The sequence below is a fragment of the Pantanalinema rosaneae CENA516 genome, from assembly GCF_050753385.1.
Taxonomy (GTDB): domain Bacteria; phylum Cyanobacteriota; class Cyanobacteriia; order Leptolyngbyales; family Leptolyngbyaceae; genus Pantanalinema; species Pantanalinema rosaneae.
Genome location: NZ_JBLZFZ010000013.1, coordinates 56,819 through 147,167, shown reverse-complemented (window position 1 = coordinate 147,167; position 90,349 = coordinate 56,819). Strand labels below are relative to the sequence as shown.

The window sequence follows — 90,349 nt, the reverse complement described above, 5'->3', positions numbered from 1 at the left end:
AGATGTGTATAAGAGACAGCCCTACCCCCTTCTCCCCCAACCACCGATTTAAATGCCGCGATCGTCGCTGCCGCTAATCATTTGCGAGGCATGTCTACCGCCGAAGGTCCCGATGGTGGCAACAATGCCTGTGCCTGGACGGTAAACAAGGTATTGCAGCAGGCGGGGATTGCACCTCTGGGGGAAAATCCGAATTATGTGCCGTCCCTGCTCGATGCCCTGAAACAAGGACGGGGGCAGTTGGTTTCTCCCTCAGACGCTCGGGCAGGTGATCTGGTGATTGCCTGCGGAGAAGCTCACATTGGCATTGGTCTAGCCGATGGCTGTAGCCGGGTGTTGTCGAACTCATCCTCGCGGGCCTGCTTCGTTTGGGAATCCGATCGCGATTTTGATGGGTCGTATGGTGGCTCCAGCACAATCTATCGCTTGCTGCGCTAATCCTGCATTAATCGCATTAATCTCTATTCGTTTCCGTCGTCCATTGTTTCAATCGCCTCAGCATTCAATCTTACAGGGTGTCCCATCATGGCAAAGCAAAAGACTTACTACGATTACTTGCGACAGGAACTGGGTGAACTGGTTGAGCAGTTGCAACTCCCAGACTTGTACAAGCAGTCTTTAAAGCAACGTTGGCTCGATCAAACCGTTTGGGCGGACAAAAAATCGGCGGAATGTCGGCAGTGGCATTATCGGTTACGCCTGACTACGATTATTGGTGGGGTAATTCTGCCTGCCCTAGTGGGAATCAACTTTGAGATTGGCAAAAACAATCCAGTGCTGCGGACAGTGTTTCCTTACCTGCCCTTTGCCTTAAGCCAGGTGATTGCCGTCAGTGCCGCGATCGAAGAGTTCTGTCGGTTTGGCGATCGTTGGCGAGATTATCGGCAGATGGCAGAAGATCTGAAAGCGGAGGGCTGGCAATATCTGCAATTAAGCGGCTCCTATGAAAGCAGCAAAACCCATATCACTGGCTATCCCCTGTTTGCTAGCCGTGTGGAGAACATTATTAAACAGGATGTCCAGAACTACATTTCCGACTTAATTAAGCAGCAAGCTCAACAAGAGCAGCAGATCGAGCAATATCTGGAAGCCGCCCAAACGGTGACAAAGGATAAAACGTTGTTTGCTCAACCCGAGCCACCGCGACCTACCGGAGCCATGTATGCCACAGCAGGTGCTTCAGTCAGTGCAGGCAGCTATGTTCCTAATGGGATGGCAATGGGCGCGACCGCACCCGGATATATGCCTACGGCTAACACTGGAACTGCCATGTTAGTTGCCCCAACCCAGCCAGGAATGGGGGGCATGACCGCGCCTGTAGCAATGCCAACGATCGGGGCAGCCGGAATGCTGCGTACACGACAAAATACCGTCTTTAAGCTCAGTCCCCAGCCCTCTGAGGCACTGCCGGAACTACACAAATTTTCGGTGCCTAGCGGCAGTATATTTGGGTTACAGGCGTATCAAGAGGGTGGCAACAATCATCTTTATGTCACCCTGACGCAAGGATTGGGAACCGAACAGCGCCATATTTGGTATGTGTATGTGCCCCATATTGAGATTCTGGGGCAGAATGGACAGCCAATTTCTCTACCAATAACTACTCCAACCGCTACAACACCAGCCGCGACAGCAACGGCAACAGCTTCGCCAAATGCGATCGCCCAAAACGGTACTGTGCAACTACCAGTCCCCTATCTATCTCAGGTAGATAACACCCAAAATCCATTTGGCAGTTGCAATGTCACTAGCATTGCCATGTGTTTGAAGTATTTGGGAGTGCAACAGACTAATGCGAGTAAGCAGTTTGAGGATGAACTCCAGGATTGGCTGGAAGCAAGGGGACTCGATCGCCATGTGCCAGAGGCCCTCGCTCAAGCGGTAGAAGGCTATGGCTGTAAGGATAACTTCACAACTAGTGCCACGGTCGATCAAGTGAAACAATGGTTAGCGCAGGGGAATCCCTGTGTCACCCACGGGTACTTCACCAGTTCCGGTCATATTGTGACGATCGTCGGCTATAACACCCAGGGCTTCATTGTCCACGATCCTTACGGCAAGTGGACAGAGGCAGGCTACGATCGCAACGACGATAGTAATCCCGAAAAAGGTAAAGCTGTAATCTACGATTACGCCATGATGCAGCGTACCTGTATGAGTGATGGGCAATTCTGGGTTCACTTTATTGCCAAACCGGGCCATCAACCGACTGCGGCTACCGGACAGTCCGCTCCCAACCTGATTACCACACCGGGAAATGTACCGAACAAGTTGAAAAACTTGCTGGCAATTACCCAAAATATGGCAAATTTGCTAACAGCAGATCAGTTAATTCAAATTGCTGGAGCCAATGCTCCCCGCGATCGGCTGCGTGAACTTGTTGCTGGGGTCAACCAAACGCTGGAACGGTATCAGATCAACACCCCGCTCCGGATGGCTCATTTCATTGCTCAGGTGGCGCATGAATCCGATTGCTTTAATGCGATGGAAGAATATGCCTCGGGGGAAGACTACGAGTGGCGAGATGATCTGGGCAACACCCAGCCTGGAGATGGAGTGCGCTTCAAAGGAAGAGGACTAATTCAACTCACCGGACGCTCCAACTATGCAGCATTTTCTAAGGCGATGAATGTAGATTTTATCGCTCAACCAACATTGGTCGCTCAGTCTCCCTATGCTGTGCTGGCAGCCGGTTGGTTTTGGGATAAAAACCAGTTAAATCCCCTTGCTGATCAAGATAACTTGAGAGAAATCACCCGCATTATCAACGGGGGATACAACGGGTTAGAAGACCGAGAACATTATCTCCAAGCTGCCAAGCGGGTATTGAATTGTTAACGCGATCGACGATTCCAGATCACTGGTTTCTCCTTATTAATTCACCTACTTAGTCGAATTGTCGTTTCCTTCAGTCAAGTTATTTGCAGTGGCAGATTGGTCATGAATCAATTTCAGGATGCGTTTATCTCGTATGGTCGGGCAGATAGTAAAGCTTTTGCTCAAAAGCTGAACAATTGTTTAATCGAACAGGGATTAGAAGTTTGGTTTGATTTTGATGACATTCCGTTAGGAGTGGATTATCAAAAACAAATTGATGATGGGATTGAAAAAGCGGATAACTTTCTGTTCATCATTGCGCCCCACTCGATCAATTCTCCCTACTGCCGCCTGGAAATCGAACTAGCGCTCAAACGGCATAAGCGAATTATTCCGATTCTGCATGTGGAGCAGATCAGTCGCGACACCTGGCAACAGCGATTTCCCCATGGTACTGATGAGGAATGGCAAACCTATCGAGAAAAGGGGTTACATTCCAGTTTCCCAAATATGCATCCAGAAATCGCCAAGATCAATTGGGTATATTGTCGGGAGGGCATGGATGACTTCCAACAGGCGTTGGCTAGCTTAATGACTTTGATGGAGCGCGATCGTACCTATGTCCGACAACACACCTATTTCCTGGCGAAAGCCCTGGAATGGGATCGGCTGCACCGCGAAACACCGCTCCTGCTAGTGGGTGAAGAACGACATCAGGCGGAAGACTGGCTAAAACTCCGGTTTAAACAGACTCAGCCCCCTTGTCTACCAACGGCTTTGCACTGTGAATACATTACAGAAAGCACTAAAAATGCCAATAACCTGATGACTCAGGTATTTCTATCCTGGTCTACTCAGGATCGAAAGGTAATGGAGCAGGTTCGCCATAGTTTAATGCGTGAGAGTATCACCGTTTGGGTCAGCAAAACGGATATTAAAACTGGGGCTGATTTCCAGCAGGTGATTAATCGCGGCATTGAAGAAGCGGATAATATTGTTTACCTGATTTCTTTAGATTCCTTAGAGTCTAAATATTGCCAGCAGGAAATTGATTATGCTCTGAGTTTGAATAAACGGATTATTCCGTTATTAATGCGACCAACGGATTTAGAGCAAATTCCCGAGCAACTGCGGAGTTTGCAATTTATCAATTTCGCGGATAACACGACTCAGGAACAGTACGATCGCGATATTGCCAAGCTGATCAAAATCCTCAATCACGATGCTGATTACTATGCAGAATACAAAATGCTGCTGTGTAAAGCTCTGAAGTGGGAACGACAACATCAAAATCCCTGTATTTTGCTCCGGGGCTACAATCTGCGTCATGCGGAAGCTTGGTTAAAGGTTGGACGACACCGCGATCAACATCGTCCCCTGTCGTTAATTGAACAGTTTATCGAGGAGAGTCTACGTCAGCCTGTTGGGGTAGCTCTAGATGTGTTTGTTTCCTACTCCCGCAAAGATGCCGATTTTGCCCGTCGGTTAAATGATGCGCTGCAAATTCAGGGCAAAACCACCTGGTTTGATCAGGAAAGTATTGCTGCCGGAAGCACCGATTTTCAGCAGGAAATTTATCGTGGCATTGAGAGTGCCAACCATTTCCTGTTTGTCATCTCTCCTAGCTCGATCGCGTCTCCCTACTGTTCTGGTGAAGTCGAGTATGCGGTTAAACTGAACAAACGGCTCATTACCATACTGGCACACCCCACAGATCCCAGTCATCTGCATCCTGAACTTGCCAGTGTGCAATGGATTGACTTTAGTCAAAGTAATAATAACTTTGATGCCAGCTTTAGTGTTTTACTCAGAACCTTAGACACCGATCCAGATTACTTAAAAACTCATACCTGGTTGCTGATGCGATCGCTGGAGTGGGAACATAAAGGTCGAGATGATGGATTACTATTACGCGGCAATGTGCTGGGTGAAACCTGTGATTGGTTGTTGGAAGGCAGAAATAAGAAACCAGAACCGACTCGATTACAACAGGATTACGTCACTGCTTCCAGTGATTCGGAAAGTAAGCGGCAACGAGCCACCGTAAGATTACAACGAGTCGGATTAGCTCTCGTCAGTGGCATTTCCTGCGTGGCGATCGGCTTAGGATTAACTGCCTTTCAACAATACCAAGAAGCCACCCAACTTCAACGCAAAGCCAACCAGGAGGAGATTCTGGCTCAAACTAAAACCTCCGATTCCATGTTTCAATCCGGGCGATCGTTTGAAGCATTACTCGAAGCGATGCAAACTGGCATTAAGCTGAAGCAATATCAAATGGTCAACACTGACCTGCAACCGGCGGTGTTAACCGCCTTACAACAAGCCGTGTTTTGGGTACAGGAGAACCAGCGTTTAGGCTCCCACGGTGGCATTATCTGGTCAGTTAGTGTCAGTCCAGATGGGCAAACAATTGCCTCTGCCAGTGCCGATGGTAGCGTCAAACTTTGGCAACGCGATGGAACATTAATCCAAAAAATTAGTAGTACCAATCAGGAACCCGTGTTAGCCGTCGCCATTTCACCAGACAATCAATATTTGGTGATGGGGGGTGCGAATACAAAAGGGGCAACCGGACAGGCAACATTAATCCAATTGTCCGGATCCCAACGGATTCCCCTGGGTCAACAGCCTGCCCCGGTCGTCGGAGTCGCGATTTCTCCCGATAGTTCCACGATCGCCACAGCGAGTGAAGATAGTCTAGTGCGGTTATGGAGTCGGGATGGCAAGCTCCTGAAAACCCTGGAAGGACATAATGCCCCGGTGCGGGCAGTCACCTTTAGTCCAGATGGACAAACGATCGCGACAGCCAGTGACGATCGCACCATTCGCCTGTGGAATCGGGATGGGACTCCCTTAAAAACCTTAGTCGGTCATACGGCTCAGGTACGCAGTGTTGATTACAGTCCAGATGGCAAATTATTGGTATCTGCCAGTTGGGATGAAACCGTTCGGCTCTGGCAGAGTGATGGAACCCCACTTCGCACGATCGAAGGACACAATACCCTGGTGCATGATGCCCGTTTCAGTCCGGATGGGAAGCGAATTGCTTCGGCAGGATGGGATAAAACCATTCGCCTGTGGACATTAAACGGTACATTGGTTTCGATCCTGCCGGGACATACCGCTCAAATTCGGACGCTGAACTTTAGTCCCAGTGACGGCATGTTAGTGTCGGCGGGGGGCGATCGGTTGGTACGCCTCTGGACATTAAATCGTCCGTTGTTAGCCACCCTACAGGATCATTGGGCGCGGGTTTACAGTGTCAGTTTTTCACCCACTGGGATGCTTGCCTCTGCCGGGGCGGATAACGCTGTGCGGTTGTGGGATCAGCAGGGTAACCCATTGCGAGTGCTGAAAGGGCATCAATCCGTGGTTTGGGCAACCAGTTTTAGTCCGGATGGAAAAACGTTAGCCTCTGCCAGTTCCGACCACACGATCAAACTCTGGAATGTGGCAACCGGACAGGTGTTGCAAACCCTGGTGGGTCATGCCGGTCCCGTTTACTCAGTGAAATATAGCCCGGATGGGCAACTGCTGGCATCCACTGGAGCCGATCAAACGGTGCGGTTGTGGCGGCGGGATGGTACAGTGATTCGCACACTTCAGGAGTTCAAACGAGGACTGTTGTCGATCGCGATTAGTCCAGACGATCGTCTGCTAGCGGTATCCGGTTGGGATAATACAGTCAAACTGCTGACTCTGAGCGGAAAACCAATCTCGGAACTGAAAGGGCATCAAGGGTGGGTGTATAGTGTCACCTTCAGTCCGGATGGTCAGCGACTATTAACCGCAAGTTACGATGGCACCGCTAAATTATGGACGCAGTCCGGTCAATTAATCACCACCCTGCAAGGTCATGAGGATGGCATTGTGGCGGCAGACTTTAGTGCCGATGGTCGCTGGATCGCCACGGCTAGCCATGACAACACTGTGAAGTTGTGGCACAGTGACGGCAAGCTAATTACAACCTTACGAGGACATCGCGATCGCGTCAGTGATGTTGCCTTCAGCCAGGATGGTAGCTTACTTGCCACGGCCAGCGAAGACAAAACGGTACTACTCTGGGAACTCAAAATTCAAGGGGATCTGGATAAACTACTCGCCCGAGGCTGCCAATGGACAAAAGACTTTCTCCATTCCAATCCCACCAACTTTGTGGACGTGCGGCAATATTGCCAGAATCACTCCGTTCCTACCGAGACGGCTGCGATCGGGCAGAAGTAGAATCGCTGCCTCTAGAGAGCGATCGCCATTTCCAGAGGCTTTAAGCAACGTGATCATCCTTGGGGGAAATCCCTCGGAGTTTGGTCGCCAGCAATGGAGCCAGTATTAGCAATAGCAAGCCAAAGGGCATGAGTCCACCTTGCAGCACATTATAGTCAGCCGCGATTTGTGTCCAGGAATACCCTAAGATCCAGCGTCCCAACCCAATTTCAAACAGGATTGTCAGTAACAGCCATAGTCCGCCAATCTGCATCAGTTGAGCGGTTCGCGTAGGATGGAGCCAACGGATAAATAGGGTAGCAACGGTCACCACTAACATTGCTCCGGTCACAAACGAAATTTGATGTGCCCAACTATTCCCTAGAAGTGGCACAAGCCAAAAGATTCGCAGTGTTCCATTCAAACTTTCAGCCATGATAAACACTAGCCAAACTAAAAAGCTTTTCAGCAATAGCATTTCTAAAGCACCAAATCGTTAATCTTTCTGGGGTATCGGGTCGGATTTGCAGGCAGGCGATAAGATTGGCGGTTGATCCATCTCAGTTCCTAGATTATGGCTAAACTGATTTTGATTCGCCACGGACAAAGCTGTTGGAATGCCGAAAACAAATTTACGGGTTGGGTCGATGTGCCCCTGAGTCATATAGGGTTGAAAGAAGCGGCTCTGGCGGCGGAACGCTTGAAGTCGATCGCGATCGATGTTTGTTTCACCAGCATGTTAATCCGGGCAATCCAAACCGCGATGATTTGTCTAGTCGAGTCGGATGCGGTCCGGCTGCATGGCAAAAGTCCGGTGATCCACCATGCAGCCGATGATCCCGACTGGCATGGGTGGGATGCCCATAGGGGTGATCCCCAGGAAGAGATTCCCGTTTTTCCCTCCGTGGCTCTGGATGAACGGTTTTATGGGGACTTGCAGGGTTTAAATAAAGCTAAAACTGCTGCGAAATATGGGGTAGAACAGGTTACACTCTGGCGACGATCCTATTCCGTTCGTCCACCGGGAGGTGAAAGTCTGGAGGATACTGTTGCCCGCACTGTCCCTTATTTTCAGAGTCGGATTATGACCCATGTGATTGCTGGGGAAAATGTGCTGGTGGCGGCACATGGCAACTCCCTGCGATCGATCCTGATGAATCTAGAACACATGAGTCAGGAGGTAATTCCGCTCCTGGAGTTAGCCACGGGGGTTCCGATCGCCTACGAAATTAATCTAAACGGCAAAATTGTCAGCAAAATGATTTTGAATGATCAAGCGAGCCTGGTTGTGTAACCCCTATGATTTTATTGCAAGGTTGAGCGTGGAAAGTCCAGGCTCAACTTTATGATGGATTACGGCAACCTGTTGAGACGCAATCGGGTTCAAGACGTTTGAGGATAAGCTGATGGATATCGCCGCACTTTGGCAACGCTACCAAGACTGGCTCTATTACCACAATGGCTTAGGGCTATACCTGGATGTCAGTCGCATTCCCTTTGATGATGGGTTCGTCGCGGCTATGCAGCCGAAGTTTGACCAGGCGTTTCAGGCAATGACGGCTTTAGAAAGCGGCGCGATCGCCAACCCGGATGAAGATCGGATGGTGGGTCACTACTGGTTGCGTGATCCCGATCTGGCTCCCAACGACGCTCTCAAGCAGGAGATTCTTGCCTCCCTGGAACACATTGCCACGTTTGTAAAGCAAGTTCATGCGGGAGACATCCATCCTCCCACCGCGCCTAAGTTTACCGATATTCTTTCGGTGGGGATTGGTGGCTCGGCGTTAGGTCCCCAATTTGTGGCGGAAGCCTTAGCCCCGATCGATCCTCCCCTGGCAATTCATTTTATTGATAACAGTGATCCCACCGGGATCGATCGCACCCTCCAGTCCATTGGCGATCGGCTTAATAGCACTCTGGTAATTATTACCAGTAAATCCGGTGGCACGCCTGAAACCCGGAATGGCATGGTCGAGGTGAAACATGCCTATACCCAACGGGGGTTAAACTTTAGCCAACATGCGGTCGCCATTACCATGCCCGATAGCCAAATGGACAAAGTGGCGAAGCAGGAGAACTGGTTGGCTTCCTTTGCCATGCTGGACTGGGTGGGCGGACGGACTTCAGAAATGTCGGCTGTGGGGCTGTTGGCGGCTTCGCTGCAAGGGATTGACATTCAAGCGATGCTGGCGGGTGCCAAGGAAATGGATGCCGCCACCCGAGTCCCTGTCTTGAAACAAAATCCTGCCGCCCTATTAGCCCTTGCCTGGTACTTTGAGGGCGACGGCAAGGGCAAGAAGGATATGGTGATCCTGCCCTATAAAGACAGCTTGTTGCTGTTTAGCCGTTACCTACAACAACTGGTGATGGAATCTCTTGGAAAAGAAAAAGATCTGGATGGGAACGTCGTCCATCAAGGGATCGCGGTATATGGTAACAAAGGCTCAACCGACCAACATGCCTATGTACAACAACTGCGGGAAGGAGTGCTAAACTTTTTTGTCACCTTCATTGAAGTGCTGGAAGATCGGCAGGGAGCCTCGATCGACATCGAACCCGGAGCCACTTCTGGCGATTTTCTGTCTGGCTTTTTGCAAGGCACCCGACAGGCACTCTACGAAAATCAGCGGGGTTCCATCACCATTACCATTCCCCAGGTGAATCCGCGAACCGTGGGTGCATTAATCGCTCTCTATGAACGGGCTGTGGGGCTGTATGCCTCTCTGGTCAACATCAATGCCTATCACCAACCGGGGGTAGAAGCAGGGAAGAAAGCGGCCGCGTCGGTGCTGGAATTGCAGAAGCAAGTGGTCGCAGCGCTCCAGTCCAGTGGGCAACCGCTCGATCTGGCAACGCTAGCCGCCAAAGCGGGAGCCGCAGACCAGATTGAAACGATCTATCGGATTGTCCGCCATCTGGATGCCAACCAACGGGGTGTAATAGTGCAGGGCGATCGCGCTCAGCCTGCCACTCTGAAGGTATCTGCCCGCTAATTCATGATGTTTAGGGATCACCTCTGACTCACAAGTACCGGTTCACTCAATTCATTCAGACCTAGAGGAATATCAGTCTCATGCGGATTCAAGACATTACAGCAGCAGAAGTACTGGACTCGCGGGGGAATCCCACTGTTGAAGCTACGGTGTTATTAGAAGATGAACTGACGATCGGGTCGGCGATCGTGCCCTCCGGTGCGTCTACGGGGGAAAAGGAAGCGGTCGAGCTGCGAGATGGCGATAAAAGTCGCTACGGCGGCAAAGGTGTGCTAAAAGCCGTTGAAAATGTCAATACTGTGATTGCCCCGGAATTGATTGGTATGGAAGTCACCGATCAACGGGCGATCGACCTGACGATGCTGGAACTGGATGGCACAGCCAATAAAGGCAAACTGGGCGCGAATGCCATGTTAGCTGTCTCCCTGGCAGTCGCTCGTACCGCCGCGATTTCCCTCGGACAGCCGCTTTATCGCTACTTAGGCGGCAGCAATGCCTCGATGTTGCCCGTTCCCTGCCTGAACGTAATCAACGGTGGGCAACATGCCGATAACAACGTGGATTTTCAGGAATTCATGATTGCCCCCCATAATGCGCCCAGTTTTGTGGAATCCATCCGCATGGGGGTGGAAACCTTTCATGCCCTGAAATCGATTCTGCATAGCAAGGGCTACAGTACCGCCGTGGGCGATGAAGGGGGCTTTGCGCCCAACCTCAAGTCGAATGAGGAAGCGGTCGAGGTGATTCTGGAGGCGATCAGCAAAGCCGGTTATAAACCGGGAGACGACATTTCGATTTGCCTTGATCCTGCCACCAGCGAAATGTGGAAGGACGGCAAGTATCTATTCTTCAAATCGACTCAGGAAACCAAGACTTCTCAGGAAATGGTGGATCTGTGGGCATCCTGGACGCGGCAATACCCGATCGTCTCGATCGAAGATGGCATGGGCGAAAACGATTGGGAGGGGTGGAAACTGCTAACCGAAACGATCGGCGGCACGACGGAACTGGTAGGAGATGACCTGTTCTGTACCAACTCGAAAATTCTGGCAGAAGGGATCGCCGCCGGAATTGCCAATGCCGTTCTGATCAAAGTCAACCAGATTGGCACATTAACGGAAACCCTCGACACGATCGAACTCGCTAACCGCCATAACTATAAGTGCTTTGTCTCCCACCGTTCGGGAGAATCCGAGGACACGACGATCGCGGATTTAGTGGTAGCCACAGGTTCCGGTCAAATCAAAACCGGATCGGGATGCCGCAGCGAACGGGTAGCAAAGTTTAATCAACTGATGCGGATCGAGCGGCAACTGGGAACATCAGCCCGCTTTATTGGCAGTGCCGCCTTTAAGTAACCTTTGGGATAGATGACCTTGACGAACGACAAATGATCAGTGACAGATTCACGCGTTGACAGGAGATTTCATCATGGCGATTAAAGTCGGTATCAACGGATTTGGTCGAATTGGTCGGTTAGTCTTCCGCGCCGGGATCACCAACCCCCAAATTGAATTTGTGGGCATTAATGATCTGGTTCCCCCCGATAACCTGGCTTACCTGCTGAAATACGATTCGACCCACGGTACCTATCACGGTTCAGTCGTGGCGAAACCGGATGGGATTGAAGTGGATGGTAAGTTTATTCCCTGCTTTGCCATCCGTAACCCAGAGGAACTGCCCTGGAGCAAGTACGGTACTGATTATGTAGTAGAGTCCACCGGACTGTTCACCACCCATGAAGGTGCTTCTAAGCATCTGACGGCAGGGGCTAAGCGGGTGATTCTTTCGGCTCCGACCAAAGATCCCGATCGCGTCCCCACGTTCGTCGTTGGCGTGAATCATCATGACTTTGATCCCGCCAAGGATACGATCGTCTCCAACGCTAGCTGTACCACGAACTGTTTGGCTCCCGTCGCTAAAGTGTTGGATCAATCCTTTGGGTTAGCCGAAGGCTTGATGACGACGGTTCACGCCATGACCGCGACTCAACCAACGGTAGATGGTCCCAGTAAAAAAGACTGGCGGGGTGGTCGGGGAGCGTCCCAAAACATCATCCCATCGTCTACAGGAGCGGCTAAAGCCGTCGCCCTAGTGTTACCGCAGTTAAAGGGCAAACTCACTGGGATGGCTTTCCGGGTCGGCACACCGGATGTTTCAGTCATTGACCTGACTTTTAAGACCGCCAAAGCCACCAGCTACGAGGAAATTTGTCAGGCGATGAAAGCGGCATCTGAGGGGGAACTCAAGGACATTTTGGGTTATACCGATGATGAAGTGGTGTCGATGGATTTCCGGTCTGATCCTCGCTCCAGCATTTTTGATGCCAAAGCGGGGATGCAACTCAACTCGAATTTCTTCAAAGTCGTTTCCTGGTACGACAACGAGTGGGGTTATTCCCAACGGGTGATCGACCTGATGCTGGAAATGGCGAAGAAGGACGGCTTGTTTTAGGGATCAGATCCCCCCACCCCCCCTTAGCAAGCTACCGTGTACACACAAGTTATCTATTTGATGGTTGAGCCTGTCTCGCCCCCTAAATCCCCCAATTCTGGGGGACTTTGAAAGTTCTAATTACCCCCAGAATTGGGGGGCTAGGGGGGCAAAATGCAGAATCTTGAGGTAGTTGAGGAGATGTGTGTACACCGTAGCCTTAGCAAGGGGGATCTAGGGGGATCAAAGCCTGACTTTTCCAGAGATCTCTAGACATGATCATCAGAGACTAACCCACTGCGACTCACCCGTTAACCAACCACAGCATCCAAGGACAGCACTATGGCGACATTACTGGAACAACTCCGCGACATGACCGTGGTCGTTGCCGATACCGGAGACATTCAAGCGATCGAGCAATTCAAACCCCGCGATACCACCACCAATCCCTCCTTGATTACTGCCGCTGCCCAAATGCCGGAATATCAAGAGATTGTGGATGAAACGCTGAAACAAGCCAGAGCCGATGCCGGTTCCGGGGCAACTGACAAGGAAGTGGCAACATTAGCCTTCGATCGCTTAGCCGTTTCCTTCGGCAAGAAAATTCTGGAAATCGTCCCCAAGCGAGTATCTACCGAAGTGGATGCCCGCCTCTCCTACGACACGGAAGCCACGATTAACAAAGCCCGGTATCTAATTAAGGAATACGAGCAAGCGGGGATTGCGCGGGAACGGATTCTGATCAAGATTGCGGCAACCTGGGAAGGGATCAAAGCCGCTGAAGTTTTAGAAAAAGAAGGGATTCACTGTAACCTGACGCTGTTGTTTGGGATTCACCAAGCGATCGCCTGTGCCGAAGCCGGAGTCACCCTGATTTCTCCTTTCGTCGGTCGGATTCTGGATTGGTACAAAAAAGAAACCGGACAGGACTATAGCGGTGCCGAAGATCCGGGGGTTCAGTCTGTCACCCGAATTTACAACTACTACAAAAAGTTTGGCTACAAAACCGAAGTCATGGGTGCCAGTTTCCGCAACATGGAGGAGATTTGCGAACTGGCAGGTTGTGACTTGCTGACAATTTCGCCCAAGTTGTTAGGAGAATTACATGCTAGTGAAGATCTATTAATCCGCAAACTCGATCCGGCAAAAGCGGCAGCAATGGAAATTGAACGAATTACGATCGACAAAGCCACGTTTGATCAGATGCACGCCGCCGATCGCATGTCCTCCGAAAAACTGGCAGAGGGCATTCAAGGTTTTACCAAAGCTCTGGAAACCCTGGAAACCCTACTCGCCAAGCGGTTAGCCCAATTAGACGGAGCAAACTACATCCGTCATGCCGCCGAAGACATCTTCCATGCCTATGACTTAGATGGGGATGGCTTCATCACCCGCGAAGAATGGATGGGCACGGATGCGGTATTCGACGCGATCGATACGGATGGCGATGGCAAGATTACCCCTGCTGAAATGGGTGCCGGATTAGGAGCCGCCTATCAACTGGCGAGCGTCTAGTTATCAATTTAAGCAACAGATGAAACAGGTGATCCCTCATCATTTGTTTCATCCGTTAGCAACAGAATTATTTAATATCCAGATTTGTCACCCAGCAAAATCACATATCCTTCTTGGATAAAGTGTTTGTCGTGGGTCAGCACATCACGAACATTGAGTTGGCGCATCGTGTTCATAGAAATGCAGTCTGGTAAGCTATATTTCTTATCAGGGCGGCTTTCATAAAACTGTACACCCGCTAAAAACGACTCGCGCGTCTGCTGAAGCACTAAGATTTTTGGATTGTTCATTATCCCTTTAACCAGTTGAACTGCCCGCTGACGCATTTTCATCCCACGCCCTGCGAAAAAGGTTAATACTTCAGTCAACACCTCATCCGTAGTGACAATTTGCACCTGATCCAACGTGGCTGTAAGCGCGATCGCCTGTTTGTGCCAGTCATCTCCTGGATTGATAGAAGCAATCCAATAAAAAGTGTCAGCGAACAATTGCTTCATAACAGGCGCTTGGGTGTGCCGTAGATGTAGTGATCATGTTGTTCAGCTCCATCTTTAGGCAGTTGAGCCACTTCATCTTCAGTCATATCCGCTGTAACTTCAGCAAATAAATCTAATAGCGATCGTCCAGTAGAATCGGAAGCTGGCTGCTCAGGGTGTTCTAGATAGTCTCGAATGATCTCCTTGATTTCGTTGACCACGCTATCGAGCGATTCACCATGAACCTGAAGCTCAGAAATTTCTGGACTATAGGCAGTATAGCCGGAGCCACTTTTTTGAATTTGAATATTGACTGCCAACATAGTAAGTCTGCCAGTGTCAACAATTTACTAAATTGTATCCTCAACAACCAATTTCACCCAAATGGATGAGTCGATCGGATGAGTTGAAACCCAGTAACAATCGGTATCGTAGTAATTGTGTAGAGCACAGATCCGTGGGGGAGTCGAATGGGGGCATTCAGACTCCTCCGTTTTTATTTAAGCGGCACTGAGCGTCATCAATTCATCGGTCATCTCAAAGTTCGCGGTCACACTTTGGACATCATCCAGATCTTCCAAGGCATCCATCAGTTTGAGGACGCTACGAGCCTGATCGGGATCATTCACCTCGATCGTGTTGTTGGGAATCCAGCGCAGTTCAACTTGGGTGACGCTATAGCCCTTATCCTTGAGGGTTTGGCTCAACAGTTCTAGATTGGTGGGATCGGTCAGAGCTTGAGCCACCATACCATCCTCCGTTTCCAGCATCTCATAAGTGTCTGCGCCTCCTTCCAAAAAGGCTTCCAGCAGTTCCTCTTCGCTGACTTCGTTGACAGGTTCTCCCCGTCTTCCGCGTCCGGTCTTGGTGGGAGTGAGGCAGACATCAACACTGCCTTTCTGGTCGAACATCCAGCCGACACAGCCCGTTTCTCCTAAATTCCCCCCATTTTTGCTGAAGGCAGCCCGTAGATCGGCGGCGGTACGATTGCGATTATCCGTCAGGGCTTCGATCAAAATCGCTACGCCACCGGGTCCATACCCTTCATACCGAATCGCTTCTAAAGCAGCGTTATCGGCTCCCAGTTTGCCTGCGCCTTTAGCGATCGCCCGATCGATATTGTCGTTGGGAATCCCCGCCGCCTTAGCTTTCTCGATCGCTGTCCGGAGTTGAAAATTTCCGGCAGGATCGGGCACCCCACTGCGAGCCGCCACAATAATTTCCCGCGAGATTTTTGTAAACACCTTCCCTTTGACTGCATCCACCCGAGCCTTTTGGCGCTTGATGTTTGCCCACTTACTATGTCCTGCCATAGCTCAACCGCAATAAAGCAAATTTACCTATTGATTCCGATCAATAGGATACCCTTTCGATTGAGCTTGCGACCAACTGTGAGGCTGGATTACTGACGCGCCTCAAAGGTAAGAAATTGGTTGAATATGGCGATCGTTTTCAAGCGACCTACGGGAGTTTCAGTCGTGTAGAGGCTAAACAGCCCAAAATTCTGGCGCTTGGTAGTGGAATCAATGAACCCTTCCAGTAAGCCCCGCCCGATCGTTTGACTGAGTAAAAATCCGCCCTGACACATCACCTGGATTAGTTCTCTGATCTCGGCAGGTTGTTCACGCCGATTACCGGGAGATTCGGCACAGACTTGTTTTTGTAGTCCCGGCAATCGGTGATCAAACATGTACTTAACGTAAGCCTTTTGATCCGGGTTCGTGACTGCCATCACCAGCGCTAATACAGCCAGAGAAATAGCGCCAATTTTGGCGATCGATGCTTTGGAGTCAGCAGTCTGTGGGTCGGAGGAAGGTTTCATAACGGTAAATTTGTGATCCGGGATGATGGATTCTACAAGGGGATAGAGCCAGATCTCCGACATTTTGTTGCCGCTAGAGCTCTGTAGCCGCATAACGTCCCCCCGTTGCAGATCAGCATCCCCCAGCAGACACAACTTTCAGCTACAACTTGCCTTCGTCTACATCCGTGAACTGATAGTTGTAGAATTCCGTTCCCGTCACTTTGTTAATTACGGTGACGCGACCTGCCCCGCGATCGTAAATCACCCGTACCTGATTATCGGAACCAATAAAGGTTTTGCCAGATGTCCGGTTAAGAATGCCTGAGAAGCGAAATTCGCCTTCGGTAATCTGTGCGGCAATCTGGTTGGCATTTCGTTGCGTCATTTTGGTGACTGGAGTTGGCGAAGCACTGCCAGAAGTCGATTGGTTATTATTATTGTTATCAGAATTATCATCCCAATAAACAAAAATAGACTCGTTCGCTAGACGATAAATCTGTCCTTTGTCACCCAGGCCAGCTTGCCGATAGGCTGCCCGACCATTTTGATCGCGATAGTTACCCGGTTGATTCCCGACTGGACGCAAATCATAGCGTTTGCCATTTTGTAGTTGAATTCCGACTGCTCCTTGCCGTTGGGAAAACGTACAGGAGCCAGAGGAGGTCGCCCGATCGCTGCCCTTGGGATAAACATCACACCGAGCCTTGACCGTGTCAGCGTTGGCAGCAACCGTAATCCCTAGAGAGGCGATCGCTAGAGTCGCAGTCCAAAAAGCGGTTGAGAACTTCATCGTTTAGACACTCCGTTATCAAGTAACAGCATCAGAGACAACTGGATCATTACGTTACCGTCAGAACCTCAGAGGGCGTTTGAAAAGTCACAATCGTTACCTGAACTGCCCCCCTAACCCCCCAATTCTGGGGGGAACCGGATTCAAAGTCCCCCAGAATTGGGGGATTTAGGGGGCTAGTGCAATCGTTTTGATACTTTTAAAACATCCTCTCAAGGAGATCTACAATCGTCCAGCTTACCGGATCAATTTTCTACAAAAACTAAATATTATTAGTAATTTTCATTGTTGGCATTTAAGCCGGTTAGAGGGGAGTAGTGAGACGATAATGGATGCCTGAACCTGTTGAATTGACTGAAGATTGTGACTGCGATCGATTGTTTAATTGTGTTTACACGTTATCCTAAACCGGGAAAGGCTAAAACTCGCTTAATCCCGGCCCTGGGTGAAACTGGAGCCGCTGAACTGCATCGGCAAATGGCAGAACATACTCTGAATCAGGCACGAGATTTACGATCGCCGCGTCCCATCACGATCGCAGTCCGATTTACAGGTGGCGATGAATCCCAAATGTCAGCCTGGTTAGGTGCAGACGTGGAATATTGCCCACAGGGTACTGGCGATTTGGGCGATCGCTTGTCTGAGGCATTTATTGCCGCCTTCGATCGCAAGTTTCGATCGGTGGTCATCATTGGTACAGATTGTCCAGAATTAGATGAATCTGTCTTAGTCGCGGCCTTTCAGCAACTACAACACCATGATGTAGTTCTCGGATCGGCGGCGGATGGAGGTTACTATCTGATTGGCTTGCGACGGTATTACCCAGAGTTATTTCAAGCAATTGCCTGGAGTAGCGATCGCGTGTTTGCCCAAACCTATACGATCGCGCAACAGTTGGGCTTGCAGGTGAGTACCAATTTACCTGTGTTGTCTGACGTGGATTATCCCGAGGATATAGTGATTTGGCAACGAGCTACAGCCAAAATTTCGGTGATTATTCCCACATTGAATGAAGCGACTAACCTGGCTCAGACCCTCACCACTGTTCAATCGGGCAAGTATATAGAAGTGATTGTGGTGGATGGCGGCAGTACCGATGATACCGTTGCGATCGCCAAAGCTCATGCAGTAAACAGATTGATTTGCACCACAGCGGGACGTGCCCATCAAATGAATATGGGGGCTGAGGCGGCGACGGGCGATATTTTATTGTTTTTGCATGGGGACACCTGTTTACCGCCTAACTTCGATCGCATCGTGCGTCAGACACTTGCCCCAACTGGCACAGCCGCCGGAGCCTTTGAATTGGCGATCGCAGGATCGGCATGGGGCTTGCGATTAATCGAATGGGGCGTAAATTGGCGATCGCGATGGCTGCATTTACCCTACGGAGATCAGGCACTTTTTTTTCCGGCAACCGTCTTTCGAGAGATTGGTGGCTTCCCCGAACAGCCGATCATGGAGGACTTTGAACTGATGCAACGGCTAAAACGGCAGGGCGCGACGGTGGCGATCGCTTCGGCAAGTGTCCTGACCTCCAGGCGACGCTGGCAAAAATTGGGTATTCTCAGAACAACCCTATTGAATCAATGGGTGATTTTAGCGTATTGGTTTAAGGTGTCTCCTATCCGGATCGCCAGATGGTATCGGGGGAAGAATCAATAGTCTGATGACGTTCTGCAAGCTATTCTTAAAGTCGTGCATATTCCCCATCGCCTAATGCGGTTTCCCACCCTTCGCTTAAGACAACCCTATAAAAGCTGGTTCTATACCGCACTCGGTCTATCAGCATTCATTGCGGTTTGCATCTTTAGCCCCGCACGCGTTTTGTTTGATGAGACGTTTTTGGTCAATACCTTTAACGGATTGGGAATCTATGCGGCTCCTGCCTTTGTCCTGTTATCGACCCTCTCTATTTCAATGGGATTTCCCGGAAATGTGCTGGCGGTAGCGTCGGGAGCGGTGTTTGGCTTTATTTGGGGCACGATCTGGTCATTATTAGGTGCGACCTTAGGTGCGGTGGGAGCCTTCCTGATTGCCCGGTTATTACTGCATCGGTGGGCAGAAAAGCGGTTTGAACATAATTCCTGGCTCAAACGGATCAATCAGGCGATCGCAGACCACCCGATGATTTATATTCTGCTTGTCCGGTTCACCCCCCTCTCACCGTTCAGTCTGGTGAATTTCCTGTTTGGGCTAACTCCGGTTGACCTGAAGACCTATACGATCGGCACATTTCTGGGACTCATTCCCCTATACGCCACCTATAACTGGTTAGGAGTGACAGGTAGACAAGCCTTGCAAGGGGGCGATCGCATTCCCTTTGCTCTGGCATTAGGAGCGCTGACCTTACTGACTGTTTTACCATTACTGAAGAAAAAGAAGCCGACTACTACGGTGAGAGGCGATCGGGAACTATCTTCTGTCAACGCCAATTCATTACGGGAATAGGGAATTTTCGGTAACACCATTCCCCAAATTGGTCTGAATTCACTACACTCTGAGACAGATACGCGACCTTTGTACTGACTCAAGTTTGCTATGGCAGTTCGTAAAGACACCTTATTTGAGCGCTTCCTGGCTCCCGTCTCCCGTTTCTTTATTAATGAAGCTGAACTGCGCCGTCTGCGTGACACGATCGACTGGGAAACGGCGGCAACTCGCTTGAGTCATCCAAGTTTGACCTATCCGGACTATTACAGTCAGCAGAACTTTCATGGCATCAACCAGGGCTATCTCAACATCAGTGCTGCCGTCACCTACGACGCGATTACCCAATATGCCCTCCCCCCCGGTGAATCCTTAGTCCGGCAGGGATTACTCGATGCGATCCAAACCCATCCCCGCCGCATTCTCGATCTAGGTTGTGGCACAGGTTCGACTACCCTCCTACTCAAACGCAAATTTCCCGATGCCGAAGTAATTGGGCTGGATTTATCACCTTACATGCTGGTGATGGCAGAACACAAAGCCACCCAGGCAGGATTAGAAATTCACTGGCGGCATGGGTTAGCAGAACATACCGGCTTACCGGATACCTCGTTCGATTTAGTAACGGCATCCCTGTTGTTTCATGAAACTCCCCCAACGATCTCTAGAGCCATTCTGCGGGAAGCCTATCGCTTGCTCACCACTGGAGGTGAAATCCTGATGCTGGATGGCAACCAAAAAATGTTGCGGCAAACGGAATGGCTAACCCAAATTTTTGAAGAACCCTATATTCAAGCCTATGCGGCTGAAAGTGTAGATGCCTGGATGGGAGCAACGGGATTTGGTGCGATTCAAACCCATGATTTGTGGTGGTTGCATCAAGTTTCGCGGGGAGTGAAACCCTTGCCGGGTCAAGCGATCGAATTTACGCCTGCCGCCGTAGAAAACATGGGCAGTGGGCAGTGGGTCATGGGTTAACTGTCAGCGAGATTAGCCGCTTGGCTAGAAATGATTTCAGTACCAGCAGAGGATCTGGCAAAAGTTGGTTCTGGTGAGCAGAATGAAGAAGACCAACCGCAGACCTTAACTGATCTGGTAAGAGAAAATCATGCACTTAAACCGCAAACGGCTCATGCTGTGGCTTGTCTCCCTGCTCGTGCTGATCGGAGTGCTTACCCCGACGATCGCACAGCAAACCCTGGCGGCAACTCCGGTGACTGCCCGTTCTGCCGATGACTTTGTTCATAGCCTGTGTGTCACTACGCACTGGAGTTATACCGATACGCCCTATGCCCAACGCTATCCCGAAGTGAAGCAAAAGCTGGTGCAATCTGGGATTCGGCATGTCCGGGATGGCTTGTATCAAGATCGGGCACAGGATCTGGGCAAACAAAATATTCGCATGACAGTGGTGGCAGATGTCCCCAATTATGCCAATGGTGATTCCCAAACTATTCAGGAGTTAATCAACCAGATTAAAGCCAGTAATGCGGCTGGAGCCAAAATTGATGCGGTAGAGGGTCCGAATGAAGCCGATTTGTTTTGGGATGCTTCCCGGTTTAATAAAAAGTATAAAGGACAAGGATTCCCAGAGGGCTTAATTGCTTTTCAGAAAGATTTATATACGGCGATCAACCGCGATCGGGCAACAAAGGATATCACCGTGATCGGACCGTCTTTAGGAGTCACCTATGACCCCGGTGCCGGAAAACCCAATCCCCTGGCTCCTGGCAGTTTGAAACAGGCAGTTGATTGGGGCAACTTCCATCCCTATCCCGGTGGTAATCCCTTTAACACACCATTCGACTACAACACCACCCAAAAATACTACTGGAATAGTAATTTCCCTTCCATTCATATTGGTGAACATCCTTACCTATTTGATGTTTACAGTGCGCCATTCTACCCGCAACCGATGGCAGCTACCGAAACAGGTTACTCTACCTACAAAGATGGCATTTCGGAAGCGGTGCAAGTGAAATATCTACCACGATTGTTTTTGGAGTTTTTTAGTAAAGGGTTTCCGCGCACCTGTGCCTATGAATTTGTCGATGAGTTTGTTGACACTGATCGCTCGAATCGGGAGGCTAACTTTGGGTTATTGCGGCGAGATCTGACACCGAAGCCAGCCTATCTAGCAATCAAGAATTTGATTCAACTCCTGCAAGATCCAGGGGCAAAGTTTACTCCTGGCAAATTAGCTTACGAGATTACACCTCGTCCCGTTAAAGATTACCGGGAACCGAATTCTGGCATGGTGACCACCTACGATCGCACCCAGGATATCCATTCCCTACTGTTACAAAAACGCGATCGCAGTTTCTATCTGGCCCTCTGGCATGAAGTTTCCAGCTATGACACCAGTAACAATCCACCGCGTCCGATTCAACCGCCCGCCCTGCCCGTCACCCTCAAGCTGAATCAGCCTGTTCGCAATGTGACTTTTTATACGCTGGAACTGGATGGGACGTTGAAACCTACCTCAGCCAAGTTGAACAACAATCAAGTGGAATTATTGATTCCCGATCGAGTGCTGCTAGTGAAGATTGCCTGATGAAGGGTTCAATTGGCTTAATTTTCTACCCTTACTCAAATTACAGCCGTTTTCGCCCCCCTAGCCCCCCAAAATTGGGGGGAACAGGAGTCAAAGTCCCCCAGGATTGGGGGCTTAAAGCCCTACGGGCATACTAGAAAAGGGGGCTGACAGAATTGACCCGTGTGGTGGATTCATTTGCGAACGGCTATAAGGCGCTGGAAAATCGCATTGCTGAAGTGAAACTGAATCAGATATTATAAAAATATAATCTTAAAACAAATAATCATAGATTAAATTCTATGATTCAGGTGTGAGGAGGTTTATATCCTTCGCATCGATCGGTCTCCTTCCTGCTGTTGAAGCGTGATTTCAGGTGACCAAGCTGTGCCGGGGTGGTTGTTCACCATCCTGCCAGTTTTTTTTGACCTTGTTGCCAAGCACAATCTGAGCAAGAGCCATATCCCATGATGACCTTACCGATTGTCTGGATACTTTTACCCCTGGTTGCAGGGTTCTGCATTTATCTGTTGCCAGCATTAAGTCGCTGGCTGGGGCTGGGAGTGGCGGTTGTTTCCTCAGTTTACGGACTCAACCTCATCCTTCAACAGACCCCGTTTACTCTAGAATTGATCGATCACTTTGGCGTTACCTTGTTACTCAATGCTCAGAGTGGCTTTTTTATTCTGACGAATGGGTTAGTAACGGCAGCCGTTATCCTCTACTGCTGGCGTAGTAATAGGTCAGCTTTTTTCTACACCCAACTGAGTATCCTCCACGGTAGCATTAATGCTGTCTTCATTTGTGCTGACTTTATCAGTTTGTACGTTGCCCTGGAAGCCATTAGCATTACAGTTTTTCTGTTAATTGCCTATCCCCGCACCGATCGCACGATTTGGATAGCGTTGCGATATTTGTTTGTTAGCAACACTGCCATGTTGTTCTACCTGCTGGGAGCCGTATTGGTCTACCAGGCTAACCACTCCTTTGCCTTTAGCGGACTCAATCAGGCTCCTCCAGAAGCGGTGGCTCTGATTTTGTTGGGGCTGTTAACCAAAGGAGGCGTGTTTATTTCAGGGTTATGGTTGCCACTGACCCATGCTGAAGCAGAGGCTCCTATATCAGCCCTGCTATCTGGAGTAGCGATTAAAGCGGGGATTTTTCCGTTATTGCGCTGCACTGAATTGGTCGATAGCGTTGATATTGTCATCCGCATTTTTGGCATGGGAACCACCGTTATGGGAGTAAGCTTTGCCATGCTTGAAAAGGATGTTAAGCGTATTTTTGCCCTCAGTACGATCTCCCAAATGGGATTTGTGTTGGCGGCACCCCAGGTAGGAGGATTGTATGCCCTGAGCCACGGATTAGCCAAAGCGACCTTGTTTTTAAGTACGGGCAGTTTACCCAGTCGCAACATTGATCAATTGCGGCAAAAGCCTATGCCCAGGCAAGTCTGGTTCGCTCTGGCGATCGCGGGGTTATCCATTTCCGGTCTGCCCCTCCTGGTTGGGTTTGGCGCTAAGGTACTCACACTCCAAAGTTTGCTGCCCTGGCAGATCATTCCCATGAATGTGGCGGCGGTTGGCACCGCGATCGTCTTCTCAAAGTTGTTATGTTTGCCCCACCAACCAGAATCAGAAAAACCCATTGCGGTTGGGTTGCGTCCCGCCGCCCTGCTCCTGATCAGCGGCTTAGTCATCGCCAATGGTTTCTCCTTGCCGTCCTACAGCCCCAGTAACGTGATCAAAGCTCTGGTGATCATTGCCGTTGGCTGGACAGCCTATTTCCTGATTTTGAGAAAAGTGCCGCTGCAAGTTCCCCGCGCCATCGAGCAGGTTGAGCAACTCATTGGGATGATGAGTCTGGTGCTGCTGGGGCTATTTTGGTTGGTATTGGTGTAATAGTCCATTCAACGTCAGCGATCGCAGCACTACATCTTGCACCCGCCGATCGTTCATCATGAAGGTATGCCAGACCTGGAGTTGCACAATTCGATCCTGGTCAGAGAGGCGAGTTTCGCTTAAGGCCACAATGCCATCATTCAGTTCCAGCCCAAACGGGCTGAGAGCGCCTCTAGGACCACTTGTACCCGCCACGATCGTATAGGGAACCTCCAGGGTAGGCATGGCGGCATAGAAGTGATGGCAGGTCAAATTAAAGCCGCACTGTCCCGAAAACCATTGAAACGGGGGTAGTCGCCATGCGTGAGCCGCTAACCGAGGCGGTTGATTGGGAGTTCCCAGCATGACGATATGGACGGGAGGCGGAATGTTGGCTAGCCCCAATGCCGATCGCACCAGCAAACCTCCCAGGGAATGGGCAACCACCCCATAACTACCCTGTTGTGCCAGCATGTATAGTCGCTCTTGCAGGCGTGCCACAATGCGATCGTAGGATTCCATAAAAGCGGCATAACCAAAGTGTTCTGTTGGATGTCCAGAACGTTGGAGCTGCCGCTCTAAATTAACCAGTGATAGGGGACTACGCCCCAGTCCGTGAATCAGTAAAACCTTCATTTCAGCATGAGTTATCTGTACACTCCAGGATTATAGCGATCGCCTCCTTCAACCAGTGCGGGTTCAACATCAGTGACAGTGAACTTATCCAAACTGTTGCGTAGCAATTGACGTTGTTGTTCGGTTAAGCCAGGAATGTCTAATACATCTTCAACCTCTTGATAGGGAGCATTTTGGATGATCAACCGAGCTAAGTTGGGATAAAGTCCGGGGTATTCCCGGAACATCCGAATGTTGCTGTTGTTTAAGTCTACTTTTTGACCAAATTCAGTCTGGAGTTTTGCCTCTACTGCACTTTTAGCCGAGGGAACTACAGCAACCACTTCAGATCCATCCCAGAGCAGGGGATTTGCGGCTAAACCAGGTGGCATTTGAGCGAACCAACCCCAAGTCAACACACACAATAGTAACGAGAGGAGCGATCGAAGGAGCGTGTTCATCTTGATTCACCTCACAATATGCTGCGGACGTTAAGGCATCGGCGGTCTTGGCGGCATCCGCATTTCCAAAGAGACTCTGGGTTCTGTCACTATAAAGTTCTTCAATTGTGCTTTCAGCAAGGCAATTTGACGATCGCTTAAGTTGGGAATGTCCAGGACATCTTCAACCGCTTCGTAGGGACTGTTTTGAACAATCAAAGTGGCTAAGGTGGGATAGAATCCCCGACAGTCAGTGAATGCCACAATATTGGCATTGTTTAAATCAATCTTCTGGGCAAAATCCGGACAGGCGGCGGCATCCACTGCATCCACTTGAGCAGCGATCGTCAGAGCCGGAAAGCTGAAATGACTCAAGGGAGTCGCCATTGCCGGTGCGACCCAACTGAAATACCCCCAACAAAACACCAGCAAACAACCAAGAAATGTTAAAACTCTTTTCATGACCTGATCTCCCATGAAATTCACTGAACCAGGCGAGTGATGTAATTCTTCACTACTTTAAACAACAGATTGCTGAGTATTCATCTCCCAATAGAGCAGGGTGAGAGCCTGCCCAACCTGCCCCTTGATAGCTTCCCACTGAGATGATAATTTCAATTCGTTTTGCAACAACACCTTCACCGGACTCATCATTGCGGAACGATCGCCCGAAGGCGGTGGTAATAAAACAGTTGGCATTTCTACCGATGGCATGGCTAGATGCACAGCCGCCGCCTGAATTAACGGATGTTCTTGCCGTAACAAGCGATCGAGTTCAAGCGGAGAAGGAATATGGGGTTCTGGTGCGATCGTTTCCCAGGGATCGGGAATGATGGGTACAGAACTGGGTATAGATAATTTAGGGGAATTTTTATTGGTTTTGTTAAACATGATTGAATCACCTCCCTGCTAATTAGTCAGAGATGAAACGGATGCCAAAATCACGGGTTACGCATGAATTCACTCCTACCTTGATCATAGCAGTGGCATCAATTAGAGAGATTACAGAATGTAAGAATGGCAAACCGCCCCCCAACCCCCAATTCTGGGGGAGCTAAATCATTCTACACATTGCCAATGAGAGTCCGAAGATGATTCAGCAACTCATCCAGCGTGTAGGGCTTCGACATAAAGATACTGGCTCCAGCCGCAAGCGCCGGTTCTCGATTCGCGGGTAGTCCACTCATGGCGATAATGGGGACGGTGGAATTGATTGCCTTCAGTCGTTGAATTAAGGAAATACCGTTCATTTTAGGCATCATAATGTCCGCAATTACCAGTTTAATGGCAGGTTGACGTTGAGCATAAAGCGCGATCGCTTCGATACCATCATTCGTTGATAACACAGTATAGTGATGCGCTTCTAGTAGCGATCGTGTGCTGAGTTGCACCGCCACATCATCATCAACTACTAGAATGAGTTCTCCATGCCCATCTAATAGTTCTTGGGAGTGACTGGAACTGGGAGGAATTCCAACTAGCATGGGTAAATACATATTGATTTGAGTACCGCGACCCACGTCACTAAAAACTTGCAAAAATCCGCCATAATTTCTAACAATTCCTAATACAGTTGCCAAGCCTAAACCAGTTCCCTGCCCAGGAGCTTTGGTCGTAAAGAAGGGATCGAAAATGCGATCGCGCACCTCTAGAGGAATCCCTGTGCCTGTATCGGCAACAGTAATAACGACATAATTACCAACTTTGGCATCTAGCTCGGTTTGTGCCAGGTTCTGCTCGACAAAACATTGTGCGACGGACAGAGACAGCGTTCCCCCATCCGGCATGGCATCTCGCGCATTCACACATAGATTCATCAACACCTGATGCAGGTAAGTTGAATCCGCCAACACTAGCCAGGGGGCTAAATCAGGGATGGTTTGCTGAATGACGATCGACTTAGGAAATGTTTGTTGTACCACGTTAATCACCTCCTGCACTAACGGGGCAATTGGGGTGGGGCTACATTCCCCATTGGTGCCTCGGGAGAAGGTGAGAATTTGTTTAATCATCTGAGCACCCCGTTTAGCCGTCTCCTCCAAAACCTCCAGCATTTCCTGCGATCGGGCATCCAGGTTCAACGGCTTTAACCGTAATAACTGAGAGATTGCCACAATGGGGGTAAGAACATTATTCAGATCATGGGCAATCCCACTGGCGAGCGTCCCTAAACTCTCCAGTCGTTGCGCCCGATAAAACTGCGTTTCGAGTTGTTTCTTTTCCGTAATATCCGTCGAGATGCCACAAATGGCATAGGGTACTCCCAAGGCATTGCAAAGTGGAAACTTGACCGTCAGGTAATGATGGATGCCATCCGGTAAAGCTATCGCCTCCTCCAGTTGGAGCAGTTGACCTGTCTCCAGCACCGTTCGGTGATTCGCTGCCCAGGTATTCGCAATCTCAGTTGACCAAAGTTGATCAATCGTCTTACCGATAATCTCGGCTGGAGTGAGAGAGAGCAAGTTGGCATAGCTACAGTTGACCAACAGGTGTTTATTTTGGGGATCGATCAGATAAATAATTGCCGGTGAATGATCCAAAATGGCTTGCAGTCGTTGTTCACTATCCCGCAGGGCTTGTTCGGCGTGTTTGCGATCGGTGATGTTGTGACTGAGGGTGGCCAGGGCGATCGGGTGATCCTGCTGATCCCGAATGCACAGCACGTTATAAATCATCCACAGGGCTTCACCCGTTTGAAAATGGCGAAACCGAATTTCGACTTGTGCTTGCCCTTCCTGCAATACGCGGGGAAAAAACTCATTGACAATAAACTCTTGATCCTCGGGGAAAAAAAAGTTTCTAACTCGCATGTCGCCATACTGCTGGAGATCCTCGATCCCGATCATTTGCCTGCCTGCGGCGTTGAGATACAGGGGTTTAAAGTCCATATCGCAAATGCCAATGAATTCCGAGCTATTATCAGCCAGGGAAATAAATTTTCGGGCTTCCAGTTCTGCCTGTTTGCGATCGCTAATATCATAATTAACGGTGGTGACAATCCAGCAGTCCTCGGAAATTTTGCGAGAGGTATAGGAACTAGAAAACCAGCGAATGGAGCCATCTTTGCGGCGAAACCGATACTCAGCCGTGGCATCCCGTTCGGCAAAGAACTGATCGAATAATGGCATGAGAATCTGGTCGCGATCGGCTGGCACTACCTGCGATAGCCAGAAATGTTTATCCGCATAGTCTTCCAGGGCATAGCCAAACAGGCGTTCACATCCGGCAGACCAATATTCGTACTCCCAATCGCGATTGGCATAGACCCGGAAACTCGAAATTGCTGCGATCGCGCTATCTAAAATGCGGCTGAGTTTGCCTTCCGAAGTCTGTAGAGAGAGTTCTAGCCGCTTGCGATCGCTAATATCCGTGGCTGTCCCCACAATCCGGTAGATTCTCCCCTGGGGATCTCGGAGTGGCGAAAGTGTGGTCAATGTCCAGATCGTATGATTTTCAAAAATCACATATTCTTCATAGGAAAGACTGTTGCCCGCCTGTAGACACCGTTCATAGTTTTGCCGGAACCGACCGCCGATCGTGTCACCAAAGGCTTGCTCAGGTGTTTTGCCCTCCAGGGCTTGCGTGCGATCGCCTGCCAATAGCTCTGCTAACCGATTGAAGCCACTGTAATAGAAGTCGTTCGCTTCCGTCACCTCAATCACAAACATCGCTTGATCGGCACCATCATAGATACTGCTGAGAAACTGTTCCCGTTGGCGTAATGCCTGATTCGTCGCGACAAGTTCGGCTGTGCGATCGGCAACCTGCCTTTCCAGTTGCGTATGGGCAGATTGCAACTCTTGTTCCATCGCTTTACGTAACCGAATATTTCGCAATGACCAGCACAGGCTCACAATTTCATTGCGCAAATTTTTATGACTGGTAACGGCAATGAGCACTGAACAGGGTTCTCCACGTCTGGGCTGAACAGTAACTTCCCAGTTTTGCTCAAAGTCTAACTGAGCTAACCGCCGATAAAACTCCGGGCGATCGGGCTTGGCAATAAATACAACCAGGGGTTTACCCAGCAAGCGACGGGAACTGATCTGAAATAGATCGAATGCGGCATGATTGGCTTCTTGAATCACTCCATGCAGATTGGTGACAAGATAGGCATCTGGCGCAAACTCAAATAACTCTTGATAGCGCTGCCGTTCTAAGGCGATCGTTTGTTGGGCAGCCGTTAATTGGGCATTTTGTTGGAGGAGTTCTTCCTGCGTCGATCGTAGTTCTTCTAATGCCAACCGTAATTGCTCATTCACCTGGGACAGTGCGGCAATTTGGGGAGCCGTTGGCTGCTGCTCAACCTGCACCGCCAGAAAGTTGGAATAGGCTGGGTTTAACTGGTAGCCCACCCGATGTTTCGTTTGAATCAAATCTTTGGGTGCCCCAGCCGCCGCTAATTTTTGGCGTAATTCCTTAATGTGAACCCGTACCGCTTCTTCCCCAGGCGACTCAACCGAACTCCAGGCATGATCTAAAATGGCTCTTGAATTCAGTGCCCGTTGGGGCTGCCGCAGAAATAGCTCCAGGATGGCATATTCCTTCGGCGTGACCGCTAACAGATGCGTTCCATACGCCACACGTTGACTACTGGGATCAACCGATAACAGTCCCCAGGTTAAGACCGGTGACTGGGTTGACTGCCCCCGTCGCAACAATGCCTGCACCCGCGCCACTAACTCCTCAGCATCAAATGGCTTCACCATGTAATCATCCGCCCCTGCATTCAGGGCGATCGCCTTTTGCCGACCTTCTCCCTGCCCCGTTAATAGCAAAATTGGTTTCTGCCACCCTTTCGTCCGCAACCGCTGGCAAACAGTGATCCCATCTAGCTTTGGTAAGACCACATCCAGCACAATCACATCGTAGTCAAAGGCATCCACCATCTGCAAGCCAGCTTCACCGTCCCCGGCAATATCGACGGCATAGTTATAGCCAGATAACAAGATCTGTAGTGTACGTGCGACAGCCTGCTCATCTTCTACAACCAGAATTTTCATAACTCATCCCTAACCTGGGCTATCAGCATCCCTAATCTGCTCTGTTCACGGCTTGAGCACCTATGACAGCAGCTTACATACAGACTGCTTAGGGCAAAAGAAGCAACTCATGAATCGAGGAGTGAGCTATACCCCTCTTTAATTATTTATGACGATAATTTAATACTGCTTTACTATTAAGAAAATTTAGCAAATTGTTAGTTATATGATGAAACTTAGATTATTCTCTATGTTCCTCACAGTTTCCTTACAACTAATCCTGAAACTAGAAGGTAGGAGTGCAATGTTCCTTTGCTGTAGCGTCATCGACAAAGAACAGTACTCCTAATGCCCCCGCTCTTCTTCTAACCAACAATAGTCATTCCCATCCTGACTTCCTTGTTGGTTAGGAGAGGGGCTAACAGAAATTGGGGTTGGCACTACAGGCTTCGCCTTACCTCAGTTAAATGAAGCGAATGAATACACCTATACGATCGTGGATAAGGCAATGATAGAAGCCAGGAAGCTTATGTAAATAAGAACGTTCAGGAAACCCTATTTTATGAAAACAATCACGAGTTGCAGGAGAACGCTAATTCTAAACTTACCAAGACTGGGTTGTGGACATTGGTGGGTTGAGGCAACAACATCTGATCCAAATTGTGTCTATTATTTTGGACCTTTCCCTAACTCTGAAGAAGCCTCTGATATGTGCCCAGACTATGTGCAAGCTTTAACCAAGCAAGGTGAGCAGCGAATTAACACAGTAGTGAAGCACTATTACCCCGCAGAGCTAATCCTTAGTGAAGAAGTCTAATCGATTCCACTCCACGATTACTTCATCCGCTCCATGATTCGCAGTCGCACTTGATTGTCCTGAATCACATACACTTTAGGGGAGAGAAATTGCGATCGCTCCCCTAAATCTTGTTTGGCGAGAACATAACTTTTATCTTTGTTTTGCAGGAGAAACAGGAGGGTTTTATCCTGCAATTCTACTGGAGGTTTACCATGCCAAACAAACGTCACATGTACCGGATCAATGATCTTACCCTGGGCAATCAATCTGCCATTATTTCGTCCTAAAATACTCGCTCCAGTTACCAGGATACCGAACATCAGGAATAACACTAATAAGCGAAACAAGGGCTTCGATCGAGCTAAATGAATGATGGAAACTCTCTGCCAGGAGAAGACTATGGTAGACAGAAGAACTGAAATACCGATGAGCATATAGCGTAGACGAAAGATTGAATCATCCTGATATCCTAAAAATATACATACCAATCCCAGGGCAACTAATAAAAGGTTTCCTTGAAATGCTTTCATTCTATACGTCCCAGGTTCTTTACCAATTTGAAACAGCAGATAAAAACTTGGAATCGTAATTGCCGTAGGTAAAAAGAACTGACGCAGATAGAAATCAGGTGAAAATTCTAACCAATTGATATCTATCCCTAATTCTTTAAAGAAAGCCCCATTATAAATCCAACCAATATAGTAGATAGAACTTAAAAGTAGGGTGACAATCGTTGCTGGCTCAAGGTATTTAGACAGTTGCTTTAAAACAACATCTGACTTTAACTCAAGATTGTCGTCATCACCAGAATTGGGCATATCCTTGACCCCTTACCTGTTTTTGCAGAAAATTTAGTCGCTTGCTTGAGCGTTGCATAGTTTATTTTAGTTTATAGAGCTTTGCTAATACGATCGCTCCTTATCCTCGGCAAAGTTTTAAATTTTTTATAGGAATTTGTTTGTCTATACTGATCTGCCTAAATCTCTACGCTGACGCGCTACTACATGTTTTCGCCAAACCAAAATTTTACAAATTCGATTCACAAAACCCCCTCCTTAGGCTAGATGTTTCTATATGACCAAATAGTAATTTGGTAGTAGGTATCCCGTTAGAAGATCATGAAAAACATCAAGCAACTTACCGATCAATTGGCTGTGGCAATGGGACAAGTCACCTCCGAACAATTGCAACAGGCAGCCCAGGCAGGATTTAAATCGGTACTGAATTTGCGATCGCCGAACGAAGAGGGTGTTCCTCAGGATGAACAGCAACAAGCAGAGCAGGTAGGACTTAAGTACGTCAATATTCCAGTTAAACCCGATCGGATGAGCGATGATTTGGCAGATCAGGTACTTCAAGAAATTGATCAATTACCCAAACCCGCGTTGATTCACTGCAAAAGTGGGATGCGCTCTGGAGCCATGACCTTGATGTATGTTGCGACTCAGCAAGGGATGACGGCAAATGAAGCTATGGCGATCGGGAAACAAAATGGATTCGATTGTGAGAGTTCTCCTGAGATGAAACAGTTCTTTGAGCATTACGTTGACGAGCACTCTCAAGCGAATTCAGAGGAGTAATCATGGCGTTGATCTTAGAACAGTTTAATGTTGAGGGATTAGCTCAGTTGTCCTATCTCGTAGGTGACGATAGATCTGGGGTCGCTGTGGTGATTGATCCCCGTCGTGATATTGATATCTATTTACAACGGGCTAGAGAACTGGGTGTGCGATTGATTGGCAGTGTAGAAACCCATATTCATGCGGATTTTGTCTCTGGTTCCCATGAACTCAAAGCCCGAATCAATATTCCGATTTATGGTAGTAAAACTGGAGATTATCAGTTCGAGTTGCATCCACTCCAAGAGGGCGACGAACTTCAGATTGGTAGTGTGACGTTGCAGGCACTCCATACCCCAGGACATACCCCTGAACATATTTCGCTGTTAATTTATGACTCCAAACAAGGTCAAGCCCCGTTCGGATTGTTTACAGGCGATACGTTATTTAACCTGGATGTTGGTCGTCCTGATTTGTTAGGGAGTGGGGCAGAACAGCCATTAGCAGCGCAGCTTTATCACAGCCTGTTTGACAAAATTTTGCCGTTGGGCGATCGCATAGAAATCTACCCCTGTCATGGTGCAGGCTCTTCCTGTGGCAAGTCCATTGGCGATCGTCGCCAAAGTACCATTGGCAACGAACGAGTGTTTAACCCAGCCTTGCAAGCACGATCGCAGCAAGCATTTGTTGACTGGATTTTGAGTGAAATGCCAGAACCCCCACGGCACTATGCTCGGCTCAAACAAATCAACGCTAAAGGTGCGCCAGTTCTAGGTTGTCCTGCGACATTACAACCCCTCACTCCCGATGAATTTCAACGAAAAATGCAAGATGAGAACACGGTAGTTATCGATGCTCGATCGATACTTGCCTTTGGCGGTGGGCATATTCCGGGAGCAATCAACATAGCGTTGCGACCAGAGTTTCCTAATTGGGTCGGTTGGATGATTGATCCAGCGCGATCGCTATTAGTGGTTGTGGAAAGTGAACGAGATGTAAGGCTCGTTGCAGAACAACTTTTCCGCATTGGTTACGACCATTTAGCCGGTTACTTACACGATGGCATGACCAGTTGGCAGAATGCTGGATTGCCCCTACAACGTCTGGGTGAGTGGACTGTGCAGGAGTTGAACCGCTACAAGGATGACCCCGGGGTAACTGTGCTAGATGTGCGGGGGGATGATGAATATCAAAACGGGTATGTCCCAGGAGCGAAGCATACCTTTGTGGCGCATCTAGAAGCACAACTGGATCAATTGGATAAAGACCAAACGATCGCCACCTACTGCGGTAGCGGGTATCGCGCCTCCATTGCTGCCAGCCTCTTACAAAAACATGGGTTTGAGCGTGTGATCAATATCCCTGGTTCATGGATTGCCTGGAAAGCGGCTGATCTACCGCAGGCTCATCCTTCCAAGCAGAAGGTCAGGCATCGTTAGCTACCCCGATAGGTGCTGTAAGACCAGGGAGAAATTAAGAGGGGAACATGATAATGTGCCTGTGGATCAGCGATGCCAAAGCGAATGGGGACACGATCGAGAAATAATGGCTCCGGTAAATCGGTCAGATGTTGTTTAAAGTAGCTGCCCACATCAAAGATCAGTTCATAGATGCCGGGACGCAATTCGGTATCGAGTAATAACGGGTCACCTGTGCGTCCGTCCTGATTGGTATGTGTGGTTTTCAGACAGGAGCGTTCCCCCGAACTGGGATCAATCCACCACAGTTCGATCGTCATATTGACGGCAGGACACCCGTGAGCCGTGTCTAAAACATGCGTCGTCAGTTTCCCGGTCATGGTAGCAGCTTAATGTAATGGGCTACCCAGAATTGTATGCGCGATCGCGGTTGTCACATCTTCGGGGCGTTCCGTCCGCAGTTGGGTGTACCACTGTTGAGTGATGTCGGGATCTTTGCCGTGGATTTGTTCTGCCCGTTTACGCGCTTTTTTGACGATCGCACTGGCTCGCTCTTTGCGTTCCGCCTCATATCGCTGCAAGGCATCCTTTACACTGAGATTGGTCGTCCTGAGATAGCGGGTCAACACCACCACATCCTCCATTGCCTGACAGCCTCCCTGCCCCAAATCCGGACAGGTGGCATGGGCAGAGTCTCCCAGTAAAGCCACTTTGCCCCGTACCATTCGCTCGATCGGTCCAAGATCATGGATTAATAAGCGATTAGTCGTTGCTGGATCTAAGCGTTGAATTAAGTGTTGTACCGGGTCTGCCCAGCCTTGAAAGAAATAAGTTAACTCAGATCGGATCTCCCCCGCTTCCAGCGCTTGCTCATAGGGCAGTGGCACATCTAAGAAGAAGTAGAAGCGATCGCCACTCACAGGCATCATTGAGGCACGTTTATGTTCTCCCACATAGATGACCCAGGTATTTGGCGGAGCCAGATCAGGACTCGCCTCGACTAATCCATTCCAGTTGACATAGCCACCATACTGGGGTTGCACCTCAGCTTGTAACACATACTGCCGCAGAATCGAGCGAATCCCATCTGCGGCAATTAATAGATCGCCCGTCGATCGATATCCGTCCTCGAATATGGCAGTAACCTGCTGTTCATTCTCTTCGACAGCTACACATTTAGCATTCAGTTTAACCCTGCCTGGAAATGCCTCTAGAAGCAATTGTTGCAGGTCGGTACGGGTGACGGGATAAGGCCGTTGTCCGACGGCGGCGACTAATGGCTCAAGACTAATATGATTTAACAATTCTCCAGTATGGCTGAGGTACTGCATCTGATCCATCAGTCCGCCAACCTGAGCAATCTGCTTGCCTAAGCCTAATGAGTTCAGGACTTTGACCCCATTCGACCATAGGGAAATTCCGGCTCCAGCGGGGCGTAGTTCGCTCACCCGATCGTAAATTTCGACCTCATAGCCCACCTGAGACAATGCTACCCCAGTCGTTAAGCCACCAATTCCAGCCCCAATAATAATGACTTTTAAGTTATCCATTGATGGATGCTCCGGATCTATGGATTTAAGTGTGATCGCGAGATTGGCGATCGTGTTGTCACGCTTGATACAAATACCTGTCAGTGAGTTTGGGCGGCTAAGAAAGCCATCAGTTCCTCACGAGTTGGCAGCGAAGACTGTGCCCCCGGTTTGGAAACCGCTAAAGCCGCCACCGCCGCCGCCTGGGTACTAGCCTGTAGCAAGGGCAATCCTTCAACCAGTCCAACCGCTATCCCCCCATTAAACGCATCCCCTGCCGCCACTGTATCCACCGCCGTCACCGGAAAGCTGGGAATGTGGAAGGTCTGATCCGCCGTGGCACAGATTACCCCTAATTTTCCCAGTTTGATCAAGGCTGTAGCCGCCCCTCGCTGCCGCAACACCTGAGCAGCCTGTTCCGCTTGAGCCAGCGTTTCTACCGCAAATCCCACTAATTGGCTGGCTTCTACCTGATTAGGAGTGATGATATCTACGCAAGCATACAGTTCGGCGGGTAACTCAGTCTGGGCGGGAGCCGGATCCAGTATCACCGTTGCCCCGATCTGTTTCGCCAGTTTTGCGGCACTGACGACTTCTCGCACAGGAATCTCCAGTTGTAGCAGCAGTACAGAGCTTGGAGATAACACGGGTCGTAATCGCTCAACATCCGATTGATCAACTTGCCCATTTGCCCCTGGAATCACCAGAATCGTATTCTCGCTGGCATCATCAACGGCAATCATGGCGACTCCCGAACTGGTGGTGTGCTCCACGAAAATGCGATCGCAGTCCACCCCACTATTCCTCAGGGCTTGGAGAAGTTGCTGTCCAAACGCATCAGCCCCCACTCGCCCCACCATTACCGTGGGTATATTCAGTCGAGCCACAGCAACCGCCTGGTTTGCCCCTTTCCCACCGGGAACCGTCGAAAACTGATACCCGATTAAAGTTTCTCCCGGAGCCGGTAATCGGGGAGTCCGGGCAACCAGATCCATATTAACGCTGCCAAAGACAACCACGCTCATTGCTTTCAATCAAAGGTAGATTTCACAAGCCCAGTTTCGCATGATTGGAGTGGCTTTCACCTAATGCAACTGTGCTTATTTTCTCCTATGTTCATCAAAAGTAATTGAATTGTTTGAGCGGCAGTCGTAGAGATACGTTAGTGAGATAGAGCATTGCTACATAGCGGTTATGGTGATCGTTTGAGGCGATTTCCTTGGAGACGAAAAATTGATGGTCTGTTGGAATGTTTGATTGTTGGCTTTAACAGTGACTTGATAATTACCAAAAAATGCCCGGATAGCAACATTGCCCGTTTGATCGGTTTGACCACTCGATCGCGTCCACCAATCGTGGTAAACCAACTGTTGATACTGGGTTGCAGACAGCTTCGGCTCAAAATTTTGCTTAAAGATCGCGGCTTCTGGCTCCCAATGTGCCCCCTGCCAGAATCCCCACATAAAAATGCCAGTTACGGCAGGGTGGGCAAAGGCAATCCGATAAACATCTTTGAGAATCCGAGCTTGTTCCTGCTCCGTTGCTGCCACAGCATCAAATTCAGTGATTTTAATGGGTAAGCCAAGTTGAGCCAGCGCATCTAAACTTGCTTTAATCCGATCGGCAGTAATGGATTCACGAATATGTCCTTGAACTCCGATACCACTAATGGGAACACCTTGCTGTAACCAACTCCGAATCAACTGAATATAGCGATCGAGGGACTTGCCGTTTAAAATGTCATATTCATTCACATACAGTCCCACAGCAGGATCAACTGTGTGACACCAGCGAAACATCTCCCCGCCGATTCCATCTCCCAACCGCGATTGGTAAAAGTCGCCATGTAATGGTTCATTGAAAACATCATAGTCAGTGAAGCGTCCCTGATAGCGACGACAAACATCCAGAGTCCGCCGTTGCACCGCTTCTCGTAGCGCTTGAGGCTTGAGTGCCCGTACCCACGTTGGATTCCATTGTTCAGGTGCCCAAAATAGCGTATGCCCTCGCATTTTGAACTGATGCCGATCGCTCCACTCCAAGATCCGATCGGCATCCTCATAACTCACCTGATTTTGAACTGACTCAGTGGCATACCATTTCAGCGCATTTTCATGCACACCAGCGTTAAATAAGCGCTTGGCTAAGCTAAGGTACTGAGACTGCTCGGGTTTATTCGCAGTGGGCTGAAACTGTTCTGTACTTAAAGCGGTGCCAAACGGAAATTCATGGGTCAGTTGCTCAATCTGCACCGTAGCATCAGCTAGAGGTCGCTGTTGACGATCAACTACTTTGAGCCGAAGATCGCCAGTCCGGAGCTGATAGATGCTGGCATCGACTGGATCAGAACGATTGAGAGCCGCCATCGGGGGTAAACCTGCGGGAGTCACAATTTGACACGCCCAGAGGACGATCGCCAGCCCAACTATCAGCCATCTCTGGTTTGTCCAAACTAATAAGGATTGCCAGTAACGGGTTGGCAGGAATCGCCTAATGCGGAGATTACAGCGATCGTTCAGCATTTTCCGTAGCTTCGGAGAGGTTCTCTGATGGAACCGCAACAACGGTTTCAGTAAATTCCTTCGATTCGTCATCGATCTTTGCCCATGAAACGGATGTTGTTGTAGATGCAGCTAAAGAGTGCAAGGATCTGTGCCAACAGCCCTTGCTCAAGAGGCACTAGAGTTGTCTGGGCTTACCGATTGTATATGTTGAGAATGGGCTTAAGTTTTAGCACAGATGATAGCAGCATCAGAATAGAATCTAACCCTCCTACCCGCTTACGCTGTTTCCACTCAGCCGTATCACAGTAGAGCAACGTAACTAAGTGACGACTTTGCTCAACAGTGACATCAATGAACTTCAGCGATACATTACTATGACCATCTTGTAACGTCGATCGCACGACCTCTGCCGTCACAGAAAATTCATGCTCCAAGAACTCAATTTCTACAGGCTGATCACTGGCTAAAAATCGGTTTGTGGTTAATGTAATCCTGCTACCCGTTTCCGAGAGGTTATTGGTATAGCCCCAGTAATGACGGTTGCCCGAAGTGACTTTGCAAGCCGTACAGAGAGGAAAGCGATCGCTGACTCGTCGCACTGGTTGATCGATCGAGGACAGCACCGATACCCCCATCACGATCATGTTATAGACAATCCAGAAGATCAGGATTTGTTTGCCTTCATATTCGTACTGATACTCTGGCCAAAATCCCAGAACATAACCACCATAATGGATAAACAATCCTATGGCTGAGAGCCCCAGCAGAATTAAGAGGGGATAGGTTAAATGCAAATTGTAGTTCTTCGTTTCGGCTTTAACCCCCTTGCGAGTCGCTGTACTGGCTTTAGCAAACGGATTGCGTAGAATCAGCCAAATCCGCCCCAAGGCTGGGAAACAAAAGGTCGTCTCATGTACTTCGTTCCAGAAAGCAGACAGGCGATAGTCCGTAGCCCAGGTAAAGGAGGCAGTGTATAACAGGACGAACGGTACAGCGTAGAAAATATATTCTGGCACAGACGCAACCAGTGGTGATGGGCCTAACAATAGACTGACTAAAGGCACAATCAGCGCGATCGCTCGAATTACTGGATTGAAAGAGAACAGAATCAGGGTGAGATGATAGCTTTTTTGCACCCAATTGAGTTTTGACCAAATTGGTAATTCTTGACCACAGAAATAAACTTGTAAATTACCTTGCAGCCATCGCAATCGCTGATCAATAAAGTCTGCAAACATCCGGGTTGATTCACCCATACTCAACATTTCATTCAGATAGATAATCCGAAATCCATGCGTCAGCAACCGAATGGAAGTTTGATAATCCTCCACACAACACCGCGTATAATAACCACCAATAGCCTCTACGCTGCTACGACGCACCACATAGGATGTACCACAGCAAATCACACAATTGCCGGTGTCGCGTCCGGGTTGGACATAGCCAAAAAAGTGTTCTAGATCATTCGGTAAAACTCCATCCAAGCCTAAATTCCGCGCATGATAATCCGGGTTGTAGAAAAACTGGGGTGTTTGCACCAGATCAACATTTGCATCTTGGAAGAACCCGACAGTTCGCGTCAAGAAGTTTCGGAAGGGCACGAAGTCGGCATCCATCACCGTAATGAGTTCACCATCGGTTTGGGGTAAAGCATTATTCAGATTACCGGCTTTGGCGTGTTTGTTGTCTGGACGAGTGATATATCGGCAGCCCAACTCTTCGGCTAGCTGCTTAATATGGGGACGGCGAGTATCATCCAAAATGTAAATCGTTTTGTTCGGGTAATCCATCGCCTGACAACCCACCACCGTTCGGCGCACAATATATTCAGGTTCTTTGTAGCTGGGAACGAATACATCCACCGAGGGCAAGTAGCGACCTGCCAGCACATCCTGGGCATAGCGATTGGCAGCGATCGTGCGTCGCTTATCCGTTGTCCAGGTTGATTGCAAATAGTAAATCAAGTAGGAACTGATCCAAACAATCTCATTGGCAAAGAAGAGGAGACTCAGGAGGGCACTGACCCAATGGGTTAAGTTTAGGGTTGCCGTCGATCGCCAAAGTAAGTAGCGAACGGCCATGAACCCTACGCCTAATCTCACAACTAACCGAGTCACATTGTTGGGGGGCAACCACCGGAGTCCGATACAGGTCGCACCAGCCAAGGCTACGGGTAGCCAGGTTTCAATATTGGTGTGTGAGACTTGCAAGAAGTCAGGCAACGGACGCAGAACTGTGGGGTTAACCTCGGCTAACGGAAAAACGATCGGTCTCCAGTTCGTGACAAACAGGGCGCTTAACCACAGGATCACGCTACTGACAAACATAATCCAGAGACCAGGAGAGACTAACTGCTGAATCTGCGATCGGCTATTGGGGAATGGTAGGCGCAGTACACGAGAGACAAGCGATCGAGGATTTTTTTTAGTAGGAGACTTCGGCTCTGGTGGCGAAGAAATCACACGCATAAACTTAACCCTTAATTAAGGTGGGATGATCCGCGTTCGTGAAAGTCAATTCAGGATTGAATGACTTGGGCTTACTGCACCTTGAAGGTCACTTCACCGGTATAACCGACATAACAAAACCGACCCGAACTGTTTTGGGGGTCAGGCTCCAGATCAATGCGAACTTGCGCTTTGCGCGGGAGATTCGGGGCAGTCGGGACAGCGACCTCTTCGCCAGCCGCCAGACGACCTAACCCCGATCGAATCATGCTGATTTGACCTTGCAAACTACGAGCTTCTGTACCATACAGCTTGACGGTGGCAGGTGTACCCGGTTGCAGCGATCGCACCGCTTGCTCATCAACCAGCGCATCAACCCAGCGCCGATTACAGTCCAACATCTGTCCTAGCGATTCACCTTGCTGGACATAGCGACCTGGCTGCACATTCATGCGCCAAACAATCCCGGTTGCCGGAACTTTGACTGCCGCAAAATTCTGCTTCTGTACATCTCGCATCGCTTGAGTCAGTTCTGCCTCTGTATCTCGAATTTTTTGCTTCAGGGTACCAATCACTTCCTGCTGATCTGAGATTCGCAGTTGCAGTTCTTCTAATCGCAGGCGGGGATCCGCGTCGCTGCGAGTGTTTGATAGAGTCAAACCTAACTGCACCGCTTGTTGGCTAGTACGTGATGCCGCCAACTGATTTTCCAGACTGCTAATTTCGGCCTTGCGCTCCTCTACCTCTGCGGCCAGGGCATCCACACTCGCTTGAGAAACGGCTCCCTGTTGCTTTAAATACACTGTGCGTTCATAGTTAACTTGAGCTAACCGATAGCGAGCCTTCGCCCCCTGAATATCCGATGCTAGTTTCTGGGAAGCTTGCCCTGCGGCTAACGTCTCTAGCTGATGCTGGTTCCCCCGATCGGTGGTGGCAATAACGCGCAGATTCTGCATTTGGGCTAACCGAGTTTGAGCGCGATCGAGTTCTACTTTTTGTTCACTCAGCCGACTTTTAATAGACTGAACTTGCAGATTACTCACTCGATCATTCTGAATCGTTAGTAGTGTTTCTCCTTGAATATTGCCTTCACCTGTTTTAAGTGAAACATTTGTAATCATGCCTTCTTGCGGCGCTTTAATGTCAATTAAAACTCCGTTCACGATCGCATCGCCACTTTTAACATAGGCGACCTTTTCTTGAATTAATTTAACCGCCCAAACAACAAGACCAATGCTTAACGTAGCGATTAATAAATGGGATAACAGCGATCGTGACGGCCCTTTATAGCCTGCTGATGAAATCGAATCCTGCATCGCTTAGTTCCTGAATATTGGGTAGGAAACATACGCACCCATGCCGCTGATGCTATAGCTTCATTCAGTGAAATCACATAAAGCACGAATGAAGAAACAGAAGGGATCAGTGAAATTTCCGTAAAATCACGGCAAAAATTTTTCTTTTATCAGAAATCTATGCTGTGGTGCAATTGGCTTCTATCTACAGGTAGATTTAACAGATTGCTTGCTCATATCGATCGGTAGAGTTTAAGTTGGTAGCAACTGTATTTCTGTTAACCATCAGCTAAGGTTGTGAGCAGCCTTTTTCACCTATAGCGATCTGATTTGATGGGTGAACAAGCGGAGGGAGGCTGTCACTGGTTATTCGTCCTTTGGAGACAAAATAACCAATGATCAACGACTAATTCCAGCACCTTACCACTATCACCAATGATTTAGGGCTTGAGAATTGGAAATCGAGATGAAATCTCTCTAACTCAAGCTTGAATATCCGTCAGCGATGAAATCTCCTATTCTATAGAAGAGTTTTTTGCGCTAGTTCACAAGTTTTCGATCGCGACGGGTTCTACATCATCAGCCATGTCAAATCCAAATACTTTGGAGTAGAAATAGAATTCTCCATCTAAAGTGCGCTTAATATTTTCAGCTTTGCGGAACCCATGTTGTTCGCCACCATACAGCACATACGCCACAGGTAATTGTTTGGCTCGCAGGGCATCCACCATCATTTCCGCCTGATTCGGAGGCACAACCTTATCCTCGTCGCCCTGGAAAAAGATTACCGGGCAAGATAAGCGATCGGTGGCATGGATCGGCGATCGCTCCAGGTATAAATGACGTTGAGCGGGATAAGCTCCAATCAAGCTATCTAGATACCGGGCTTCAAACTTGTGGGTGTCGGTGGCTAAGGCTTCCAGATCGCTGACCCCATAGTAACTGGCTCCTGCTTTGAAAACATCCCGGAAAATTAAGGCACATAGGGTCGTGTAACCTCCGGCACTGCCGCCATCAATCATTAAGCGATCGCCGTCTACTTCACCCGTCGCCACTAAATACTTCGCACCATTAACGCAATCATCCACATCGACAATGCCCCATTGTCCTTTCAGGCGCTCTCGATACTCCCGCCCATACCCCGTACTGCCCCCATAGTTAACATCCAACACCGCAAACCCACGACTCGTCCAATATTGAATCCGCAGGTTAAATGCGGTCGAGGTAGCGGCAGTCGGGCCACCATGACTTTTCACCAGCAGGGGGGGACGTTCATCCGTGGGCGCGGTGTAATCTTGGTTTTGGGGCGGATAGAAGAACCCATAGGCAGTCAAGCCGTTCTCGGTCGGGAAGGCGATCGGGCGAGGAACGGATAAATAACCGGAATCAATTTCCAGGGTGCTGGAACGCCGCAGGACAGTCACTTCTCCCGTAGTTAAATCCAGTTGCACGATCGCTCCTGGTTCCATTGCCGATCCGGCATTAAACACCGCTAGATCGGATTGCACATGAATTCCCGCGATCGAGGTGTAATTCGTGGTAATCGGTGACAATTCCTTAGTTTGCACGTTCAGGCTTGCCAGGTAACTCACCCCTTCCTGGCTATAGGTGCAGATTAAGCGATCGGCAGAGGCAAAGGCATAATCCGCAATTCCGAACACCCAATGGGGCGAGCCAAATTCGGCTGCCATTGGACACAGGGCTTCTACCCCATCCTCCACCTCGGGATTCCAGCGATAAAGATTCCACCAATTTGTGCGATCGCTGACAAAGTACAACCGACCATCCGGCGACCAAACCGGCTGCACCACCGACTCATTCATACCCCCCGCAATTTTCTGACTGGTCGCGATCGTGCCATCGGCATTCAGTTGACCTACCCACAATTCCGTATCATCCCAGGGCATATTGGGATGGTTCCAGGTAATCCATGCCAGTTGCGACCCATCAGGACTGAGCCGGGGCGATGAATAGAAATCATTCCCAGAAACCAATACTAACGGCTTCGTGCTGCCATCCAGGGTCAGACTGACGATCGTATTCACAGCTTCTTCCGATCCGGTGTGATCTTCTCGTACACACACCATCCGATTCCGCCCTGCATCCACCACACCATCCGCGTAACGGTATGACCCTTCGGGGGTAATGGCGATCGGCTCCATCCCCTGATCCTGCCGATAAATTCGTTGATCAGCAAAATTAGAGAAATAGACGCTGCCCTGATGCACCAGATAGGAACCACCACCGTATTCATGCACCCGAGTCCGGACGTTAAACGGCATTGGTGTGACATCGGTGATATGCCCATCGGCAGTCCGGCAGACAATCACATTCCGTCCCCCCTCCGTCGGACGCTGTTCGCTCCAGTACACCTGATTACCATCTAACCGCACACCTCCTAACCCGATCGTGCCTGCCACAATCAGATCTGAAGTAATCGGAGATTTCCATGAACCGTAGGGTGCGACCTGTGTTTCCGCCATAGCCGTAAATCATTTCGCCAAAACTTGCCTCTACAGTCTACATGCAGAATTGTCCAACCGATATGATGGCTAGAGAACCCACACGATCGCAGCGAACATGACGGCACATTCCTCTTCGACTCAACGACCCCATTCCTCCCTGATTCAGCGTCCGGAATTATTAGCTCCGGCGGGCAGTTGGGACTGTGCTAAAGCGGCTGTCGAAAATGGGGCTGACGCGATTTATTTTGGGCTGGAACGGTTTAATGCGCGAATGCGAGCCGAGAATTTCACGGAAGCCGATCTCCCTGCATTGATGGAATTTCTTCACCGTCGCGGCGTGAAAGGGTATGTGACTGTGAATACTTTAATCTTCACCTCGGAATTACCCGAAGCTGCCCAATACCTGCGATCGATCATAGCGGCGGGAGTTGATGCGGCGATCGTCCAAGATGTCGGACTCTGCCGCTTGATCCGTCACCTGTCACCCGATTTTCCTATCCATGCCTCCACCCAAATGACAATTACCAGTGCAGCAGGGGTGGAATTTGCCCGATCGCTGGGATGCGAGTTGGTCGTGCTGGCGCGGGAATGCTCGCTGAAAGAAATTACCAAAATCCAACAGCAGCTTCACCAGCAGCATATAGCGTTACCTCTGGAAGTGTTTGTGCATGGGGCTTTGTGTGTCGCTTATTCGGGACAATGTTTGACCAGTGAAGCGTTAGGGGGACGATCGGCCAATCGGGGGGAATGTGCCCAAGCCTGCCGGATGCCCTATGACCTGATTGCCGATGGCAAAGTGATTGATTTGGGCGATCGTAAATATCTCTTAAGTCCCCAGGACTTAGCCGGACTCGATATACTACCAGACCTGATCAAAACTGGAGTTAGTTCGCTCAAAATCGAGGGTCGCTTAAAGTCACCGGAGTATGTTGCTAATGTGACACGGGTATATCGGCAGGCGATCGATCGGGTCATGGGGTTGCAAGGAGATGGGGAAGATGGGGAGGATAGAGAGCGGTATGACTTGGAGATGGCGTTTTCGCGGGGATTATCGACTGGGTGGTTTGAGGGCATTAACAATCAAACGCTGGTACATGCGCGATTTGGCAAGAAACGGGGAGTTTACCTGGGGGAAGTAACGCAGATTCAGGGCGATCGCATCACGATTAAATTACAGGCTCCTGTGAAACCGGGGGATGGGGTGGTATTCGATCACGGGCATCCCGAAAAACCCGAAGAAGGCGGACGCATCTACACCGTAGACCAACGGGGACAGGCGGCAATTCTCACCTTTGGGCATGGCAATCTCAATCTGCGGCGGATTCAGGTCGGCGATCGCGTTTGGAAAACCAGTGATCCCGAACTCGATCGCAACCTACGCCAAACGTTTAGTGGCGAAACCCCCCAATTTCAGCGTCCGATTGATCTAGAAGTGTATGGTGAAGTTGAGCGACCCGTGACGATCGTTGCTCGCGATCGCTTGGGACATGTGGTTCAGGTGGCATCAACCATGCCATTAGTTGCCGCCCATAGCAAACCACTCACCACGGAACGCTTACAGGAGCAATTAGGTCGGTTAGGCAATACGCCATTTTATTTGGATCAATTAAGTAACCATCTGGATGGGCAGGTAATGCTGCCAGTCAGCGAACTTAACCAGATGCGTCGCGATGTAGTGACCCAATTAGAAACATTAAGAGCGAAACCTCAATCCTGGGAACTGCGATCGCAGGCAACCCTGCAAGATCTACTTCCCAAGCATTTTGAGCCAATGACTGATTCTGGTTCGCGATCGCCAGAGTTAATTGTCCTGGTTCGTAACATTCCCCAACTACGAGCCGCGATCGCAACTGGAACTTCTACCCTTTACTGCGAATTTGAAGACCCCCGAAATTATCGAGCAGCAGTGCAGTTAGTTCGGCAGGCAGAAGGTAGGGAAGGTAGCCGCACTTCTCCCCCCTCCTCCCCATCCCCCTCACCTCAAATCTTCGTCGCCCCTCCCCGCATTACGAAACCGGGCGAAAACTGGACTCTTCAGCAGGTACGGGATTGCAACGCTGATGGTTATTTAGTGCGGAACTATGATCAACTTCAATTTTTTAGTCGCGATCGTTGCATTGGCGATTTTTCTCTAAATGTCGCCAATCCCTTAACCGCCGATTACTTCAAACAGCAGTTTCCTTTGGAACGTCTAACCGCTTCCTATGATCTCAATATTCATCAACTAGAAGCTTTACTTGGCAGTTGTCCTGCGAATTGGTTTGAAGTCACCATTCATCAACATATCCCCATGTTTCACATGGAACATTGTGTCTTTTGTGCCTTCCTTTCTACCGGAACCGATTACACCAACTGTGGTCGTCCCTGTGAGCAATATCAGGTGAAATTGCGCGATCGGGTGGGGACAGAACATATTCTGCAGGCCGATGCGGGTTGTCGGAATACGGTATTTAACGGAACTGCCCAAACTGGAGCCGAGCATGTTCACCACTTGATGGAATTAGGGGTCACCCACTTTCGCTTAGAGTTTGTGCATGAAACGCCCACCCAGGTGACGCAAACGATTCAACACTATCAACAACTGCTGCAAGGGCAAATAACAGGGGCGCAACTATGGCGAACCCTCAAGTTACAGAATCAATTAGGTGTCACACGCGGCACGATCGAGTCGAAATAGCTCTGACAACAACATTGTAGGTAGCCACAACATGAGCTTCTACTCATTAGGAGATCGCGGTTAACAGCAGCATGGCAATCAGGAAGAAGGTGAAGTTTTACTACCAGGAAAGAAACAATTTTTAGTTTTGAAAATATAGGCTCCAGCAGGCACACAATTGTTAACTTGATATTCATGAAAAATGTCATTAATATTACAGATATGGGAAAGTTAATTCGATAACAACTCCCCAAAAAATCTCAAAGGTGCCAGCCTCAGGTTACGACTTCTTAAGTTCAATGCCAGCCTTTTATTAAAGCGATCAGAGCAAGCAGAGGGTTTCTCGACATATTTTTCCTTGGGTTCACACTCCTATATAAATCCCGTTTGACCTCTTGCAACGGTCGATTTTGGTAGTTTAAATCGGCTGTTTGGCTCTTCAGCATTCCTGCAAGAAGTCTATTTTTTGGGTAGGCAATGGAACCCCATGGGACGAGTTTCGCTTGCATAATCACCAGAATTTTATCCAGTTGATTTAAATTCAGCCATTGGAGGTTATAGTATGGTATCCGTAGATCATCTAGAGCTTCAAGAATATCAGCAGCAGGTAATTTCTCACTTGATTTGTTCTCGATCGCAGCATTGTGATGTGTCACCCGTAATGGCAACGGCTGTCGAGAAGGATGTGGAACGAGAGCAGCCTGTGGCGATGAATCCATCGGATAACTTACTCCAAATGGCATGGCAATTGTTGCAACCTATGCAGGTCGATCGCACGTATGGATTAAGTCAATTAGGAATGCAAAACTTGCATCATGTTTATCGCAATCTAGCAATTCCTGAATTAGTTGAACATGCCCTGATGCGAGGTGAGGGTCAACTGGCAATTAATGGTGCCCTCTGTGTAGAAACTGGAAAATATACCGGACGATCGCCGCAGGATCGGTTTATTGTCTATGAATCCGGCAGTTGCCATGAAGTAGATTGGAACCATACGAATCGCCCCATCTCAGACGCTCAGTTTCAGCAGCTTTATCAACGCGCTATGGAGTATGTCCAACATCGCGATCTGTATATCTTCGATGGGTTTGTCGGAGCCGATCCCACCTATCGCTTTGGAGTGCGAGTCATCAATGAATTTGCTTGGCAAAATCTATTTGTCCATCAACTCTTCCGTCGCCCAACTGAAGTAGAACTGCAACAGCATCAAGTCGATTTTACGGTAATTGCCCTACCCGGATTGCAAGGTCATCCTGAAACAGATGGACTGAATAGTGAAGCCTTTATTCTCTTACATCTCACTCAGCGCATTGTCTTAATTGGTGGCACTCATTATGCCGGGGAGATGAAAAAATCGATCTTCACGCTATTAAACTATGTGATGACTAAACACAATGTTCTCCCGATGCATGGGGCAGCTAATATTGCGGCTGATGGTCATACAGCATTGTTTTTTGGCTTGTCAGGCACTGGTAAAACGACCCTTTCTGCCGATCCCGATCGTTATTTGATTGGAGACGATGAACACGGTTGGTCAACGGCAGGCATTTTTAACTTTGAAGGGGGATGTTATGCCAAAACCATTCGTCTATCCCAACACAATGAACCTCAAATTTGGTCAGCGATTCGGTTTGGGGCATTATTAGAAAATGTGGTGATTGATCCAGAAACTCGCAGACTGGATTATGACAACGATCGTCTGACTGAAAATACTCGGGTCGCCTATCCGCTCGAACATATTCCGAACAGCATCGCTACTGGGATCGGCAATCCTCCTAAAACCATTATCTTTTTGACCGCCGATGCCTTTGGCGTTCTCCCCCCCATCTCCCGCTTAACCCGCGAACAAGCCATGTATCACTTCCTGTCTGGCTACACTAGCAAACTGGCGGGTACAGAACGAGGGATTACAACACCTGAAAGTACATTCTCGGCCTGTTTTGGGCAGGTATTCTTCCCGCTTCCCCCCACCGTTTACGCCGAAATGTTAGGAGAGCGGTTATTGCAACATCCTGAAACCCAAGTCTTCCTGGTGAATACCGGTTGGTTAGGCGGTGGTTATGGCGTTGGACAACGGATTTCGATTCAGCATACCCGATCGATGGTATCTGCTGCCTTAAACGGCGATTTAGATCACGTTCGCTACACACCCCATCCGATCTTTAAGGTGCTGGTTCCTGAAGCAGTTCCCGGCGTTCCTGCCTCAGTCCTTGATCCCCGCCAAACCTGGGCAGATCCAGCCGCCTATGATCACCAGGCACACCAATTAGCCCAACAATTTGTGCATAATTTTGCCCAATTCACTGATGCTGCTCCCGAAGTGATCGCGGCTGGACCATCAGTTAACTCCGAGTACAGCGAGATACCAACCAACATCCATTAAAGCCACACCCACGGCAGCAATTCAGTTGTAACTCTGGCATGTCGGGGAGTCATCCCGTGGCAGAAATGCGATCGCTCACAATGGATTCCGTAATGGTGAAATACACGCATGAAGACTCTGTTAGAACGTGAAAACTGCTGATCTGAATCCTCTCGTAGCAATTAATTTTCCTATGCTCAAACAAGCATTCTGCTCAAGCACTTTGACCTTAGTTCTAGTGAGTTTTGCCTCCCATTGTCTCGCTGTTCCGATCGCATCGGTTCCTAATCCCAGACGCACCAATGGGGGATGGGTGACCGATATGGCAGAGTTACTGACTCCCGCCACAAAAAAGCAACTGAATCGGCAAATTTCCGAGTTGGAAGCGAAAAATAGTAGTGAAATTGCCGTCGTAACAGTTCCCTATGTTTCTTCTGCCACCAACCCCAAAGCGTTTGCCACACAACTGTTTAACACCTGGGGGATTGGCAAGAAAGGTCGCAATAATGGCGTACTTCTGCTCGTTTCTAAAGGCGATCGTCGGGTAGAAATTATTACTGGCAAAGGGCTGAGAACGTTGTTGCCAGATAGCCAAGTCAGTCGAATTCTTCAGCAAGAAGTGACCCCCAGGTTTAAACAAAGTCAATTTGATGCCGGGGTTTTAGCGGGGACAAGAGCATTAGTCACCCAAGTTAGTCGCTATCGCCCCCCGCAGGTTGCAACCGTTCCTGCCGGATCTCCTCCTGCCCCCAGCCAGAATCCACCATCGATCGCTCCCAAACCATTGGCTACTACGGCAACCCCGCTACCTCTGGCAGCCCCCGTCGCCCCCGCCCATCCAGCCGCGATCGTTGCCCCGCAAGACTCAGACAACTGGTTTAATCCGCTCTGGGGTGGGTTAGGCATCGGCACAGCTTCTATCGGTGTCATAATGTTGTCCCGTCGCCTCAGTCGAGTATTTTTGGCTCCTGAGGGGGACTCCCGAACTGGAAAGGCAGGCGTAGGAGCCAAACGGTTCCACTGTGCGGTTTGTCGGCAACAGATGGAACAGTTGACCGCCGGCGAACTATCGCTGTTTCTCAGTGAACCGCAGCAAACCGCCCAGGAATTGGGTAGTGTGGTATATCATGGCTGGCGGTGTAAACCCTGTCAGGCTTCTCTGTATGGCAGAGGTTTCCACCTGCGGGCATCGGTGATGGATGACGAGCAATTTAGCCTGTGTCCGACCTGTGAGGAACTGACGGCGGTTCATAGTTCCGAGTTGTTAAAACAACCGACCTGGAATCAGGAAGGGAAAAACCGGGTGAAGTATCAGTGTCGCTGCTGCTCGAAGCAATGGCAGACCGAGGAAGCGATCCCCTGTTTACCACTGCCTAAAAATGCGGTCACTATTCCGCCAAGCGGACGTTCCCGAGTCAATAATTTTCACTTATTCCAACAGGCTGAATCAGAACGCCCCACCCATTGTGCAAGCTGCCATCATCCCATGCAACAGGTTGGCTCTGAGCAAATTCACCATCTGTTGCGCGAGCCAGAGCGGGTTGCCGGATATTTGGGTAGTGTGGCATTCCTGGGCTGGCATTGCTCCCACTGTGCGGCGGGAACGACAGATATCCATATCCGAGCCTATGTGCAATCCAGTCGCTACCAGCACTGCCCGAATTGCCAAGAACTGACGATCGAAGAAACATCTAGAACCTCCCAGGCAGCCACCTCCTACAGTGAGGGACAGCGCCAAATTATCCGGAAATGTCACTGTTGCTCGTTTGTCCATGAGCGATGGGAAACGATTCCTAGACTAGCTACTCCTGTCAATTCCAGTTCAACGTCAACGAGCCACTGGCAGACTAACCATAGCTTAAATGTCTCTAGTAGCTCTAGTAGTTGGAATTCCCATCACTATTCCAGTGACAGTAGTGGTGAATCAACAAGTAGCTGGAGTTATAGCGATCAGTCCACCAGTAGTAGTGGCAGCGACTTTGGCGGCGGTAGCACCGATGGGGGTGGCGCAGGAAGTAGCTGGAGTTCTGATGATCACTCCAGTAGTAGCGGCGGGGGTTCCGGTGAGAGTTGGTAATTCTGACCATTAGGCAGGCAGAGTATAGCGTTGCATGATAGCGGCTTTGACGCGATCGCGGCTTTCCTCGGCTGAGAGATCGGTCTGTTGTTCAATCTCCGTCACCTCTACGGCTAATTCATCGTCTTTAATCGCTACTTGCAACCACCGAGAATAATCCTGTTGATGGAGATGGTGGAGCCAGGTATCCTGATCAATGCCATCGGCTAACTGCACAAACATCATCAGATTTTGAGCTTTCAAATTCAGCTTCTGCTCTGCCCCTCTAAAGTAGAAACATTTATCATCTCCGAGCAATCCCTCGGCGTAGTTGCGCTTGTGGCGTTGCCGTTCACCTTTCGGGGGCAACACCTTAAACCGAATCGGCTGACGGTCATCCTGGCAAAACCAGACGATCGCGTCACCGGGCGGCAAATCTTCAGCCGGAATGGGGTCAGGGGGACAATACCCGACACTTTGGCAAAAGGAGGAAATAGTTTGATCGGGAGCTTTGCCGATCGCCACGATCGTATTGACCAGAGATAGGGCGGGGGTAGCGACCTGATCGGGATGGACGGTAATCAACATCATGCCATTAAAGGTCTGCGGCAGCGTGAGGGAGGCAGGATGCCATGAGGCAGGGAGCATGTGGTGGGCTTCATCGACCACAATCCAGTGGGGACGACCTGTACTTGCCCGCAGTTCGAGTAGTAGGGGCAGGAGTCCGGCGAAAAAGGCGGGTCGTTCCTCCAGTTTCACGGCTAACAGGTTAAGAATCACATTCTGATCCGGTTTACCCAGCAGATCCATGACCTCACTGAGATTCGGAGGTTGATTACCATCCCCCATCACTACGGCTCCTTCAAAGCTTTCGTAATCGCCCTCGGGGTCAATAATACAAAACTGATAGCCCTGCTCCGCTAATCGCTCTAACACCCCGGTTGCCAGAGTTGACTTACCTCCCCCCGAGGTTCCGGCTAACAGCAAACTGGATCCATAGGGTTGAATCGATACTTCAGTGTCATCATCCTGGCGACCTAAGGCAATCCGGTGGCGTTGGTTCGCGATCGCCTCTAGATCCGATGTCAGCAGGCGATCGATTAGCTCCACCACGCCATCTCCCCGACTCCCCTGTGTCACCCAATCCACATTGTCTTTCACCACGGGTAGGGCATTGGCAACAGCCACCGAACATTCGCATAAATCCAGCATGGCATGGTCATTCTCCGCATCCCCGATCGCGACGGCATTATGGGGGGAGAGGTCTAACTGGGTTAACGCCGCCCTTAATCCCGAGGCTTTATTAATACCTGAGGGCAGCACCATGACGGCACCTTTATTAAAAATAATTTGTAGTTCTAATCCTAAATCCCGAATAGCTTGCAGTACGGTGGTTTCATGGGGTTCCCAGGTAGAAACAATCACCCTACCGACCCCAAGGGGTTGGACATTCTGTTCCTGTAATGTCTGAATGAAGGCGGCGGGAGGAGGATCGCCTAAGATTCGTTCTTCTTTAGTAGCCGGGATATACAATAACGCCCCATTTTCTACTACCACACAATCAAATAGGTCAAGCTGGGGAAAGACCGTATTTAAATCATCTAAATGTCGCCCTGATACCAAAAGCAGTTTGCGCCCTGATTCTCGCAGCCGCTTTAAAGCCGCCAGAGTCGTTGCATTCACCTGACCATTGGTTGCCAAAGTACCGTCATAATCGGCTGCAAGTGCCAGAAAACGCATATTGAATCTTACACAACGCTAATTTTGAACTATGGCGTTAATTTACCAGTCAAACCTGGCGCTGTCGTCTAACTTAGGGGCGAATCAACCTCTCTCGCCCCTGGCAGCGCATTATTTCGCGTGCCGTTTTTGATGCCAATCCCAGGCGTGTTTCAGAATCGTATCAATATCGCTAAACTGCGGTTTCCAGCCTAAAATTTTGCTGGCTTTGTCCCCACTACCCACCAACGCCGGAGGATCACCCGGACGTCGATCGTGTTCCAGCGCCACAATCTCTCGCCCTGTTACCCGGCGGGCTGCTTCAATCACCTGTTTGACAGAAAAACCATTGCCATTGCCTAAATTAAACCGATCGCTGTTGCCTCCCTGGAGTAAGTATTCCAATCCCATCACATGAGCCGCCGCCAGATCACTCACATGCACATAGTCTCGAATACAAGTGCCATCTGGGGTGGGGTAATCAGTGCCATAGATCGAAACAGAATCACGTTTGCCCAGGGCGGTGAGCAACACTAAGGGAATCAAATGGGTTTCGGGATTGTGATCCTCTCCTAACCGACCTTCGGGATCAGCCCCGGCGGCATTAAAGTAACGGAAACACACCGATTTGAAGTCATACGCCGGATCAAAATCCGCCAGAATCCGTTCTACCATCAACTTGGTTGCCCCATAGGGATTAATCGGATTTTGGGGATGATCCTCCGGAATTGGCACTTGATTCGGCACTCCGTAGGTGGCGCAGGTGGAGGAAAAAACAAACTTTTTGATCTTAGCAGCCACCATCGCTTCCAACAGCGTTAATGTACCCACCACATTATTCCGGTAGTATTTATCCGGTTGGCTGACCGACTCACCCACATAGGCATAGGCAGCAAAATGCATCACTGCCCCGATCGCTCGACTGGCAAATAAACTGTCCAATAGGGCGCGATCGTTGGTATCGCCCACAATCAGTTCCACTTTCAACGCCTGTTCGGCAATATCGCGATGCCCATACACCAGATTATCCAGCACTACCACCGGGTAGCCAGCTTGTTGTAATGCCAGCACCGCATGAGAGCCAATGTAGCCTGCTCCACCTGTGACTAACACCGTGGGTTTCTGTTCGCCTAACTGCCCATTCATTCTCTGTTCCCCCAAATGGAATCACAATATCGTTGCTTACACCCGATCAAACGTTTGTTTGACCTCGGTTTGCCGGAGAATACCCAGCAAGGTCGCATCCCCTACGCCCAGCACCAGTGCCCCGATCGACAGCCCACAACAAACCAGCGCGATCGCCAGGCCCACATTCAGCCATGCTAACCCCATTGCCCCCCACCATGCCCACCATCGCCGCTGCCATAGTCCAATACTGACCCCAACAAATAAAATGCAGGTGATCCATGCCGTCACGCCGATCGCTGCCATCATGAACTGATATTCACTGACAGACGACACCGCCAAACCGCCCCGTAAAACCTGATTCGTCAACGCCAGCAAACCTGACCAGTTTCCAGTCACCAGGGGATACAGGCTGAAGCCAGCGAAGATCACCCCCCGAAGCCCTATAAGTACCGTTAGAGCCGTTAAAACAGTAGTTTGGGTCATCTGGGTCTGTTGTCTACTCCCAATCACGCCAATTTTGATTCAAGATCGACATGCCTGGAAAGGCAATCGGATTACCATTCGCGGTTAACCGCCGCTGTAAATCCTCTAAATACAGATTAACCGATGGTAAATTATCAACCATTTGATAGGGCATAATTCCGGTTTTTAAGGCGTAGGCGGCTGTAGTCCCGATCGCGGCTCCCGCCGACCATTCAAATGAATGCACCCGATAGGCAGCATTCGTGATATGCGTAGTCGCGATATTTTTGCCTGTAACCAGCAAATTATCAAGTTTCTGCGGAATCATCGCTCGTAGGGGAATCTGGAACGGATAGGTTTGGTCTGCCGCCTGCCGTTCTAGCGGACGCTCATCATTCCCCGCCGCCTCTGGCGGACTGGATGCCATACAGGGATGGAAGTCAATGTTATAGTTACCGATCCCCACACTATCAGGATACAACCGGGCGCGAGTTCGCCATTGCATTTCCGCCGGAGCTAATTTGCCCTGAATCACATCGATCGCCCGTAAGCCTGCCATTGCCGCCGCTAAGCGCTGATAGGTTTCAGCAGATAGATTATTTGGATCTTGATAAAACGGCTCCTGGTAGTTTTTGCGCGATACCGCCGTTTCATAAATCGTAAAGCCCGTGGGATAACCATAGGCAGGACGACCAATCATCCGCCGCCCTTCCCGCATATAGGGAAACTTAGACAAACCGTGTGCCGTTCCCATCGGAGAATCATACCCACTGAGATACCGCAAATTCGGCAACGATCGCTTGATGGGTAACTTGGCATCCTTCTCCCCTGCCACCATCCAGTAGAAAAAGCCGAGTGCCTGTTCCTCACCGCCCTGGAGGCTACTAATGCGATAGCCCCCCTGCCAGCCTCCCGGCGCAAGTTGTCCCTGTTCCAGTAATTGCGATCGCGTGTAGAGTAAATTGTCCTCGGCGGTACCGGGCCCATAATCATTGCCCCAGTTCCAATTCTGCATCGAAATATCCCCGACATTCACCGTCCGACTGCCAGCAACCGGCTGGGTACTCCAAATCCGCCGATAGGTAAATACCAGTTCAGGGCTTTCCGCAAAGTTCATGTAATTGTAACTATAGGCATTAGCAAACCGGGGGTAGAACGGCGGCATGGTAGGGGTTTGGGGAGTTGCCATTGCCTCGATCGCAAAGGTGTAGGTAAAGGCTTGCGGACAGTAGGGATAGGCGGTCGTTTCGGAGGCTGAAGGTTCATCAAAACTGCGGGGATCAATTCCCAGGCGATAGGGCACATCCGCCAGTGCCAGAATTTCTCCGGTTTCAGTCGCTTCGATCACGTACCAGGGTGAAGCGGGAGAGGAGGATGAAACGGGGGGAGGCGTAAACTGAATAATTTTTTTGTGAAATAGCGTCGAGTTTTGTTCGCTATAGCTATCGGCGATCGTTTGCGATAGGGGATGGGTATTCAGGGGTGGGGCACCGGGGGCAGGAAAATGTTGGATTGCTCGTACCGACTGAATCTGTTGCCCGGAACCTACGGGAGTCGTTTCTAAACTTTTGACGACCGTATTGGGAAACAGGTGCAGTGTACCCTTGCCGGTTTTAGCCGCTTGCTTCAGCATATCCATTAAAATTTCATGACCTTCCTGGGGCAGGAAACAGACCGCACTCACCCAACAATTGCCCGGAGATCGCATCGGGTAGCGATCGCGAATCCGTTGCCGTAACTCCAGGTAGCCTTTAGAAAAGAACAATTGTTCCCGTTGGGTTCGGCGTTCATCCAGCGCCGATGTGCCCTGAGACGACACCTGTCCGCCCAGCCAATCCGTCAGTTCCGTCAGACAAACGACCCGTCCGGCATGGAGGGCTTCGTAGGCTGTAGCGACCCCCGCTAATCCCCCACCAATCACTAAAATTTCACAGGCAACCGTCTGATCCGGCGATCGGGGTGGTGCCGCTTGCCCTTTTACGGCGATGAATCCAGGCAGAACAACTCCTGCAACCAGCAAACTCAAGCAACGTTGGATCACCATACCTCACACCTGGAAAAATTAGCAGTACCGTTTCTGTTTTAACCTCAGGTAATTGGTTTAGTGGCAACTTTTAAGCTGCAATTTGAGTAAATTATTTTTTCTCCTGGCTATATAACCCGACTAATCGAGCGATAAAAATGGTGGGATACATAATCCCGACGATCGCTTCTAAATTCGCCAGAATTCGGGCAAATGGACTGATTGGAGCGATATCTCCATACCCAACCGTCGTTAGCGTAATAAAACTAAAATAGGTGATATCGGATGCCTGCATTGGTATGGAAAACGCCGCCGGATTAAGGCTACATACCATGCCATAGAGAATTGACCAGAAAAACCCAACTAATAAGTAAACACAGACCCCACCTTTGATCGTGTCAGAGGTGACGATCGAGGTGGCAAACACCTCCTCTAGAATCAGAAAAATTGACATCCCAATAAAAAATAAAAAAATTGCTTGACTACTAATCATCACAATTTTCTGGTTTGAAATAGATAAATTATCTAACTCACCTAAAATTTGCAAGCAAAATGCTAACCCAGCTAATCCCAAATAATAGTTAAATATAGTTCGACTGCGTTCCAAAGCCCGAATGACTAAGAGAATCGTCCATAAAGAAATCCCGAAAAAGATAATAAAGACGATTGAAACCCCAACGATCGTCGCCCCAATAAAAGGTTCGCTGAGAAAAATTAAAATCAGCATCGTTAGCAGCCGATTATATTTATTTTCAGCAAATTTACATAGCTCGATTAACCGCATCGTGTGATGTCCCATAAAATCAGGCATTCATCCGCTCAAAAATAGCTGAAGCAGAGGGTGAGAACCGGGTGAAATAATTAAAAATCCAGAATTTAATACAGGAATCAATAAATACAGGGACTGTAGCAATAAACATGCCAATCAAAGCTCGATTTTCTGGCAAGCCAAAATGTTCAAAGACTCCCGTAAGTATCACCTCCCAACCCTCAGCAGAGTGGAAGCCAACAAACATATCGGTTAAAAAGATAAAAATAAATACTTTGGTCGGATCAGTTAAACTGAGAAATGCCCAGTTAGAATAGCTACGAACTGCTGCTAACTGATTGCGGTTAAAATACACTAATCCAATAAAGCTTAATAACGCTGTTAGATCTGCCAATAAATTCTTTAACCCATCCAGAGCCGCCTCACGCGATTCTCGCCAAAGTTCAATCAGCTTGTCATATAATTTTGCTTCAGTTTCCGCCTCAGTTAGTTTAGGCATTACTCCCAAAATTTGTTTGATTTCTAGGGACTCTTTAAACAGGTTATATTCTTGAAAAAATCTCTCTTGAATTTCTTCCCGAATTTCAATCTTCTGAGGATGTTTGTCCGAAAAATTTCCGAGTAGAGGATCAAAAACTAGCGTTTTAGCGGTGATATGGACTAATAGTGGAATCAGCACCAGAATGGTAATCCATTGAATCGTTGTCCGTTGCTGTTGTCGGCGCAAGCGTAATTCTTGAATTACCTGTTGTTCATACTCGGGAGTTAGTTCCTGTCCAACCTGTGCCAAACCTCCGAATACCAAACGCGATCGCGATCGTTGGCGATTAGCAGCAACCACCACTGGATCACTGATGGTTGGGGGGCTGGAAGTTTGGAGGTTAGCCCGGTTCAGCGCATTGGGATCGACCTGGGGCAGATTGGACAACGGTTGCTTAGCATCCCCCGTGGGCAATGCCACCTCCCTATCCACAGGGTGACGGTACTTGGCAACAATCCCTTCAATCAACGCCAGTTTTTCCAGAATGGCAATCTCACTGGCAGAGGTTGGTAACGGGAGATGCCCGACTCTGGCAAATTCAGCCCGCCTTTCTGGGGAAGCCATCGCTCCTGGTTGGATCCCCCCCTCATCCTGCCGGATCGCCTGTTGATTGATGAATAACTGACTTAAGCGAAATTGGGCTAAATTCCAGCGAATTCTCGCTAGCTCGCGATCGCGCTGAGTACAGAAATAATCACTGGCAATCTTACCCTGCTTGGGATCGAGGACAATCATGCCACCACCAAACCGAGTCACCTCAATCTGCTGAATCAGCATTGCCGCTTGATAGGCAGCCTCTAAACGACGTAAAGCCATCTGGTAGAGCCATTGATTCACTCGATTAACGCCCCTCAATACAGCTAAACACCGTTCTATCCCGTCAGCTTGCAGCCGAATTGTCTCTTTTAAGAGATTTTAGGATTTCTCTGATAAACTCTCAAGGGTAAAGTGGGTAGTAACGCGAAGGTTCGAGGCGTTCATTCAGGCGATCGGGAAGCCAGCCGATATCCTGGGAATGAGCGATTCCATTAGCTCGGGTTCCCTTAACAGATAATGAATGAAGATTGACATTTCTTGAGTAGACACCCTAGACTCAACGGCGACGAGACAGAAGGTATCTTGACTATGGACGTTTCACAACCCAATCCGCATGAGCCTAGCCCGGAAGAATTACGGGATCTAGAGAAACTAAAAGCGATTATTGAACGCGCGATCGCGGACGGAAAAATTTCTAAAGCTGAACTGGATGCCATGAAAACCCAGGCCTGGTCAGACGGCAAAATCACCCCCGAAGAATTGGAACTTTACAGTTCGCTAGTGTTAGATAAAATCCGCACCGGCGAACTGCAATGGGAATTTTGATGGCATGATCCCAATCAAGCCAGGATCGCTATTGCTCCGAGATCAACATTTGGCTTAACAACTGGCTAAACTGTTGAGCCACTAGCGTTACATCAAACTCTTTGACTTTGGCACGTCCCGCCTGACCCATTTGCTTCGCTTCCTCCGGTGCCGCCAGTAGTCGAGCCAGTTTCCGGGCTAAATCCTCGGGATCACGGGGTGTCGCGAGTAAGCCATGTATACCATCTTCAATCAGTTCTGGTGTAGAGGACGATCGACTGGCGACGATCGGCTTCCCCGTTGCCATTGCTTCCGCAAACACAATCCCAAAGCCCTCTTGCAAACTAGGTAAACAAAAAATCTGACATCTGAGATATTCCCGCACTAATTCTTTATAGGACAAATGCCCTAAAAAGGTCACGGTGTTTTCCAGTTGCAATTCGGCGGTGAGACGGCGGAGATTCGCCCATTCCGGGCCCTTACTGGCAATCCGCACCTCTAAGTCGGGAATATGAGTCCGTAATAAGGCAGCAGCCCGAATTAACGTTGCCACATTTTTGCGCGGATATTGCACCCCAACACATAAGACCGTTGGACGAGTAGCCGTAAAGTCCTCCCCCGTTTGTCGTGCTGCTGCGATCGCCGCATCCCAGGCTGACAGATCGATCGGGGGTGGCACAATCTGAATTTGCGAGGCTGGGTAGCCATAAAGCTTCCCGAGTCGCTGACAGGAATATTGGCTGGTTGCAATCACTAAATCGGCACGATTCACACTCCGCTGCTCGGCTCTGGCTTGCAATTCCAGTGCTATTCGGACCCGTCCCTGCTCAAACTTAGCTTCATCGGCAATAATCCCATGAATATAGGCAATAAACGGCATGTCCAGCCGCTTTGCCAGGGTGTAGCCATCCATATCTAACCCGATCGCCAGGTCATAGCCTTGGAATTGGCCGGGCTGCAATTGCCAGTTCCATAAAAATCGGTGTGCAGTAGATCCCAGCTTGCCAACGGGGTGTGTTGGTGTGATCACATCTACTGTATGCCCCTGCCGCCGCAATTGGTGAATTAAATGGATATTGCCCACAAACGTCCCACTACCCTGATTGGTATTCTGAGGCGTAGCCGTAATAAATGCCAACTTCAAGGGAGAAGCAAACCTGCTCATGATGTTTTTAGCTACCTGGAGAATTGGATACGATCGATTCGTATTATGCCCATTTCAGATAGCTTGCGGACAGCAGCTCCCTGGAACTGCCTTTAACTGCCATTCCTAAAGATTTTTTACAAAATTTTCTGATTGAAGAAACTTCAGGGTGTATTGATAACAATTATGCTCACCAACCCTGAAATGGGTTGAGTCCCCTATGCTGCCAATCTTGCCCCCAGAGCCAGCACCAGTGGTGGTTGTTTCAACCTCTTTAGCCAATCTTCCTACCGCAGCGCCCCCGATCGAGTCCCAAACGTTACCCGTTTCTCTACGCTCCCCTACCTGGTCTGACCCCCAGACCGTGAACACCCCCCTGGAAGTTCCTCTACATTCTGGTTCCTCTCTCGCCTCTCCCGATCTGACCAGTCCTACAGTTGAATCTGTGGCTCACTTAGAATTTTCAACCATTCAGTTACCTTCAGAGCAACCCTCTGATCTAGTAGAGGAACAGTCCGTCCAGCCACTTTCGCAGTTGCCAGAACCCATCCCCCCTGCGGATATCCCTGCCACCCCAACGATCGCCACAACTCCTGATCCCGCCGTTACCTCAGGGTTAATTCCCCAGTTTTCCACTGCAAGTTTGGATCACGCAAACACCGCCAATCCGGATTCCCCAGAGTCAGCCCCCGAATCTGACCATGGGGCAATGGATCAGGTGACTTCAGTATCACAACTAACCGATGTGCAACCAACCGATTGGGCATTTTCGGCACTGCAATCCTTAGTTGAGCGGTATGGCTGCATCGCTGGCTATCCCGATCGCCGCTTTCGTGGCAACCAGGCAATCACTCGGGATGAATTTGCGGCGGGTCTGAATGCCTGCTTAGATCGGGTGAGTGCCACGATCGCCTCAGCGACAGATCCGTTAGTGGGTAAAGCGGATCTCCTGACCTTACAACGGCTTCAGGAGGAATTTAGCGGCGAATTAGGGGTGCTTCGAGGTCGAGTGGATGCCTTGACCGCCCGAACTGCTACCCTGGAAAACCAACAATTCTCCAGAACTGCCACGTTAGGCGGACGAAGCATTTTTGCCTTATCCGGCGCTGCGGGGGGAGAACCGCCCGGACGAGGAGAGACGAATACAACGTTCAACTATCTCACCCAACTTCAGATTGCCTCATCCTTTACCGGACGGGATATTCTGCGGGTAGGGCTATCCAGTGCCAACGCTGCCAATGGGGGCTTTGCCAATCCCGACGCTTTAAACACCAGAATGGCATTACTGTCCTTTCAAGGGGATTTGAACAATCAAGTTTATCTCGATTCGTTGGAATATCGCTTTGCGGTTAGCGATCGGTTAGTGGTCATCGTACAACCGGAAGGGTTCGGACTTAGTAATGTTTTAAGCCCTAATTCCATCCTGGCAGATGCGGGACAGGGCACGATTTCTCGGTTTGCCGAGTTTAGCCCACTCCTGCGGATCGGAAATTTAGATGCTGGAGTTGGCTTCGACTGGTTAATTTCCGATCGCTGGCGGCTTCAGTTTGGCTATGGTACACGGGATGCCAACCAACCGAATCAGGGCGTGTTTGGCGATCACCATGCCTTTGGGACGCAGCTTCTCTATAAACCCAGTTCTGCCTTTATGGCTGGATTCCATTACATCAATGCCTATTCTAGTGATGCTCGGTTAGATACCTTTACCGGCAGTAATAATGCTGATATTTCCGGCGGGTTTAATGAGCAAGCAACCATTCACGCGATCGGGACTTCTATGCAATGGCGGCTTTCACCCAAGGTAATTCTGGGAGCCTGGGGAGGATTAGTCGTTGCAGATTCGCGGGAATCGGATGCTGCTACCCTCGCCTCTACCTATCTCGTTTCCTTAGGATTACGCGATCCCTTTGGTCGCCAGGGAGATCTCTGGGGATTCGTGCTTGGTCAGCCCCTCAAATTGCATATTGGCTATTTAATTGAGCGGTTTGATGAAGCGACTTCGCTGCATCTCGAAACCTTCTATCGGTGGCGAGTCAATGACAATATTTCGATTACCCCAGGCATCTTTGTGGTCACTCATCCCGGACATATTTCTGACAACAATACGATCGTCATTGGAACTCTCCGCACCACATTTAGTTTCTAAGGGAGGCAAGCAAACATGTTGACGCATTGGAATCAGCTATGGTTGCATCGCCGCCTTTACCGAGGTCTATGCCTAGGTTTGATGATGTTGGGATTGGTTGTAGCGATCGGGATGTCATCAACCCGGACGATCGCCCAACAAATTACCCAGGCAACCGTCACCGAAATTTTGCCTCAGAATACCTCATGGGTTTACATCCAAAATCGATCGGTGCGAAAAGGGGCAGTTGCCCGTCAGGGCGAGCAAGTTCGCACAGGTCAGGCAACGGCTGCCCTCAAATTTAATATTCCGGCGGGAATTCGGTTAGCCCCCAACTCGACCTTAATCGTCAATAGTCAATGTGTGCGGTTGGTCAACCAGGGTAGCGTGATGTTAGCAGGCAAAGGAACTCGGGGCTGTGTGGGCAGTATTACAGCCGCCAGTCGGGCAACGGTCTATATTTTAGAGTTAAACGACGCTGGCGTAGCGCAGGTGATTGTGCTGGAAGGAGTTGTTGATGTTGCTGGAGCAGAAGGGACAACCGCTCAGTCTGTCCAAGTTCAGCAGCGTCAAAAAATCACGGCAACCGTGGAGGGTCAACTGGGGAAGGTTGAGCCACTCAGCCCAGCCGAGTTTAATGCCATTTTGAAAGGGCCCTTGTTTCGCGGCTTTCGGGAACCTTTACCCGGTCTGACTGCATTAACCACCACGGCAGATGACTCTGGATTTAGCCAAACATTTTTACAGGATGCGTTGACGGGGCGAGATTTTGTGTTTGAGGAGCGCCTGCCCTCCACCGGAGCCTTGATTCCGAATGGTCTGGCGGAAGATGGAATTTTTACCCGGACTGGAACCAATCAAGCGATATTTACCCCGACGGGCGCTGGAACCGTCAGAGTTTTTCAACTTGATATTGATCAAGGTGAAATTCTCAGTGTGAATGGAGCCGCCGTGTCGAACAGTACCTTTGGCTTAAGTGGCAATGCGGCAACGGGGACAATTCAGTTATCTAACGGTCAGTTTCTGCGATTGGAAGTCTTTGGTGTCAACGGTAAAGAACCCCGCATCGCCCCGAATCAACCCAGTTCGTTTAGTGGCAGAATTACCCCCGGAATTGCCCCCGATCGCTAGCCGGTTGGAGGTTGTCCCAGGTAGGCTCGTAGATCCTCCATGGTCTGATGATATAACGTTTGATCTTCGCCTTTCCAACCTACCAGACTATAGAGTGGCACAGAAGTATCTCGCCCTCGCAGTTTATGTTCACCGACACAAATGACATCAACGTTGTCTGCGACTAAGGTGTAAAGCGATTCAGTAATTAAAATATCTGTCCAAAATTGTTTCGTCATCCCTTCCACCCGGCTAGCGACATTCACCGTGTCACCAATGACTCCATATTCCCGTCGTCGCAAAGCGCCAATATCTCCAGCAATGACTTCTCCATAGCTGATCCCAATTCCGCTAAAAAATGGCACTCGCCCTTCAGCCATAAACCGCGATCGCAAATCGGCTAACGCTGCCCGCATCCCTAACGCGGCTCGAATGGCGTTTAAAGCATCATCTACTTCACCCTGAGACAGGGGAAACCCAAATTCTGCCATAATAGCATCCCCAATAAATTTATCGACTGTGCCACCGGAATCGATAATCACCTGTACCATCGCACTGAAATAAATATTCAATTGTTCAATCAACTGTTCTGGCGGTAATTGATAGGAGAGTGTAGTAAATCCCCGAATATCAGAAAATAACACAGCCGCTTTCAATTTGCGTCCAACTTGCAATGTACCAGGATATTTAAGAATTTCCTGTACCACAGGAGCCGCAATATAGCGTTCCATTGTACTCCGTAGCCGAATCCGTTCAATCCGCTCGGCTAAAGCTCTGGCAGCAAAGTAAGAAAAGGTACTCAGCGCGATCGCAATCAATGGAACCGCCGTAGGCAAAATAATATAGCTATAAGTAAACAGTAAGTAAGCGAGTAGACCCGATACCAGTAAAATGCCAATACCCCAGGCAAGTTCACGGAATAAGCGGGTAGCAAAAATCCCAATGACCCAGCCGGTGCTAACGACGACAACAAAGACAAATAAACCTCTGACCCAGGAATTGGCTAAAGGCTCGATTAACGATCGTCCTTCCAGTAACGTCGCGATTTCGTTCGCATGAATTTCCACTCCTGGCATCATGCCAAACACGGTGGGAAATACATCAGAGGAAATTGTGCTATCGGTTGTGCCAATGAGGACAATTTTGTCTTTAAAGGTTTGTTCCTGTTGATAGATCTGCCACCAATCCGGGGCTAATACTTGCCAAAAGGGAATCTGTTTGATCGTTCCCGCTTTGCCATAGAAGAAAATTTTGTCACCGTGAGGGGAGGGATAAGTGATTTGGCTTGCACCTAATGTCGCTTCAGCAAATGTCGGTAATTCCGGTAAATTTAGCGGTTGCAACACAGCTTCGCGAAACGCCGGACTCAGTCGAGAGATTTGCCCATCAGCCTCAGACAAATAATTCACTAATCCCAAAGCTACGGTTGGAGTCCGCACACTCGGGATTGGCTCCACCAATTGCATCATTGCACCGGGGAGTAACTGGCTTGATGCTTCGTAGGTGGCAGCTAAAACAAGGTTGTCCGGGAAACGAGCGATCGCCTGTTGTAACTGTTGATCATCGGCAACTCCGTACTGACTCGGCTCAGCGATGATTAAGTCTAAAGCGACTGTTTTAGCTCCGGCTGCCATTAATCGCTCAATCACTCTGGCATAGGCGGCACGTTGCCAGGGCCAGGTTTGCAGCAGTTGCGTGATCTCACGTTTGTCGGGATCGGTTTGATAATTGTTTGCCGCTAATAGCGACTGACCATCGATCGCGACAATCACAATTTGCTCCGGTGGACGGACGGTTCCCCGCAATCGGAAAAACCAGTTCTGAGCTTGTTGCTCTGATTCCCGTACCAAAGGGAGATCGAACCCCGTGGCGATCGCAGCGGATAGTCCCCAGAGCGTCACCAACAAATAGGTAGGGCGAATCTGGCGTAGTCGTGGTAAAACCAGGGTGCGAAACAACTGCTGAGGATTAAATGAGTGCTTCATGACATTCAGAATTGCCCTGTTGGTTCAGATCAACTAACGGAAATCTGGCAGTCTACCGTCTCTAATCTCAGAACCGCATCAGCCACCTCCTATTCATTGTCACCCACTGACTATCTATAATCTTGGCAAATTACTCCCCCCAAAACCTATACGCGGCAAACAATCAATCACCCGCCAATTTAGGCAGCAAGCAATCAAACTTTTCCCGGACGATTCCCCCCTGTCCCCTTAAATTAGCTGATAGAATGGGAAGCCTACCATATAGAACACTAATCAAAATTACGGACGGTCATGAGTAAGGGGACATTGTTTGACAAAGTTTGGGATGCACACACCGTCGGCATGTTGCCATCTGGACAAACCCAACTATTGATTGGGCTGCACCTGATTCACGAAGTCACCAGTCCTCAGGCTTTTGCCATGCTCAGCGATCGCGGCTTAAAGGTACTGTTTCCAGAACGCACCGTTGCCACCGTTGATCACATCATTCCCACCGATAATCTGGCACGTCCGTTTGCCGACGACCTGGCAGAAGAAATGATGCAGGCATTGGAACGCAACGTCAAGGAACATGGGATTCGCTTCTACAACGTTGGGTCTGGCAAACAAGGGATTGTGCATGTGATTGCGCCCGAACAAGGCTTAACCCAACCCGGCATGACGATCGCCTGTGGCGACAGCCATACGTCTACCCACGGTGCTTTTGGCGCGATCGCCTTTGGCATTGGCACCAGTCAAGTGCGGGATGTGTTAGCGTCGCAAACTCTCGCATTATCCAAACTGAAAGTGCGGCGGGTAGAAGTGAATGGCAACTTGCAGCCAGGAGTCTATGCCAAAGATGTGATTCTGCATATCATCCGTAAATTAGGGGTGAAAGGAGGCGTGGGGTATGCTTACGAGTTCGCTGGCACCACCTTTGAGCAAATGAGCATGGAAGAACGCATGACCGTTTGCAATATGGCGATCGAGGGTGGGGCGCGATGTGGGTACGTGAACCCCGATCAAGTCACCTTCGATTACCTGAAGGGACGGGAGTTTGCCCCGCAGGGCGGCGATTGGGACAAAGCGGTGGCTTGGTGGCAAAGTATCGCCAGCGCTCCCGATGCGGAATATGATGATATCGTCAGCTTTGATGCCGTCGAGATTGCCCCTACCGTTACCTGGGGGATTACGCCGGGACAGGGCATTGCCGTAGATGAAACGGTTCCCACCCCCGATCAAATGCCAGCCGAGGAACGGGCGATCGCGGAGGAAGCCTACCGCTACATGGATCTGCAACCCGGCAAACCCTTGCAAGGTACGAAGGTTGATGTTTGTTTCGTCGGCAGTTGCACGAATGGCAGACTCAGTGACCTGCGGGAGGCCGCTAAATTAGCTCAGGGGCGGCAGGTAGCGGCTGGCGTGAAAGCCTTTATTGTGCCAGGTTCCGAGCAGGTGAAACAACAGGCAGAAGCGGAAGGCTTAGACAAGATCTTTCAGCAAGCCGGATTTGAATGGCGGGAACCGGGTTGCTCCATGTGCCTGGCGATGAACCCCGACAAGTTAGAAGGGCGGCAACTCAGTGCATCGTCCTCTAACCGCAACTTTAAAGGGCGGCAGGGGTCGGCATCGGGTCGCACCCTGTTAATGAGTCCAGCTATGGTAGTCGCCGCCGCCATCACAGGACAGGTCACGGATGTGCGGCAGTGGCTGTCATCCTGAGTCTGACTTAACTCATGGCAGGTTCCCGGTTATAGGTAGCCGCCAGGTCACGATCGGCGAGTTTCTGGCAAATCTCGTTGTACTGCGTGGTGGAAATATCGGCGGTACTGGTCAACCCATAGGTTTCCAGTAAGGCTTTCACGCCATTGTTCGAGTAACCCCCATCATTCTTCGCGATCGCCCATAACCGTTTCTGCTGGTTTTCGCTAATCTTGGCGACGGCAGGCGATCGGCGTTCCTGGGCTGCCATTTCCCGCTTCTGTTCTGTGGACGGCAGATTACCGGGAACCCAGCCATTCTCTCGGGCAGCTTTGAAGGCTCTGGCATCCCCCCGACTATGCAAATACCGGATCGTGAATTCGCGTTTGTCGGCAGACTGCTCATCCAAATAGGCGGCAACCCCAAAGGATTCGGCGGCGGATTTAAACGCATCAGCCACCGCCCGTTCGATCGGCGTTCCCCGACTCATATCCTTACCGGAGCGAGACAATAGTTCAATTTCGGCATTGCCCCAGCGCTGCCGTGACACGCCATTGATCGTAATCGTGCAACCGATCGTGCAATACTTGTCCAGATACACAGGAGCCGTATACTCCTCCTGCCATTGTGGGCAGACCTCATCCAAGCGATCGCGGATTTTTTGCCAGCGTACATAGAACCACTTACCGCCCCCCGGCAGGTCGCGTTCTTCATGGTCTTCCGGGGCAAATGGTTCCTTTAGTTTGCGGATCAGGTCGCGAAATTCGTCATTCATAGTCGATCGTTTGATGAAAGGACAACCCCCCTGTCTCTATCTTGACAAGCCAGGATTTAACCTTCCATAAAGTTTTATCGAACGATCGTGATGTTCTCGCCTCGGGCTAGAAGACCGATTCAACCAGAGGACTACTGCACAACGTCAATTTGCGATGTCAGTCGGTCGCGCTCTGGGTTGGGAGTTAAGCGGGTCGGCAACGATCGTGCGGCTCCCCATTGATTCACAAGCTGTTGTAACAGCGCCTCTTGACTGGCTCGAAACCCCTCCAGATTAGTGCCACCATTCATAATCACAAACCAGACGACTCCCTGGTTTTCAGTCGGTAATGCCCCCGCCAACGCACTCACGGCATCCAGACTACCCGATTTCAACACCGCCCGATTGGGCAACGGTCGTTGATCCAAAATCCCCTCATCCTGACCCACCTGAGTAAAAATATCCGCGATCGTCATTTGATAGGGTTGCAAATAGCGATCGATCGCCCGAAACATCGCTGCCACTGTGCGGGGAGAGAGGCGATTATCCACACTTAACCCCGACCCATTCACCAATTGCACTTCATTCGCGGCTACTCCAGTCACGGCTACCACCTTTTGTGCCACCGCCTGCGCCCCGCCCACTGAGTCAGCAATCATTTCTGCCATAGCATTATTGCTGTAACGGTTCATTTTTTTCAGCAATTCCGCCAAGGGTAGCGAAGAGTGACGTAATCGGGGTTTGGCAGTCGCTGGTAGGGTGGCTAATCGTTGCACCGTCCCCGCGATCGCCACCTGCGGTTTAGGGGTTCCGGCAGGTAAGGTTTGATACTGGGTTGCCACTTCTCCCGTCCAGGTGGCGGCATTAATCGCTTGCTTAAATAGCGCTCCCGATTGGAGTGGGTCAAATTCAAAGTTCATGTAGAATTTACCTACCACAATCAGATTGCCTGTCACCCGACGGATGTTCAGACGATTCAGAGCATTTCCTACCGCGATCGCCTCTTCCCAGACAAAAAATGGATCTTCCCCCCCTTGAATCACCAAATCCCCGTTGAGTACCCCATTCTGAATCGTTCCTGTGGTACTAATCTCCGTCACAAACCGATGGTCAGGAGTCAGGGTCTGTAGCGCTGCTAACGAAGTCGCCACTTTCGTCAATGAGGCGGCGGATAACGGGGTAGAGCCTTGATGATTTGCTAACAGCGCCTGATCCGTCTGGATCCAGACCCCCTGACCATTTGCCGCAAATCCCTGAGTAGCTAATTGACTCACATAGGCTTGCAGTTGGGCATTGGTGGTGGAATTGGGTTGTCCGGCTGCCAGCAGCGCCACACTGGGGCTAGGCACAGGAGTTACTACGGGCGATACAGAGGGTGACGGAGAAGATGCAGAATTTGGCAGTTCTGGTGAGGTGCAACCAGCCGTCGTCAACAGCAGGGTCAACAAGGCAAGCAGGGAAGGATAACGGTTCAACACAGTTCTAGATTGAATGCAACCCACAGTCTAGTGTGCCTTGAGGCAGAGTGGCAAGTTGCCGGATCTGCAAAATTACTCTCTCCCAGTCCAAAGAATTAAATTAACGCGATCGTCCAACCCGCATTCAGCGATCGCCACCCTAGACGCTGTCCTGCAAAATCTGTTCCACTTGGGTAGATAAGGAAATTGGATCAAAGGGTTTACTAATAACACCTGCCACACCCATTGCAGCAAATTGCGCCTTATCTGCTGGTAATACTTTTGCCGTCAATAAAATTACTGGAATAGCTTGAGTCACCGGATTAGTTTGGAGTTGAGAAAAAAATGTCACCCCATCCATATCCGGCATCGATACATCCAACAAAATCGCATCAAAGGATTCGGAGGTTGCCTTCAAAATTCCTTCCTGACCAGATGCAGCCGTGTCTACTGTCCAATCCCCTAAATCTTCTAAACAGGCGCGAACGATTTCGCGAATTCGATCTTCGTCATCAACTACCAAAATCCGCTGAGTCATGTTTGAGGTCCGAAATGTGATGCTTCAAAGCCCAGAATTTGACAGGCAGTACCCCCTTCAAGAGTATAGAGAGCTTCTAATGCCTTAAATGAGCCGGATCACAATCCAACAGGAATTTAAATTCCTTCGATTAGCAAATTTTGAATCAAAAAATGCTCCTGTCCGAAAGAACAGAAGCATGAAGTTAAGAGGGCGTTTGAAAAGTCACAATCGTTACCTGAACTGCCCCCCTAACCCCCCAATTCTGGGGGGAACCGGATTCAAAGTCCCCCAGAATTGGGGGATTTAGGGGGCTAGTGCAATCGTTTTGATACTTTTAAAACATTCTCTAAGAACGCGACGATCGCGGCTTCAGGTTGCACTCACAGGTTGGCGATCGAAATACCGTAACATTAACCAAACCACAGAGATTAATCCAGCTACTCCTAAGGTAATTCCGGTATAGGGGACTAATAAAGCAATCACGGGCAAGACCGCTCCCCCTAAGGTTGCCACGATCGCATTCCAGCGTGTCTGCCGTTGAGAGCCTAATCCCCAGGCAAAGGCGAATAAGACCCACAAAATAATGCCCCAGGCAAGTCTGGCATCAATCAAGCGGCTGGCATAGGTTAAACAGAGTAAACAGGCGAAGAAAACGGCGGCAGCGATCGCCACATCCTGAAGCCGTAAACCGGGAACGGCTAAATATAGCAACAATAACCACCAAAGCAAAACCCCCGGCGCTAACAGCAATAGGCGGGGTAATATTCCTGTATTCCGAAATCGTTGGGTCGCCGTAAACACCCCAAAGGGATTCTGCACCGAAACATTATCGGCAAACACCCAGGTAAAGCGAGTTCCCCGCCCTTCGGGTTTCATTTCTGTAGGAATAATGCCACTGGCAAAATCCGCATTCGGGAAGTCCGCCAAGACCGTTAACCGAAATTTCGACAGCAGCCGACCATTGGCAGTATAGACCCAACGCGGCGCTCCCTGAGTTTTGTATGTCACCTGAAATTGGCTCGATTCCCCTGGAGCCAACCGCACCGGAAACTGATATTCTCCCTGGTTCCTCGGTTCCAGGCGTTGCTGATTTTGCTGCACTCGGTAGTCCTGAAGCAAGGTATAGCCATAAGGTGGTGGTGCTTCAAAGATAAAATCCTGGCTAACATCCAGCGAGTTCGTCACCTGATAATTCGCACTGAACTCCGATTGATAAATCAGCCGATCGGTCGCTGGATCGGTTGCCTGGATTAATTTCACTTCCGCTTCCGAAGCACTGGGCGACAGAAACCGATCGACCTGCCGCCGTCGTTCTACCTCAGTGGGTTTGCCGTCAATATAAGTAATAGTAGTGTAAGGCTCATCGACTTTGTAGCGTACCTGCGGCGTGGGTTGCTCGACCCGTTCTCCCGCCACACTGCCAGCCACCTGGGTAATCTTTGCCTGTTCCCAGTGATGGTAGCGGTTCGCCAGGGTCGAACAAAGGAAGAAGCCCGTGGTTAAGATCACAACGATCAATAGGGCATGACGCACCCCTCGCAGTAATTGGTCATACTGAAGCAGTTGGGTATCTAACCAGAGGGGACGATCGCGGCGCAGGGTGAAGGCGATCGCCGCCAACACAATACCAAACCCAAGCAAGAGTAGCACCAGCCATTGGCTCAGTTGCATTACCTGTTGACCAAACTGAAGCAATTCTTGAGGATGGGTTAAATCGGGGCTAAGAGGTGAATTTTGGGCAAGCAAGATCATAGAAAGTTAATCTACGAAAGGATCTAATTGGATCAGACTTCACAAAGACGACTTATAGTTCCGTAGGAGTTGGCAAAAGGGATTAAGATCTTTCCCGGTTTGCTTCCGACAGTGGGGCTTTAAAATAGTCTCTGATGGTCGCAATCAAGGGTCGTGGAGTAGATCACACTACTATGAATCAGCAGGCAACTCAGGAACAGATCAGTCGTCTCGGCAGCGATTGGTTATGGCGGTTTTGGTATTTAGTCCCGATCTATCCCTATCGCCAACGACGAACCCTGCGCACAGAAGTGGTGAAAGATACCGTATGGACCTTTGATCAGGTGCAGGGCATTTTTTATGTGGTTGTGCCTGTACGAATGACCGTGATCAAGCTGGAAGAAGGGGGGCTACTGGTTTATGCCCCGATCGCGCCCACTTCGGAATGTTTACGCTTGATGCAAGAGTTAGTCGCGGAACATGGACCTGTAAAGTACATCATTCTGCCCACGGTATCCGGGCTGGAACATAAAGTCTTTGTGGGTCCCTTTGCCCGCCAGTTTCCCACCGCCCAAATCTTTGTCGCCCCACATCAATGGAGTTTTCCGTTGAATTTACCTCTGAGTTGGTTAGGGCTACCCATCGATCGCACCCAGGTCTTACCAGATGATAGTAGTCGCGCTCCCTTTGGTCGGCAGTTTGACTATGCCATGTTGGGACCCATTAGTTTAGGATTAGGTCCATTTGAAGAGGTAGCATTCTTCGATCGTCGTTCCGGAACGTTGCTAGTAACCGATGCCGTCGTGTCGGTACCGAAAGATCCCCCGGCGATCGTCCAACTCGATCCCTATCCCTTGCTATTCCATGCCAAAGATGATGTGGTGGATATAGTAGAAGATGATGAAATCACTCGTCGCAAGGGCTGGCAACGGATTGCCTTATTTGCCTTCTACTTCCGTCCCCAGGCGCTAAAGGTGTTGGGTTGGGGAGAGGTGTTACGCAATGCCCGTCAGGCACTCGATCGCTCCCGCAAAGCCTACTTTGGTTTGTTTCCGTTTCAATGGCAGGATGATTGGAAACAATCGTTTGAAGCGTTGCGGGGCGGGGGGCGGTTAGTCGTGGCGCCGATTCTGCAAGCGTTAATTCTGAATCGAGCACCGAAAGAAACCTTGCTCTGGGCAAATCAGGTCGCCGGTTGGAATTTTCAACGGATTATTCCCTGTCATTTTGATGCCCCGATCGCCGCTGATGCCCGTCAATTTCGGCAGGCATTCCACTTTTTGGAAAAACTATCCGCCCAAGAACTCGCGGCTGGCATGGCAAATCATCCCCTGCCTGAACGTGACTTTGCGCTCCTGCGGCAACTGGATGCAAGTTTAACCAAGCTGGCGATCGTACCTCCAGCGAAGGAACCGCTTTAGTCGGCTATCCACCCCCTACCAGCACCGGCGGTCTACCATTCACTAACAGCGATCCGGTCACATTGACAACACCATTCAAGGTAATTGTGGGGGCGGTAATGGTCACGGCGGTTGTGGCATTAATCCGGATTGTCATGCTGGAATTGAGATTTAACATACCGGGAGTCGGCACATCGATCGCGGCGGGAGCCGGTTCAGCACTAATCGTAATCCCCGGCCCATACAGGTAAACCTGTTCCGGTAAGACTTTGGTAGCGGCTAGAGGTCCCGCCGTTAGAGTCACGCCACCCAACGAAAACTGGTTAATAAACCCGCCAGAGATTTCCACAGCACTGATGGGATTGACAATCTTGCCCGATAGCAACGTCATAAAGGTATTCAGAGATGCCGGAGTTCTGGAGGCAGCCGGTCCTAAGGACAACACCTGACGGGCAGCGGGTAGTCCGGTTGCTGGAATGGGCGCTGCTCCCGCATTGATCACCACATTCCCCTGAGTGCTGACATTTACCTGCGGCAAAGCAGGCATGGAAACCGGCAGATCAATTAAACTCACACTTTGCCCGATCGCGCTTTGTAAGGCAATGCCCGGATTCGCTGTGGCATCCGTTAGACTCAGCTTGTGATTTGTAGCCGTCTTCAGGCGCACGCAGGTAATCTCGGCTTTATCCGAGTCACACAAATCCAGCGTATGTCCTCCTCGGGTCTTGAGATGCACCCCCTTTAAGGAATGAAACTCACTATTGCCAAATAGTTCCGTCCCTGGCAGTGGGGCGATCGTCGCGGCGGTGCCATTCGAGCCAGGGGTGGTCGGATCTTCCTCTGCCCATTGCAACTGATGCCCTACGCGGGTCTTAAAGGTGCGGAGACGTACCGTTCCTTTTGTGGTGCCATCGGCTACGATCGAACTACTGACCGGTTCCGGTGTAGGATCGCGGCCATTCCACACCCCACCCAGAATATAGGGACGATGAATATCCCCATGTTCAAAAGCAACCAAGACTTCATCCCCAATTTCCGGCAGGCAGTCAAACCCACGATCGGCTCCGGCTCCAAGCTGTACCATCCTTGCCCAGTAGCTATTATGTTGTTCCGAGAGGGTAGGAAACTTGACTCGTACCCGTCCCCAGCCTTTGGGATCTTTGTTTTCGGTGACAATGCCAACTAAATGAGTTTGACCTGGATGGAGGTGATTCTGGGGAAACAGCGTCGTCAGTAAATCACCACCGCGTAAGCCCCGCACACAAAACTCGGTGGTGTAAATGCCGTTATCGTACAAGTGGCGAGTTTCGGTGACATAATACTTGCCCGTATACTTGCCCATGTCTGCTAGCTCAATCATCCGACCGGGACGAATTTTCGGTTCACCAGGGGCGCGGGCATCGGCATAGACAAACTCACCGCCCAGTTCGTTGATCAACGCTTGCGCGATCGTATCGGCTTCCTGCGGCGTAAACACTGGCTGATCGACCACCACCATCGTAGGATTATTCGGTTTCCCACTAAATGCCTGACTGGTGGCACTACCTTTGCCATATTGAATATCAGTCAACACCTGTTCTGCTTGTTTAACCGACACGATCGCCCGCTTCTGGCTATAGTCCCACCCGCGCACTTCTACCGCACTGACTTGCTCAGCACTGGTGAGCCGCACCCGAAAACTATTAATATCCTCTAACCATTTCAGTTTTAACGCCTGTTGGCTGGTGGGTCGGCGGAAATGCAATTTGCCATCTTCCACAAATAACTCATAACCCAGACGGGCAGCACGTTCCCGCAGAAATTCCATATTCGTTTGGTTTTTCTGAAACACGTAGCCACTTACGCCATCAATATCGTTATAGCCATGCGGCCCCGGTGTGGCATCAATCACTCCAGCCGTAATGCCTACTTCACCGGCAATTTTGCGGACAATATCGCTATCGGTCATGTTCTGGAACGATCGATTGAAGCGTCCTCGATGTAAGCGATGGGAAACATCATACCCCCGCACGACCATTGGGGACTGGGAGCGTTCATCAAAGTGAGCCTCGATCGCGGTGATCTCCCCATCCAGGACATAATTCCAGCTTTCCTGGCTGTCTTCATCGGTGGTACTGTTGCCAAACGCAATCCGCACAGGTTTGCCAAACTGGAACAGCCGCTCATGCTCCCAGGGGCGATCCTCCTGTTGCCGAATCGGAAAGTAAGGATTGCTAATTACCAACGTAAACATCGCGGGTAGATGCAGGCTTTCTTCCACGGAAATTTGCAGAATATCATCCCGCAAATCATCTGGAATCGGAGTGCCGCCCAGTTCAAGTTGATAAGCTGAAACGTAACGTGGCATAGAAACTCACTACTTCTGAACAGCACCAAACCCTGTTTCTGTAACTCCTTTCAGGCTGAGGTTGGCAGTTGCCCGGACTGGAGTGCCATCGGCTAGAAACATGGTCAATTTAAAGTCAAGTTTTTCGACAAAACACCGTAAATAATTATGCTTCCAGACGAAATAATAGATAGGCGGTCGTCGGGCTCGGATTCTGGTATCAAAAATACTGAATTTTACGGTTTCAAGTAACTTTTTGATATAGGTTTCATAGACATCGGCACCAGTTTCATAGGTATCAAATGTGATGTTACTAATGCTAATCGTTAATGCCGTAGGACCGGCAAAAGCAATTTTTTTAATTCCTGTATCACTGGCGCGTCCTTGCTTATTTGTATCAATCTCCATACTTCGGCTAAAACTTAAACTTTCAGGATTAAACTGAAAGACAATTTCACTGCCGTAATTATTCGATCGCGCTGCCTGATTGGCTTGCATCGCCGCGATTTGGAGTGCCGGGTTGAAAAAAGCATCTATGCTATTTGCGGTTGCTGGTCTCATTGACCCCGCCCCTTCGGCTGGACGCAGCACCGCTTTAACGAGTTGTCCCGATTTAATCCCTGAACTGACTCTTCCCGCTTGATTAGGTCTGGCGGCTGGTCGGGGTGGTGCTGGTGGGGGAAAGGGAGGAAATGGAAATAACATAATTGTCTCCTTTAACTCAATCCACTACTGAAAACTTGATATTTACCAGGGTAATCGACCGGAGTATGGTGATCCATTGCGCCGCTCTCGCTCAATCTCTAACCGCTGTCGCAGCAGGCTATAAATTTCACGGGCAAGTGTTTCCAAATTTCCTTCATCCTGCTCCATTTTGTCTTCCTTGGGTAGCGCATTTTCAACCACATTTTCGACGGTTGTAATCAACTGATTATTCACATATTCCATCTGTCCCGGTACATTGGCTTTAGCAGCCGCAAATCCCTGGGGCTGTTCTTGCGGAATCGAGTTATCAGATACCGTTGGGCTATCTTTCTTTTGAATCGGCATATCTGTGGAGCTACTACCACTGTAGTCAATATTGAAGTCGATCGGTTCTACTTCCGGGGCATCAAAACTAAACTGGATCGGTTCATAATGCCCTGAGTTGACCGGAGCAGTGGCTCGTTGCACTACAGGCGATCGCGCCGCTTGGGGAGAAAAGGTATCGATCGGAGAGGTGTACGCTACGGCTGGAGCCCGAAACCGGGGAGATTCTGAGGATTCAGTATCACTAGTAGTATCTCCAGACTCATCACTATTGACATCACTTATAAAACTACTATCATCCTCAAAATCAACTTCACTATCAATCTCTGTACCAGTATCAGATACGCCTAATAGTTCTTCAATACTTGACCAGGATTCAGGCACATCTTCCCTGGCGAATTGGGTAGCGACAGTATCACCAACCGGATCATGCCAGACAGGATCAGTGGTTGCAGCCTTCGCTTGTACGATCGGGGAATTTGCTCCCATTTCTGGATAGAAGCTGGCTTCTGCTTCCGAGCTATCACTACCCCCCAAGTCAGCCACCGAAGTTAACGATCGACTAGCTCCTAACGGATTTTGATGAGATAGGTTGGTGACTGTTCGGGGGAGTTGGGGTAGGTTTCCGGCGGCTAACAGTTGAGCCACCGTTGGTTCAGGGGTAGAGGTCTGCGTGGAAGCTGCAACTGTATCAGTCGTGGTCGTTGCCTCGGTTCCCTCTGGTTCTGAAGTGAAAGACGTAGGGACAAATGACTCAGTGCCAGTCGATCGTTGTATCGGCTGAGGCAGTTCGGCTGGAATTGATTCGCTGCTAATTACCGTTGACTCCGGTTCCGATACTTCTACGCTCTCTCCTTCACCTGAACTCAAAGAAGTGGTAGGAGTTAAGTCAGTCTCAGTCAATTGCTGGATGGGTTGAGCAACCTCCGGAGCAGTTTCTGCTGAAATCGATTCACTACTCAATTCTTCTGAACTCAAAGAAGTGATAGGAGTTGAGTCAGTTTCAGCTAATTGTTGGATGGGTTGAGCAACCTCCGGAGCAGTTTCCGTGGGAATCGAGTCATAACTAGGTTCGGTTAACTCGGGTTGCGATGTCGGCTCCAATCCAGTATCAAGCGATTCTGCTACCTCTAACGCTGACGATCGTGATTCTAAGAAGTCACTAGCTGCTTCACTGACAACACTATCAGAGTCATCAGTTGATGCGGGTAGTTCCAAGCCTAGCGATCGTTGAACAGGTGGAACTTCAGTCGCCGTTTCCCCAGCAGAAATATCAAATTGTTGACTAGAGGCAGTATCGGCTAACGATCTCGCTGCTGATGTAGGTTCTTCAGGCGTGGGAGAAGATGGAAGAATAGCTTCGGAACCTATTGCCAGGGATTCGGGTAGGTTTGGTTCGGTAAATCGCTGGATCGTGGGAGAACTAGAAAGACTTCCTGAGCCAGCTTCAGATGATGCATCAGTAATAAAATTAGCCTCTGTAGTAGAGCTAACTGTATCCGAAGTCTGAACTGATGCCGTTCCCTCTAGTTCAGGCAGGGGCTGAGTTACAGCCGTTAGTTGATCGAGATTATCTACTAGATCAAATCTGGATGACTGATCTTCTAAATGAGCATCTGGGTTAGAACTTAGCTCCAATGATGCGATCGGAGCATTAGCAGCACTAAACGGTTGAACGACCGCAGCATCCGTAGGAGATGTTGAATCATCAATGGCTGAATCGGTTTGCTCAAAGCCTGACTCTATAGATAGTGACTCTAAACTTGGTGACGTTGCATTAAAGGTCTGAATAGTAGAATCAGAGATCGCAGAATTATCTGAAATGGGTGTTGCCGATTCACTATCTATATTGTCACCATCTGGATTGAATGACGTATCCGCTACTGATAATGGTATTTCAGTTGATGATGTTTCTGGACGTTGTTGAATTACACCATCAAATACCGCCTGAGAATCTTGATGATCAATTTGGCTATCTATAGACGGTTGAATTCCCTCATCAAGCTCTACTTCAGAAGCATGATCACTACTAACCTCTAACGGTTGCTGAGTAATATCCCCCGATACTGCCTCAAAATCAGAATGATGATTGTTTTCAGTCTCTTGCTGTTGCTGAGTGACGTGATCAAATATTGCTCCAGAGCCAGCATTTTCAAAACTACTATCAGTCTGACTATCAACGTTAACGTCAGCTTCTATATCCGCCGCGTTAACAGTCACCTCTAAGGCTGAGTTAGCATACTGTTGAATAACAGGTGTCTCTGTAATCGAGGTGGAATCGATCGTCGTACCGCCGCGATCAGGTTCAGAACTTTCTGAAACTTCTGGAACTGTGTCTAAATCTAGTTGTGGTTGATTAAAATCCGACTCAGAACTTGATCCAGATAAGGAATCAATCTCAATATCAGATTTAACTTCAGAACTATTTAAAGTGGGTTCTGCATACTGTTGCATGACAGAAATGTCTGGTACAGCAGTATCATTGACATCAGAAACATTATGGGCATTAAAGCTATCTTCAGGTATTTCTGAAGTTGGCTCTTGATGCTGGTGATCTTCAGGAGAATTTACAGCATCGATGTAATCGTCTCTGGATTTATCGAAATCACTTTCAGGAGTATTGATAGTTGACTCTAAAATCTGTTGAGCTTGATTAGAATCGGAGTCAGAGAGAGAATTGGCTTCTGCCTCATATACATTATCGTCAGGCAATCCCAATGCTGACTCTGCATATTGCTGTACCACACTATTAGAGCTAGTAATAGTGTGATCTCCTCCTACATTGGATGAAGTATTCCCAATACTCTCACCTGCAAACTCTGTAGGCGGCTGAATATCATCAATGGTGTTGATCGCCGGTACTTCTGTTTCTACTGCCAATTGGTTGTCTTTGGAAGTAGTTGTTTTTGCTGCGATCGACTCTACTAGATCCGTTTCGGGTACTTCAAACCGTTGAATCGTCGTTGAGGGCGGTGCAGAGGCAGATTCAGGTGCGATCGCTGTTGTTTCAATCGTAGAAGTATCTTCATGGGAATCCTCAATTGAGGTAAAACCAGTTATCGCCTCGGTTGGAATGAAATCAGATGCCTGGGTAGACCCCAAAGGTATACTTGTTTCATCAGAATCAGAGACTGCGATCGTGGCAGCAGTTGAGTCAACTTCTCTGATACTTAAGTCCTGATTCGTATTAGCCGCTTGTTGAATTGGACTGAGACTTATGTTATTTGTTACAGAATTCTGTGTATCTCTAACCTCGTTAGAGTCAATTTTGACATCAGAATAGGCTTCTTTTTGAGTGACATCAGTTGCCTGTTGAGTGACATCACTAATGGATATCGCTTCTAGATCCGCTGAAGCTTCATGGGTAGTGGCGATCGCTGGCGCAACCTGAGCATCCGTCGAAGCAGAATTTATTTTAGATTGTAGCGATGTCTCGTTAAAGGAACTGATATTTTCTAAAGCGATAGTTTCTGGTGGGGCGATCGCAGAGCTAACTTCAGAATGATGTTGGGTTAAATCAGTTTTCCGCTGAATTGAATTAGGTGTAACTGCATGGGCTTCTCCTGCCGCTAAACTATTGGGTTCAGATGGTATGTCTACGACCTCAGAGTTGACTGAAGCTTCTATAGCCGCCGGATCATAATTTCCCACATTTGACGGAGGTTCTGACCTATCTGACCTATCTGAACTCTCAGTCTCTGTAAACTTCTCCAAATCACTTTCTGCACCATTAAACGGTTGAACAGCCATCGGAGTAGAAGCTAAATTTACAGCCTCAGATAACTCCACATCTGGACTCAAAGAGTCTGCTGCTAAACCTTCAGTTAGTGTTGTGGATGCTTCTGGAGATTGAGCAGCATCGTTTTCAATATCCAGTTCAAAAACGTCACTACGATCGCTCAACTCTTCAACAACTTCACTGGTTTGAACACCTTCCGATTCAGTAACCTCTGTTGCTTGGGTTTCATCCCATGAACCAAACGCTGAACTACCTTCTGTTTGCTCGGCTAAAGCAGGTTGAACTGGGGCAGAAGGAGAAGTAGGGGAAACCTCGATCGGTGTAGAAGCAGATGGAGAGGCATTTACAGATTCACCAGACGTAACTGAAGCATGAGGAGGAGAATGAACAGGTTTCACCGCTCCAGCATCAGTAGAATCAGATGGTTTCGGCGGAGAAAAAATATCTTTAAAGCGTTGATAGATACCCTGAAAAGGATTTTTAGATTGATGACTGCTTGCCGAAGTAGATGTCGCTTGTGAAGGTGATTCCGTTGCCTGTCCGATTGACTCAATAGAGGGTACTGGAGCAGTGGAGCGTTGAGCCACCGTCTCAGGCGTAGATAAGGCTTCCGAAATCGGTTCAAAATTGTCTTCTCCGGAATCTCTTGAAGTTTGGGCAACGGTGTCAGATGTAAAAACGTTCTCTGAACTGGCTTCAGAAGAGGTTCGTTGATGATCTACACCCATTCCTACTGGTGTAGTGCTAGGAGAAGAATTCTCTAAAAATGGTTGCGTGACAGAAGCAGTAGCATCAAAACTATTGTTTGCTCCAGAGGTATCTAATAGTGGTGAATCAACAACTTGAGTCGGTTCAGTCACGATCGCTTCATTCAGAGTTGCCATCGCGATCGCTGGATCAACGATTTCAGTAGCAGCATCTTCACGTAAGACTTCATTGAATAGATCAGGTGAAGACTGATCTATCGCCTGATCGGGAGTTTCAGTTGAACTCACTGGATCAACGGTTGTAGCTGCTAACTGAACAAATGGAACTTCTACAACTGATGTTTCATTAGCTGGCTGTAGTGAATCGTTAGTAACTGTTTCATTCAAGGTTCCAGTCAAGTTCGCTGAATTAACCGTTGTCACTGATTCAGCTACTGAATTCTCTCCATCCAGCGTTTCATTGGCTAGTTGTAGCGAATCTGCTGGAGTCACAGGTTGCACTGATTCAGTCGCGATCGCGTCGGTAGCAGGTTGAACTGGCTGAATCGGAATATCAGTAATTGCTCCATTTGAACTGTCAGTCGCGATCGCTTCAGGCTCACTTTTAGCTGCGGCTTGAATAGGCTCAGTGGTACTACTACTTACTTCGGTTGGAGCCTCAATCGCGATCGACGCAAGAGGAAAAGAAGAGAATTTCTGAACCGGGGTAGCAGGAGAATTAGCCGCGATCGCGTCACCTGTAGCTGTTTCTGTTAAAGCTGGAGATGCAGCATTAGACTGCTGAGTTTCACTGAGTTCAGCAGTCTCAAGTGACTCTTCAAGCTGTTCTGAGACTGACTTCTCTGGTATTACTGCTTCAGGGAATGGTTCTGCCTCTGAGGCAGTTGGGGGTTCGTTAGCGACCTCAAGCTGATTACCCTCTTCCGAGCCGGACAACTCCCCTGCCTCAACGGGCAACTCCCGGAATAAAGGCTTGGGTGGACGCAGACCCTCTATACTATCGGGCAAAAAGGTCGAAGCTTCGATCGCGCCTAGTGGTTTAGCCCCTAACGGCGTGAGAAACTTAGGCTGGATCACAAACCTCATGCCCAGAGGATGCTTAATCCCCAGCGGCTCTGGTGGGGGCAAGTTCTCGGCTGAAGAGTCTGAGTTGGGCTGCACACCGAATGAGTCTGCCATAGACTAATGATTATCCAAAGAAACCTGTCTTACCACGTTGACCAAGCTGAGTTGCACCCCCACCGGGAGTTTTCGGAATACTCAATCCCTCATAGGCAAGCGCTAATTCTTCGATCGCCAGGTTAGAAGAGGTCGCTTGAAATTGCGGGGCTTTCCAACTGACGGGAATGGCACCAATCAATGTCCAACTCTGCATGGTTTCCCCTGCGTGGTTAAACACCAAAATGGTGATATTGCGCCGGATATTACTCCCGCCCTGGGTTGCTTTTTGGAACCAATTCCAGAACTCCTGATCATTAGTAATCCCCCGACTGAGAGTGACTTCCGTATAGTTCGTTGGCCCTAACAAAATTCGCTGCTGATTGTTCACCCCCCCTTCCATCAATTGCGTCGTCTTCACCTTCGCACTCAATCCCTGGCAACTGGTAAAACACGCCGCGATCTCTCCCCCCATTTCCACATAAAATCGATTTGCCGTAACATATCGCAGCACCCGCGCATCATTATTACTTTGATTTTGGGCGGGCGGACGATTTGCCATCGGTGAATTGAATGCTGAAAAATTACCACCTGAAAACATCAGAATCGCCCTCCGTAATTGGTGTGTCGCTCCTGCGTTCTCCGCAGATCTTCCAGCATCAGGCTATACACCCGATCGCACAACTTTTGTTTCAGCAACGAGTTCTCTGTCACCGTTTTCACCATCGCTAACATGAGGTTGCGATCTTGCGACGATAAGCTATTCTGCATCCGAGGTGGGGCAGCAAACCCCGCTCCTCCGGCTGGTGTGGCGATCGGGTGAGTAGAAGGGTAAACATCAACCTGGCTCGGATCAAGGGGAGGCAACGACGACATAGGCGACCACAGGATGGATCGCCTTTAGTCTAGAAAGACTATGCCCCCTGGAGTAGTAGCCGAAGGTCGAATTACCGCCGCTCCCGCATCGTTGTCGAGAGTGGTGATAGGGGAATTAACCCGGTGCGACTGAGTAAACGTTGACCTTCTGCGGTTTGCAAAATTTCAGCAAATTTCTGCCCCACCTGGAGCCGCCGATTATCGCGAGGATACACGACCGCTAAGGAATAGCCCAGGGGATAGCGTTGAGTTTGAAATACAGCAATATTGCGATCGTAACTACCCTTTGCCCCACAGAGGTTAGTTTCTGGCGAAATCGCTTGCCCATTTGCTTCCAATAACGCCTGGACTGGAGCTTGCCCCCCATCCACCAGCGCTAAGGGATAAACAGAACACTGCCCAAACACCTTACTCAGCGTCCCAAAGGCGATCGCACCAATACCATCCTGTTCAAAATCACGGATTACCCGCCGCAGAGTCGGGAACGTTGGCAACTGGGTAATCATGCGACCTTGCAAACTCCGAAACCGAGCAATACTTTGAGGATCTTTCAACACGCGCTGTTCAAAGATTGCCACTGCTTCCTGCTCACTGGGAATATACAGTTTCACAGGCAGGTTTGGGCCACCCAACTCCCGCCAGTTGGCAATTTCTCCGGTATAAAGTTGTCGCAGTTGGTCAAATGTAATCCGACCCTGGAGGAAGCGGGGTAAACTATTGTTCCGTTGAGCATAGCTAAAGGAAACAAACACCGCTAACCCATCATAGGCAAACTGGCTGTAGCCTAAATCTGCATTCACCTGATCCAACAAGCTGGTGATCATGAAATCCGCCTTTGACGATCGCACCCGTTCGATCGCTTCAGTCGTGGAGGGTTGCGGCTGATAGTTGAGCTTCAATTCTGGTTGTTGCTCTTGCAGAATCATATCCAGATTCTTACCATGCTCTACCAGATTTCGTTGTAACAGCACATAGCTCCAGGTGCCATCCTGCTCTGCGGTGTAGGTAAAGGTTCCCTCCGGAATCCCCGATACCTGATTAATACAACAAAGGGGTTGATCACGGCTCACTTGCGGATCTGGCAGCAACGCAGCGATCAACTTCCACAGCAGGAATCCTCCTAATCCAATCAGCAGCGCGATCAGCAACCATTTCCACCAGCCAAAGGTGGGCTTGTTAACTCGTTCTGCTCGCTCCAATCCCAACGGCAATACTGGATTTAATGCGGCTGGTTCTGGTGGTAATTGCAAGAGTGCCTGTCGGGCAGCTTCTACACTGTCAAACGGTACACCAATCCGTAGCAGTCGCAGCAAATAGTCCTTTAATGCTGGGGACGCAGGCGGAAAGGGTTGAGTAGTCCGGGGATCTAACGCGTCTCCCGATGCTGGATCCACAGTGCCCCCCACCAGCAAGTAGTAGCCAATCCCGCCTAAGGCTTCCAGATCATCCAGAAAGGTTGGCTCAGGGGTAGCCAGGGTGGGTGGGGCAAACAACTGCTCCCAAATACCTAAATCACATAAATAAATTAAAAAATCCTCATGCCATGCCGCCGGGGTCGATTCTGGAGTCCGAATTAACACCGTATCCAGACTGAGGTTGCCATGCGCAATCCCCTGTTTCACCACTCCATTGGGAAAGCGAAATTTCTGGCGGTTCAAAAATTCTAACGTTTGCAGGGCTTGAGCCAACACTTTCCGCACCTGCCAACTGCCCATTGCCCCATTCGCAGCCAGTTGTTGCCGTAGTGCAGGAGCCGCATTCGTCATGCCGGGAGTCACGACATAACACCGCTCTTCCCGCTGATCGACGATCGCCTCAGAGGGAATCAATAGCCGAAAATCCTGGCTTCTGCCATCGGCTAAGCTCAGCCCAACTAACCGTGAAAAAGCCTGCTTCCGTTGCCGCGTTTCCTCCTGATTAAACGTGCGAGTGGGCAGGAGATATTCCTTAATCACCACAGGCTGCTCATCCGGGAGGCGATACCCTTGATATAAGCGCCCATAGCCCCGTCGCCCTAAACACTGCTCAATCTGATAAATCGCGTGAGTTCCCCGAATCTGTGCCTCCGAAGCCAACATGCTCGGAAAGTTACAGGTCAGGCAATGCTTGGCATCGGGATTTTGTTGAACGGTTTTGTGGGCATGTTCACAACTTAGCGGATCGCCCGTTGGACAGCGATATTGTCGATAAATTGAGTCCGCCAAGGATCGAAGTGTTTGCATTCCTAAATGCGTTTCCAGGCATAGAACAATGAAATCACCCAGTAAATCGGACGAGTCAGGGCAATCACGATCGGGTTAGAGAGAAATAACATCACACCCCAGGAGCGCAGGATGGCAAGAATCCGCCCCAGCTTCGTTCTCGGCATTCGATGCTGACCCAACGATCGCAGAGTTTTAGTGAGATTAGAAGAATGTTGCTTTAAATCCGGCGAGGTGGCATGGGAATGAGCATTCGCTACCATACTTTGGGATAAGGCTTTCTCCAGATCAGAAGTCCGTTCAATCAACGGCAAGACCAGATAGAACTGTCCGATCGGCTCCTCCAGTACCCGGATCGTATAGCCATTAAATCGACTTTTGCCTAATTCCCGTTGCCACACCGTCTTGGGTTGTTTCGCTAATTCCTGCCGGAGGGATTGCTCCTGAGCCGGAATGATTAGATACAACGTATCTTTCGTTTCCTGAAACACCACAAGCTGGATGTCCTGGAGTGCCGTATCCCCAAACTCTTGCCGCCATACTGTTTGGGGATCTGCGACTAAGACTTCCGCAAACGCTTGATCCTGGAGCGACTTGCTTAACAAACGCTCCTCTACATCAGCCCGAGTTAGCTCCCCGGACGATGTCTGAGTCGGTGAAATCATGAATATCCTCGTACAGGACGATCGCTTAATTCAGTTGGGCTAATCAACCACCCGCGCCACCGCCGCCACCACCCGCACCACCGCCACCGCCACCGCCTAAAATCCCGTTCAACAATTGCGGTAATAATTGTTGAATCATCGGCATAATCATGGGCAACAGCATGGCAATAAAGAATTGCACCGGTTGCTTACTTTGCTGAACGGGAGAAACCTCAGCTTTGGCTTGAGCACCATCCTCTTCCGATCCCTCTTCCTCCTGCCGTTGCAGAATTGCCGGAGCCGCTTCTGCCTTGGCTTGAGCGCTATCCTCTTCCGATCCTTCTTCCTCTTCCCGTTGAATGGCGATCTGCCCACCTTCAGCCTTGGCTTGCATCGTGGCGGGGGCTGGAGACGCGATCGCGACCCGTTCCAACGAATGACCAAACCGTTCTGCTCGACTGAGTTGATCCTTTAAATCCGGCGCACTATGTTCCTCATCTTCCTTGGGCTGCATCGGAGTAAAGGGACGCACCTGAAAGCCATCTCGCAGGGGAGGAGCCGATACCGGGGTAGGAGCTTGCTTTTGGGTATGCAACTGAGTAGACATGGGTGAATTCCTTATAAGAGTAAGGTTTGCGCTAGAAATCCGGCAGAAAGCGATGTCTAAAAACAGAACGTGCGATCGACAGATCGGTCAACCAACGGGATAGATCAGGCAGCACCTCCCCCGAGTACACCTTTGAGAATTGACGGCAGCAGTTTGTTGAATCATGGGCATCATCTTGGGCGACATCATCATGACAAAGGGATTAGTTATCCGCTCCACCGCTACCACCACCACCCGAATCACCGCCGCCGCCACCACCGCCACCGCCGCCGCCCATATCCGGGAACAGCATTTTGATAATGGGGGAGATTAGCTTACCAAGTAACATGCCCAGGAAGAAAAACTGTACCGGCTGCATACTGTTTTGCATCGGTTGCCGCCGTTTATCCGCCATTTGAGCCATAAAGCTGGCTCCTGGGACATGGGCTTGATCCCCCCGCGCTGCCTTCGCTCCCATCTCATCCGCTTCATGCTCTAGAGCAGGATCCGCATTAATCGGCGCTCCCTTGCTTTGGGTAGGAATGGGCACTCGTCCCGCCCGTTGCTGCACCACATGGGTCAGTTCATGCCCCAATAATGCCTGCCCTGAGGGGGTACTGGGGTTATATTGTCCAGGGGCAAAGTGAATCCGGTTGCCCTGGGTATAGGCTAACGCCCCTACGGATTTTGCCTGGGGACCTTCATGTACCCGCACATCCGAGAAACTGGTACCAAAGGACTTCTCCATTTTGGTTTGCACGTTTTTAGGGAGGGGATTCCCACTATCTTTAGGGGATAGGTCAGGCATAGGTGCCTGTTCAATCAGTTCCCGTAGACCATCATCCGACTTGGCTTGGACACCTCCCCGCATATCCGTTTCCATCTCTTCATCCCGCTTTTGTTCTTTCTCAACAATTTGCGGCTGGATAAAGAGATGGCTCGATTTTTGCAGGGGAGGTGCTGAAGACCCGTGGGGATGAACCTGAAGTTGGCTCAAGTTATGCCCAAACCGCTCTGCTCGACTGAGCTGAGTCTGGAGATCCCCGGTCTTGCGCAGAATGGCAGCACTCGTTGGTGGTGGTGATTGCACCTCAAACTGCCGCGATTTCAGGTCTCCATAACTGGAATCTGTGGTGCTAGAGACAGGCAGAGCTTTTTTTGTGTGCACCTGGGTGTTCATGCTAAACCCTCAAGAGAGTGGTGCGGACGTGCTGGATGAGTTGAGAATACTGAGCCTTCCAGCCAGGAGAATCCGTAGATCTAAGGATTCTTTCGGGTAGATTACAATTCTTCAATTGAGTCGGCTCATTTCAGATCAGGTGATTATCTCTCAGCCATCCTAATTCTAAGGCAACTCTACTGAGGATTAGACTTTGGTTTAATTCTCCCCCTCTAACAAAGATTTATTCTTCACGGCTTAATGAACGAGTAAATCATATAGCGTAATAGCCGCAAGTGACTAATTACCGCTAAAGCCGTGGTTTGGAATAATGCGGAGGCATCCGTTATTTGCAGATCCCCTCGCAACGTCCAGAGAAAGTCATAGGTGGGCAGCGTATTACCCGTAATATCCCGTTCTACCAGCAGTTTGAAACCAGTTGCCGCCCCGAGTTGCCGGTATCGAGCCGCCGTGTACTGCATATTAAAGTTGCCGTAGAATCCGGGGTTCGGTGAACTGGAGACTAGCCCAATGAAGGGGGAGAATCCATTAATGGGCACAAAATCCGATAGGGCTAACCGTCCACCGGGTTTCAGGACTCGCAACACTTCCTGAAAATATTGCTGCCGATCGGGAAAGTGAAAAATACATTCCACCGCTAACACCACATCAAACGATTGATCAGGAAAGGGTAACTCACAGGCATTGCCTTCGACAAACTCGATCGTGTTACTATCCCGAGCGATCACATTTTTCCGCGCCTGTGCCAGTTGCCGCCCATCAATATTCAGCCCAACCAGTTGCATTTGCGAAAACTGTTCATTCAAACTCGCGATCGTTCCGCCAAATCCACACCCGGTATCTAAGACCTTTAACCCATCTTGAACCTGGGCGGCTCCGTACACTTCCTGGGTGAGTTGCTCAGCCGCCTGCCGAAAGTCTGCCGGGGTATTCAGCGCTTGCCGGGGGTTTGCCCAATAGCCCCAATGCACGTGCCGTCCAAAGGCTAACTCGATCGCGGGATGATGGTGATCGAGTGATTCTAAAATGGCATCGAAATATGGCAGGTTGACAGCTTGATTTGTCATATAGCAGCCCTTCTATAACAGTCCTGAATCTTTGTGAAACAGGGTAGGGGCAATAAATTTCCCTATAATGACTGTACTGGATATCGTTGATCCAAAACGACAGTTTTCCTGGAATTCACCTGCTAACGCCAGATCTACAAAACTTTACTATGAGCTTTCATCAGAAAGTTACTGCAATCAATATGCAAATGTTGTTAGAAACAGATCGGCTCATTCTACGTCAGTTTACCGAAGACGATGTAGATAATTTGATTGCATTAAACAGTGATCCAGATGTGGTGCGGTTCACTGCCGATCGTGAGGTCGATCGTAGTGTGATTCAGACTCAAATCTTGCCTCAATGGTTCTCATTTTACGAAACCTATAACGGTTACGGGGTTTGGGCGGCGGTGGAAAAATCAAGCCAGACCTTCATTGGTTGGTTTATCTTTAGACCCGCCGTACATGCGGCGTATTTTGATCCTGCCCTGGCTGATCCGAATGACATTGAACTGGGATACCGCCTCCGCAAAAGTGCCTGGGGCAAAGGATATGCCACCGAGGGCGCTAAAGCTCTAATTTTCAAAGGGTTTTCTGAATTAGGAGCGCAGCGCATTGTTGCCCCGGCTCTAGCCGCCAATGTGGCTTCTATTCGAGTGTTAGAAAAATCGGGTTTACAGCTTCAACACCGATTTACCGATGCCAAGCTCGGGCTAGAGGTGGTGATATACGCCCTTAATATCCTAACGCCACCGGATCACTAAGCAGAGGAAAAGTAACGCTGGGCAGGGACTGAATCAAGCAGGCAACCAATGGGTTGGGTAAAGCGCTTTGAGTCGGGGCAGGACAGCATATCTGTGGGCATCGTCTGGGATTCAGCAATAGCTTTAACCTGAGTTTTGTGTCCTTCCTGTGATAGAGAACTAAACACTTCCAGTGGTAGACGACTATACAAGGCTTTCTGAATAAATTAATAGTTATCAGGCAATCTGATTTGAGAGTAACGGTTTAATTAGCTGAATAATAATCTGGATGCGATTGATCAAATCAGGATAAATCATCATTAACGTTGTTCTTTAATTAGATTGCCTTAATGGATTAATTATCAAAATTAGGAGAAAATCATGAGTATTGAAAATCGGGCAAAAGCCGTTGCTAAAAACATAGAAGGCAAAGCTCAGGAAGCCTTTGGTGAAGTGACTGGAAATCCTGAGGACAAGGCAGAAGGTAAGGCAAAACAAGTCGAATCTCAAGTGCGTCATCAAACCGAAAATATCAAAGATGATGTCAAAAGAGCGATCGACTAAAACCGTAGACTGAGTAATTTAGCTCAAAATTTAGCTGAAGTAGAGGCGTGGGTCTACTTCAGCTATTCATTTGTTTGTTCAGTGTTTACAGTCGATCGCAAGACGGATAGCGACTTTATTCCTCCAGGTGGAAGTTTATTTTTTCAACTCAGGGCATTCTGGTAGCAATGATAACGATTTCAGGAAAACATCATGACTAACGAACGAGTTTCTACAGATACTTATGATCGCGGTATTGTTCCGGCTGAAACTGCCGCTCGTAAAGAACGGGAAGGTGAAGAATTTAAGCATACTCCTGAAAAACAAGAAGATATTGACACCACGGGTGGCTTTACCGTTGATCGTGAAGGGTTGCTGAACAACTATGCGATCGAGCCAGAAATGTACTATGAAGAACCCGGTGATCTGAGGGCGAAGGAAGAAGCCGAAGCCGCCGCCAGAGCCGAAGAACTTTCGGACATTAATAACAATGATGAAACGGGTCAGTTGACGATGGAACAGGACGCTCGTGGTAAAGGTAGCGGGATCGTTTAACCGACTGTGTTTTCCCTTTATGCTCTAGTTAATCGTCTCCCCTCTGTGCCTGGTTAACAGCGATATAGAGGGGAGTTTTGTTTAACTACCACAGGCACGTAACCGAGCGATCGTCAGTACCAT

The 90,349-nt window shown here is 49.5% G+C and carries 69 protein-coding genes (1 of these 69 only partly in view); 27 read left to right on the top strand and 42 right to left on the bottom strand.

The features are described from left to right. Nucleotides 1-90 precede the first annotated feature (90 nt). The 3 genes from ACN4EK_RS10305 (at nt 91) to ACN4EK_RS10295 (ending at nt 7,044) form a co-directional block, all read left to right on the top strand. The gene (locus ACN4EK_RS10305) at nt 91-438 is read left to right on the top strand and encodes a hypothetical protein (protein WP_431657770.1); all 348 of its coding nucleotides are present in this window, start codon (nt 91-93) and stop codon (nt 436-438) included. Nucleotides 439-525: 87 nt separating this feature from the next. Continuing rightward, nucleotides 526-2,838, top strand: coding sequence for a DUF4231 domain-containing protein (locus ACN4EK_RS10300; protein ID WP_431657769.1), 2,313 nt, complete (start codon nt 526-528; stop codon nt 2,836-2,838). Between the two features lie 102 nt (nt 2,839-2,940). Then, a complete protein-coding gene (locus tag ACN4EK_RS10295) occupies nt 2,941-7,044 on the top strand; it encodes a TIR domain-containing protein (protein ID WP_431657768.1) in 4,104 nt (1,367 codons plus the stop codon). A gap of 40 nt (nt 7,045-7,084) precedes the next feature. Here the strand turns inward: ACN4EK_RS10295 and ACN4EK_RS10290 are convergent, their stop codons facing one another. Further along, nucleotides 7,085-7,501, bottom strand: coding sequence for a hypothetical protein (locus ACN4EK_RS10290; RefSeq protein ID WP_431657767.1), 417 nt, complete (start codon nt 7,499-7,501; stop codon nt 7,085-7,087). 96 nt (nt 7,502-7,597) lie between these two features. Here ACN4EK_RS10290 and ACN4EK_RS10285 point away from each other — a divergent pair, with 96 nt between their 5' ends. From ACN4EK_RS10285 to ACN4EK_RS10265, 5 genes are all read left to right on the top strand, one after another. Next, nucleotides 7,598-8,317, top strand: a complete 720-nt coding sequence (locus ACN4EK_RS10285; RefSeq protein WP_431657766.1) for a 2,3-bisphosphoglycerate-dependent phosphoglycerate mutase — start codon at nt 7,598-7,600, stop codon at nt 8,315-8,317. 112 nt (nt 8,318-8,429) lie between these two features. Continuing rightward, nucleotides 8,430-10,016 (top strand): glucose-6-phosphate isomerase, encoded by a 1,587-nt coding sequence (locus ACN4EK_RS10280; protein WP_431657765.1) that lies wholly within the window; start codon nt 8,430-8,432, stop codon nt 10,014-10,016. A gap of 80 nt (nt 10,017-10,096) precedes the next feature. Then, a complete protein-coding gene (eno, locus tag ACN4EK_RS10275) occupies nt 10,097-11,374 on the top strand; it encodes a phosphopyruvate hydratase (protein ID WP_431657764.1) in 1,278 nt (425 codons plus the stop codon). 73 nt (nt 11,375-11,447) lie between these two features. After that, complete coding sequence (gene gap / locus ACN4EK_RS10270; protein WP_431657763.1) at nt 11,448-12,470, top strand: type I glyceraldehyde-3-phosphate dehydrogenase; 1,023 nt, start codon at nt 11,448-11,450, stop codon at nt 12,468-12,470. 321 nt (nt 12,471-12,791) lie between these two features. Then, entirely contained in the window at nt 12,792-13,964 is a 1,173-nt protein-coding gene (locus tag ACN4EK_RS10265; protein ID WP_431657762.1) for a transaldolase, read from the top strand. Between the two features lie 71 nt (nt 13,965-14,035). On the opposite strand, the gene ACN4EK_RS10260 is transcribed toward ACN4EK_RS10265, so the two are convergent. From ACN4EK_RS10260 to ACN4EK_RS10240, 5 genes are all read right to left on the bottom strand, one after another. Beyond that, the gene (locus ACN4EK_RS10260) at nt 14,036-14,461 is read right to left on the bottom strand and encodes a type II toxin-antitoxin system VapC family toxin (RefSeq protein ID WP_431657761.1); all 426 of its coding nucleotides are present in this window, start codon (nt 14,459-14,461) and stop codon (nt 14,036-14,038) included. Next, the gene (locus ACN4EK_RS10255) at nt 14,458-14,763 is read right to left on the bottom strand and encodes a type II toxin-antitoxin system HicB family antitoxin (RefSeq protein WP_431657760.1); all 306 of its coding nucleotides are present in this window, start codon (nt 14,761-14,763) and stop codon (nt 14,458-14,460) included. Before ACN4EK_RS10255 ends, ACN4EK_RS10260 begins: the two co-directional genes overlap by 4 nt. Nucleotides 14,764-14,940: 177 nt before the next feature. Continuing rightward, nucleotides 14,941-15,753 carry a YebC/PmpR family DNA-binding transcriptional regulator gene (locus ACN4EK_RS10250; RefSeq protein WP_431657759.1) on the bottom strand — a complete coding sequence of 271 codons (813 nt, stop codon included), beginning with the start codon at nt 15,751-15,753 and terminating at the stop codon, nt 14,941-14,943. A gap of 89 nt (nt 15,754-15,842) precedes the next feature. Next, complete coding sequence (locus ACN4EK_RS10245) at nt 15,843-16,262, bottom strand: DUF4359 domain-containing protein (protein ID WP_431657758.1); 420 nt, start codon at nt 16,260-16,262, stop codon at nt 15,843-15,845. A 142-nt stretch (nt 16,263-16,404) separates the two neighbouring features. Beyond that, the gene (locus tag ACN4EK_RS10240) at nt 16,405-17,034 is read right to left on the bottom strand and encodes a hypothetical protein (protein WP_431657757.1); all 630 of its coding nucleotides are present in this window, start codon (nt 17,032-17,034) and stop codon (nt 16,405-16,407) included. Between the two features lie 363 nt (nt 17,035-17,397). Between ACN4EK_RS10240 and ACN4EK_RS10235 the strand changes: the two genes are divergently transcribed. The 5 genes from ACN4EK_RS10235 to ACN4EK_RS10215 all read left to right on the top strand — a co-directional run bounded on the left by ACN4EK_RS10235 (nt 17,398) and on the right by ACN4EK_RS10215 (nt 23,898). Further along, the gene (locus ACN4EK_RS10235; protein ID WP_431657756.1) at nt 17,398-18,699 is read left to right on the top strand and encodes a TIGR04283 family arsenosugar biosynthesis glycosyltransferase; all 1,302 of its coding nucleotides are present in this window, start codon (nt 17,398-17,400) and stop codon (nt 18,697-18,699) included. Nucleotides 18,700-18,753: 54 nt separating this feature from the next. Then, on the top strand, nt 18,754-19,485 hold the full coding sequence (locus tag ACN4EK_RS10230) for a TVP38/TMEM64 family protein (RefSeq protein WP_431657755.1): 732 nt from the start codon (nt 18,754-18,756) through the stop codon (nt 19,483-19,485). Nucleotides 19,486-19,575: 90 nt separating this feature from the next. Further along, the gene (locus ACN4EK_RS10225; RefSeq protein WP_431657754.1) at nt 19,576-20,442 is read left to right on the top strand and encodes a class I SAM-dependent methyltransferase; all 867 of its coding nucleotides are present in this window, start codon (nt 19,576-19,578) and stop codon (nt 20,440-20,442) included. A gap of 154 nt (nt 20,443-20,596) precedes the next feature. Then, nucleotides 20,597-22,018, top strand: coding sequence for a hypothetical protein (locus ACN4EK_RS10220; protein ID WP_431657753.1), 1,422 nt, complete (start codon nt 20,597-20,599; stop codon nt 22,016-22,018). Nucleotides 22,019-22,464: 446 nt separating this feature from the next. Next, nucleotides 22,465-23,898 (top strand): cation:proton antiporter, encoded by a 1,434-nt coding sequence (locus ACN4EK_RS10215; RefSeq protein WP_431657752.1) that lies wholly within the window; start codon nt 22,465-22,467, stop codon nt 23,896-23,898. Here the strand turns inward: ACN4EK_RS10215 and ACN4EK_RS10210 are convergent. The 5 genes from ACN4EK_RS10210 to ACN4EK_RS10190 all read right to left on the bottom strand — a co-directional run bounded on the left by ACN4EK_RS10210 (nt 23,875) and on the right by ACN4EK_RS10190 (nt 29,935). Further along, entirely contained in the window at nt 23,875-24,513 is a 639-nt protein-coding gene (locus tag ACN4EK_RS10210) for an esterase/lipase family protein (RefSeq protein WP_431657751.1), read from the bottom strand. The two genes, ACN4EK_RS10215 and ACN4EK_RS10210, sit on opposite strands and share 24 nt — an antisense overlap. A gap of 11 nt (nt 24,514-24,524) precedes the next feature. Further along, on the bottom strand, nt 24,525-24,953 hold the full coding sequence (psbU, locus tag ACN4EK_RS10205) for a photosystem II complex extrinsic protein PsbU (protein ID WP_431657750.1): 429 nt from the start codon (nt 24,951-24,953) through the stop codon (nt 24,525-24,527). 30 nt (nt 24,954-24,983) lie between these two features. Continuing rightward, complete coding sequence (psbU, locus tag ACN4EK_RS10200) at nt 24,984-25,394, bottom strand: photosystem II complex extrinsic protein PsbU (protein ID WP_431657749.1); 411 nt, start codon at nt 25,392-25,394, stop codon at nt 24,984-24,986. A gap of 57 nt (nt 25,395-25,451) precedes the next feature. Beyond that, nucleotides 25,452-25,823, bottom strand: a complete 372-nt coding sequence (locus ACN4EK_RS10195; protein ID WP_431657748.1) for a hypothetical protein — start codon at nt 25,821-25,823, stop codon at nt 25,452-25,454. A gap of 173 nt (nt 25,824-25,996) precedes the next feature. Further along, entirely contained in the window at nt 25,997-29,935 is a 3,939-nt protein-coding gene (locus ACN4EK_RS10190; RefSeq protein ID WP_431657747.1) for a PAS domain S-box protein, read from the bottom strand. Between the two features lie 541 nt (nt 29,936-30,476). Here ACN4EK_RS10190 and ACN4EK_RS10185 point away from each other — a divergent pair. After that, nucleotides 30,477-30,731, top strand: coding sequence for a DUF1816 domain-containing protein (locus ACN4EK_RS10185; protein WP_431657746.1), 255 nt, complete (start codon nt 30,477-30,479; stop codon nt 30,729-30,731). A 17-nt stretch (nt 30,732-30,748) separates the two neighbouring features. Here the strand turns inward: ACN4EK_RS10185 and ACN4EK_RS10180 are convergent, their stop codons facing one another. Continuing rightward, the gene (locus tag ACN4EK_RS10180; RefSeq protein ID WP_431657745.1) at nt 30,749-31,531 is read right to left on the bottom strand and encodes a hypothetical protein; all 783 of its coding nucleotides are present in this window, start codon (nt 31,529-31,531) and stop codon (nt 30,749-30,751) included. 300 nt (nt 31,532-31,831) lie between these two features. Between ACN4EK_RS10180 and ACN4EK_RS10175 the strand changes: the two genes are divergently transcribed. Together ACN4EK_RS10175 and ACN4EK_RS10170 are read left to right on the top strand one after the other, a co-directional pair. Further along, the gene (locus ACN4EK_RS10175) at nt 31,832-32,293 is read left to right on the top strand and encodes a protein tyrosine phosphatase family protein (RefSeq protein WP_431657744.1); all 462 of its coding nucleotides are present in this window, start codon (nt 31,832-31,834) and stop codon (nt 32,291-32,293) included. Nucleotides 32,294-32,295: 2 nt separating this feature from the next. Next, nucleotides 32,296-33,711 (top strand): MBL fold metallo-hydrolase, encoded by a 1,416-nt coding sequence (locus ACN4EK_RS10170; RefSeq protein ID WP_431657743.1) that lies wholly within the window; start codon nt 32,296-32,298, stop codon nt 33,709-33,711. On the opposite strand, the gene uraH is transcribed toward ACN4EK_RS10170, so the two are convergent. From uraH to ACN4EK_RS10135, 7 genes are all read right to left on the bottom strand, one after another. Continuing rightward, nucleotides 33,708-34,070 carry a hydroxyisourate hydrolase gene (gene uraH / locus ACN4EK_RS10165; protein ID WP_431657742.1) on the bottom strand — a complete coding sequence of 121 codons (363 nt, stop codon included), beginning with the start codon at nt 34,068-34,070 and terminating at the stop codon, nt 33,708-33,710. The two genes, ACN4EK_RS10170 and uraH, sit on opposite strands and share 4 nt — an antisense overlap. A gap of 9 nt (nt 34,071-34,079) precedes the next feature. Then, nucleotides 34,080-35,240 (bottom strand): FAD-dependent urate hydroxylase HpxO, encoded by a 1,161-nt coding sequence (gene hpxO, locus ACN4EK_RS10160; protein WP_431657741.1) that lies wholly within the window; start codon nt 35,238-35,240, stop codon nt 34,080-34,082. Between the two features lie 80 nt (nt 35,241-35,320). Next, nucleotides 35,321-36,244, bottom strand: coding sequence for a ribokinase (gene rbsK / locus ACN4EK_RS10155; protein ID WP_431657740.1), 924 nt, complete (start codon nt 36,242-36,244; stop codon nt 35,321-35,323). A 156-nt stretch (nt 36,245-36,400) separates the two neighbouring features. Then, nucleotides 36,401-37,813: an endo-1,4-beta-xylanase gene (locus ACN4EK_RS10150; protein WP_431657739.1), complete on the bottom strand. Its 1,413-nt coding sequence runs from the start codon at nt 37,811-37,813 to the stop codon at nt 36,401-36,403. 101 nt (nt 37,814-37,914) lie between these two features. Further along, entirely contained in the window at nt 37,915-40,191 is a 2,277-nt protein-coding gene (locus ACN4EK_RS10145; protein WP_431657738.1) for a glycosyltransferase, read from the bottom strand. Between the two features lie 71 nt (nt 40,192-40,262). Beyond that, nucleotides 40,263-41,486: an HlyD family secretion protein gene (locus tag ACN4EK_RS10140; RefSeq protein WP_431657737.1), complete on the bottom strand. Its 1,224-nt coding sequence runs from the start codon at nt 41,484-41,486 to the stop codon at nt 40,263-40,265. 524 nt (nt 41,487-42,010) lie between these two features. Beyond that, nucleotides 42,011-43,948, bottom strand: a complete 1,938-nt coding sequence (locus tag ACN4EK_RS10135) for a S9 family peptidase (RefSeq protein ID WP_431657736.1) — start codon at nt 43,946-43,948, stop codon at nt 42,011-42,013. A 97-nt stretch (nt 43,949-44,045) separates the two neighbouring features. On the opposite strand from ACN4EK_RS10135, the gene ACN4EK_RS10130 reads away from it, so the two are divergent. The 3 genes from ACN4EK_RS10130 (at nt 44,046) to ACN4EK_RS10120 (ending at nt 51,025) form a co-directional block, all read left to right on the top strand. Beyond that, nucleotides 44,046-46,607: a U32 family peptidase gene (locus ACN4EK_RS10130; RefSeq protein WP_431657735.1), complete on the top strand. Its 2,562-nt coding sequence runs from the start codon at nt 44,046-44,048 to the stop codon at nt 46,605-46,607. 541 nt (nt 46,608-47,148) lie between these two features. Continuing rightward, a complete protein-coding gene (pckA, locus tag ACN4EK_RS10125; protein WP_431657733.1) occupies nt 47,149-48,969 on the top strand; it encodes a phosphoenolpyruvate carboxykinase (ATP) in 1,821 nt (606 codons plus the stop codon). A 202-nt stretch (nt 48,970-49,171) separates the two neighbouring features. After that, nucleotides 49,172-51,025 carry a TPM domain-containing protein gene (locus tag ACN4EK_RS10120; protein ID WP_431657732.1) on the top strand — a complete coding sequence of 618 codons (1,854 nt, stop codon included), beginning with the start codon at nt 49,172-49,174 and terminating at the stop codon, nt 51,023-51,025. A gap of 9 nt (nt 51,026-51,034) precedes the next feature. Here ACN4EK_RS10120 and ACN4EK_RS10115 read toward each other — a convergent pair whose 3' ends face one another. The 6 genes from ACN4EK_RS10115 to ACN4EK_RS10090 form a co-directional block, all read right to left on the bottom strand. Then, the gene (locus ACN4EK_RS10115) at nt 51,035-52,744 is read right to left on the bottom strand and encodes an HAD family hydrolase (RefSeq protein WP_431657731.1); all 1,710 of its coding nucleotides are present in this window, start codon (nt 52,742-52,744) and stop codon (nt 51,035-51,037) included. 111 nt (nt 52,745-52,855) lie between these two features. Continuing rightward, the gene (gene galE / locus ACN4EK_RS10110) at nt 52,856-53,869 is read right to left on the bottom strand and encodes a UDP-glucose 4-epimerase GalE (protein WP_431657730.1); all 1,014 of its coding nucleotides are present in this window, start codon (nt 53,867-53,869) and stop codon (nt 52,856-52,858) included. A gap of 36 nt (nt 53,870-53,905) precedes the next feature. Further along, nucleotides 53,906-54,334: a hypothetical protein gene (locus ACN4EK_RS10105; RefSeq protein WP_431657729.1), complete on the bottom strand. Its 429-nt coding sequence runs from the start codon at nt 54,332-54,334 to the stop codon at nt 53,906-53,908. Between the two features lie 13 nt (nt 54,335-54,347). After that, nucleotides 54,348-56,357, bottom strand: a complete 2,010-nt coding sequence (locus tag ACN4EK_RS10100) for an FAD-dependent oxidoreductase (protein ID WP_431657728.1) — start codon at nt 56,355-56,357, stop codon at nt 54,348-54,350. Between the two features lie 91 nt (nt 56,358-56,448). Then, on the bottom strand, nt 56,449-57,147 hold the full coding sequence (locus ACN4EK_RS10095; RefSeq protein ID WP_431657727.1) for a potassium channel family protein: 699 nt from the start codon (nt 57,145-57,147) through the stop codon (nt 56,449-56,451). Continuing rightward, entirely contained in the window at nt 57,140-58,462 is a 1,323-nt protein-coding gene (locus tag ACN4EK_RS10090; protein WP_431657726.1) for a hypothetical protein, read from the bottom strand. Before ACN4EK_RS10090 ends, ACN4EK_RS10095 begins: the two co-directional genes overlap by 8 nt. Nucleotides 58,463-58,771: 309 nt before the next feature. On the opposite strand from ACN4EK_RS10090, the gene ACN4EK_RS10085 reads away from it, so the two are divergent. Continuing rightward, nucleotides 58,772-59,008, top strand: a complete 237-nt coding sequence (locus ACN4EK_RS10085; protein WP_431657725.1) for a hypothetical protein — start codon at nt 58,772-58,774, stop codon at nt 59,006-59,008. Nucleotides 59,009-59,036: 28 nt separating this feature from the next. Here ACN4EK_RS10085 and ACN4EK_RS10080 read toward each other — a convergent pair whose 3' ends face one another. Further along, nucleotides 59,037-60,152, bottom strand: a complete 1,116-nt coding sequence (locus tag ACN4EK_RS10080; RefSeq protein WP_431657724.1) for a glycosyltransferase family 4 protein — start codon at nt 60,150-60,152, stop codon at nt 59,037-59,039. A 199-nt stretch (nt 60,153-60,351) separates the two neighbouring features. Between ACN4EK_RS10080 and ACN4EK_RS10075 the strand changes: the two genes are divergently transcribed. Both ACN4EK_RS10075 and ACN4EK_RS10070 read left to right on the top strand, forming a co-directional pair. Then, nucleotides 60,352-62,277 carry an iron uptake porin gene (locus ACN4EK_RS10075; RefSeq protein WP_431657723.1) on the top strand — a complete coding sequence of 642 codons (1,926 nt, stop codon included), beginning with the start codon at nt 60,352-60,354 and terminating at the stop codon, nt 62,275-62,277. A gap of 15 nt (nt 62,278-62,292) precedes the next feature. Further along, nucleotides 62,293-63,387, top strand: coding sequence for a FecR family protein (locus ACN4EK_RS10070; RefSeq protein WP_431657721.1), 1,095 nt, complete (start codon nt 62,293-62,295; stop codon nt 63,385-63,387). On the opposite strand, the gene ACN4EK_RS10065 is transcribed toward ACN4EK_RS10070, so the two are convergent. Then, nucleotides 63,384-65,351: a CHASE2 domain-containing protein gene (locus ACN4EK_RS10065; protein WP_431657720.1), complete on the bottom strand. Its 1,968-nt coding sequence runs from the start codon at nt 65,349-65,351 to the stop codon at nt 63,384-63,386. The genes ACN4EK_RS10070 and ACN4EK_RS10065 overlap by 4 nt on opposite strands. A 291-nt stretch (nt 65,352-65,642) precedes the next feature. Here ACN4EK_RS10065 and leuC point away from each other — a divergent pair, with 291 nt between their 5' ends. Beyond that, nucleotides 65,643-67,052, top strand: a complete 1,410-nt coding sequence (leuC, locus tag ACN4EK_RS10060) for a 3-isopropylmalate dehydratase large subunit (protein WP_431657719.1) — start codon at nt 65,643-65,645, stop codon at nt 67,050-67,052. 7 nt (nt 67,053-67,059) lie between these two features. Here the strand turns inward: leuC and ACN4EK_RS10055 are convergent, their stop codons facing one another. The 4 genes from ACN4EK_RS10055 to ACN4EK_RS10040 all read right to left on the bottom strand — a co-directional run bounded on the left by ACN4EK_RS10055 (nt 67,060) and on the right by ACN4EK_RS10040 (nt 71,514). Then, nucleotides 67,060-67,806 carry a Rad52/Rad22 family DNA repair protein gene (locus ACN4EK_RS10055; RefSeq protein WP_431657718.1) on the bottom strand — a complete coding sequence of 249 codons (747 nt, stop codon included), beginning with the start codon at nt 67,804-67,806 and terminating at the stop codon, nt 67,060-67,062. A gap of 131 nt (nt 67,807-67,937) precedes the next feature. Further along, nucleotides 67,938-69,263 (bottom strand): D-alanyl-D-alanine carboxypeptidase, encoded by a 1,326-nt coding sequence (locus ACN4EK_RS10050; RefSeq protein WP_431657717.1) that lies wholly within the window; start codon nt 69,261-69,263, stop codon nt 67,938-67,940. A gap of 139 nt (nt 69,264-69,402) precedes the next feature. Then, on the bottom strand, nt 69,403-69,780 hold the full coding sequence (locus ACN4EK_RS10045; RefSeq protein WP_431657716.1) for a response regulator: 378 nt from the start codon (nt 69,778-69,780) through the stop codon (nt 69,403-69,405). A 351-nt stretch (nt 69,781-70,131) separates the two neighbouring features. Further along, on the bottom strand, nt 70,132-71,514 hold the full coding sequence (locus ACN4EK_RS10040) for a hypothetical protein (protein ID WP_431657715.1): 1,383 nt from the start codon (nt 71,512-71,514) through the stop codon (nt 70,132-70,134). Nucleotides 71,515-71,687: 173 nt separating this feature from the next. Between ACN4EK_RS10040 and ACN4EK_RS10035 the strand changes: the two genes are divergently transcribed. Further along, a complete protein-coding gene (locus tag ACN4EK_RS10035) occupies nt 71,688-72,914 on the top strand; it encodes a DUF4336 domain-containing protein (protein WP_431657713.1) in 1,227 nt (408 codons plus the stop codon). 4 nt (nt 72,915-72,918) lie between these two features. On the opposite strand, the gene ACN4EK_RS10030 is transcribed toward ACN4EK_RS10035, so the two are convergent. From ACN4EK_RS10030 to ACN4EK_RS09985, 10 genes are all read right to left on the bottom strand, one after another. After that, on the bottom strand, nt 72,919-75,240 hold the full coding sequence (locus ACN4EK_RS10030) for a VgrG-related protein (RefSeq protein ID WP_431657712.1): 2,322 nt from the start codon (nt 75,238-75,240) through the stop codon (nt 72,919-72,921). A gap of 9 nt (nt 75,241-75,249) precedes the next feature. Further along, nucleotides 75,250-75,924, bottom strand: coding sequence for a CIS tube protein (locus tag ACN4EK_RS10025; protein WP_431657711.1), 675 nt, complete (start codon nt 75,922-75,924; stop codon nt 75,250-75,252). Nucleotides 75,925-75,966: 42 nt separating this feature from the next. Then, the gene (locus ACN4EK_RS10020) at nt 75,967-81,873 is read right to left on the bottom strand and encodes a hypothetical protein (RefSeq protein WP_431657710.1); all 5,907 of its coding nucleotides are present in this window, start codon (nt 81,871-81,873) and stop codon (nt 75,967-75,969) included. A 10-nt stretch (nt 81,874-81,883) separates the two neighbouring features. Then, nucleotides 81,884-82,414, bottom strand: a complete 531-nt coding sequence (locus tag ACN4EK_RS10015; RefSeq protein ID WP_431657708.1) for a phage tail protein — start codon at nt 82,412-82,414, stop codon at nt 81,884-81,886. Between the two features lie 38 nt (nt 82,415-82,452). Further along, a complete protein-coding gene (locus ACN4EK_RS10010) occupies nt 82,453-82,728 on the bottom strand; it encodes a hypothetical protein (protein WP_431657707.1) in 276 nt (91 codons plus the stop codon). Nucleotides 82,729-82,799: 71 nt separating this feature from the next. Next, nucleotides 82,800-84,950, bottom strand: coding sequence for a substrate-binding domain-containing protein (locus ACN4EK_RS10005; RefSeq protein ID WP_431657706.1), 2,151 nt, complete (start codon nt 84,948-84,950; stop codon nt 82,800-82,802). A 2-nt stretch (nt 84,951-84,952) separates the two neighbouring features. Then, nucleotides 84,953-85,594, bottom strand: coding sequence for a hypothetical protein (locus ACN4EK_RS10000; RefSeq protein WP_431657705.1), 642 nt, complete (start codon nt 85,592-85,594; stop codon nt 84,953-84,955). 43 nt (nt 85,595-85,637) lie between these two features. Beyond that, a complete protein-coding gene (locus ACN4EK_RS09995) occupies nt 85,638-86,180 on the bottom strand; it encodes a hypothetical protein (protein ID WP_431657704.1) in 543 nt (180 codons plus the stop codon). Between the two features lie 202 nt (nt 86,181-86,382). Continuing rightward, nucleotides 86,383-87,339, bottom strand: a complete 957-nt coding sequence (locus tag ACN4EK_RS09990) for an eCIS core domain-containing protein (protein ID WP_431657703.1) — start codon at nt 87,337-87,339, stop codon at nt 86,383-86,385. A gap of 230 nt (nt 87,340-87,569) precedes the next feature. Further along, nucleotides 87,570-88,406 (bottom strand): class I SAM-dependent methyltransferase, encoded by an 837-nt coding sequence (locus ACN4EK_RS09985; RefSeq protein ID WP_431657702.1) that lies wholly within the window; start codon nt 88,404-88,406, stop codon nt 87,570-87,572. Between the two features lie 188 nt (nt 88,407-88,594). On the opposite strand from ACN4EK_RS09985, the gene ACN4EK_RS09980 reads away from it, so the two are divergent. The 3 genes from ACN4EK_RS09980 (at nt 88,595) to ACN4EK_RS09970 (ending at nt 90,226) form a co-directional block, all read left to right on the top strand. Then, nucleotides 88,595-89,149: a GNAT family N-acetyltransferase gene (locus tag ACN4EK_RS09980; RefSeq protein WP_431657701.1), complete on the top strand. Its 555-nt coding sequence runs from the start codon at nt 88,595-88,597 to the stop codon at nt 89,147-89,149. Nucleotides 89,150-89,509: 360 nt separating this feature from the next. Continuing rightward, entirely contained in the window at nt 89,510-89,692 is a 183-nt protein-coding gene (locus tag ACN4EK_RS09975; protein WP_431657700.1) for a CsbD family protein, read from the top strand. A 192-nt stretch (nt 89,693-89,884) separates the two neighbouring features. Beyond that, on the top strand, nt 89,885-90,226 hold the full coding sequence (locus tag ACN4EK_RS09970; RefSeq protein ID WP_431657699.1) for a hypothetical protein: 342 nt from the start codon (nt 89,885-89,887) through the stop codon (nt 90,224-90,226). Between the two features lie 81 nt (nt 90,227-90,307). Here ACN4EK_RS09970 and dacB read toward each other — a convergent pair whose 3' ends face one another. Continuing rightward, nucleotides 90,308-90,349: the final stretch of a D-alanyl-D-alanine carboxypeptidase/D-alanyl-D-alanine endopeptidase gene (gene dacB, locus ACN4EK_RS09965; protein WP_431657698.1), read on the bottom strand. Its footprint extends 1,473 nt past the window's final position; 42 of the gene's 1,515 nt are visible here — the last part of the coding sequence; the start codon falls outside the window, past its right edge; the stop codon is at nt 90,308-90,310.

Excerpts from the sequence above, each read along its gene's own strand:
- ACN4EK_RS10305 (WP_431657770.1), top strand. The coding sequence starts at position 91 with ATGTCTACCGCCGAAGGTCCCGATGGTGGCAACAATGCCTGTGCCTGG.
- ACN4EK_RS10300 (WP_431657769.1), top strand. The coding sequence starts at position 526 with ATGGCAAAGCAAAAGACTTACTACGATTACTTGCGACAGGAACTGGGT.
- ACN4EK_RS10295 (WP_431657768.1), top strand. The coding sequence starts at position 2,941 with ATGAATCAATTTCAGGATGCGTTTATCTCGTATGGTCGGGCAGATAGT.
- ACN4EK_RS10290 (WP_431657767.1), bottom strand. The coding sequence starts at position 7,501 with ATGCTATTGCTGAAAAGCTTTTTAGTTTGGCTAGTGTTTATCATGGCT.
- ACN4EK_RS10285 (WP_431657766.1), top strand. The coding sequence starts at position 7,598 with ATGGCTAAACTGATTTTGATTCGCCACGGACAAAGCTGTTGGAATGCC.
- ACN4EK_RS10280 (WP_431657765.1), top strand. The coding sequence starts at position 8,430 with ATGGATATCGCCGCACTTTGGCAACGCTACCAAGACTGGCTCTATTAC.
- eno (WP_431657764.1), top strand. The coding sequence starts at position 10,097 with ATGCGGATTCAAGACATTACAGCAGCAGAAGTACTGGACTCGCGGGGG.
- gap (WP_431657763.1), top strand. The coding sequence starts at position 11,448 with ATGGCGATTAAAGTCGGTATCAACGGATTTGGTCGAATTGGTCGGTTA.
- ACN4EK_RS10265 (WP_431657762.1), top strand. The coding sequence starts at position 12,792 with ATGGCGACATTACTGGAACAACTCCGCGACATGACCGTGGTCGTTGCC.
- ACN4EK_RS10260 (WP_431657761.1), bottom strand. The coding sequence starts at position 14,461 with ATGAAGCAATTGTTCGCTGACACTTTTTATTGGATTGCTTCTATCAAT.
- ACN4EK_RS10255 (WP_431657760.1), bottom strand. The coding sequence starts at position 14,763 with ATGTTGGCAGTCAATATTCAAATTCAAAAAAGTGGCTCCGGCTATACT.
- ACN4EK_RS10250 (WP_431657759.1), bottom strand. The coding sequence starts at position 15,753 with ATGGCAGGACATAGTAAGTGGGCAAACATCAAGCGCCAAAAGGCTCGG.
- ACN4EK_RS10245 (WP_431657758.1), bottom strand. The coding sequence starts at position 16,262 with ATGAAACCTTCCTCCGACCCACAGACTGCTGACTCCAAAGCATCGATC.
- ACN4EK_RS10240 (WP_431657757.1), bottom strand. The coding sequence starts at position 17,034 with ATGAAGTTCTCAACCGCTTTTTGGACTGCGACTCTAGCGATCGCCTCT.
- ACN4EK_RS10230 (WP_431657755.1), top strand. The coding sequence starts at position 18,754 with ATGCGGTTTCCCACCCTTCGCTTAAGACAACCCTATAAAAGCTGGTTC.
- ACN4EK_RS10225 (WP_431657754.1), top strand. The coding sequence starts at position 19,576 with ATGGCAGTTCGTAAAGACACCTTATTTGAGCGCTTCCTGGCTCCCGTC.
- ACN4EK_RS10220 (WP_431657753.1), top strand. The coding sequence starts at position 20,597 with ATGCTGTGGCTTGTCTCCCTGCTCGTGCTGATCGGAGTGCTTACCCCG.
- ACN4EK_RS10215 (WP_431657752.1), top strand. The coding sequence starts at position 22,465 with ATGATGACCTTACCGATTGTCTGGATACTTTTACCCCTGGTTGCAGGG.
- ACN4EK_RS10210 (WP_431657751.1), bottom strand. The coding sequence starts at position 24,513 with ATGAAGGTTTTACTGATTCACGGACTGGGGCGTAGTCCCCTATCACTG.
- psbU (WP_431657750.1), bottom strand. The coding sequence starts at position 24,953 with ATGAACACGCTCCTTCGATCGCTCCTCTCGTTACTATTGTGTGTGTTG.
- psbU (WP_431657749.1), bottom strand. The coding sequence starts at position 25,394 with ATGAAAAGAGTTTTAACATTTCTTGGTTGTTTGCTGGTGTTTTGTTGG.
- ACN4EK_RS10195 (WP_431657748.1), bottom strand. The coding sequence starts at position 25,823 with ATGTTTAACAAAACCAATAAAAATTCCCCTAAATTATCTATACCCAGT.
- ACN4EK_RS10190 (WP_431657747.1), bottom strand. The coding sequence starts at position 29,935 with ATGAAAATTCTGGTTGTAGAAGATGAGCAGGCTGTCGCACGTACACTA.
- ACN4EK_RS10185 (WP_431657746.1), top strand. The coding sequence starts at position 30,477 with ATGAAAACAATCACGAGTTGCAGGAGAACGCTAATTCTAAACTTACCA.
- ACN4EK_RS10180 (WP_431657745.1), bottom strand. The coding sequence starts at position 31,531 with ATGCCCAATTCTGGTGATGACGACAATCTTGAGTTAAAGTCAGATGTT.
- ACN4EK_RS10175 (WP_431657744.1), top strand. The coding sequence starts at position 31,832 with ATGAAAAACATCAAGCAACTTACCGATCAATTGGCTGTGGCAATGGGA.
- ACN4EK_RS10170 (WP_431657743.1), top strand. The coding sequence starts at position 32,296 with ATGGCGTTGATCTTAGAACAGTTTAATGTTGAGGGATTAGCTCAGTTG.
- uraH (WP_431657742.1), bottom strand. The coding sequence starts at position 34,070 with ATGACCGGGAAACTGACGACGCATGTTTTAGACACGGCTCACGGGTGT.
- hpxO (WP_431657741.1), bottom strand. The coding sequence starts at position 35,240 with ATGGATAACTTAAAAGTCATTATTATTGGGGCTGGAATTGGTGGCTTA.
- rbsK (WP_431657740.1), bottom strand. The coding sequence starts at position 36,244 with ATGAGCGTGGTTGTCTTTGGCAGCGTTAATATGGATCTGGTTGCCCGG.
- ACN4EK_RS10150 (WP_431657739.1), bottom strand. The coding sequence starts at position 37,813 with ATGACGAATCGAAGGAATTTACTGAAACCGTTGTTGCGGTTCCATCAG.
- ACN4EK_RS10145 (WP_431657738.1), bottom strand. The coding sequence starts at position 40,191 with ATGCGTGTGATTTCTTCGCCACCAGAGCCGAAGTCTCCTACTAAAAAA.
- ACN4EK_RS10140 (WP_431657737.1), bottom strand. The coding sequence starts at position 41,486 with ATGCAGGATTCGATTTCATCAGCAGGCTATAAAGGGCCGTCACGATCG.
- ACN4EK_RS10135 (WP_431657736.1), bottom strand. The coding sequence starts at position 43,948 with ATGGCGGAAACACAGGTCGCACCCTACGGTTCATGGAAATCTCCGATT.
- ACN4EK_RS10130 (WP_431657735.1), top strand. The coding sequence starts at position 44,046 with ATGACGGCACATTCCTCTTCGACTCAACGACCCCATTCCTCCCTGATT.
- pckA (WP_431657733.1), top strand. The coding sequence starts at position 47,149 with ATGGTATCCGTAGATCATCTAGAGCTTCAAGAATATCAGCAGCAGGTA.
- ACN4EK_RS10115 (WP_431657731.1), bottom strand. The coding sequence starts at position 52,744 with ATGCGTTTTCTGGCACTTGCAGCCGATTATGACGGTACTTTGGCAACC.
- galE (WP_431657730.1), bottom strand. The coding sequence starts at position 53,869 with ATGAATGGGCAGTTAGGCGAACAGAAACCCACGGTGTTAGTCACAGGT.
- ACN4EK_RS10105 (WP_431657729.1), bottom strand. The coding sequence starts at position 54,334 with ATGACCCAAACTACTGTTTTAACGGCTCTAACGGTACTTATAGGGCTT.
- ACN4EK_RS10100 (WP_431657728.1), bottom strand. The coding sequence starts at position 56,357 with ATGGTGATCCAACGTTGCTTGAGTTTGCTGGTTGCAGGAGTTGTTCTG.
- ACN4EK_RS10095 (WP_431657727.1), bottom strand. The coding sequence starts at position 57,147 with ATGCCTGATTTTATGGGACATCACACGATGCGGTTAATCGAGCTATGT.
- ACN4EK_RS10090 (WP_431657726.1), bottom strand. The coding sequence starts at position 58,462 with ATGGCTTTACGTCGTTTAGAGGCTGCCTATCAAGCGGCAATGCTGATT.
- ACN4EK_RS10085 (WP_431657725.1), top strand. The coding sequence starts at position 58,772 with ATGGACGTTTCACAACCCAATCCGCATGAGCCTAGCCCGGAAGAATTA.
- ACN4EK_RS10080 (WP_431657724.1), bottom strand. The coding sequence starts at position 60,152 with ATGAGCAGGTTTGCTTCTCCCTTGAAGTTGGCATTTATTACGGCTACG.
- ACN4EK_RS10075 (WP_431657723.1), top strand. The coding sequence starts at position 60,352 with ATGCTGCCAATCTTGCCCCCAGAGCCAGCACCAGTGGTGGTTGTTTCA.
- ACN4EK_RS10070 (WP_431657721.1), top strand. The coding sequence starts at position 62,293 with ATGTTGACGCATTGGAATCAGCTATGGTTGCATCGCCGCCTTTACCGA.
- ACN4EK_RS10065 (WP_431657720.1), bottom strand. The coding sequence starts at position 65,351 with ATGAAGCACTCATTTAATCCTCAGCAGTTGTTTCGCACCCTGGTTTTA.
- leuC (WP_431657719.1), top strand. The coding sequence starts at position 65,643 with ATGAGTAAGGGGACATTGTTTGACAAAGTTTGGGATGCACACACCGTC.
- ACN4EK_RS10055 (WP_431657718.1), bottom strand. The coding sequence starts at position 67,806 with ATGAATGACGAATTTCGCGACCTGATCCGCAAACTAAAGGAACCATTT.
- ACN4EK_RS10045 (WP_431657716.1), bottom strand. The coding sequence starts at position 69,780 with ATGACTCAGCGGATTTTGGTAGTTGATGACGAAGATCGAATTCGCGAA.
- ACN4EK_RS10040 (WP_431657715.1), bottom strand. The coding sequence starts at position 71,514 with ATGATCTTGCTTGCCCAAAATTCACCTCTTAGCCCCGATTTAACCCAT.
- ACN4EK_RS10035 (WP_431657713.1), top strand. The coding sequence starts at position 71,688 with ATGAATCAGCAGGCAACTCAGGAACAGATCAGTCGTCTCGGCAGCGAT.
- ACN4EK_RS10030 (WP_431657712.1), bottom strand. The coding sequence starts at position 75,240 with ATGCCACGTTACGTTTCAGCTTATCAACTTGAACTGGGCGGCACTCCG.
- ACN4EK_RS10025 (WP_431657711.1), bottom strand. The coding sequence starts at position 75,924 with ATGTTATTTCCATTTCCTCCCTTTCCCCCACCAGCACCACCCCGACCA.
- ACN4EK_RS10020 (WP_431657710.1), bottom strand. The coding sequence starts at position 81,873 with ATGGCAGACTCATTCGGTGTGCAGCCCAACTCAGACTCTTCAGCCGAG.
- ACN4EK_RS10015 (WP_431657708.1), bottom strand. The coding sequence starts at position 82,414 with ATGGCAAATCGTCCGCCCGCCCAAAATCAAAGTAATAATGATGCGCGG.
- ACN4EK_RS10010 (WP_431657707.1), bottom strand. The coding sequence starts at position 82,728 with ATGTCGTCGTTGCCTCCCCTTGATCCGAGCCAGGTTGATGTTTACCCT.
- ACN4EK_RS10005 (WP_431657706.1), bottom strand. The coding sequence starts at position 84,950 with ATGCAAACACTTCGATCCTTGGCGGACTCAATTTATCGACAATATCGC.
- ACN4EK_RS10000 (WP_431657705.1), bottom strand. The coding sequence starts at position 85,594 with ATGATTTCACCGACTCAGACATCGTCCGGGGAGCTAACTCGGGCTGAT.
- ACN4EK_RS09995 (WP_431657704.1), bottom strand. The coding sequence starts at position 86,180 with ATGTCTACTCAGTTGCATACCCAAAAGCAAGCTCCTACCCCGGTATCG.
- ACN4EK_RS09990 (WP_431657703.1), bottom strand. The coding sequence starts at position 87,339 with ATGAACACCCAGGTGCACACAAAAAAAGCTCTGCCTGTCTCTAGCACC.
- ACN4EK_RS09985 (WP_431657702.1), bottom strand. The coding sequence starts at position 88,406 with ATGACAAATCAAGCTGTCAACCTGCCATATTTCGATGCCATTTTAGAA.
- ACN4EK_RS09980 (WP_431657701.1), top strand. The coding sequence starts at position 88,595 with ATGTTGTTAGAAACAGATCGGCTCATTCTACGTCAGTTTACCGAAGAC.
- ACN4EK_RS09975 (WP_431657700.1), top strand. The coding sequence starts at position 89,510 with ATGAGTATTGAAAATCGGGCAAAAGCCGTTGCTAAAAACATAGAAGGC.
- ACN4EK_RS09970 (WP_431657699.1), top strand. The coding sequence starts at position 89,885 with ATGACTAACGAACGAGTTTCTACAGATACTTATGATCGCGGTATTGTT.